The 109,334-nt window shown below is 61.6% G+C and carries 68 protein-coding genes and 2 riboswitches; of the genes, 43 read left to right on the top strand and 25 right to left on the bottom strand.

Features of this window, described 5'->3' with window-relative positions:
- Positions 1-53: 53 nt before the first annotated feature.
- Positions 54-1,778, bottom strand: a complete 1,725-nt coding sequence (gene poxB, locus ACI77D_RS23980) for a ubiquinone-dependent pyruvate dehydrogenase (protein WP_064451996.1) — start codon at positions 1,776-1,778, stop codon at positions 54-56.
- Positions 1,779-1,855: 77 nt separating this feature from the next.
- On the bottom strand, positions 1,856-3,088 hold the full coding sequence (locus ACI77D_RS23985; protein ID WP_259762648.1) for an NADH:flavin oxidoreductase/NADH oxidase family protein: 1,233 nt from the start codon (positions 3,086-3,088) through the stop codon (positions 1,856-1,858).
- A gap of 72 nt (positions 3,089-3,160) precedes the next feature.
- On the opposite strand from ACI77D_RS23985, the gene ACI77D_RS23990 reads away from it, so the two are divergent.
- Positions 3,161-3,565, top strand: coding sequence for a MerR family transcriptional regulator (locus tag ACI77D_RS23990; RefSeq protein ID WP_064451998.1), 405 nt, complete (start codon positions 3,161-3,163; stop codon positions 3,563-3,565).
- A 40-nt stretch (positions 3,566-3,605) separates the two neighbouring features.
- Here the strand turns inward: ACI77D_RS23990 and ACI77D_RS23995 are convergent, their stop codons facing one another.
- Both ACI77D_RS23995 and ACI77D_RS24000 read right to left on the bottom strand, forming a co-directional pair.
- Positions 3,606-4,100 carry a DUF934 domain-containing protein gene (locus ACI77D_RS23995; RefSeq protein ID WP_262667635.1) on the bottom strand — a complete coding sequence of 165 codons (495 nt, stop codon included), beginning with the start codon at positions 4,098-4,100 and terminating at the stop codon, positions 3,606-3,608.
- Positions 4,084-5,742 (bottom strand): nitrite/sulfite reductase, encoded by a 1,659-nt coding sequence (locus ACI77D_RS24000; protein WP_064452000.1) that lies wholly within the window; start codon positions 5,740-5,742, stop codon positions 4,084-4,086. Before ACI77D_RS24000 ends, ACI77D_RS23995 begins: the two co-directional genes overlap by 17 nt.
- Before the next feature lie 423 nt (positions 5,743-6,165).
- Here ACI77D_RS24000 and ACI77D_RS24005 point away from each other — a divergent pair, with 423 nt between their 5' ends.
- Positions 6,166-7,245: an ABC transporter substrate-binding protein gene (locus tag ACI77D_RS24005; RefSeq protein ID WP_407017617.1), complete on the top strand. Its 1,080-nt coding sequence runs from the start codon at positions 6,166-6,168 to the stop codon at positions 7,243-7,245.
- A gap of 6 nt (positions 7,246-7,251) precedes the next feature.
- Here the strand turns inward: ACI77D_RS24005 and ACI77D_RS24010 are convergent, their stop codons facing one another.
- A complete protein-coding gene (locus tag ACI77D_RS24010) occupies positions 7,252-7,470 on the bottom strand; it encodes a DUF2970 domain-containing protein (protein ID WP_064452002.1) in 219 nt (72 codons plus the stop codon).
- A gap of 222 nt (positions 7,471-7,692) precedes the next feature.
- Between ACI77D_RS24010 and ACI77D_RS24015 the strand changes: the two genes are divergently transcribed.
- Positions 7,693-7,929, top strand: a complete 237-nt coding sequence (locus ACI77D_RS24015) for a hypothetical protein (RefSeq protein WP_407017618.1) — start codon at positions 7,693-7,695, stop codon at positions 7,927-7,929.
- 95 nt (positions 7,930-8,024) lie between these two features.
- On the opposite strand, the gene ACI77D_RS24020 is transcribed toward ACI77D_RS24015, so the two are convergent.
- Both ACI77D_RS24020 and metH read right to left on the bottom strand, forming a co-directional pair.
- The gene (locus ACI77D_RS24020; RefSeq protein ID WP_407017619.1) at positions 8,025-12,878 is read right to left on the bottom strand and encodes a dermonecrotic toxin domain-containing protein; all 4,854 of its coding nucleotides are present in this window, start codon (positions 12,876-12,878) and stop codon (positions 8,025-8,027) included.
- 137 nt (positions 12,879-13,015) lie between these two features.
- Complete coding sequence (metH, locus tag ACI77D_RS24025) at positions 13,016-16,726, bottom strand: methionine synthase (RefSeq protein WP_064452005.1); 3,711 nt, start codon at positions 16,724-16,726, stop codon at positions 13,016-13,018.
- 164 nt (positions 16,727-16,890) lie between these two features.
- Here metH and ACI77D_RS24030 point away from each other — a divergent pair, with 164 nt between their 5' ends.
- Both ACI77D_RS24030 and nfuA read left to right on the top strand, forming a co-directional pair.
- A complete protein-coding gene (locus tag ACI77D_RS24030; RefSeq protein WP_407017620.1) occupies positions 16,891-19,185 on the top strand; it encodes a fatty acid cis/trans isomerase in 2,295 nt (764 codons plus the stop codon).
- A gap of 804 nt (positions 19,186-19,989) precedes the next feature.
- Positions 19,990-20,574 (top strand): Fe-S biogenesis protein NfuA, encoded by a 585-nt coding sequence (gene nfuA / locus ACI77D_RS24035; protein ID WP_017136914.1) that lies wholly within the window; start codon positions 19,990-19,992, stop codon positions 20,572-20,574.
- Between the two features lie 203 nt (positions 20,575-20,777).
- On the opposite strand, the gene cobM is transcribed toward nfuA, so the two are convergent.
- The 4 genes from cobM to ACI77D_RS24055 form a co-directional block, all read right to left on the bottom strand.
- The gene (cobM, locus tag ACI77D_RS24040; RefSeq protein WP_221294506.1) at positions 20,778-21,524 is read right to left on the bottom strand and encodes a precorrin-4 C(11)-methyltransferase; all 747 of its coding nucleotides are present in this window, start codon (positions 21,522-21,524) and stop codon (positions 20,778-20,780) included.
- 70 nt (positions 21,525-21,594) lie between these two features.
- The gene (locus tag ACI77D_RS24045; RefSeq protein WP_064452009.1) at positions 21,595-21,987 is read right to left on the bottom strand and encodes a cobalamin biosynthesis protein; all 393 of its coding nucleotides are present in this window, start codon (positions 21,985-21,987) and stop codon (positions 21,595-21,597) included.
- The gene (locus ACI77D_RS24050) at positions 21,984-22,688 is read right to left on the bottom strand and encodes a CbtA family protein (protein ID WP_407017621.1); all 705 of its coding nucleotides are present in this window, start codon (positions 22,686-22,688) and stop codon (positions 21,984-21,986) included. The genes ACI77D_RS24045 and ACI77D_RS24050 overlap by 4 nt, the downstream gene beginning before the upstream one ends.
- Positions 22,689-22,699: 11 nt before the next feature.
- Positions 22,700-22,888, bottom strand: coding sequence for a CbtB-domain containing protein (locus ACI77D_RS24055; protein ID WP_064452011.1), 189 nt, complete (start codon positions 22,886-22,888; stop codon positions 22,700-22,702).
- 96 nt (positions 22,889-22,984) lie between these two features.
- A riboswitch (cobalamin riboswitch) is annotated at positions 22,985-23,197 on the bottom strand.
- A 794-nt stretch (positions 23,198-23,991) separates the two neighbouring features.
- A riboswitch (cobalamin riboswitch) is annotated at positions 23,992-24,192 on the top strand.
- A 93-nt stretch (positions 24,193-24,285) separates the two neighbouring features.
- Here ACI77D_RS24055 and cobW point away from each other — a divergent pair.
- From cobW to ACI77D_RS24095, 8 genes are all read left to right on the top strand, one after another.
- A complete protein-coding gene (gene cobW / locus ACI77D_RS24060) occupies positions 24,286-25,347 on the top strand; it encodes a cobalamin biosynthesis protein CobW (RefSeq protein ID WP_221294508.1) in 1,062 nt (353 codons plus the stop codon).
- A gap of 3 nt (positions 25,348-25,350) precedes the next feature.
- The gene (gene cobN / locus ACI77D_RS24065; protein ID WP_407017622.1) at positions 25,351-29,112 is read left to right on the top strand and encodes a cobaltochelatase subunit CobN; all 3,762 of its coding nucleotides are present in this window, start codon (positions 25,351-25,353) and stop codon (positions 29,110-29,112) included.
- Positions 29,112-30,110: an ATP-binding protein gene (locus ACI77D_RS24070; RefSeq protein WP_407017623.1), complete on the top strand. Its 999-nt coding sequence runs from the start codon at positions 29,112-29,114 to the stop codon at positions 30,108-30,110. The genes cobN and ACI77D_RS24070 overlap by 1 nt, the downstream gene beginning before the upstream one ends.
- 53 nt (positions 30,111-30,163) lie before the next feature.
- Positions 30,164-30,775 carry a VWA domain-containing protein gene (locus ACI77D_RS24075; RefSeq protein ID WP_064454915.1) on the top strand — a complete coding sequence of 204 codons (612 nt, stop codon included), beginning with the start codon at positions 30,164-30,166 and terminating at the stop codon, positions 30,773-30,775.
- A 208-nt stretch (positions 30,776-30,983) separates the two neighbouring features.
- Entirely contained in the window at positions 30,984-43,895 is a 12,912-nt protein-coding gene (locus ACI77D_RS24080) for an amino acid adenylation domain-containing protein (protein ID WP_407017624.1), read from the top strand.
- Positions 43,892-55,228, top strand: a complete 11,337-nt coding sequence (locus ACI77D_RS24085) for an amino acid adenylation domain-containing protein (protein ID WP_407017625.1) — start codon at positions 43,892-43,894, stop codon at positions 55,226-55,228. Before ACI77D_RS24080 ends, ACI77D_RS24085 begins: the two co-directional genes overlap by 4 nt.
- A complete protein-coding gene (gene macA, locus ACI77D_RS24090; protein ID WP_208604455.1) occupies positions 55,225-56,367 on the top strand; it encodes a macrolide transporter subunit MacA in 1,143 nt (380 codons plus the stop codon). Before ACI77D_RS24085 ends, macA begins: the two co-directional genes overlap by 4 nt.
- 3 nt (positions 56,368-56,370) lie before the next feature.
- Positions 56,371-58,329 carry a MacB family efflux pump subunit gene (locus ACI77D_RS24095; protein ID WP_262667652.1) on the top strand — a complete coding sequence of 653 codons (1,959 nt, stop codon included), beginning with the start codon at positions 56,371-56,373 and terminating at the stop codon, positions 58,327-58,329.
- 127 nt (positions 58,330-58,456) lie between these two features.
- Here the strand turns inward: ACI77D_RS24095 and ACI77D_RS24100 are convergent, their stop codons facing one another.
- A complete protein-coding gene (locus ACI77D_RS24100) occupies positions 58,457-59,134 on the bottom strand; it encodes a response regulator transcription factor (protein WP_221294513.1) in 678 nt (225 codons plus the stop codon).
- A gap of 232 nt (positions 59,135-59,366) precedes the next feature.
- Entirely contained in the window at positions 59,367-60,611 is a 1,245-nt protein-coding gene (locus tag ACI77D_RS24105) for a methionine gamma-lyase (protein WP_064452019.1), read from the bottom strand.
- A gap of 123 nt (positions 60,612-60,734) precedes the next feature.
- Between ACI77D_RS24105 and ACI77D_RS24110 the strand changes: the two genes are divergently transcribed.
- Positions 60,735-61,205, top strand: a complete 471-nt coding sequence (locus tag ACI77D_RS24110; RefSeq protein ID WP_064452020.1) for an Lrp/AsnC family transcriptional regulator — start codon at positions 60,735-60,737, stop codon at positions 61,203-61,205.
- Positions 61,206-61,283: 78 nt separating this feature from the next.
- Here the strand turns inward: ACI77D_RS24110 and ACI77D_RS24115 are convergent, their stop codons facing one another.
- Positions 61,284-62,054, bottom strand: a complete 771-nt coding sequence (locus ACI77D_RS24115) for an AraC family transcriptional regulator (protein WP_407017626.1) — start codon at positions 62,052-62,054, stop codon at positions 61,284-61,286.
- A gap of 98 nt (positions 62,055-62,152) precedes the next feature.
- Between ACI77D_RS24115 and ACI77D_RS24120 the strand changes: the two genes are divergently transcribed.
- Positions 62,153-63,283: an MFS transporter gene (locus ACI77D_RS24120; RefSeq protein WP_407017627.1), complete on the top strand. Its 1,131-nt coding sequence runs from the start codon at positions 62,153-62,155 to the stop codon at positions 63,281-63,283.
- Here the strand turns inward: ACI77D_RS24120 and ACI77D_RS24125 are convergent.
- Together ACI77D_RS24125 and ACI77D_RS24130 are read right to left on the bottom strand one after the other, a co-directional pair.
- Positions 63,273-65,414, bottom strand: coding sequence for a TonB-dependent siderophore receptor (locus ACI77D_RS24125; RefSeq protein WP_064452022.1), 2,142 nt, complete (start codon positions 65,412-65,414; stop codon positions 63,273-63,275). The genes ACI77D_RS24120 and ACI77D_RS24125 overlap by 11 nt on opposite strands.
- A gap of 105 nt (positions 65,415-65,519) precedes the next feature.
- Positions 65,520-66,416 carry a helix-turn-helix domain-containing protein gene (locus ACI77D_RS24130; RefSeq protein ID WP_064452023.1) on the bottom strand — a complete coding sequence of 299 codons (897 nt, stop codon included), beginning with the start codon at positions 66,414-66,416 and terminating at the stop codon, positions 65,520-65,522.
- Positions 66,417-66,554: 138 nt separating this feature from the next.
- Here ACI77D_RS24130 and ACI77D_RS24135 point away from each other — a divergent pair, with 138 nt between their 5' ends.
- Genes ACI77D_RS24135 through ACI77D_RS24145 form a run of 3 tightly spaced genes read left to right on the top strand, consistent with a single transcriptional unit; the run spans position 66,555 to position 70,316 of the window.
- Positions 66,555-67,913 carry a glutamine synthetase family protein gene (locus tag ACI77D_RS24135; protein WP_407017628.1) on the top strand — a complete coding sequence of 453 codons (1,359 nt, stop codon included), beginning with the start codon at positions 66,555-66,557 and terminating at the stop codon, positions 67,911-67,913.
- Positions 67,914-67,935: 22 nt separating this feature from the next.
- A complete protein-coding gene (locus ACI77D_RS24140; RefSeq protein WP_064452025.1) occupies positions 67,936-69,024 on the top strand; it encodes a polyamine ABC transporter substrate-binding protein in 1,089 nt (362 codons plus the stop codon).
- Positions 69,021-70,316, top strand: coding sequence for an NAD(P)/FAD-dependent oxidoreductase (locus ACI77D_RS24145; protein ID WP_407017629.1), 1,296 nt, complete (start codon positions 69,021-69,023; stop codon positions 70,314-70,316). Before ACI77D_RS24140 ends, ACI77D_RS24145 begins: the two co-directional genes overlap by 4 nt.
- A gap of 117 nt (positions 70,317-70,433) precedes the next feature.
- On the opposite strand, the gene ACI77D_RS24150 is transcribed toward ACI77D_RS24145, so the two are convergent.
- Entirely contained in the window at positions 70,434-71,327 is an 894-nt protein-coding gene (locus ACI77D_RS24150) for a LysR substrate-binding domain-containing protein (RefSeq protein ID WP_064452027.1), read from the bottom strand.
- A 113-nt stretch (positions 71,328-71,440) separates the two neighbouring features.
- On the opposite strand from ACI77D_RS24150, the gene ACI77D_RS24155 reads away from it, so the two are divergent.
- The 3 genes from ACI77D_RS24155 to ACI77D_RS24165 are packed head-to-tail and all read left to right on the top strand — an operon-like array spanning position 71,441 to position 73,696.
- Positions 71,441-72,445 (top strand): aldo/keto reductase, encoded by a 1,005-nt coding sequence (locus ACI77D_RS24155; protein ID WP_407017630.1) that lies wholly within the window; start codon positions 71,441-71,443, stop codon positions 72,443-72,445.
- 15 nt (positions 72,446-72,460) lie between these two features.
- On the top strand, positions 72,461-73,258 hold the full coding sequence (locus ACI77D_RS24160) for an SDR family NAD(P)-dependent oxidoreductase (protein WP_407017631.1): 798 nt from the start codon (positions 72,461-72,463) through the stop codon (positions 73,256-73,258).
- Between the two features lie 27 nt (positions 73,259-73,285).
- Complete coding sequence (locus tag ACI77D_RS24165) at positions 73,286-73,696, top strand: SRPBCC family protein (RefSeq protein WP_064452030.1); 411 nt, start codon at positions 73,286-73,288, stop codon at positions 73,694-73,696.
- A 127-nt stretch (positions 73,697-73,823) separates the two neighbouring features.
- On the opposite strand, the gene ACI77D_RS24170 is transcribed toward ACI77D_RS24165, so the two are convergent.
- A complete protein-coding gene (locus ACI77D_RS24170; RefSeq protein WP_407017632.1) occupies positions 73,824-75,218 on the bottom strand; it encodes a sensor histidine kinase in 1,395 nt (464 codons plus the stop codon).
- Complete coding sequence (locus ACI77D_RS24175; protein ID WP_003219726.1) at positions 75,196-75,879, bottom strand: response regulator transcription factor; 684 nt, start codon at positions 75,877-75,879, stop codon at positions 75,196-75,198. The genes ACI77D_RS24170 and ACI77D_RS24175 overlap by 23 nt, the downstream gene beginning before the upstream one ends.
- A gap of 410 nt (positions 75,880-76,289) precedes the next feature.
- On the opposite strand from ACI77D_RS24175, the gene ACI77D_RS24180 reads away from it, so the two are divergent.
- Entirely contained in the window at positions 76,290-77,195 is a 906-nt protein-coding gene (locus tag ACI77D_RS24180; protein ID WP_064452032.1) for a hypothetical protein, read from the top strand.
- Positions 77,196-77,347: 152 nt separating this feature from the next.
- On the opposite strand, the gene ACI77D_RS24185 is transcribed toward ACI77D_RS24180, so the two are convergent.
- Entirely contained in the window at positions 77,348-78,577 is a 1,230-nt protein-coding gene (locus tag ACI77D_RS24185) for a multidrug effflux MFS transporter (RefSeq protein WP_407017633.1), read from the bottom strand.
- A gap of 92 nt (positions 78,578-78,669) precedes the next feature.
- Between ACI77D_RS24185 and ACI77D_RS24190 the strand changes: the two genes are divergently transcribed.
- The 5 genes from ACI77D_RS24190 to ACI77D_RS24210 all read left to right on the top strand — a co-directional run bounded on the left by ACI77D_RS24190 (position 78,670) and on the right by ACI77D_RS24210 (position 86,128).
- On the top strand, positions 78,670-80,091 hold the full coding sequence (locus tag ACI77D_RS24190; RefSeq protein WP_407017634.1) for a PLP-dependent aminotransferase family protein: 1,422 nt from the start codon (positions 78,670-78,672) through the stop codon (positions 80,089-80,091).
- 26 nt (positions 80,092-80,117) lie between these two features.
- Positions 80,118-80,456: a hypothetical protein gene (locus ACI77D_RS24195; protein WP_407017635.1), complete on the top strand. Its 339-nt coding sequence runs from the start codon at positions 80,118-80,120 to the stop codon at positions 80,454-80,456.
- A 95-nt stretch (positions 80,457-80,551) separates the two neighbouring features.
- Complete coding sequence (locus tag ACI77D_RS24200) at positions 80,552-81,790, top strand: TolC family protein (protein ID WP_064452036.1); 1,239 nt, start codon at positions 80,552-80,554, stop codon at positions 81,788-81,790.
- Complete coding sequence (locus ACI77D_RS24205) at positions 81,783-83,021, top strand: efflux RND transporter periplasmic adaptor subunit (protein WP_407017636.1); 1,239 nt, start codon at positions 81,783-81,785, stop codon at positions 83,019-83,021. The genes ACI77D_RS24200 and ACI77D_RS24205 overlap by 8 nt, the downstream gene beginning before the upstream one ends.
- Positions 83,018-86,128, top strand: coding sequence for an efflux RND transporter permease subunit (locus tag ACI77D_RS24210; RefSeq protein ID WP_407017637.1), 3,111 nt, complete (start codon positions 83,018-83,020; stop codon positions 86,126-86,128). The genes ACI77D_RS24205 and ACI77D_RS24210 overlap by 4 nt, the downstream gene beginning before the upstream one ends.
- Positions 86,129-87,261: 1,133 nt before the next feature.
- On the opposite strand, the gene ACI77D_RS24215 is transcribed toward ACI77D_RS24210, so the two are convergent.
- Together ACI77D_RS24215 and ACI77D_RS24220 are read right to left on the bottom strand one after the other, a co-directional pair.
- Positions 87,262-88,182 carry a MurR/RpiR family transcriptional regulator gene (locus ACI77D_RS24215; protein ID WP_053256468.1) on the bottom strand — a complete coding sequence of 307 codons (921 nt, stop codon included), beginning with the start codon at positions 88,180-88,182 and terminating at the stop codon, positions 87,262-87,264.
- Between the two features lie 92 nt (positions 88,183-88,274).
- Positions 88,275-88,469, bottom strand: coding sequence for a hypothetical protein (locus tag ACI77D_RS24220; RefSeq protein ID WP_221294521.1), 195 nt, complete (start codon positions 88,467-88,469; stop codon positions 88,275-88,277).
- On the opposite strand from ACI77D_RS24220, the gene iolC reads away from it, so the two are divergent.
- The 14 genes from iolC to ACI77D_RS24290 all read left to right on the top strand — a co-directional run bounded on the left by iolC (position 88,468) and on the right by ACI77D_RS24290 (position 104,155).
- Positions 88,468-90,405, top strand: a complete 1,938-nt coding sequence (gene iolC / locus ACI77D_RS24225; RefSeq protein ID WP_221294522.1) for a 5-dehydro-2-deoxygluconokinase — start codon at positions 88,468-88,470, stop codon at positions 90,403-90,405. The genes ACI77D_RS24220 and iolC overlap by 2 nt on opposite strands.
- 114 nt (positions 90,406-90,519) lie before the next feature.
- Positions 90,520-91,410 (top strand): myo-inosose-2 dehydratase, encoded by an 891-nt coding sequence (iolE, locus tag ACI77D_RS24230; RefSeq protein ID WP_407017638.1) that lies wholly within the window; start codon positions 90,520-90,522, stop codon positions 91,408-91,410.
- Positions 91,410-92,198: a 5-deoxy-glucuronate isomerase gene (gene iolB, locus ACI77D_RS24235; protein WP_064452040.1), complete on the top strand. Its 789-nt coding sequence runs from the start codon at positions 91,410-91,412 to the stop codon at positions 92,196-92,198. Before iolE ends, iolB begins: the two co-directional genes overlap by 1 nt.
- A gap of 25 nt (positions 92,199-92,223) precedes the next feature.
- Positions 92,224-93,045 (top strand): TIM barrel protein, encoded by an 822-nt coding sequence (locus ACI77D_RS24240; RefSeq protein ID WP_221294524.1) that lies wholly within the window; start codon positions 92,224-92,226, stop codon positions 93,043-93,045.
- Positions 93,046-93,102: 57 nt separating this feature from the next.
- On the top strand, positions 93,103-95,034 hold the full coding sequence (gene iolD, locus ACI77D_RS24245) for a 3D-(3,5/4)-trihydroxycyclohexane-1,2-dione acylhydrolase (decyclizing) (RefSeq protein ID WP_407017639.1): 1,932 nt from the start codon (positions 93,103-93,105) through the stop codon (positions 95,032-95,034).
- A gap of 18 nt (positions 95,035-95,052) precedes the next feature.
- Positions 95,053-96,063, top strand: a complete 1,011-nt coding sequence (locus ACI77D_RS24250; protein WP_221294526.1) for a Gfo/Idh/MocA family protein — start codon at positions 95,053-95,055, stop codon at positions 96,061-96,063.
- 156 nt (positions 96,064-96,219) lie between these two features.
- Positions 96,220-97,248 (top strand): Gfo/Idh/MocA family oxidoreductase, encoded by a 1,029-nt coding sequence (locus ACI77D_RS24255; protein WP_407017640.1) that lies wholly within the window; start codon positions 96,220-96,222, stop codon positions 97,246-97,248.
- A 128-nt stretch (positions 97,249-97,376) separates the two neighbouring features.
- On the top strand, positions 97,377-97,562 hold the full coding sequence (locus ACI77D_RS24260; protein WP_082895868.1) for a hypothetical protein: 186 nt from the start codon (positions 97,377-97,379) through the stop codon (positions 97,560-97,562).
- Between the two features lie 48 nt (positions 97,563-97,610).
- Positions 97,611-98,546: a sugar ABC transporter substrate-binding protein gene (locus ACI77D_RS24265; RefSeq protein WP_064452045.1), complete on the top strand. Its 936-nt coding sequence runs from the start codon at positions 97,611-97,613 to the stop codon at positions 98,544-98,546.
- Between the two features lie 63 nt (positions 98,547-98,609).
- Complete coding sequence (locus ACI77D_RS24270) at positions 98,610-100,163, top strand: sugar ABC transporter ATP-binding protein (RefSeq protein ID WP_407017641.1); 1,554 nt, start codon at positions 98,610-98,612, stop codon at positions 100,161-100,163.
- A gap of 31 nt (positions 100,164-100,194) precedes the next feature.
- The gene (locus ACI77D_RS24275) at positions 100,195-101,217 is read left to right on the top strand and encodes an ABC transporter permease (protein WP_407017642.1); all 1,023 of its coding nucleotides are present in this window, start codon (positions 100,195-100,197) and stop codon (positions 101,215-101,217) included.
- A 424-nt stretch (positions 101,218-101,641) separates the two neighbouring features.
- On the top strand, positions 101,642-102,046 hold the full coding sequence (locus ACI77D_RS24280; protein WP_058411639.1) for a TraR/DksA C4-type zinc finger protein: 405 nt from the start codon (positions 101,642-101,644) through the stop codon (positions 102,044-102,046).
- Positions 102,047-102,604: 558 nt separating this feature from the next.
- Positions 102,605-103,837 (top strand): methyl-accepting chemotaxis protein, encoded by a 1,233-nt coding sequence (locus ACI77D_RS24285; RefSeq protein ID WP_407017645.1) that lies wholly within the window; start codon positions 102,605-102,607, stop codon positions 103,835-103,837.
- 114 nt (positions 103,838-103,951) lie between these two features.
- Entirely contained in the window at positions 103,952-104,155 is a 204-nt protein-coding gene (locus ACI77D_RS24290) for a hypothetical protein (protein WP_053256457.1), read from the top strand.
- A 6-nt stretch (positions 104,156-104,161) separates the two neighbouring features.
- Here ACI77D_RS24290 and ACI77D_RS24295 read toward each other — a convergent pair whose 3' ends face one another.
- A complete protein-coding gene (locus ACI77D_RS24295; RefSeq protein WP_053256456.1) occupies positions 104,162-104,398 on the bottom strand; it encodes a DUF2789 domain-containing protein in 237 nt (78 codons plus the stop codon).
- A gap of 60 nt (positions 104,399-104,458) precedes the next feature.
- Positions 104,459-104,689 (bottom strand): hypothetical protein, encoded by a 231-nt coding sequence (locus ACI77D_RS24300; RefSeq protein WP_407017643.1) that lies wholly within the window; start codon positions 104,687-104,689, stop codon positions 104,459-104,461.
- Positions 104,690-105,503: 814 nt separating this feature from the next.
- Here ACI77D_RS24300 and ACI77D_RS24305 point away from each other — a divergent pair.
- Positions 105,504-105,953, top strand: coding sequence for a hypothetical protein (locus ACI77D_RS24305; RefSeq protein ID WP_174244875.1), 450 nt, complete (start codon positions 105,504-105,506; stop codon positions 105,951-105,953).
- A 132-nt stretch (positions 105,954-106,085) separates the two neighbouring features.
- Complete coding sequence (locus tag ACI77D_RS24310; protein ID WP_259762638.1) at positions 106,086-107,102, top strand: ABC transporter substrate-binding protein; 1,017 nt, start codon at positions 106,086-106,088, stop codon at positions 107,100-107,102.
- 149 nt (positions 107,103-107,251) lie between these two features.
- Here ACI77D_RS24310 and ACI77D_RS24315 read toward each other — a convergent pair.
- Positions 107,252-109,334: TonB-dependent receptor (locus ACI77D_RS24315; protein WP_407017644.1), on the bottom strand; the 2,083-nt coding region annotated here is incomplete at its 5' end.

A 109,334-nucleotide genomic window follows, 5' to 3' on the forward strand; every position in this document is an offset into this window, starting at 1 on the left:
CATGTCAGCCGTAACCCAAACAACGGATATGTACACAAATCCCCCCACCACCCTCAGCGCAACCAGTTGGTGCGCGCCAACTCGATCACTTCATCACCGCGCCCGCTCATCACCGCCTTGAGCATGTACAGGCTGAAACCCTTGGCCTGTTCCAACTTGATGCTGGGCGGCATCACCAGTTCCTGCGTGGCGGTAACGACGTCCACCAGCACCGGGCCGTCATGCGCCAGGGCTCGGCGCAAGGCCGGTTCGAGGTCTTCGGATTGTTCCACGCGAATGCCGAGGATGCCCATGGCATTGGACATGGCCGCGAAATCCGGATTTTTCAATTCAGTGCCGGTGTCGAGGTAGCCAGCGGCTTTCATTTCCATGGCGACAAACCCGAGTGACGAGTTATCGAACACGATGACTTTGACCGGCAATTTCAATTGCGCCAACGAGATGAAATCGCCCATCAACATGGCAAACCCACCGTCGCCGGACATCGAAATGACCTGGCGCCCGGGGAAAGCCGCTTGTGCGCCGATGGCCTGCGGCATGGCATTGGCCATCGAACCGTGGTTGAACGAACCGATCAGGCGGCGTTTGCCGTTCATTTTCAAGTAGCGCGCAGCCCAGACGGTGGGTGAGCCGACGTCGGCGGTGAAGATGGCATCGTCATCCGCCAACTCGCTGAGTAAGCGCGCCACGTATTGCGGGTGGATCGGCCGGTCAGCCTTTGAGGGCTCTGCCAGGTCATCCAGGCCTTGGCGGGCCTTCTCGTAATGCTTCAGTGAGGTGTCGAGAAAGCTGCGGTCGGCCTTGCGGGTCAGGCGCGGCAACAGTGCTTCGATGGTCTCGCTGACGTCAGCAGCGATACCCAGGTCCAGCGTGGCCCGGCGCCCCAGCGCCTGCGGGTTGCGGTCGACCTGGATGATTTTCGCGTCGGTCGGGTAGAACTGGCGGTACGGGAAGTCGGTGCCGAGCATGATCAGCGTGTCGCAGTTGAGCATGGCGTGATAACCGGAGCTGAAACCGATCAAGCCGGTCATGCCCACATCAAACGGGTTGTCCCACTCCACATGCTCTTTACCGCGCAAGGCATGCACCACCGGCGCGCCCAAGGCATCGGCCAGGGCCACCACTTGGTCGTGGGCGCCGGCACAGCCGCTGCCGCACAGCAGGGTGACTTTCTGGCTGCCCTCAAGGATCTCGGTGAGGCGTTGCAGGTCCTGCTCCGCCGGCAAAGTGCGCGGTGCGTGCAGGGCCGGCCACGGCTTGAGCTTGTCTTGTACTTCCAGCAGCGACACATCGCCAGGAATCACCACCACCGCCACGCCACGGTTGAGGATCGCCGAGCGCATGGCGCGGTGCAGCACCTGGGGCATTTGCTCGGGGTTGGTCACCAGCTCGATAAAGTGGCTGCACTCTTTGAACAGTTCCTGGGGATGGGTTTCCTGAAAGTAGTTCAGGCCGATTTCCGAGGAGGGAATCTGTGCGGCAATGGCCAGCACCGGGACATGGTTGCGATGGCAGTCGAACAGGCCATTGATCAAATGCAGGTTGCCCGGCCCGCAACTGCCGGCGCACACCGTCAGTTCGCCGGTGGCGGCGGCTTCGGCACCGGCGGCGAAGGCGGCGACTTCTTCGTGGCGCACGTGCATCCACTCGATGCTGTCCATGGTGCGCAGGGCGTCGGTCAGGCCATTGAGGCTGTCGCCGGTCAGGCCCCAGATGCGTTTGATGCCCGCCTGTTCAAGGGTGGTCGCCAATTGCTGGGCCAGGTTGATTTTCGCCATGAAGAACTCCAATCGTCAGTGAGGTAAAAAATTGCTGATCAATAGGGGACAGTTCGATCACGGCGAATGCTCCGCTCTTAATGTGAAGATTGCGTCATGGCGGCGCGGTATTGGCGGGTGCGGCGGGCGATAAACCACTGGTCGCGGACCAACGCCATCCACGGTGCGACCTTCGGCTTGGGCAGGTGGCCGCGGCTCAGGCGGCGCATCTGGTAACGCACCACCGCCAGCGTGGCGAGGGCTGCCAGGGGTTTGCGCTGCCAGTTGATGGGTTTGAGTTGCGGGTTCAGATCGCGCCCTTCGCGCCAGTGTTTGATCAGTTGTGGTTCCAGCGTCAGGGCGGTGGCGATGCCGGCCATGGCAATGCCGCTGTCCAGCACCTGCTGCACGATTGGCAGGCGACGAATACCGCCGGTGACCATCAGCGGCATTTTGGCGAGGGTTGCAAGCGCTTTGGCAAATTCCAGGAAGTACGCTTCACGCGCCAGGGTACGGCCGTCCCGCGCGTCTCCTTGCATCGCCGGGGCCTCATAGCTGCCGCCGGATAACTCGAGCAGGTCGATGGGCAACGGGTTGAGCATCTCGACCACCGCGCGCGCATCGGCCTCTTCGAACCCGCCGCGCTGGAAGTCCGCCGAGTTGAGCTTTACCGCCACACAAAAGGACGGGCTGACGTTGGCGCGCACTGCGTTGATCACCTCCAGCAGCAGGCGCGCACGGTTTTCCAGCGAGCCGCCCCAGCGATCGGTACGCAGGTTGCTCAGCGGCGAGAGAAACTGGCTGAGCAAATAGCCATGCGCTGCGTGGATTTGCACCCCGGTAAACCCGGCTTTCTCGGCCAGGCGCGCGCTGGTGGCGAAGCGCTTGATCACGTCTTGAATGTCGTGCTCGGTCATGGCCCTGGGCTTGGCAAACATCTTCGAAAAACCGCCCAGCTCGAGTGCTACCGCTGAGGGCGCCAAGGCTTGCTGGCCCAGATTGGCCATGGTCTGGCGCCCCGGATGGCTGAGCTGCACCCAAAAGTGCACGCCCTTGGCGCGGGCAACATCGGCCCATTCACGGAAGCTCTCCAGGTGCTGCTCATCTTCCAGGGCCACGCCGCCGGGGCCGGTCATGGCGTGGCGGTCGATCATCACGTTGCCGGTCAGTAATAAACCGGGCTCACCGTCCGCCCAGGTCTTGTACAACTGCTTCAATTCGCGCGAGGGCGCTTGCCGGGCGTCGGCCATATTCTCTTCCATCGCCGCCTTGGCGATGCGGTTGGTAAGGATTTGGCCGTTGGGCAGTTGCAAGGCTTCAAAGGGCGACATGGATTGACTCCTGGGCGGGGGAGGCCTCAGGCTAAGCTTAAAGTCAACTTTAATGTCAAGCAGGGCGTGGCAATGAATATTGGTGAGCTGGCAAAACAAAGCGGGCTGGCAGCGTCGCGTATCAGGTTCTACGAGGCCGAAGGGCTGATCAGCCAGGTGGGGCGCCAGGCCAATGGCTATCGACGCTATTCAGCACAAGCGTTGCAGACCCTGCAACTGATTCAGAGCGCGCAGCAGGCCGGGTTTACCTTGCAGGAACTCAAGGCGCTGATGCCAGCACCAGGCGAGCACAAGCGCGATGAATTGGTCGAGGCACTGGAGCGTAAGGTGCAGCAGATCGAAGCGATGCAGGCGCAGTTGGCCCAGAGCAAAGCTCAGTTGTTGGGCGTGATCGAGGCGGTGCGGGCCCAGCCGGCAGATGTGCCGTGTTCCATAGGGCAGAAGCACGTGCTGGCGTCGATCAAAATCAATTCATAAAAAAGCCCTGGCATGCCAGGGCTTTTTCATGCGCTAACGTTTAGCGACGACGGAACAAGGGCAGCGGTTCATCCGTTGCGGCTTGATACGTCACCGAGAAGTCCTTGAGGCTTTCCAACGCTTCATACGGGTCTTTGTCGGCGCGCAAGGCGAAGGCATCGAACCCGCAGCGGTGCAGATAAAACAGCTGGTCGCGCAGCACATCGCCAATCGCGCGCAGCTCGCCTTTGAAACCGTAGCGGTCTCGCAGCAGGCGTGCGTTGGAGTAGTTGCGACCGTCGGTGAAGGCCGGGAAGTTCAGGGCGATGACCTGGAAGTGTTCCACGTCGTCGCCGATTTCTTCGGCTTCTTCATCGGCGTCCAGCCACACACCCAGGCCGCCGTCGCGGGCCTTGAGCGCATGGGCGTGCTCGCGCCACAGGGCCAACGGTACGATCAGGTCGTCGCAGTTGGAAATGCCATCGAAGGTCGCGTCCTTGGGCAGCAGGTGCCAGGTTTCGTCGAGGACTTCGTTGTTCTTAATGATTCGCTGCATAGACGCGCTCCTTGAACAGGTCGATGCCAATGCGCTGGTAGGTGTCGATGAAACGCTCATCTTCGGTGCGCTGTTCGATGTACACGTCGATCAGCTTGCCGATCACCTCGGGCATGGCTTCCTGGGCGAAGGACGGGCCGAGGATCTTGCCCAGGCTCGCATCGCGGCTGGCGCTGCCACCCAGGGACACTTGGTAGAATTCTTCGCCTTTCTTGTCCACGCCCAGGATGCCGATGTGGCCGACGTGGTGGTGACCACAGGCGTTCATGCAACCGGAGATGTTCAGGTCCAGCTCGCCGATGTCGAACAGGTAGTCCAGGTCGTCGAAACGGCGCTGGATCGATTCGGCGATCGGGATCGATTTGGCGTTGGCCAGGGAGCAGAAGTCGCCGCCCGGGCAGCAGATGATGTCGGTCAGCAGGCCGATGTTCGGCGTGGCGAAACCGCCTTCGCGCAGCTCGCCCCACAGGGTGAACAGTTGGCTCTGTTCAACGTCGGCGAGAATGATGTTCTGCTCATGGGAGGTGCGCAGTTGGCCGAAGCTGTAGCGCTCGGCCAGGTCGGCGACGGCGTCCAGCTGTTTGTCGGTGATATCGCCCGGTGCAACGCCGGTGGGTTTCAGCGACAGGGTCACCGCGACATAGCCCGGCTTTTTGTGCGCCAGGGTGTTGCGGGTACGCCAGCGGGCGAAACCTGGGTGCTGCTGGTCAAGGTCGGCCAGCGCAGCTTCCTGGTTGCTCAGGGCTTTGTACTCAGGATCGACGAAGTGCTTGGCGACGCGGTGGACTTCGGCTTCGGTCAGGGTGGTCTGGCCGCCGCGCAGGTGTTCCATTTCAGCGTCGACTTTCTGGGCAAATACCTCAGGGGTCAGCGCTTTGACCAGGATCTTGATCCGGGCCTTGTACTTGTTGTCACGACGGCCGTAGCGGTTGTAGACCCGCAAAATGGCATCGAGGTAGCTCAACAGGTCCTGCCATGGCAGGAATTCATTGATGAATGCGCCGACGACCGGTGTACGACCGAGGCCGCCACCGACCAGCACACGGAAGCCCAGCTCGCCGGCTGCGTTGTGCACCGGCTCAAGGCCAATGTCATGCACTTCGATGGCGGCGCGGTCCGAGGTCGAGCCATTGATGGCGATCTTGAACTTGCGCGGCAAGTAGGCGAATTCCGGGTGAAAGGTGGTCCACTGACGGACGATTTCACACCAGGGGCGCGGGTCGATCAGCTCGTCGGCGGCTACGCCGGCGAATTGGTCGGTGGTCACGTTGCGCAGGCAGTTACCGCTGGTCTGAATGGCGTGCATCTGCACGGTCGCCAGTTCAGCCAGGATGTCCGGCACGTCCTCCAGCGCCGGCCAGTTGAACTGCACGTTCTGGCGGGTACTGATGTGGGCATAGCCTTTGTCGAAGTCACGGGCAATCTTGGCCATCATGCGCGTCTGGCGCGAGGTCAGTTGGCCATAAGGCACGGCCACCCGCAGCATCGGCGCAAAGCGCTGAACATAAAGGCCATTTTGCAGGCGCAGAGGGCGGAACTCTTCCTCGCTCAGCTCACCTGCCAAGTAGCGTCGGGTCTGATCACGGAACTGCTTGACGCGGTCCTCGATGATGCGCTGATCGTATTCGTCGTATACGTACATATAGGTCCTGTTCTCGGCAAATCTGCGCGCACGGCCGCGCACTCCCAACGGAGCCGGCGCACGATACCAGTTTGCGTTTATGCGCAAAAGTGATGTTTGAGTATATGTAAATAACCAAATTGACTAATGAGAACGGTTATCGCGATACCCACATTTGTCATGAGGGCAATCATGATCTTTACTGTCGTCGAGTCTTAGTGCAATCACCTATAAAACCGACAAGAGGCGATGCGATGAGCAATTCGACCAAAGCCCGTAAACCTGACAGTACCGTTGACGCCTGGGCCATTTTGTTCCTGATAATTCTGGTGGTCGGAACCGCCGTGTTCTGGGTTAGCCACCAATAAAAGAAGGTTGGTTGAGCCTCGATTGACTGCCAGTTTGCCACTATCATGGCGGCCAACATTCAAGGCTCAAACGACTATGTTGAAGGTTCTGATTGCGTGTGCGTGGTTACTGGGATCGACGTACGGGGCGATGGCCCATGCGACGTCAGTGGTCTTTCTTAACCCGGGCACGTCCACGGAACCCTTCTGGGTCGGCTATTCGCAATTCATGCAGGCCGCTGCCAAGGACCTCGGCCTGGATTTGCGCGTGCGCTATTCCGAGCGCGACAGCAATAACACCCTGACGCAGGCGCGAGAGGCGTTGCAGGGCGCTGACCGCCCCGATTATCTGGTGCTGGTTAACGAACAGTATGTTGCCCCGCAGATTCTGCGCCTGGCCCAAGGCAGCGGGGTCAAGCTGCTGCTCGTCAACAACGCCCTGACCCCGGATCAGGTGCAGTTCCTGGACGTGTCCAATCAGCCTGACCTGCTCGGCAGCATCGTTGCCGATGACGAGCAGGCGGGCTACCTGATGCTCACCGAGTTGCTGCGTCAACATGGCCCCATTGCGCCCGGCCAGACCCTCGACTTGCTGGCGTTCTCCGGGGTCAAGAACACGCCTGTCTCGCTGCTGCGTGAGAAGGGCTTGCGCAGGGCGCTGGATGAACACCCCGAAGTCCGGTTGCGCCAATTGGTGTACGGCGAATGGAACCGCCAACGCGCCCTTGAACAAGCCACTCAGCTGTTCAAGCAGCACCCGCAGACGGCGCTGGTGTGGTCGGCCAATGATGAGATGGCCCTGGGCGCCATGCAGGCTCTGCAGGACAGTGGCCGCGTACCGGGCAAGGATGTGTTGTTCAGTGCGATCAACAGCTCGTCGCCCATCCTTGAGGCTCGGCTCGACGGTCGACTGAGTGTCCTGGTGGCGGGGCATTTCACCCTGGGCGGTTGGGCCATGGTGCTGTTGTATGACGATGCCCATGGGGTGGATATCGCCCGGCACGGCGGGAGCGAGCGTGAGGTCGCGCTGTTCCAGCTGATTGGGCCGGAGCAGGCGCGCCGCTTGTTGCAAATCAATGCCGGCAGCGATTACAGCGTGGATTTTCGGGCGTTATCGGCCTTGGGCAAACCTGAAAGCTATCGTTACCCGTTCAGCCTGCGCGCTGTGTTGCCTTGACCCTCCTCAGACGCCGGCCAGGTGCAGCACCAGCTTGACGATGCCGAACAGCGCCAGCGCAAACACCGCCGTGAACAGAATTCCCAGGATCACAAAGTGGCTGGGCTTGCCGTGGGTAAAGTCCCGCGCGCGGTTCTTGCCGCTCTGCACACCGAAGGCGGCGGCCATCACACTGTGCAGCATTTGCCAGAAGGTCGGTGGCTTGTTGTCGACTGGACCGTTCATACATCCCTCGTCAGGTAGATCTCCCTACAGAGCATAGACAACTCTCGGTGAGGCCACGCCCGTTGTATGTATGCACCAACGACCAAAGGCTGAGCGGTGATGTGCTGTCACTCCCAATCACAGGAGTGACACCATGCCCGATTCCTCGAAAAGGCCGTTCCGCAATGGCTGGTCGACACGACGCCAGCCCGCAGGTTGGCACTTAAAGAAACCGCGGCGGTCTTGCCCGACTGGTACAAAAACGCCTCGCCCGAACAGCGCAAGACCGTCAACGCGAGCGTCAAGGCCAGCGCCGTCGCTCAGGTTCAGTTGGACAAAACCATGTCGACGTTCCAGGACGTTGATGCATTCGCCAAGCCATTACTGCCCAAGGCGTTGAAAGAACAGTTCCAGGTGGAAATCGACGTCGACAAGACGTTGTTATGCCCCAGGCAGCCCGCTGCAGGTCAGTACGATTGAGATAACGGTTGACGGTATTGGGGCTGTTTTTTTGGAGGATGTGGAAGCTGTCAAGTTCAAGCAGCTTCCACATGGGTGGAGTTAGTGCGATTCACTCACGGCCTGGGCAGTTCCAGCTTAAGGAACAGCTCCTTATCCAGCGGCGGTTTGATCTCGGCTTTATCCAAATTGACCACGGCTCGGTTGTCAGCGCGAGCCCGTTCGATCAGTTCTTTACGCGTAAACAGGCGCTCAGCTTTAGTCTTTAGATGGCCGAAGGCCGGTGTTAATGCTGGAGTATCGGCCGCCGGGTAATGAAAGTGCGCGTACCACAGGACGGTTTCTTCATACGGTTTCCCATGTTTTATTTGGCTTTTATCGCGTATCACGTATTCGCTGAGATAGTCGCCTGCCTTCAATAAAACTCGGCTTTTGACCAGGTTGATATCGACAAAACCGTGTTGCCACAGGTACGCAATATTGGACGCTTTGGGGCGCTGTTGCTTGTAGCCCTCGCTGCATACTTCACGTGCCAGCTTGAGTGTGGTGGATGACTCGTCGCGGTAGGTGTTCATCATGGCGTTGGCATCTGCATGCGAGGCATGATTACGTTCGATTTCATCGGCCAGGGCGGCCATTTTGTTCGCATGCGGGGTCAACATGTCTTGCCAGTCCAGCGGGTTGAGCATTTCGCCGCGTGTCGGGTCCTGAAGCTTTCTCTGCAGGCCGCGTATCTTGCGTTCGATTTCCGCCCTTTGGGGTATCGCGCTTTCTGCCTCACGTTTAATCGCGGCCAATGAGCGAACCACCGGCGCAGGCGGTTGTGTGGCTGGCGTCGCCGCAACAACCTCGACCCATACGCCTTCATTGGCGTGTTCGAGGTAGGTGGCGACGATCTGCCCGGTGATGGGGTCGTTGATGTCGACAAATTGGCCGGGGTCCTCCGGTCGAGGATCGCGCAAATCACCCACCAGGCTGCTGTTGTTGCGCGTCTTGATGACTTTCCTGGCGGCGGGTTTCGCCCGGGTCGGGCTGGCAGAACTTGGCAGGAGGGCAAACCCTTGGTCTGTCAGGATCAAATCGGCCAGCTGTGCTTCAAGGCTGGTACGGGTGTCAATGAGCTGCTCCAGGAATGGGGTTTGATACTCCTCGCGCACAAAGCCGGAGCCCATTTCACTTAATGAGTTAACGGCGTTCTCGAGTCGCTCATAGCGTTCAAGGACGCCCTTGAGTACGGCAACTTGCTCAACCGTAGAGTAGCCACTGGTTGTACGCATTTCCGTGTGCGCCAAGACGCTGGCTGTGGTTTTTGGATCAGTGAGTTCCTGGACGAAAAGAAACTCCGCCGGTTCTCGGGAACCGTGGGAGCGGTCCAGTACCAGCTCGGTAAGGAATAGCAGTGCGTGTTGCTTTAGGGCGATCGAGGATATCTTTTGGTCGGTGGGCCTGTCTTGCAATAGAAAATTGCGCAGTGCGGGGTCTGCCTGTTTGAGGAAGGTTTCGATTTTTTCTGCAGGCTCAACCATCTGTTCGAGCGCTTCAACCTGTAGCGTCTTGGTGTTGATGTACGCCTCGTAGGCGTCTGTGACGTTGTCGCGCAACTCTCTGTTGACGCGGTCTCCGAGCTCCACGGTGTTTTCGCCGCGTTCGGTTTCAAGGGTGTCGGTAAATTTTTGCGACAACACCTCAAAGATTGACCCCCAGTAGTTATAAGCAAACTGGGTTGCGACGTCGCGTGATCGTTTGTGTCTCGGGTCCGTTCTGTCGGCTTCCATCAGTTCGCCGTTCTTGACTTCGATCTTCTGCATTGTCGGGTTAATCACCTCCGCGTTTTGCCGGTAGTTGTCGAATGCGATATCCCAATGCAATTTGGCTTGCGCGGTCATGAGTTGTCTTTGCGCATGCCGTTCTGTGATTCTGGCGTGCAGTTCTGGAAGCGCAGTCGAGGTGCCGAGCCTTATCCAATCCTCTCGCAACGCTTTTTTATGTTCGACCAGTTGGGTCCTGGCCGTGTCCAGCGCTGTTTTGAACGGAAGAAACGTGATCGCCAATGGCAGCATTTCGGCATTGAGACTTTCCAGGTCTCTCTTCAGCGCGGCTATCCGATCTCGATGCTGTCGCTGCCATTTATCCAGCTTTTCCCTGGGCATACCGCCTTCCAGCCGAGCCTTTCGTTCCAGCCGCCAATGCCCTTGTCCGTCGCTGGCCAACTTGAAGCCAGGACGCTGCGGGTGCTGCGGGTCAACCAGGTAGACCTCGCCGAAACCGGCTACCACGCTGACTTGAAACAGCAGCCCGCCGACGCTGGCGTGCCAGCTATTGTCAATTCTGTACAGCCCCTTGAGCGGGCCGCTTGCCTCGGCGGGTGGCAAGGTTTCGGGCCACGGCACGTGAACATCGAGCAGCGCCTTGAGCAACTTCGCGCTGCTCTGGGGGCTGGCTATCGAGCGGCTGAAGTCCAGCGCGGTGTGGCCTGTCGCCGGAGGCTCACCCGGAAGCGCGACCGAGCCGTGTTGGACCGGTGCAGTGCTCTCCGGAGGCGGCAAACCCGCAGTGCGGCGCCAGGACGCCAGGTGCAGAGCGTTGTCTTGCGGGGCGAGTTCCGATAACGGCTGTCGGGCGCCATCCGAGGGTGTGGCGGCATGCAACAGCACCATCGCGGTATTGAGCAACAGGTCAATCAGCGCCAGCTCGCGGGTGGTCGGGTCATCGCTGTCGAGTCCGGCCAAATCCTGTTCCAGGCTGCTGACCAGGACCAGGAACCAGCCCGCCAACATGGCCGGGCCGCGCACCAATGGCAGCAACAAGGTGTTGAACAGCAGCCAGGCACCTTCCATCACGATCGCCCAGCGGCTTTCGCTGTTGGACACCGACTCGCGATCAGCCAGGTCGACCATCGCCCTTGCGGTGCTGCCGAACAGGTGGCCAAGCAGCTTGCCGTTGACCTGTGACTGAAGCCATTCATCGGCACCCTCATCGACTGCCAGCGTCGCGGGGGCCGGCTGTTCAGGCGGGGCGAATTCATCCCCGGGCAGGAAGCGAATGATGTGCGGCTCTTTAAACCCGCCGTGATCGTAGATCGGACGCGCCTTGTCGCTTAGCCAGGTCAGCACGCTCGTCTGCACCGCGCCGGGAGTGGCAAGCGCATCCAGCAAGGCCTGGCGTGTGGGGTATTGATACAGGCTGTCGGTATACAGCGGCCGATACAGCAGGTGCGGGCCGATGTTGGCGTCCCGAGGCTCGATAACAAACATGTTATTGACGGTGTCGGGCGTGGCTCCGGCTTTTCGGCACAGGGCCAGTGGGCGCAGGACGATCTCCTGGCCGTCGACGATTCTGTCGGCGGGGGTGTCGCCCATCAACGCCTTGACATAACGATAGCCTGTTGTGGTGACGCCATACTGCTGCCTGATCCGGTACTCCAGCGCCTGCATCGGCAGGTGGACCTTGAGTTCGCGAGTAAACAGGGTCTCCCGTTGGCGCGCGTCGCTCGTGTCGGTGAGCAACAGGTCCTTGATCTTCTGTGGATAGGCCGTGCCAATGTCGACGCGCTGGATCAACCCCTGGCTACCCAGCAAGTAGTCTGTGGTCATCCAGTCCGGCAGTGTCTCGGCACTTTTGGCGGCGAGCGTCAGCGTGCCTTTGGGCTTGCCGGCGAGGTTCTTCAGCGCCAGCTCCGTCAGCGACATGCGTACATGCTCGATAATGCCGGCGCCGCCCGGGTAGCCGGCGGCCACGGCGAAATCCAACACCAGCTCGTCGGGATCGTAATCCTCATGGTCGGTTTGCATCTGTTTGCGCAATGCGTCGCGGCTGAAGCTGTGGATGTTTGCAATGCCCTCGTTGAAAGATCGGCCCTGATTCTGTTTCATCACTCGCGCCATGTCCTGCAGATGGCGGTGGTAGGCAAAGCGGTAATCGGCACTGGCGTGCTTGAGCCACGCGGGCAGCTGGCGGTCGACCTTTTGCAGGCGCGCAGCAGAAGGCACCGGGACCTTGGTATACAGTAGGGCTGGGTCCGTGAGTTTATTCAGGGCTTGGGCAAGCGCTGCTTCGCTTTGGCCTTGAAATGACAAACTCGCCAGGTCTTCAAGTTGCTGATTGAGAATAAGCCCGGCCTGCTGTTCGAACACGTTGCCTTCAGGCTCATTGCGCCGCCAGGTGATGCTGTCGCACTGGAATTGGTTCTGCATCCTGGCCCCCCAGGTTTCGCCAAAGGCATCCATCGAGTCAAACGGCTCGACAGCCCCCGTCAGGCTGCACAGCAGCACCTGTTGGTCGCGCACCAGCAGCAGGTCCGGCGTGAGCAGGCGTACTGCTTTCCCGGCGCTGGAAAGAGTGGTTTCAATGAAATAGGCATACGTGGTGGGCGTGGAGCGGGGCAGACGCTCGAGGCGCCCGGGCCAGGCGGCGGTGACAGCCAGCATGTCCCGTTGTACTTCGGTCAGGCCTGAGGGGCCTGCTGCTGCCGCGGTCATCTGACCATTGAGAAATTCGCCCAGCCATTGCCAGCGACTGCTGCCGTGGCTGTCGGTGGCGCTCCAGTAGTCAGCCAGGGCGTGCTGGAAATACAGGTAGAGCGATGAGGGTAACGCGTCGATGAGTTGCGCGATGACCTGCATGTCGATCAGCGGCAGCGCTGCGGGCTTCAGCACCGTAGGCACGTTTTGCGTCAGGTAGAACGGCAGTTCACGGCGTGGCTGCAGGTCAAGTAGCTGCGGGTTCAAGACATGTGCGATAGCGATGTTCATCAACAGCGGGTAGGTATAACCGCCAGCGGGGGCCGGGGTGGCCAGCTTGACCGAGAGCAGGTCCAGTTGCAGGGTCGGATAGCGCTGCAGGATGCGCTCGCGCAGGGCATTGAACACCACTGAAAACAAAGCTGGGCGAGTGGCGAAACGCTCATGGACAGCCTGGGCAGGTAATTGGCCCAGGGCTGTGGGTAACACGGGGTAGGTTGGATCGGGCATGACGAAATCCTGTTTCCTGTTTCAATCCGGTGCGGGTTGGCTGCCGGGTCAGCGGACCGATGATCGGTCCGCTACAGGAAATCGGATTTCGTCGTGGCGAGTACGGTAGGGGGATACCGCAAATAGGGCCGAGCGTCTTAGTTGTCGTAACCCAGGTTCGGCGCCAGCCAGCGTTCGGTGACGCTCAAGTCCTGTTGCTTACGCGCGGTGTAGCTTTGCACCTGGTCCTTGTCGACCTTGCCCACGGCGAAGTATTGCGCCTGCGGGTGGGCGAAGTACCAGCCGCTGACTGCCGCCGCCGGGAACATCGCGTAGTGCTCGGTCAGGAACACGCCGCTACGGCCCGCCTGCATTTCGCGGGCCTCGGGGTCGAGCAGTTGGAACAGTTGGGCTTTCTCGGTGTGGTCCGGGCACGCCGGGTAGCCCGGGGCAGGGCGGATGCCGCTGTATTGCTCTTTGATCAGCGCCTCGTTATCCAGCTGTTCGTCCTTGGCGTAGCCCCAGTGTTCTTTACGCACTTGCTGGTGCAGCCACTCGGCGCAGGCCTCGGCCAGGCGGTCGGCCAGGGCCTTGACCATGATCGAGTTGTAATCGTCGCCTGCGTCCTGATAGGCCTTGGCCACTTCTTCCGCGCCGATACCCGCGGTGGTGATGAAGCCACCGATGTAGTCGGTGACGCCGCTGTCTTTTGGCGCGACGAAGTCGGCCAGGGAGAAGTTTGGCTTGCCGTCGGTCTTGATGATTTGCTGGCGCAGGTGATGCAACCTGGCAATCGGCTGGCCGTCGTCACCGTAGACTTCCAGGTCATCGTCCTGCACCTGGTTGGTCGGCCAGAAGCCAAACACTGCACGGGCGCTGATGAGTTTTTCGTCGATCAGCTTTTTCAGCATTTCCCGGGCATCGGCGTAGAGCGCGGTAGCCGCTTCGCCTACCACCTCGTCTTCGAGGATGCGCGGGAACTTGCCGGCCAGGTCCCAGGAGATAAAGAACGGGGTCCAGTCGATGTACTCTGCCAGCACCTTGAGGTCGATATTGTCCAGCACCTTGGCGCCGGTAAAGGTCGGTTTCACCGGGGTATAGGTGCTCCAGTCGAACTGCGGCTTCTTGGCGATCGCGGCCGGGTAGCTCAGGCGCTCGGTGCGGGCGCTGCGGTTCGAGGTGCGCTCGCGCACGTCGATGTATTCCAGGCGGGTTTTCTCGACGAAGGCTGGCTTCAATTCCTTGGACAGCAACTGCGTGGCCACGCCCACCGCACGGGAGGCGTCGGTTACATAGATCACCGCGTCGTTGCTGTACTTGGGCTCGATCTTCACCGCAGTGTGCGCCTTGGACGTGGTCGCGCCACCGATCATCAGCGGCAGGTGGAAGTCCTGGCGCTGCATCTCGCGGGCCACATGCACCATCTCATCCAGGGACGGCGTGATCAGGCCGGACAGGCCAATGATGTCGCACTTCTGTTCCTTGGCCACCTGCAGGATCTTCTCGGCCGGGACCATCACGCCCAGGTCGACAATGTCATAGCCGTTGCAACCCAGCACCACGCCAACAATGTTCTTGCCGATGTCATGCACGTCACCTTTTACGGTGGCCATCAGGATCTTGCCCTTGGCTTCCGGCTTGTCGCCTTTTTCCAGTTCGATGAACGGGATCAAGTGGGCCACGGCCTGCTTCATCACCCGGGCGGATTTAACCACCTGGGGCAGGAACATTTTGCCGGCGCCAAACAGGTCGCCGACGATGTTCATGCCGGACATCAACGGGCCTTCGATCACCTCGATCGGGCGCGCGAACGATTGGCGGGATTCCTCTGTGTCTTCGACGATATGCGTGGTGATGCCCTTTACCAGCGCGTGCTCCAGGCGCTGGTTCACCGGCCAGCCACGCCATTCCTCGGTCTCGGCTTCCTTGACGCTGCCGTCACCTTTGTATTTGTCGGCGATGGCGAGGAGGGCGTCGGTGCCTTCCGGTGTGCGGTTGAGCACCACGTCTTCGACCGCATCGCGCAGCTCGGCCGGGATCTGGTCGTAGATCTCCAACTGGCCGGCGTTGACGATACCCATGGTCAGGCCATTGCGGATCGCATACAGCAGGAACACCGAGTGGATCGCCTCACGCACCGGGTTGTTACCGCGGAACGAGAACGACACGTTGGACACGCCACCCGAGGTCAGCGCATACGGCAGCTCATCGCGGATATAGGCGCAGGCGTTGATGAAGTCCACGGCGTAGTTGTTGTGCTCTTCGATACCGGTGGCGACCGCGAAGATGTTCGGGTCGAAGATGATGTCTTCCGGCGGGAAGCCGACGTCATTGACCAAAATGTCGTAGGAGCGTTTGCAGATTTCTTTCTTGCGCGCTTCGGTGTCGGCCTGGCCGGCTTCGTCAAAGGCCATCACCACCACGGCGGCGCCGTAGCGTTTGCACAGCTTGGCGTGGTGAATGAACTGCTCCACGCCTTCCTTCATGCTGATGGAGTTAACGATGCCCTTGCCCTGGATGCACTTGAGGCCGGCCTCGATCACTTCCCACTTGGAGGAGTCGATCATGATCGGTACACGGGAGATGTCCGGCTCGCCGGCAATCAGATTGAGGAAGGTCACCATGGCCTTCTTCGAATCGAGCATCCCTTCGTCCATGTTGATGTCGATCACCTGGGCGCCGGCTTCCACCTGCTGCAGGGCGACTTCCAGGGCTTCGGTGTAGTTGTCTTCACGGATCAGGCGGGCAAAACGTGCGGAACCGGTAATGTTGGTGCGCTCGCCGACGTTGACGAACAACGAGCTGCGATCAATGGTGAACGGCTCCAGGCCCGACAGGCGGCAAGCCTTGGGAATGTCCGGGATCGGGCGCGGCGCATAACCGGCCACGGCCTTGGCGATGGCTTCGATGTGGCCCGGCGTGGTGCCGCAGCAGCCGCCCACAATGTTGAGGAAGCCGCTCTGGGCGAATTCTTCGATGACCTTGGCGGTTTCCGACGGCAGCTCGTCGTACTCGCCGAACTCATTGGGCAGGCCGGCGTTTGGGTGCGCCGACACGTGGGTGCTGGCCTTGTTCGACAGTTCTTCCAGGTACGGGCGCAGCTCACTCGCCCCAAGGGCGCAGTTCAGGCCTACGGAAATCGGCTTGGCGTGGCTGACGGAGTTCCAGAACGCTTCGGTGGTCTGGCCCGAGAGGGTACGGCCGGAGGCGTCGGTGATAGTGCCGGAAATCATGATCGGCAACTCGATACCCAGTTCTTCGAACACGCCTTGCACGGCGAAGATCGCCGCTTTGGCGTTGAGTGTGTCGAAGATGGTTTCGATCAGGATCAGATCGGCGCCGCCCTCGATCAGACCTTTGGTCGCCTCGGTGTAGTTTTCCACCAGCTCATCAAAGGTCACGTTACGGTAGCCTGGGTTGTTCACGTCAGGCGACAGCGAGCACGTACGGCTGGTAGGGCCGAGCACACCAGCGACGAAGCGCGGCTTGGCCGGGTTTTCCAGGGTCTTCGCGTCGGCGACCTTGCGCGCCAGGCGTGCGCCCTCTACGTTTAATTCGTAGGCCAGGGCTTCCATGCCGTAATCGGCCATGGAAATGCGCGTGGCGTTGAAGGTGTTGGTTTCCAGAATGTCGGCGCCGGCATCCAGGTAGGCTTTTTCGATGCCGCCGATCACGTCCGGACGGGTGATGACCAGCAGGTCGTTGTTGCCCTTGACGTCGCTCGGCCAGTCGGCGAAGCGCTTGCCACGATAATCCTGTTCCTCAAGCTTGTAGCTCTGGATCATCGTGCCCATACCGCCATCGAGTATCAGGATACGTTCCTTGAGGGCTTGATGAAGGGCTTGCAGACGAGCGCTACGATCGGACATGGGACTACTCTGGTCAGGCATTTCGGAGGGGACGAATCATAGCAAACCTGTGCCGATTTAGAGCATGTCCAGGTTTTGCATGAATATCGTTCATGTTGGTGCGGGATGCAGGTCGGTAGAATTCCCGGGATTTATCATTTTGGCTTCATACCGGGACCAGGCTCATGCCGTATCGCATCATCGTCAGCCTTGCACTTTTGCTGATTGGCACCACTACGCAGGCCCAAGATCCCGCCCCGGCGATTTCCTACACCCGTGACATTCAACCGATTTTTACCGAGAAGTGCGTGGCGTGCCATGCCTGCTATGACTCGGCCTGCCAGTTGAACCTGGGCAGCGGCGAAGGCGCGGCCCGGGGCGCGACCAAAGTGCCGGTCTACGACGGTGAGCGCAGCCAGGCAACCAAGCCGGTCCGGCTGTTCTATGACGCCTTCGGTAAAGCCGCCTGGCAGCGCGAAGGCTTCAGCTCGGTACTTGATGCCCAGGGCAGCCAGGCCGCGCTGATGGCGCGCATGTTGGAGTTGGGCCACCGTCGTGCGCCCTTGCAGCCCAATGGCAAATTGCCTGAAGACATCGTGCTGGGCCTGAACCGCGAAAACATGTGCCCGTCGCCAGGTGAATTCGACGGCTACGCCGGCGCGCACCCCAATGAGGGCATGCCGCTGGCCGTCACCGGCTTGAGCGACCAGCAATACCAGACCCTGCAACGCTGGCTGGCCTCCGGTGCGCCGATCGATGAGCAAGGCGTGGCGCCGAGTGCCCAGGAAGCCGCCCAGGTGCTGCAATGGGAAAACCTGCTCAACGCCCCCGGCGCCCGCCAAAGCCTGGTGGCGCGCTGGCTGTACGAACACCTGTTTATTGCGCATCTTTATTTCGAGGGCGGCGAACCCGGGCATTTCTTTCAGTGGGTACGCTCACGTACACCCAGCGGCCAGCCGATTGACCTGATCAACACCCGCCGCCCCAACGACGACCCCGGCACTCGGGTGTACTACCGACTGTGGCCGGTACAAGGGGTGATCGTGCATAAAACCCATATCACCTATCCTCTCAGTGCGCAGAAAATGGCACGGGTCAAATCCCTGTTCTACAGCGGTGATTGGCAGGTCACCGCGTCGCCGGGCTACGGCCCCGGGCGCCGTGCCAACCCATTCGAGACCTTCGAGGCGATCCCGGCGCAGGCGCGTTACCAGTTCATGCTGGACAACGCCGAGTATTTTGTACGCACTTTTATTCGTGGCCCGGTGTGCCGCGGGCAGATTGCCACGGACGTTATCCGCGACAACTTCTGGGCGCTGTTTCAGGCGCCGGACCACGATCTGTACATCACCGATGCCCGCTATCGCGGCCAGGCGACGCCGTTGCTGGCGATGCCGGGGCAGAATGATGACGTGGGCAGTGTGCTCAGCCTGTGGCTCAAGTACCGCGACAAGCGCAACCAGTACGAAGCCCTGCGTCGGGACAGTTATGCCGACCTGCCGGCGCCAAGCTGGTCAACCCTGTGGGCCGGCAATGACAATGCGCTGTTGAGCATCTTCCGCCACTTTGACAGTGCCTCGGTCAATAAAGGCCTGATCGGTGAAGTCCCGCAGACGATGTGGTTGTTCGATTACCCGTTGCTGGAGCGCACCTACTACCAACTGGTGGTCAACTTTGACGTGTTCGGCAATGTCTCGCACCAGGCCCAGACCCGGCTCTACTTCGACCTGATCCGCAATGGTGCCGAGCAGAATTTCCTGCGCCTGATGCCGGCCGATACCCGCGACGACTTTATGGATGATTGGTACCAGAACAGCGGGAAACTCAAGCTCTGGCTGGACTACGAGGCGATTGACGATGACACACCGAGTGGGTTGCATCTGGATAAGAAGGACCCGAAGCGCGATTTTGCCAATCAGTTATTGACGCGTTATGGCGATTTGAACGCCAGTCCGGACCCGATCAACCGTTGTGCCGGGGCCTATTGCTCGCGCGATGGGATTGATCCGGCATTGCGGGATGCGGAGCAGGCCCTCAGTCGCCTCACGTCGAGGCCGGCGGCGGGGCTCAAGGTGATTGAGCAACTGCCTGAGGCCACTATGTTGCGGATCGAGACCGCCAGCGGCAAGCGGGTGGTTTACAGCATGTTGCGTAACCGGGCGCACAGTAATGTGGCGTTTTTGCTGGGTGAGGCTTATCGCTATCAGCCGGGGCTGGATACTGTGACCATTTATCCAGGGGTGCTGAGCAGTTATCCGAACTTCATTTTCAACATTCCGGCGCAGGAGGTGCCGGGGTTTGTTTTGGCGATGGAGAGTGCCAGGGATGCTCAGCAGTTTGAGAAGATTGTTGATCGGTGGGGTGTGCGGCGCAGTCATCCGCTGTTTTGGCAGTATTTCCACGACTTGTCGCGGTATGTTCTGGAGACTACGCCGGTTGAGGCGGGGGTGTTGGATATGAATCGGTATGAGAATTTGTGATTTGTGATTTGTGATTTGTGTGGGGGTACATATCCGTTGCTGCGGTAACGGCTGCTTAGGGTTCCGCCCTTACGGCGGGTCACTTTTTTACAAAGCGCCTAAAAAAGTAACCAAAAAACGCTTTGCCCCACCACTCGGTGCCTCGCCTGGGCTCGGCATGCCCGCACTCCGGCTTGAATCCGTGGGCCGCCGCAATGGGCCATCCTTGGCCCAGTGCGGCTAACCCGGCGTCCTGCCGGGTTACCCACGGATTCAAGCCTGCGTGCGGCCAGCGTGGTTAACGGGGCCTGTCAGATCAAGATCAACAGCAGATCAAAAGCAGAGCACGGCGGCCTGGTAGCCGACCTGAGTGGTAGAAGCGAAGGCAGGGCAAAAGCACAGCAGAAGCAGAGCTGCTTTTCTGTGGGAGCTGGCTTGCCTGCGATGCAAGCACCTCGGTACATCAGGCATACCCAGCTGATGCAATCGCAGCGGTTCGTCGGTCCGACAAGCCAGCCCCACATTGACCGAGTACAGCCTGAAGAGCAGCACACTCTCTGCCTGATGTACTGAGTTCCAAATGTGTGTGAACTAATTTGTAAACCATGTGGGTGAGTCATACCGGCAAGAGCCCATTGCTTACGTTGGGGCTTTTCCAAAGTGAGTCGCCGTAAGGGCGAAACCATAGGCCGCCGTTACCGAAGAAACGGATAGGTACATCCCCCCAAGGCACCCACACAAAAAACTATCCCGACAAAAACACTAGGACTTTGTACCTCGGTAATAATTTGGCGTAAACTGCCCGCAAGCCTGTGAGGAGTTTCCATGACTGCCATAACCATTACCGACGCCGCGCACGATTACCTGGCTGATCTGCTGTCCAAGCAGAACACCCCAGGCATCGGTATCCGCGTCTTTATCACCCAGCCCGGCACCCAATACGCCGAGACTTGCATCGCCTACTGCAAGCCCGGGGAAGAGAAGCCTGAAGACACCGCCCTGGGGCTCAAAAGCTTCACCGCGTACATCGATAACTTCAGCGAAGCGTTCCTGGACGATGCTGTGGTCGATTACGCCACCGACCGCATGGGCGGCCAGTTGACCATCAAGGCGCCTAACGCCAAGGTGCCGAACGTCAACGCCGACAGCCCGGTCAACGAGCGCATCAACTACTACCTGCAAACCGAGATCAACCCGGGGCTCGCCAGCCACGGTGGTCAGGTCAGCTTGATCGATGTCGTGGAAGACGGCATTGCCGTGTTGAAATTCGGCGGTGGTTGCCAAGGCTGCGGCCAGGCGGACGTGACCCTGCGTGAAGGCATCGAGCGCACCCTGCTCGAGCGCATTCCGGAGCTCAAGGGCGTACGCGATGTGACTGACCACACGCAGAAAGAAAACGCCTACTACTGAGTAAGGCGTTCACTGCGAACAAAAAAACGGCGCCCCATGAGCGCCGTTTTTTTATGCTTAAAATTCAGTGTCTTACTCGGTATTTCTAACAAATAAGATTAACTGTGGGAGCGGGCTTGCTCGCGAATGCGGGTAGTTCAGTTAAAGATGCACTGGCTGACACCCTGCGTTCGCGAGCAAGCCCACATGTCCAACCGCACTCTTCAGGGGCGATAGAGGTGCGCGTGGCCTGCCCGGTACAGTGAGGACTCGCTGAAGCTGTCGCTTGCCAACACCCGGCCAACCACAATCAGTGCCGTACGCCGGAAACCCTTGGCGGCCACCTTCTCGGCAATATCACTCAGCGTGCCGACAACCCAGTCCTGATCCGGCCACGTCGCCCGGTGGACCACGGCAATCGGGCAGTCCGCGCCATAGTGCGGTAGCAGTTCGGCGACGATTTTGTCCAGGTGGTTGACCCCCAGGTGAATCGCCATGGTCGTGCCGTGGCGGGCCAGGCTGTCGAACGCCTCACCGGCAGGCATGTTGGTTTTGTCGGCGTAGCGGGTCAGGATCACGCTTTGGGCGATATCCGGCAGGGTCAGTTCCGCCTCCAGCAACGCCGCACAAGCCGCCACTGCCGTTACCCCGGGAATGATCTGGAAGGGAATGCCCCGTTCGCGCAAATGGCGGATTTGTTCGCCAATCGCCCCATACAGGCTCGGGTCGCCGGAATGCACGCGGGCCACATCCTGGCCCTTTGCATGGGCTGCCTGGATCAACTCGATGATCTGTTCCAAGTGCAATTCGGCGCTATTGACCACCTGTTCCGCCTGATGACCCTCCAATACGGCGGTGGGCACCAGCGAGCCGGCATAAATGATCACCGGGCAACTGCGGATCAGCCGCTGGCCTTTGACGGTGATCAATTCCGGGTCGCCGGGGCCTGCGCCGATAAAGTAGACGGTCATGGGGAGTTCCTGTTGAAAAACGGGCGAGCATGAAGATTGCTCATGATCGAGAACGGCAATTATCGGGATTTTAGCCGGTGCAGGCTAATGCAAAGGTGGCCTGGGCGGTTTTTTTGCGGGTGATCAACAGGCGGGCAGGGGCGTGGGAGAGCTGTTCAGCCAAGGCAAGGGCCGCGCTTTCGGCGATGCCGTAACAGCCGGTGTGTGCGAAGGCCACGGCTGATTTGTGGCTCAGCCGGTCCTCGTAAACCGCCAGGTGTTCTGCACTGAAACACTGTAACGGCAGGTTCAGCATGTGAGCCAGGGCAAGCAAGCCCGGTTCATCCTGCTTGCGATCAATACTGGCCAGGGCCGCAATATGTTGGCGCTCAATACCGCCCTCGGCGAGGACGGCGTCAAACAGACCCAGCAGGGTGTGAACGTCACAACCCCGCCGGCATCCCAGCCCGACCACCAGCGTCATGCCGAGTAATGTTCGTCGCGGTTACGGCGGAACAGCCACGCGCTGATCAGGCCTAAGGCCAGCCAGAATGCAACGTTGGTCAGCTGCGATGCGATCTTGAACTGTGATTCCAGCGCTTCGGGGGCCAGCATCGAATGCACGAGGGGTTGCGGTGCGCCGATAACATGCGGGAAGGCGATGATCGCCACGCCCAGCACTTTCAGCAGCCCGTTGCGACCAAACACCAGCAGCGCGATACCGGCTGCGGTGGACGCCGCGGTGCCGATCCACCAGACCTGCCGTTGTGCCAAATCAGCCGCGGCAGTCCCCGGCAACTCCGGTGGCAGGCCCAAAGTAGGCGCCAGCACGAACGTCGCGTAACCCGCCAAGCCCCACAGCAGCCCTTGGGCCGTGCGAGTCGGCGCGCGCAGGGTGTAGAGGCCCGCCAACATCAGCGCAAAACCGACGGCGACCACCAGATTCCCACCGGTAGTAGACAGCACGCGCTGCCAGCCATTTTCCGGCTCCCAAGCTTCGGCGTCGTGGGTATGGGCTGCGGCACCTTCGGCATGTTCATGGGCCACTTCGACAGCAGACGGGGCTTTTTCAAAGGTTTCCGCCTGCAAAATCAGCGGTGCGACCCAGAAGCTTTGCAGCAGGGTCAGTAGCAGGGCGGCCAGCAAGCCGGTGAAACCTGCGGTTTGAGCAATACGCTTGATCATGTCGGCAGGCCTCAGTGGCACGGGAACGCGGCGCTGTGGCGGGTATCGTGGGCCGCGTTGTGCACCGCCTCGATATGCGAGAAACCGGCGAAATACACCAGGCAGGCGCCGAGGATCGAGGCACCGATGGCGGCGCTCAGGCGTTGGCTCAGGGTGGCGGAGCTACGGGTGGTGTGCGAGGTGCTGCTGATGATCGACATGGCGCGTCCCTTCTGGGTGTCAGGGTGGAACGAGCGCATGAAAACCCCGCGAGCCAGGCACGCAGAGTTTTAAACAGCGCCCGCCCACCGCGGGTTTGTTATCTGATTTTTTCGGGCCGGTCTCCGGGCTTGCGAGGGGGCTCTTGAACTAGAGTCCTGAAAGCATCGCCTTCCCATACCCGAGGGCACAGTGGCTGTGACGCTTCGCTCGCTTACCGTTGCGGGGGCAGCACCGGACTGGTCATGCACGCATGATTTACCGGTTTCCCGTTTCACCCTGTGAAGGGCACCCGAAACAAGATGTGTAGGAGAGCATGGGGGTGGGAGGGGAGTCAATTGGGGTTTTTTGGTGGGTGTGCATATCCGTTGCTGCGGTAACGGCGGCTTAGGGTTCCGCCCTTACGGCGGGTCACTTTTTTACAAACGCCCTAAAAAAGTAACCAAAAAACGCTTTGCCCCACCACTCGGTACCTCGCCCAGGCTCGGTATGCCCGCACTCCGGCTTGAATCCGTGGGCCGCCGCAATGGGCCATCCCTGGCCCAGTGCGGCTAACCCGGCGTCCTGCCGGGTTACCCACGGATTCAAGCCTGCGTTCGGCCATCGTGGTTAACGGGGCCTGTCAGATCAAGATCAACAGCAGAGCACGGCGGCCTAGTAGCCGACCTGAGTGGTAGAAGCAAAAGCAGGGCAAAAACACGGCAACAACAGAACTGCTTTTCTGTGGGAGCTGGCTTGCCTGCGATGGCATCAACTGTGTGTCACTGACAGACCGAGATGTCTGCATTGCAGGCAAGCCAGTCCCCACATTTGAATGCGTTCAGCGTTCAGCGTTCAGCGTCCAGGTTCAGGTCAGCTGCTAGTCCGCCGAACTCCGCTTTTGAGCTTTTTGATCTTAGGCGACCTACTTAGGAATGCCGGAGTACGGGCACACCGAGCCTGGGCGAGGTGCCGAGTGGTGGGGTACTTTTGGTTGAGCCGGCATTTCGGGCTCTTTTCCAAAAGCGACCTGCCGTAAAGGCGGAACCCTAAGCTGCCGTTACCGCAGCAACGGCTATGTACATCAACCAAACAACCCCATCATTGACCATCCCCCACGCACTGCGTAGCCTTGCACCTTCGAGGTTCTTCGGCCCAGGTCGAAGCTAAGAAGGGAACGCGGTTCAAGCCGCGGCTGCCCCCGCAACTGTGAAGGGTTCATCTGACTGCCACGCCACTGCCAATACGGCGGGAAGGCGCAGCCAGCGCCGGTCGCAAGACCCGCATGCCCCAAGCCAGGAGACCTGCCTCGTAACCGATTTTCTACTTCAACCGGGCGGGGTGATCCGGTGACGAAATCAGCTTCTGCGCATTTGCCGCAGGGCCTGTCGTCCCGTATGCCCGCCCCAAAGGGCATCCGATGAAAACACTGGCCAAACTCCCCGTCACCATCGTTACCGGCTTCCTCGGCTCGGGCAAAACCACCTTGCTGCGCCATATGCTCGACAACGCCCAGGGCCGTCGCATCGCCGTGATCGTCAACGAGTTCGGCGAGTTGGGCATCGACGGTGAAATCCTCAAGCAGTGCTCCATCGGTTGCACCGAGGAAGAAGCCAACGGCCGCGTGTACGAACTGGCCAACGGCTGCCTGTGCTGCACCGTGCAGGAAGAATTCTTCCCGGTGATGCGCGAATTGGTCGCCCGTCGCGGTGACCTCGACCATATCCTGATCGAAACCTCGGGCCTGGCCCTGCCAAAACCCTTGGTCCAGGCCTTCCAGTGGCCGGAAATCCGCAGCGCCTGCACGGTTGACGCGGTGATTACCGTGGTCGACAGCCCGGCTGTCGCCGCCGGCACCTTTGCCGCGTTCCCGGATCAGGTTGATGCCCAGCGCAAACTCGACCCGAACCTGGACCACGAATCGCCCCTGCACGAGCTGTTCGCCGACCAACTGGCCAGCGCCGACCTGGTGATCCTCAACAAAGCCGACCTGATCAGCCCTGAAGACCTGGCACGCGTGCGCCTTGAAGTCGCCGAAGAGCTGCCGCCGGCCGTGAAAATCATCGAGGCCAGCAGCGGTCGCGTGCCGCTGGACGTGTTGATTGGCCTGGGCGCCGGCTCCGAAGAACACATCGACGGTCGCCACAGCCATCACGATCATCACCACGAAGGTGAAGACGACCACGACCACGATGCGTTTGATTCCATCTCCATCGACTTGCCGCAAGCTGATGAAGCGCTGCTGCTCGACGCCCTGAATCAACTGGTGGTGCAACACGGCATCCTGCGTGTCAAAGGTTTCGCGGCGATCCCGAACAAGCCGATGCGCCTGCTGATCCAGGGTGTGGGCACGCGTTTCGACAAGCATTTCGACCGTGCCTGGGGTGCTGATGAAGCCCGCATCACGCGTCTGGTGCTGATCGGCCAGGAGCTGGACGCGGCGGGCCTCGAAGCGCAACTGCGCGCTGCGCTCAGCGTTTAACCCATGCACCTGCTCAGGACCCAGCCCGGCGGTTTCGTCTCGGAAGACAACATTGCCGACTTAGGCCAAACCCCCGCCGAGCTGGTGATTCTGTGCAGCGGCGATTCCAGCCTGGCACTGCTGGCCGAAGCGGCCCAGCAGTTGCCCGACGATTACCCCAGCTTTCGCCTGGCCAACCCGATGCAGGTGCAAAACCATGCCTCGGTCGATCTGTACGTCGATGAGGTGCTGCGCCACGCCAAGGTCATCCTGATTTCGCTGCACGGCGGCATCGGTTATTGGCGCTACGGCATCGAGCGCCTGGTGGAATTGGCCGAGCGCGGCGTGCAGCTGATCCTGGTGCCGGGTGATGATCGCCCGGACCCGGAACTCAGCGGCTTGAGCTCCGTTGGCGCAGAAGCGCGCGACCGCCTGTGGCACTTCCTGCGCCAGGGCGGCCTGGGCAACGCGCTGGATTTCTATCGCTGCCTGGCAAGCAGCTACCTGGGCCGCGACTATGCCTGGGCCGAACCGCAAAGCCTGCCGCGCACCGCGATTTATCACCCGCACAAAGCCAACCCGCGCTTGAATGACTGGCAGTCGGATTGGCAGGCAGATTGGCCGGTAGCCGCAGTGCTGTTCTATCGCTCGCATTTGCAGGCGGCCAATACCGGTTTTATCGACGTGTTCTGCCAACGCTTGCAGGCGGCGGGCCTTAATCCGTTGCCGATAGCGGTGGCCAGTTTGAAAGAGCCCGGCTGCCTCACGGTGGTCGAAGACTGGCTGGATGACGTGCAGGCGGCGGTGATTCTGAACACTACCGGCTTTGCCCAGTCCAGCCCGGAAGCCCCGCATTTACGCCCGTTTCGCCGCAATATTCCGGTGATCCAGGCGATTTGCGCCCAGGACAACCAGCCCGGCTGGGAGGCCAGCGAGCAAGGCCTCGGCCCGCGCGACCTGGCGATGCATATCGCCTTGCCGGAGCTGGACGGGCGCATTATTAGCCGTCCCATCAGCTTCAAGGACCTGGCCTGGCGCAGTGAGCGCAGCCAGTCCGACGTGGTGTGCTACCGCGCTGCGCCCGAGCGCATGGATTTCGTCGCCGAGCTGGCGCGGCGTTGGGTCGAACTGGCACGGGTGCCGAATGCACAAAAGCGCATCGCACTGATCCTCGCCAACTACCCGACCCGTGACGGCCGCATTGGCAATGGCGTGGGCCTGGACACCCCGGCGGCGGCGCTGAATATCCTGCGCGCGCTGCAAGCCGAAGGTTATCCCGTGCCCAGTGAGTTGCCGCACAGCGGCACGGCCCTGATTCATGATCTGCTCGGCGGCGTCACCAACGATCTGGACAGCCTCGACCTGCGCCCATGCCACCAAAGCCTGGGCCTGGACGACTACGAGGCGATGTTCAAGCGCCTGCCTGAAGCCAATCGCCAGGCGGTTTTGGCGCGCTGGGGCGCACCGCAGAACGATCCGATGTGCCGCGACGGCCGCATGATGATCGCCGGCCTGCGCCTGGGCCTGACTTTTGTCGGCATCCAGCCGGCGCGGGGTTATCAGGTTGACCACAGCGCGGTGTACCACGACCCGGACCTGGTGCCGCCCCACGGTTATTTGGCGTTTTACTTTTGGTTGCGCCACACCTACGGCGCCCATGGCGTGATCCATGTGGGCAAGCACGGCAACCTCGAATGGCTGCCGGGCAAGGGTGTGGGGCTGTCGGAGAACTGCTGGCCCGACGCGCTGCTGGGGCCGTTGCCGAATATCTACCCATTTATCGTCAATGACCCGGGCGAGGGCGCCCAGGCCAAGCGTCGCACTCAAGCAGTGATCATCGACCACCTCATGCCGCCGCTGACGCGTGCCGAGACCTACGGCCCGCTGCGTAACCTGGAGCTGTTGGCCGACGAGTATTACGAGGCGCAATTGCTGGACCCGCGCCGCGCCCTTGAATTGCAAAAAGACATTCTCAAGCTGGTGCGCGAAACCCATATCGATCAGGAGCTGGAGCTGGATAACGAGGCCGACGCCACGGTCTGGTTGCCGCGCCTGGACACCTACCTGTGCGATTTGAAGGAGTCGCAGATCCGCGACGGCCTGCATATTTTTGGCGAGTCGCCCGAAGGCCGTTTGCGCATCGACACCCTGCTGGCCTTGCTGCGCATCCCGCGCGGCGATGGGCGTGGCCCGCAATCGAGCTTGCTGCGGGTGCTGGCCAAGGCGTTTGAACTGGGCTTTGACCCACTCGATTGTGCCCTGGCCGAGCCCTGGGCCGGGCGTCGCCCCGAGGTTTTGCAAAACATTGATCAGCAGCTCTGGCGCACCGCCGGTGATACCCGCGAGCGCCTGGAGTTATATGCCGCGCGTTTGATCGAGCAAGCGCTGGAAGGGCCGATTGAGCAGTTGGAGGAACCTGGCTGGGAGGATGTGAAGTCGGTCATCGAGAGCCTGCGCGTCGTCGTGGCACCGCGTCTGGACGCGTGCGGGCCTGCGGAAATGCAGGGTTTGCTGGAGGCGTTGAGTGGCCGCTTTGTACCCGCAGGCCCCAGCGGCGCACCCAGTCGTGGGCGCCTGGACGTACTGCCCACCGGGCGCAATTTCTTCACCGTGGATGTGCGCAACCTGCCCACCACCACGGCCTGGCGCATTGGCTTCCAATCCGCCAACCTGATTCTTGAGCGGCACCTGCAAGACCATGGCGACCACCTTCGCCAGCTCGGCCTGTCGGTCTGGGGCACCGCCACCATGCGTACCGGCGGTGATGATATTGCCCAGGCCATGGCGCTGATGGGCGTGCGCCCGGTATGGGCTACGGGCAGCCAGCGCGTGGATGACTTCGAGATTCTGCCGATCAGCCTGTTGGACCGCCCGCGCGTTGACGTAACGCTGCGCGTGTCCGGGTTCTTCCGTGATGCCTTTGCCAACCTGATCCGGCTGTTTGATGCAGCCGTGCAGGCAGTGGCGGCCCTGGATGAGCCGGATGACATGAACCCGCTGGCGGCCAAGGTGCGCAGCGAGCGCGAGGCGCTGCTCAGCGCGGGCCTGGATGAAGAAGCGGCCGCGAAACAGGCTGGCTGGCGCATCTTCGGCGCCAAGCCTGGCGCCTATGGCGCGGGCGTACAGGGTGCGATTGACGGTCGCCTGTGGCAGAGCCGCGAGGATTTGGCCGAGGTCTACCTGAACTGGGGCGGCTATGCGTATGGCGGTTCCGATGAGGGCACTGCCGCCCGCGAACAGTTCGCCCAGCGCCTGAGCCAGGTGCAGGCAGTGTTGCAGAACCAGGACAACCGCGAGCACGACCTGCTCGACTCCAACGACTACTACCAATTCCAGGGCGGCATGCTCGCGGCCGTGGAAACCCTGAGCGGCGATAAGGCCGCCAGCTATCATGGCGACCATAGCCAGCCGGACCTGCCCAAGGTCCGCACCCTGAAGGAAGAGCTGAACCGGGTCATCCGTTCCCGTGCCGCCAATCCCAAATGGATCGACGGCGTGAAGCGCCATGGCTATAAAGGCGCGTTCGAAATGGCCGCGACGGTAGACAACCTGTTCGCATTCGACGCCACCACCGCGCTGATTGATGATCACCAATACGCCTTGCTCGCCGACGCTTACTTGCTCGACCCTGACACCCGGGCCTTTGTGCAGCAGCACAACCCCGATGCGTTGCGCGATATGACCGAGCGTATGCTCGAAGCCCAGCAGCGCGGCATGTGGCAAGAGCCCGGAGCGTATCGCGAGGCGTTGGAAAACCTGTTGCTGGATATAGAAGAAGACAGCTGATGATTGATATTCCGCATTTCCCGCTGTCCGCCGTGGTCGGCGCCGACGACTTGAAACTGGCCCTGTGCCTCACCGCCATCGACCCGAAAATCGGCGGTGTGCTGATCGAAGGCCCGCGCGGCATGGCCAAGTCCACGCTGGCGCGAGGCCTGGCAGATTTGTTGGCCAGCGGTCAGTTTGTCACCTTGCCGTTGGGCGCTACCGAAGAGCGGCTGGTGGGTACGTTGGATCTGGACGCTGCGCTGGGCGAAGGCCGCGCGCAATTCTCCCCCGGTGTCCTGGCCAAGGCTGACGGCGGCGTGCTGTATGTCGATGAAGTCAACTTGCTGCCCGATCACCTGGTGGACCTGCTGCTGGATGTGGCCGCCAGCGGCACCAACCTGATCGAGCGCGACGGGATTTCCCATCGGCATTCGGCGCGCTTTGTATTGATCGGCACCATGAACCCGGAAGAGGGCGAATTGCGCCCGCAACTGCTCGACCGCTTCGGTTTCAATGTGGCATTGAGCGGGCAAACCCTGCCCACCGAGCGCGGGCAAATTATCCGCCGCCGCCTGGATTTCGACAGCGATCCGGCAGCGTTTTGCAGCCAATGGGCCACGCAGCAAGCCGCCTTGCGCGATCGCTGCACCCAGGCGCGGGCGCGGCTCGACAGCATTGCGTTGGATGATCAGGCGTTGGCGCAGATCACCGAGCGCTGTTTTGCCGCCGGTGTCGATGGCTTGCGCGCAGACCTCGTGTGGTTGCGCGGCGCGCGCGCCCATGCGGCCTGGCGTGGCGCTGGCGCCATCGCCGAGGAAGATATCGAAGCCGTGGCCGAATTCGCCTTGCGCCATCGCCGTCAGGCGCAAACCCCTCCGGCGAGCCCGCCCGATAAAGGCCAGGCGCCACAACCCTCGGACTCCTCGCCTGGCCAAGGCCAGTGGGGCGATATGCCCGCACCGGCCTTGCCCACGGGCGCACGCCGGGATGTGCCCACCTGGCCAAAAAAGCCCTAGGCATTCGCCCTCGACCTGACGCGGGGGCGGATGCCCGGCCCAAGGCGGGGCGACTGGAAAAAGGCAGGCACGGCAAAGCGCGTCGTGCAACGTTGGGTTCGATCAACTGGCCGGGCACCTTGCTCGGTGGTCGGCCGCAAACCCGTGAGGATGTGGTCTACCACCTGCGCAGCCGCTCAGCCCATGAGTTGTGGCTGGTGATTGTCGATGCCTCGGCGTCCACTCGGCGCCATGGCGCGTTGAGCGACGCCAAAGGCTTGCTGGCCCAGTTGTTTGATGACGCATATCGGCAGCGGGCGCGCATGGCGTTACTGACGGCCAGCGGGCAAGCGCCCAAATGGCAGGTGCAGGGGTTGAAGGCCGCCAAAGGCTTGGCCGGGTGGCTGGCTCAGCTCGGCGCCGGCGGCGGCACGCCGTTGCTGGCGGCGTTGTCCGAAGCCGCGCATTGGCTGCGCGCGCGGCGTAAGCGTTACCCGGCCGAGCAGCAGCGTTTGCTGGTGATTACCGATGGGCGGCTCAAAGACATCGCCGGATTAGCGGCGCTCGATTGCCCGGGGCTGCTGGTGGATATCGAGCGCGGCCCGATCCAGCTCGGGCGCGCCAAACAGCTGGCGCTTGAGCTGCAGCTGGACTATCGACATATCGACAGCGTGTCGCTGCAATAAAAGTGAACGTTCCCTGATTCCCGCTTGTCCCCGCTTCCCATGTCACCCCCTGCCTGCCAAATCCCTTAATTTTCCAAGCCTGCCGGAAGCCTCTCCAGGCCCCCGGCTGCGCCCGCGATTTTTTTCAGGGCGCCCAGCACACCCGATCCAAGCGGCAGCTGAAAACGGACTTTCTCCTCAACCGTGACTTATCAGGCAGGTTACCCCCATGCAGTTCAGCGAATTATTGGCAGCGATTTCCACCCATGCGATCCGTCTGCAACTGGAAGAGGGCGACCTGATCATCCTGGGCGACGACGAAGCGCTGGATGACGCGCTGTGGGACCAACTGATTGCCCACAAACCCCGCCTGCTTGAGTGGGTGGCCGAGCATGGCGGTGACTGGCTGAGCCCGGCCTACCGCATTACCCCCGACATGCTGCCCCTGGTCAGCCTCGACCAACCGGCCATCGACCGTATCGTCGCCGCCATCCCCGGCGGTGCGGCGAATGTGCAGGACATCTACCCCTTGGCGCCGCTCCAGGAGGGCATGCTTTACCACCATCTCTCGGCGGAGCAGGGCGATCCCTACGTGCTGCACGCGCAGTTTGTATTCGACAACCGCGCGCGTTTGGATGCGTTTGCGCAAGCGCTGCAATGGGTCATTGACCGCCACGATATCCTGCGCACGTCGATGGCCTGGGAGCGCCTCGACGAGCCGCTGCAAGTGGTGTGGCGCAAGGCAACCCTGGCCTGCGAAGAAGCGCACATGAACGGCGGTGATGCTTTGGCCCAGTTGCTGGCGCGCTACGATGCACGCACTTACCGCATGGACCTGGGCCAGGCGCCGTTGCTGCGCCTGGTGTTTGCCGACGACCCGGCCAACCAGCGTGTGGTGGCGATGCTGCTGTTTCACCACACCATCCTCGACCACACTGCGCTCGACGTGGTGCGCCATGAAATCCAGTTGTACCTGGCCGGTCAGCAAGCCCACTCCGCCGAGCCGGTGGCGTTTCGCAGCTACATCGCCCAAGTGCGCCACGGCGTCAGCGAGCAGGCGCATGAGGCGTTCTTCCGCGAGATGCTGGCGGATATCGATGCGCCGACCTTGCCGTTCGGGCTGCAGGATGTGCGGGGAGACGGGCAGGGTATTGATGAGGCGCGTCTTCTCGTCGACAGCGCCGTGAGCCGTCGCCTGCGCGCCTTGGCGCGACCGCTTGGCGTGAGCGTGGCAAGCATGATGCACGTGGCCCTGGCGCGCGTATTGGGTGTGGTCTCAGGTCGCGAGTCGGTGGTGTTCGGCACGGTGATGCTCGGTCGCATGGGCGCGGGCGAGGGCGGAGAGCGGGCCTTGGGCATGTTCATCAACACCTTGCCACTGCGCGTGGATGTGGGCGCGCACGCTGTGCGCGCCGAGGTCAAGGCCACCCACGCGCGCCTCACCGCCTTGCTCAATCACGAACATGCCTCCCTGGCACTGGCCCAGCGTTGCAGTGGTGTGGCGGCTCCGACGCCGCTGTTCAGCGCAATGCTCAACTACCGCCACAGCGCCGCCACCGATATGGCCGCGGTGATCGAGGTTGCCGAAGGCATTCAGGTGCTGGGCGCCGAAGAGCGCACCAACTACCCGCTGACGGTCAACGTGGATGACCTGGGTGAAGACGTTGCGTTAACGGTAATGGTGGATGCGTCCATCGGTGCGCAGCGCGTTGCCGGTTACCTGCATACCGCGCTGGAAAGCCTGGCCGATGCCCTGGAGCAGCGACCGGATCAACTGCTGAGCGGCCTGAATATCCTGCCCGATGCCGAGCGTCACCACCTGCTGCACAGCCTCAACCAAAGCCCCGCGCACTACACCGACACCGCGCTGATCCACCACCAGGTCGAAACCCACGCCGCCGCCCAGCCCGACGCCATTGCCTTGCGCTTCGAACACCTGCGCCTCACCTACCGCCAACTCAATGAACGCGCCAACCAGGTCGCCCACCGCCTGCTGGCCCAAGGCATTCGCCCGGATGGCCGTGTGGCGATCTGCGTGGAGCGCGGCCCGGAAATGATCATCGGCCTGCTGGGCATCCTCAAGGCGGGCGCCGGTTATGTCCCCATCGACCCGGCTTACCCGCTGGAGCGCATCGCCTACACCCTGGCTGACAGCGAACCCTTGGCGGTGCTGGTGCAAGCCAACACTCGCCATTTGGTCGGCGACCGGCTGTCGATTGACCTCGACAGCGTGCGCGGTGAGTCCATCGTCAACCCGCGGGTCAACCTCAGCCCGGCCAACCTGGCCTATGTGATCTACACCTCAGGTTCTACCGGTTTGCCCAAAGGCGTGATGATCGAGCACCGCCAGGTGGCGCGGTTGTTCACGGCCACCGAGCAGTGGTTCGGCTTCAACCCTAACGATGTGTGGGCGCTGTTCCATTCCTTCGCGTTCGACTTCTCCGTGTGGGAAATCTGGGGCGCGCTGATGCACGGCGGCCAGTTGCTGATTGTGCCGCAACTGGTCAGCCGCTCGCCGGATGAGTGCTACACGCTGCTCTGCGAAGCGGGCGTGAGCATCCTCAACCAGACGCCCAGCGCCTTCCGGCAACTGATCGCCGCGCAGGGCAACAGCCCGCAGTCGCATTCCTTTCGCCAGGTGATTTTCGGCGGCGAAGCGCTGGAACCCGGCATGCTCAAGCCGTGGTACAGCCGCTCGATCAACGCCGGAACGCAACTGGTCAACATGTACGGCATCACCGAAACCACCGTGCACGTCACTTATCGCGCGCTGGAGGCGGCGGATGCGCAGTTGGTCGGCGTGAGCCCGATTGGCGTGCGTATTCCCGACCTGCAGCTCTACGTGCTGGACGAGCATCGCGAGCCGCTGCCGTTTGGTGTGGTCGGCGAGTTGTACGTCGGCGGCGCTGGTGTGGCGCGCGGGTACCTCAACCGTGATGCGCTTAACGCCGAGCGCTTCCTGGCCGACCCGGCCACCGGCCTGCGCATGTACAAGACCGGCGACCTCGGCCGCCTGTTGGCCGATGGCAGCATCGACTACCTGGGCCGTAACGATGACCAGGTAAAGATCCGCGGTTTCCGTATCGAGCTGGGTGAAATCGAAGCACGCCTGGCCACCGCCAACGGCGTGCGTGACGCTGTGGTGATCGCCCGTGAGGACGAGCCGGGTAACAAGCGCCTGGTAGCCTATGTGATTGCCGAGTACGAAGTCAGCGCCGCCGAACTGCGCGACCACCTGCTGCTGAGCCTGGCCGAATACATGGTGCCCAGCGCCTTCGTGCTGCTGGATAAGTTCCCGCTGACCACCAACGGCAAGCTCGACCGCAAGGCCTTGCCCGCACCGGATGCCGATGCATTGGCGCGGCGTGACTATGCCGCCCCGCAAGGTGCGATTGAAACCGCCATCGCCGGCATCTGGCAGGAGCTGTTGAAGCTCGACAAGGTGGGCCGCGACGACAACTTCTTTGAACTTGGCGGCCACTCGCTGCTGGCGGTCAAGTTGATCGAGCGCATGCGCCAGATGGACTTGAGCGCTGATGTGCGCGTGCTGTTCGGTCAACCCACGTTGTCTGCACTGGCGGGCGCGGTGGGCGGGCAGCGGGACGTAGAGGTGCCGGTCAACCTGATCGCGCCAACGAGCGCACACATCACCCCTGACATGTTGCCGTTAGTGGCGCTGGACCAGGCCGCTATCGACCATATCCTGCGCACCGTGCCCGGTGGCATCGCCAACGTGCAGGACATCTACGGCCTGGCGCCGTTGCAGGCCGGTATTCTTTATCACCACCTGGCAACCACCGAGGGCGACCCCTACGTGTTGCAGGTGCAATTCAGCTTTGCCGACCAAACAGCGCTGGATGCGTTTGTCCGTGCGTTGCACAGCGTCATAGAACGCAACGACATCCTGCGCACCGGCATTCTCTGGGAAGGCCTGGATGAACCGGTACAAGTGGTCTTGCGCCAGGCGCCGCTGGCGGTTGAGCGCATCGACGTACAGGGTGTTGATGCCCTGGCGCAGCTGCAACAACGCTTCGACCCACGCCACTATCGCCTCGACCTGTCCCGCGCCTCGCTGATGCATTTTGGTTACGCCCAGCAGCAGGATGGCTTCGTCGGCATTCTGCTGCTGCACCATATCCTGATCGATCACACCGCCTTGCACGTGCTGGTGGAAGAAATGAGCGCAAGCCTGGCCGGTCGCAGCGCGCAACTGCCGGACGCGGTGCAGTACCGTAACTACGTGGCCCAGGCGCGACTGGGTACTACGCAGGCGCAACATGAAGCCTTCTTCAGCGACATGCTCGGCGATATCGACGAGCCGACGCTGGCCTTCGGTTTGCAGGATGTCAATGGCGACGGCAGCGGTATCGTCGACGCTCACCTGCCGCTGGACCCGGCCCTCAGCCAAGGCCTGCGCGAACAGGCGCGGCAACTGGGCGTCAGTACCGCCAGCCTGGTGCACCTGGCCTGGGCCCAGGTGTTGGCGCAAGTTTCCGGCCAGCAAGACGTGGTGTTCGGCACCGTGCTGCTCGGCCGTATGCAAGGCGGCGAGGGCGCCGACCGTGCGCTGGGAATGTTCATCAACACCTTGCCGCTGCGGGTCAGCCTCGGCGCGACCAGTGTACAAGCCGGCGTACGCGCCACCCACGCACGCCTGGCGCAGTTGCTGGGGCATGAGCACGCCTCGCTGTCACTGGCCCAGCGTTGCAGTGGCGTGCCGGGTTCATTGCCGTTGTTCAGCACGCTGCTCAACTACCGCCACAGCGCGGCCGGGGACGCGCCGGGAGAGAGCCCGTTCGCCACCTCCGGTATCGAAATTCTCAGTTCCGAAGAACGCAGCAATTACCCGCTGGTGCTGAACGTCGATGACCTCGGCACAGGGTTTGCGCTCACCGTACAAGGCGTGGCCACACTGGATGTGCAGCGCGTGGGCGACTATATGCTCACCGCGTTGGCCCACCTGGTGACCGCGCTGCAACAAGCGCCGACCACGCCATTGCAGGCGGTGTCGATTTTACCCGCAGCCGAACGCCACCAAGTGCTGGTGGGTTTCAATGCCACCGCCCGCGAATACCCGTCGCAGCTCACCGTGCACCAACTGTTCGAAGCCCAGGCGCTGGCCCGTCCCGAAGCCGTGGCGGCGGTGCATGGTGCGTTGTCCTTGAGTTATCGCGACCTCAACCGCCGGGCCAATCGCCTGGCCCATCACCTGATCAACCAGGGCGTACAACCGGGCGAAAGTGTCGCGATTGCGCTGCCACGTTCCCTCGATTTGCTGGTGTGCCAACTGGCGGTCCTCAAGTGCGCGGCGGTGTATGTGCCGCTGGATGTCAACGCCCCGGTCGAGCGCCAGGCGTTCATGGTGCAGGACAGCGGTGCGCGCCACGTGCTGAATGCCCTGGCCGACCTGAACCTGGATGCGCTGTCACCGCGCAATCCCGACCTGGTCCAGTCGTCGCACAGCGTGGCGTACATCATGTACACCTCCGGCTCCACCGGCGCACCGAAAGGCGTGCAAGTGCCACACTGCGCGGTCTCGCGCCTGGTGCTCAACAACGGCTACGCCGATTTCAACGAGCGCGACCGTGTGGCCTTCGCTTCCAACCCGGCCTTCGACGCCAGCACCCTCGACGTGTGGGCGCCGTTGCTCAATGGCGGTTGCGTGGTGGTGGTCGAGCATGCGGTGCTGTTGTCCCAAGCGGCGTTTGCCTCGCTGTTGCAGGAACAAGCGGTCAGCGTGCTGTGGATGACCGCGGGCCTGTTCCATCAATACGCTGATGCGTTGCTGCCGGTGTTCCGTCAGTTGCGTTACTTGATTGTCGGCGGCGATGTGCTTGACCCGCTGGTGATCGGCCGTGTGCTCAAACACGGCAAACCCCAACACCTGTTGAACGGCTATGGGCCGACCGAAGCCACCACGTTCTCCACCACGTTTGAGATCAGTGCGGCGGGCGCGGGCGGCGTCCCGATTGGCCGGCCGATTGCGAATGCTCAGGCCTACGTGCTGGATGCGCGCCAGCAACCGCTGCCGCTGGGCGTGGTCGGCGAGCTGTATATCGGCGGTGCGGGCGTGGCCAAGGGGTACTTGAACCAGCCGCAACTGACCGCCGAAAAATTCATTCCGAACCCCTTCGGTGAAGGCCAGCTTTACCGCACCGGCGACCTGGCCTGCTGGCAGGCCGACGGTAACTTGCTGTACCAGGGGCGCAATGACCTGCAAGTGAAGATCCGCGGTTTCCGTATCGAACCCGGTGAAATCGAGAGCTGCCTGGCCGCCATCCCTGGCGTCAAGGATGCGGTGGTAATGGCCCGCGAAGACGAGCCTGGCGATAAACGCCTGGTGGCCTACTACACCGCCCAGGCACCGTTGGAAATCGAAGCGCTGCGCGCCCACGTGCAAGGCCGGTTGCCGGACTACATGGTGCCGTCAGCCTATGTCTGGCTGGAACTGTTGCCGCTGACCGCCAACGGCAAACTCGACCGCAAGGGCCTGCCGGTGCCGGGTCAGAGTGCGTTGCTCAGCCGTGGCTATGAGGCGCCGGAAGGTGCGGTGGAAACCCTGCTGGCGCAGATCTGGCAGGACGTGCTCAAGCTGGAGCGCGTCGGGCGTCATGATCATTTCTTCGAACTGGGTGGGCATTCGTTGCTCGCGGTCAGCCTGATCGAACGCATGCGCCAGGTCGGCCTGAGTGCCGATGTGCGCGTGCTGTTCAGCCAACCCAGCCTCGCGGCCTTGGCGGCGGCGGTTGGCAGCGGGCGCGAGATCGTGGTGCCGGCCAATGGCATTCCATCGGGCTGCACGCGTATCACCCCGGTGATGTTGACGCTGCTGGACATTGACCAAAGCGCTATCGAGCGTATCGTCGCCACTGTTCCTGGCGGCGCGGCCAATGTGCAGGATATCTACCCGCTGGCGCCGTTGCAGGAAGGCATTCTGTATCACCACATCAGCGCCGAGCAGGGCGACCCGTACCTGCTGCAATCGCGCATGGCGTTTGACAGCCTTGAGCGCCTGCACGGCTTTATGGGCGCGCTGCAACAGGTCGTGGCGCGTCACGACATCCTGCGCACCGGCGTGGTCTGGGAAGGCCTGGACAGCCCGGTGCAAGTGGTCTGGCGCGAAGCACAGTTGACGGTGCAGGAAGTCGCCCTGGACCCGGCCGACGGCGGCATCATTGAACAACTGCATGCGCGCTTTGACGCCCGTCATTACCGTCTGGACATCACCCAGGCGCCGCTGCTGCGCATGGTCTACGCCCATGACCCGGCGAATAATCGTGTCGCCGCCATCCTGTTGTTCCACCACCTGGCGCTCGACCATACCGCCATGGAAGTGGTTGGCCAGGAGATGCGTGCGTTTCTGTTCAATCAGGCGGATGCCTTGCCGGTGGCGGCGCCGTTCCGCAATTACGTAGCCCAGGCGCGCCTGGGGGTCAGTGTGGCCGAGCATGAGCAGTTCTTCCGCGACATGCTCGCCGATGTCGATGAGCCGACCCTGCCGTTTGGCGTGCAGGATGTGCAGGGTGACGGCCGTGATATCGAAGAGGCCGAGCAGCCCCTGGACGCGGCGTTGGCGTTGCGGGTGCGTGAGCAGGCGCGTGTGTCGGGCGTCAGTGCGGCCAGCCTGATGCACCTTGCCTGGGCGCAAGTGTTGGGGTGGGTGTCGGGGCGCGACGACGTGGTGTTCGGCACCGTATTGATGGGCCGCCTGCAGGCCGGCGATGGCGCGGACCGCGCGTTGGGTATGTTTATCAACACCTTGCCGCTGCGTGTTGATGTGGCGGGCGGCGCCGCGAGTGCGCTCAAGGCAACCCATTCACGCTTGAGCGCTTTACTGGGGCACGAACATGCGTCCCTGGCGCTGGCTCAGCGTTGCAGCGGCGTCCCGGCCGCCGTGCCGCTGTTCAGCGCCTTGCTCAACTACCGGCATAGCACCCCCGACGAAATGGCCCGCGACGGCCACGGTATTTGGGAAGGCGTGCAACTGCTGGGCGGCGAAGAGCGCAGCAACTACCCGCTGACCCTCAGCGTCGATGACCTCGGTGCAGGCTTTGGCTTGACCGTACTGGCGTTGCCGCAGATCGGCGCCCAGCGCCTGTGTGGTTATATGCATAACGCCGTGGAGCAGTTGGTCACGGCACTGGAGCAGGCATCGAACACCGCACTGAATCAGTTGCAGATGCTGCCACCGGCAGAACGCGACACCCTGCTGCGTGAGTTCAACGCCACCGCCGCCGATTTCCCTAGCGGTCAGACCATCCAGGGTGCCTTCGAAGCCCAGGTCGAACGCCAGCCCCACGCGATTGCCGTGCAGCAAGACGGCGAATCCCTGACCTATCAGCAGCTCAACCAACGTGCCAACCAGTTGGCCCATCACCTGCTGGCGCTGGGCGTACAGCCGGATGATCGGGTAGCGATCTGCTGCCGTCGTGGCCCGCAGATGTTGGTCGGGCTGCTGGGCATTCTTAAAGCCGGCGCCGGTTATGTGCCCATCGACCCGGCGTATCCCGCCGAGCGTATCGCTTACCTGTTGCAGGACAGTGCGCCGGTGGCGGTGCTGGCCGAAGCCAGCACCCGCGATTTGTTAGGCGCAGTCGCCAGCCTGGACCTGTTTGACGACAGTCGGCAACACCTTGCCGTGAGCAATCCTCAGCTCGCTGGCCTGACTGCGGCCCACTTGGCCTACGTGATCTACACCTCGGGCTCCACCGGCCAACCCAAAGGCGTGATGGTCGAACACCGCACCGTGGAAAACCTGGTGCACTGGCACTGCGAAGCCTTCGGCCTGGATGCGCGCAGCCACACCAGCAGCGTCGCCGGTGCAGGGTTCGATGCCATGGCCTGGGAGGTCTGGCCCGCGCTGTGTTCAGGTGCAACGCTGCACTTGCCGCCGGCCAATGTCGGGAATGAAAACATCGACGAATTGCTCGCCTGGTGGCTGGCGCAGCCGCTGGACGTGAGCTTCCTGCCGACGCCGGTGGCCGAATACGCGTTCAGCCAGAACCTGCTACACCCGACCCTGCGCATCCTGCTGATCGGCGGCGACCGCCTGCGCCAGTTCACTCAAGAGCGGCGCTTTGCCGTGATCAACAACTACGGGCCGACCGAAGCCACGGTGGTCGCCACCTCCGGTCGTGTGCGCGCCGGGCAGGCGCTGCATATCGGCCGGCCGGTCGCCAATGCCAGCGCGTACTTGCTCGATGCACAACGGCGCCTGGTGCCGGTGGGCGTGGCGGGCGAGCTGTATGTGGGCGGCAGCGGCGTGGCGCGGGGTTATTTGAACCGCCCGGACTTGACCGCCGAACGCTTCCTGCAAGACCCGTTCAACCCAGGGCGCATGTACCGCACCGGCGACCTGGCGCGCTGGTTGCCCGATGGCAATATCGAGTACCTGGGCCGTAATGATGACCAGGTCAAAGTGCGCGGCGTGCGTGTCGAACTGGGCGAAATCGAAAGCCGCCTGGCGGCACTGGACGGCATTGGCGAAGCCGTGGTGTTGGTGCGCGAGGGCCGTCTGATCTCCTGGTTCACCGAACAATACCCGCTGGCGATTGACACCCTGCGCGCGCACCTGCGCGATCAGCTCCCCGACGCGCTGGTGCCGGCAGCCTACGTCAAGCTCGACGCGCTGCCCCTGACCGCCAACGGCAAACTGGACCGCAAGGCCCTGCCGCAACCCGATCAAGCGGCGTTGCTGAGCCGCGACTATGAAGCGCCTCAAGGTGAGGTGGAAACCACCCTCGCGCGTATCTGGGCCGAGGTGTTGCAGGTCGAGCAAGTCGGCCGTCACGACCACTTCTTCGAACTGGGTGGCCATTCGCTGCTGGCCGTCAGCCTGATCGAGCGCATGCGCCAGGTCGGCCTCAGCGCTGATGTGCGCGTGCTGTTCAGCCAGCCAACGCTCGCTGCCCTGGCCGCCGCCGTGGGCAGTGGTCGCGAAGTGCAGGTACCGGCTAACCGCATCGCCGCCGACTGCCAACGCATCACCCCGGACATGCTCGCGCTGGTGACACTCGACCAATCGACGATTGATCAGGTGGTCGCCTGCGTCCCCGGTGGCGCCGCCAATGTGCAAGACATCTACCCGCTGGCGCCGTTGCAGGAAGGCATTCTTTATCACTACATCACCGCCGAGCAGGGTGACCCGTACCTGCTGCAATCGCACCTGGCTTTCGACAGTGTGGAGCGCCTGAATGCCTTTGCCCAGGCGCTGCAAAAGGTCATCGACCGCCATGACATCCTGCGCACCGGTGTGGTGTGGGAGGGCTTGGCGCAACCGCTGCAAGTGGTGTGGCGCAAGGCCGAGCTGAGTGTGCAGGCGCTGCACTTGCAAGGCGATGTACTGGCCGGTCTGCACGAGCGTTTCGATGCGCGGCGCTACCGCCTGGATATCAGCCAGGCGCCACTGATCCGCCTGATGTATGCCGATGACCCGGCCAACGCGCGTGTCGTGGTGGTGCTGCTCTATCACCATATCGCCCTCGACCACACCGCATTCGACGTGGTGCTGCGCGAAATGCAGGGCTATCTGCTCGGTCACCCGGCCCCCACGGCGGCGCCGATGCCGTACCGCAACTATGTGGCCCAGGCGCGTTTGGGCGTCAGCGAACAGGAACACGAACGCTTCTTTCGCGAGATGCTCGGTGATGTGGACGAACCCACCTTGCCGTTCGGCTTGCAGGATGTGCGCGGCGACGGCAGCGAAATCGAAGAACACTGCCTGCGCCTGGACAGCGACCTCAACCGCCGCCTGCGCGCCCAGGCCCGTTTGCTCGGCGTGAGCACGGCGAGCCTGTTCCATCTGGCCTGGGGCCAAGTGCTGGCGGCCACGTCAGGGCGTCACAGCGTGGTGTTCGGCACGGTGTTGGTTGGCCGCATGCAAGGCGGCGAGGGCGCTGACCGGGCGCTGGGGGTCTTTATCAATACCTTGCCGCTGCGCCTGGAAATCGACGCGCAAGGTGCCCGCGTTGCGGTGCGTGCGACCCACGCCCGACTCACCGCGTTGCTGGGGCATGAGCATGCATCGCTGGCGCTGGCGCAGCGTTGCAGTGGGGTGGCGGCACCGGCGCCGCTGTTCAGCTCGATGCTCAACTACCGCCATCGCGGCGCCGCGACTCAATCGGCAGATGCGCAACAGGCCTGGGAAGGCATGCAAACCCTGGTCAACGACGGGCGCACCAACTACCCGCTGACCTTGAACGTGGATGACCTGGGCGATGGCTACGAGGTCACCGCCCTGGCGCAAATCGACGCGCAACGGGTGTGTGGCTATATGCAAATAGCCTTGGCCGGGCTGGTCGAAGCCCTGGAGCAGGCGCCGCATCAGCCGCTCAATCGCTTGCCGATTCTAGGCCATGACGAGCGGCAAAAACTGCTGGTCGAATTCAACTCAACGGAGGTGAACTACAACCTCGAGCAGACCCTGCACGGCCTGTTCGAAGCCCAGGTCGAGCGCACGCCGGACGCCATCGCGGTCAAAGCCGGTGACCTGCACCTGACCTATCAGGCGCTCAACGCACGCGCCAACAGCCTCGCCCATCACCTGCGCGAGCGGGGCGTGCAGCCGGATTCGCGCGTGGGTATCTGCGTCGAGCGGAGCCTGGACATGGTCATCGGCCTGTTTGCCATCCTCAAGGCCGGTGGCGGTTATGTACCACTCGACCCGGCGTACCCAGCGGAGCGTATTGCCTACATGCTGCAAGACAGCGCGCCCGTCGTGGTGCTGGCGCAGGGCGCAACCGTTGAGTTGCTCGGCGACGTGCCGGTACTCGACCTGGACCAGGACACCTGGCAACACCAGTCCGCTGCCAACCCCCACGTGCCGGGCCTCACCGCCCAGCATCAGGCCTACGTGATCTATACCTCCGGTTCCACCGGCCAACCCAAGGGCGTGATCAACGAGCATGCTGGCGTGGTCAACCGCCTGCTGTGGATGCAGGACGCGTACGGCCTCAAGGCCCATGACGCGGTGCTGCAGAAAACCCCCTTCAGTTTCGACGTGTCGGTGTGGGAGTTCTTCTGGCCGCTGTTTACCGGCGCACGCCTGGTGATGGCGCGCCCGGGTGGCCACAAGGAACCGGCGTACCTGTGCGAAGTGATCGCAGCGGAGCACATCACCACGCTGCACTTTGTGCCGTCGATGCTCGATGTGTTCCTGGCCCAGGGCGATGTGAGCCAGGCCGCCGGGCTGGTGCGCGTGATGTGCAGCGGTGAAGCCTTGCCGGGCAGCCTGGTGCGGCGCTTCAAGCAACAACTGCCGGGGATCGGCCTGTACAACCTGTATGGCCCGACCGAAGCGGCCGTTGATGTGACGGCCTGGAACTGTGCACGCCCCGACGTGCCGGACAACACGCCCATCGGCAAGCCGATTGCCAACACGCGCATGTACCTGCTGGATGCACAGTTGCAACCGGTGCCGTTGGGGGTGGTCGGCGAGCTGTTTATCGGTGGCGTGCAAGTGGCGCGCGGCTACTTGAATCGGCCTGAGCTGACCGCCGAGCGCTTCCTCAAAGACCCCTTCACGGGCGGCCGTATGTACCGCACCGGTGACGTCGGCCGCTACTTGCCCGACGGCAATATCGAGTACCTGGGCCGCAACGATGACCAGGTGAAGATCCGCGGTTTGCGCATCGAACTGGGCGAAATCCAGGCGCGACTGCTGGAGCATCCGCAGGTCAAGGAAGCTGCGGTGGTGGCCCGCGAAGATCGCCTGGTGGCTTACTACACCGGTGTGCCGGCCGACATCGAACACCTGCGCGCCCACCTGTTGCTTCAGTTGCCGGACTTTATGGTGCCCGCGCTGTTCGTGCACCTTGACGCGTTGCCCCTGAGCCCCAACGGCAAGCTCGACCGCAAGGCCTTGCCCGCGCCAGGCATGGAGGCGCTGATCGTGCGTGAGTACGCGGCGCCGCAAGGTGACACCGAGATCCTCCTCGCGCAGCTGTGGGCGGAACTGCTCAAGGTGGAGCGGGTAGGGCGCCATGACAACTTCTTTGAACTGGGCGGGCATTCGCTGCTCGCCGTGAGCTTGATCGGACGCCTGCGCCAGGAAGGCATGGAAGCCGATGTGCGGGCGTTGTTTGAACAGCCGACCCTGGCCGGCTACGCCGCCATAACCGAACGAATGGAGATCGTCCTGTGAGTATTCTTGAGCTGTTGGCGACGCTGAAAACCAAGGACATCCAACTGGCGCTCAAGGGCGAGCAGTTGTCGGTGCAAGGCAATAAACAAGCGCTGAGCGACCCGGCGATCCTTGCCGCGTTGCGTGAACACAAACCCGCGCTGATCGCGTTGATCCAGGCCGGGGAGTATTCGGCGAGCAAGGCCGGTGAAGTCGAAGTGCCGGCCAATGCTATCCCGGCGGGTGCCGAGCGCATCACACCCGCCATGCTGACCTTGTCGACGCTGAGCCAGGACGAGATCGACCGTATCGTCTCGACCGTCGACGGTGGCGTGGCGAATATCCAGGATATCTACCCGCTCGCGCCCTTGCAGGAAGGCATTCTGTTCCACCACGTCAGCGCCGAACAGGGTGACCCGTATGTGATGCAATCGCAGTTTGCGTTCGACAACCTGGCGCGCTTTGAGGCATTTGCCCAGGCCCTGCAAACCGTGATGGACCGCCACGACATCCTGCGTACCGGCGTGGTCTGGGACGGCTTGCAGGAACCCTCGCAAGTGGTGTGGCGCCAGGCGCGTCTGCCGGTGCAGGCCCTTCAACTGAACCCTGCCGATGGCGACATCGCCGCGCAACTGCACGCGCTGTTCGACGCCCGCCACTACCGACTCGACGTCACGCAGGCGCCGCTGCTGCGCCTGGTTCGTGCCGAAGACCCGCTGAATCAGCGCATCGTTGCCACCTTGCTGTTCCACCATATGGCCCTCGACCACAGCGCCCTCGAAGTGGTGTGCCACGAACTGCAGGCGTGCTTGCTGGGGCAGGGCGCAGCGCTGGGCCAGGCCGTGCCGTTTCGCAACTATGTGGCCCAGGCGCGACTGGGCATCAGCGAGCAGGAACACGAAGGTTTCTTCCGCCAGATGCTCGGCGATATCAGCGAGCCGACCTTACCGTTTGGTTTACAGGATGTGCAGGGCGATGCCCGGGGCATTGCCGAAGTCAGCCTGCCATTGGCGCCGGCGTTGGGGCAGCGCTTGCGCGCGCAAGCCCGGCAACTCGGGGTGAGTGCCGCCAGCCTGTTCCACATGGGCTGGGCTCAGGTGTTGGGGGTACTGGCCGGCAAAGAACAGGTGGTATTCGGCACCGTCCTGATGGGCCGCATGCAAGGCAGCCATGACACCGATCGGGCGCTGGGGATTTTCATCAACACACTGCCGTTTCGCGTGGACGTGGATGGCCAGGACGTGCGCACCGGGGTCAAGGCCACCCACGCACGGCTGACCACCTTGCTGCGCCATGAGCACGCCGCGTTGGCGCTGGCCCAGCGTTGCAGCGGGGTGGTGGCGCCGACGCCGCTGTTCAGTGCCCTGCTCAATTACCGTCACAGTGCGCCGGCGGCCGGTAACGCGGCGGTATCGGCCTGGCAAGGGATCGTCGCGCTCAGCGCCGAAGAACGCACCAACTACCCGCTGACGTTGAGTGTGGATGACCTCGGCGACGGCTTCGGCTTGAGCCTGCTCGCCAGCACCTTGGTCGACCCGCAGCGCGTCTGCGCCTACCTGCAAACCGCCCTGGAAAACCTGGTGACCGCGCTGGAGCAAGCGCCGCATACGGCGCTTAACCTCGTGTCGGTGGTGCCTGCCGCCGAGCAACAACAACTGCTGGAGCAGTTCAACGCCACTCAGGCCCACTTCCCGCAGGGCACCACATTGCACGGGCGTATCGAAGCCCAGGCCGCCCGCACGCCCGAGGCCATCGCAGCGGTGCACCAGGGCCGCCAACTGACCTACGCCGAGCTGAATCAGCAAGCCAACCTGCTGGCCCATCACCTGCTGGCGCTGGGCGTCAAACCGGACGATCGCGTGGCCATCGTCGCCCGTCGTGGCCTGGACACCCTGGCCGGGTTGCTGGCGATCCTCAAGGCCGGAGCCTGCTATGTGCCGGTCGACCCGTCACACCCGGCCGAGCGTTTGAATTACCTGTTGACCGACAGCGCCCCGGTGGCGGTGTTGACCCAGCACGCACTGCTGGAACGCCTGCCCGCCCTTGAAGTGCCGGTGATCAACCTGGACCGCTTCACCTGGCAGCACCATTCGGCCGGCAACCCCAAGGCCGCCGCGACCCCGTCGAACCTCGCCTATGTGATCTACACCTCCGGCTCCACCGGCCTGCCCAAAGGCGTGATGGTCGAACACCACACGGTGGCCAATCTGGTGGACTGGCACTGCCGTGCCTTTGACCTGTGTGCCGGGCGCCACACTGCCAGCGTCGCCGGTTTCGGCTTTGATGCGATGGCCTGGGAAGTGTGGCCGGCGCTGTGTGTCGGCGCGACCTTGCACCTGCCGCCCGCCAATGACGGGGCGCAAGACATCGACGCCTTGCTGGCCTGGTGGTGCGTGCAGCCGCTGGACGTGTGCTTCCTGCCCACGCCGGTGGCTGAGTACGCGTTCAGCCAACAGATCGAACATCCCACGCTGCGCACCTTGCTGATTGGCGGCGATCGCCTGCGTCAGTTCGCGCGTGCCCAGCGTTTCGAGTTGATCAACAACTACGGGCCCACCGAGGCCACGGTGGTTGCCACTTCCGGCAAGGTTGAGGTTGGCCAGCCGTTGCATATCGGCAAACCCGTCGCGAATGCCACGGTGTACCTGCTGGACGAACAACAACGGCCAGTGCCGTTGGGGGTGGCCGGTGAGCTGTATGTGGGCGGCAAGGGCGTGGCGCGCGGTTATTTGAATCGCCCGGAACTGACGGCCGAACGTTTCCTGCAAGACCCGTTCAATGCGGGCCGCATGTACCGTACCGGCGACCTGGCGCGCTGGTTGCCGGACGGCACTATTGAGTACCTGGGGCGCAATGATGATCAGGTGAAAATCCGTGGCGTGCGCATCGAGCTGGGCGAGGTCGAAACCCAGCTCAACCAGTTGCCCGGGATTCAGGAGGCCGTGGTGCTGGTCCGTGAGGATCGACTGGTGGCTTACTTCACTGAAAATGTTCAGCTCGACCCGCTGGCCATCGATGATATCCGCGCCCATCTGGTGGCGCACCTGCCGGACTACATGGTGCCGGTTGCCTATGTGAAGCTTGACGCGCTGCCCCTGACCGCCAACGGCAAACTCGACCGCAAAGCCCTGCCGGCGCCCGATAGGGCGGCCGTGTTTACCCGCGAATACGAGTCGCCCGAGGGCGAGATCGAAAGCGTGCTCGCCCAGATCTGGGCAGATGTGCTGCACGTAGCGCGTGTCGGGCGCCGCGATCACTTCTTTGAACTGGGCGGGCACTCGCTGCTGGCGATGCGCATGGTGTCGCAAGTGCGCCAGCGCCTGGGGGTTGAGCTGAACCTCGGCGACTTGTTTGCCAATGCCGAACTGGCGGCGGTCGCCGAGGTGCTGGCCCGCTCGGGGCGCAGCACGTTGCCGGCCATCCTCCCGGCCAACCGTGATGAAGCTGTGCCGCTGTCCTTCGCCCAGCAGCGCCTGTGGTTTCTGGCGCTGATGGAAGGTGCCAACACGGCCTACAACATTCCTATCGGCTTGCGTTTGCGTGGGCAGTTGCATGTCGAGGCCTTGCAACGGGCGCTGGCGCGTATCGTCGCGCGCCACGAAACCCTGCGCAGTCGTTTTGCCCAGCACGGCGACGACGCCCATGTGCTGATCGTGCCCGCCGAAGACGTGCTGCCCTTGCAAGTGCAGGACCTGCGCCGTCACCCGCAACCCCAACAGGCGCTGGATGCGTTGATCCACGGCGAGGCCTCGGCGCCGTTTGACCTGGAGCGCGGCCCGTTGCTGCGCGGGCGACTGGTGGTGATGGCGGACGAGCACCATGTGCTGTTGCTGACCTTGCACCATATCGTCTCCGATGGCTGGTCGATGGGCGTGCTGACCCGCGAACTGATGGCGCTGTATCAAGCCTTCAGCCACGGCCGGCCCGACCCGTTGCCGCCGTTGCCGATTCAGTACGGCGACTTTGCCGTGTGGCAGCGCTTGTGGCTCAGTGGTGAAGTGCTGCAGCGCCAAAGCAGTTATTGGCAGCAAGCCCTGGCCGGTGCGCCGGCCTTGCTCACGCTGCCCACCGACCGCCCACGCCCGGCGCAGCAGGACTATGCCGGCAGCAGCGTCGAAGTGCGCCTGGATGAACGCCTCACCGCCGGGCTCAAGGCCTTGAGCCAACGCCACGGCACCACGCTGTACATGACCTTGATGACCGCCTGGGCCTCGCTGTTGGCGCGGCTGTCCGGGCAATACGATCTGGTGATCGGCTCGCCGGTTGCCAACCGCAACCGCAGCGAAATCGAAGGGTTGATCGGCCTGTTCGTCAACACCCTGGCGGTGCGCATCGACACGTCGGGCGAGTTGAGCACCGAGGCGTTGCTGGCGCGGGTCAAGGCGCTCACGCTGCAAGCGCAGGCCCATCAGGACTTGCCGTTCGAACAGGTGGTGGAAATCACCCGGCCGGTGCGCAGCCTGGCCCATAGCCCGGTGTTCCAGACGCTGCTGACCTGGCAGGACAGCAGCGCGCCGATCCTCGCGCTGGGTGATCTGGCCCTGGAAGGTATCGTCGAGAACAGCCACTTTGCCAAGTTCGACCTGTCGCTGAACCTCGGCGAAGTGCAGGGCAGCATTCTCGGTGCGCTGGAGTATGCGGTGGCACTGTTTGATGAATCGACCGTGCAGCGTTATGTCGGCTACTTCACCCGCGTGCTGCAGGCCATGGTCGATAACGACCAGGCGGTGCTGGAGCATGTGCCGCTGGTGGGTGAGCGTGAGCGGCAGCATTTACTGTTCGATTTCAACGCTACCGCCGTCAGTTACAACCTTGAGCAGACCTTGCACGGGATGTTCGAAGCGCAGGTGGCGCGCACGCCGGACGCGATGGCGATCAAGGCGGGCCAGCAGCACCTGACCTATGCCGAGCTGAACGCGCAGGCCAATCAGTTGGCCCATCACCTGCGGGCGCTGGGCGTGCAGCCGGATTCGCGCGTGGCGATCTGCGTCGAGCGGGGCCTGGAGATGGTCATCGGCTTGTATGCGATTCTCAAGGCTGGCGCGGCGTATGTGCCGCTGGACCCGGCCTATCCACACGAACGCATTACCTACATGTTGCAGGACAGCGCACCGGCAGTGGTCCTGGCCCAAGGCGCTACGCGTGGGTTGCTGGGCGAGGTCGCGGTGGTCGACCTGGACCAGCCGACCTGGCAGCATCAACCGGTCGACAACCTCGGCGTTCAGGGCGTGAGCGCCTATGTGATTTACACCTCCGGCTCCACCGGCCAGCCCAAAGGCGTGATCAACGACCATACGGGTGTGGTCAACCGCCTGCTGTGGATGCAGGACGCCTATGGGCTCACGGCGCAGGACACGGTGCTGCAGAAAACCCCCTTCAGTTTTGACGTGTCGGTGTGGGAGTTCTTCTGGCCGCTGTTTACCGGAGCACGGTTGGTGATGGCGCGCCCGGGCGGGCATAAAGACCCGGTTTACCTGTGCGAAGTGATTGCGGCCGAACACATCACCACCTTGCATTTCGTCCCCTCAATGCTCGATGTGTTCCTCGCCCACGGCGATGTGACTCAGGCCGCCGGGCTGGTACGCGTGATGTGCAGCGGTGAAGCCTTGCCGGGCAGTCTGGTGCGACGGTTTAAACAACAGCTTCCAGGCAGCGCGCTGCATAACCTGTATGGCCCGACCGAAGCCGCTGTGGATGTGACGGCGTGGAACTGCGCAGGCGCGGTGACGCCGGACAATACGCCCATCGGTAAACCCATCGCCAATACACGCATGTATGTGCTCGATAGCCAGTTGCAGCCGGTGCCGTTGGGCGTGGTGGGCGAGTTGTTCATTGGTGGCGTGCAAGTGGCGCGGGGCTATCTGACCCGGCCGGAGTTGACCGCCGAGCGTTTCCTTGACGACCCGTTTACCCACGGCCGGATGTACCGCACCGGTGACGTCGGCCGCTACCTGGCCGACGGCACTCTCGAGTACCTGGGGCGCAATGACGACCAGGTGAAGATCCGTGGTTTGCGTATTGAACTGGGCGAAATCCAGGCGCGGCTGCTTGAGCATCCTCAGGTCAACGAAGCCGCCGTGGTGGCCCGCGAAGAGCGGCTGGTCGCCTATTACACCGGCACTCACAGCGACATCGACGATTTGCGCAGCCATCTGCTGCAGCACTTGCCTGAGTTCATGGTGCCGGCGATTTTCGTGCACATGGATGGGCTGCCGTTGAGCCCCAACGGCAAGCTCGACCGCAAGGCCCTGCCGGCGCCGGGCCTGGATTCGGTGGTGGTGCGCGAGTACGAAGCGCCGCAAGGCGATACGGAAATCAGCCTGGCCAGCCTGTGGGCCGAGTTGCTCAATGTGGAACGCGTGGGCCGTCACGACAATTTCTTTGAACTGGGCGGGCACTCATTGCTGGCGGTCAGCCTGATGGGCCGGATGCGCCGCCTCGGGTTGTCGGCGGATGTGAAAGTGCTGTTTGGTCAGCCGACACTGGCCGCCTTGGCTGCCGCGCTCGGTGGCGGTCGCGAAGTCGCGGTGCCGGCCAATCGCATTGCCGCTGATTGCGCCCATATCACGCCGGACATGCTCGCGCTGATCGCGTTGGACCAGGCCGCCATCGAGCGCATTGTCGCCTGCATCCCCGGCGGTGCGGCGAATGTGCAGGACATCTACCCGCTGGCACCGTTGCAGGCGGGCATCCTTTATCACCATCGCGCCGTGCTCGACGGTGATGCTTATCTGCTGCAGGCGCAGTTTGCCTTTGACAGTCCGCTGCGCCTGCAAGCCTTTGCCCGGGCGTTGCAGGCGGTGATCCAGCGACATGACATCCTGCGTTCGTCCTTCCATTGGGACGGTCTGGAAGAGCCGGTGCAGGTGGTTTGGCGTGAGGCCTCGTTAAGCGTCGAAACAGGCCCGTTGCCGCAGCGCCTGGACCTGGCCCAAGCCCCCTTGATGCGCCTGGTGTATACACAGGAGCCGCAACGAGTGGTCGCCACGTTGCTTTTCCATCACGTGGTGATGGACCACATTGCGCTGGAAATCCTGCAGCATGAAATGCAGGCGTTTCTGTTGGGGCAAGAGAAAGAATTGGGCGCGGCGGTGCCGTATCGCAACTATGTGGCCCAGACTCGCTTGGGGCTTGATGATCACGAGGCCTTCTTTCGCGAGATGCTGGGTGAGATCGACGAGCCAACCGAGGTCGCAAACCTGGGCGCCGATGAAAAGGTTCAGCGGGCAATTGAGCCTCAATTGAGCCAGCGCCTGCGTGCCCAGGCGCGCCAATCGGGTGTCAGCGCCGCCAGCCTGATGCATATGGCCTGGGCCCATGTACTGGGCAAAGTCAGCGGCCGCGAACAGGTAGTGTTTGGCACGGTGATGCTCGGTCGCCTGCAAGGGGGCGAAGGCGCCGAACGGGCCATGGGCGTGTTTATCAACACCTTGCCGTTGCGGGTCGACCTGGGCCAACACTCAGTGCGTACGGCGCTGCGTGCAACCCATGCACGGCTGACCCAACTGCTCAGCCATGAACATGCGCCGCTGGCGCTGGCCCAACGTTGCAGTAAGGTGCCGGTGGCGACGCCGTTGTTCAGCGTGCTGTTCAACTACCGTCACAGCGCGCCGCAAGCCGGTGGCGTGGCGGCGGCATGGCAGGGCATTCAGTTGCTCAAGGCCGAGGAACATACCAGTTACGGGCTGTCGGTGAGCGTGGATGACCTGGGCGATGGCTTCCGCTTTGAAGCCATGGGGCCGGGCGCCCGACGTTTGTGTGACTACCTGCACACTGCACTTGAACAGGTGGTGGAGGCGCTGGAGCACAATCGCGAAATCGCTATCGGCTGCCTGCCAATCTTGCCGGCCGCTGAGCGCCAACAGCTGGCGGACTTCAACGCTACCGCCCGGGCGTTTCCCCGCGAACACACGGTGCAGCGCCTGTTCGAAGCCCAGGCCCAGGCACGACCGGATGCCTTGGCGGCGTTGCACGGCGAGCAAGTGCTCGGTTACGGCGAACTGAACACTCGCGCCAACCGCCTGGCTCATCACTTATTGAGCCTGGGCGTGCGTCCTGCCGATAATGTGGCGATCCTGCTACCGCGCTCGTTGGACCTGCTGGTCAGCCAACTGGCGATCCTCAAATGCGCCGCTGCCTATGTGCCGCTGGACATCAACGCGCCCGCCGAACGCCAGGGCTTTATGGTGCAGGACAGCGGCGCGACCTGGGTCATTACCCGCAGCGATGCCGCCATCGAGTACCCGGCCCGGCGCCTCGACCTGGACAACCTGGCGCTTGACCCTCAACCGAGCCACAACCCGGACCTGTCGCAGGCCTCGGACAGCGTGGCGTACATCATGTACACCTCCGGTTCCACCGGTACGCCGAAGGGGGTGTTGGTGCCCCATCGCGGCATCACGCGCCTGGTGCTTAACAACGGCTACGCCGACTTCAATGCCGCCGACCGCGTGGCGTTTGCCTCCAACCCGGCGTTCGACGCCAGCACCATGGACGTGTGGGGCCCGCTGCTGAACGGCGGCCAGGTGCAGGTGATCGACCACGCGACGTTGCTCGAGCCGGCGGCTTTCGGCCGGGCGTTGAGCGGGGCGACGGTGCTCTTCGTCACCACGGCGCTGTTCAACCAGTACGTGCAGATGATTCCCGAGGCGCTGGCCGGCTTGCGCGTGCTGTTGTGCGGTGGCGAACGTGCCGACCCGGCGGCGTTCCGCACCCTGCTGGCCCGCGCGCCCGCCTTGCGCCTGGTGCATTGCTATGGGCCGACGGAGACCACCACCTACGCCTGCACTTATGAAGTGCGCGCTGTCGCGGATGACGCTGAAAGTGTGCCGGTGGGGCGGCCGATTTCCAACACGCAAATCCATGTGCTGGATGCGCAATTGCAGGCGGTGCCGCTGGGTGTGACCGGTGAAATTTGCATCGGTGGTGACGGTGTGGCCAAGGGGTACTTGAACCGGCCGGAGCTGACGGCGGAAAAGTTTGTCGATGACCCGTTCAACGCGGGCGCCTTGATGTACCGCACCGGCGACCTTGGCCGCTGGACGGCGGATGGCCTGCTGGAATGTATCGGGCGCAATGACGACCAAGTGAAAATCCGCGGCTTTCGCATCGAACTGGGTGAAATCGAAGCACGCCTGGCGAGCTTTGCGGGCATCCAGGACGTGGCGGTGCTGGCGCGTGAGGACGTGCCGGGTGACAAGCGCCTGGTGGCGTATTTCACCTGGGCGGCCGCGCCTGTTGGCATCGACAACGTGCGTGCGCACCTGCATGGCCAGTTGCCGGACTACATGCTGCCGTCGGCCTATGTGCCGCTGGCGCATTTGCCGCTGACAGCCAATGGCAAGGTCGATCGCAAAGCCTTGCCTTTGCCGGCCTTGGACGCCTTTACCCACCGCGATTTTGAAGCGCCTGCCGATGCGTTGGAGCACACCCTCGCACAGCTGTGGGCCGGTGTCTTGAAGCTGGAACAGATCGGGCGACACGACAGTTTCTTTGAACTGGGCGGGCATTCATTGCTGGCGATTCGACTGGTCAACCTGATGGATGAAGCCGGCCTGCAGGTGTCTCTGGCCGAGTTGTTCCAGCACGCCAGCGTCGCCAGCGTGGCCGCAATGCTGCGCCAGCGCACGGATGAACCGGTGGTGCGTGACAGTGCATTGATAACGGTGCGCAGCAGCGGCTCGCAGCAGCCGCTGTTCCTGATCCACGAATTCAGCGGCATGGACGTGTACTTCCCGGCACTGGGCCAACACTTGCCCGGTGATTATCCGATCTATGGCCTGGCGGGCCTGGCACTCGGTGAGGCGCACCTGAACACCATGGAAGGCCTGGCGGCCCGCTTGGTCGGCCTGATACGCAGCGTTCAGCCCCATGGGCCTTACCGTGTGGCGGGCTGGTCGTTCGGCGGCGTGCTGGCGTATGAAGTGGCGATGCAATTGCTGGGGCTGGATGAAGCGGTTGAGTTCCTCGGTTTGATCGACAGCTACGTGCCGCGCATGACCGACCAGGGCAAGGCGCGCTGGAGCGGGCCGGATGCCCTGAAGCGGCATTTGTTGTTGCAGTGCACAGCGTATTGGAAAGCACAGGGAGGTGTGGATGAGCTGGCGAGCCTTGAACAGTTGGAGGCGGGCATTGGACAGCTGGACTTTGCGGCTCTGCTGCAACGCTGTCGCGATGAAGGTTTGCTATACGCGCAAATGGCAGCGGCTACGGACGCGGACCTCTTGAGCTTTATCGAGCGGGAAGTGGGGCATGGGCATGCGCTGGCGCATTACAGCGTGTTTGCGTTGCCGGTTCCGGTGCAGCTCTTCAGCGCCATGGAGCGGCCCACCGAGTTGTCGCGGCGCAGTGTTTCGCTGGGTTGGGAGGATGCGTTGGCACCTGGGCAATTGCGCCGGATAGACGTGCCAGGGGACCACCAGAGCATGATGCAGGCGCCGCACATTCAGGCGTTGGGCCGTGCGATGAGCGAGGCGCTGGCGACAGGTTCGGCGGTGAAGGAAGGGGTGCATCAGCCGCTGTTGCGCATTCAGAGCGGGCGGGCGGGGTATGCGCCAGTGTTCTGCGTACCTGGGGCGGGGGACAGCGTCACCGGGTTTGTCGGATTGAGTGAAGCGCTGGGGCGCGACTGGCCGCTGTTCGGGTTGCAGCCACGAGGCTTGGATGGCGAGGCGGTGCCCCATAGCCAGGTGGAAGCGGCAGCCCAGTGTTATCTGACGGCGCTGGAGCAGGAGTGCCCGCGCGGGCCGGTGCATCTGGTCGGGCATTCGTTCGGCGGCTGGGTCGCGCTGGAGATGGCCGTGCAGTTGCAGGCGATGGGCCGAGAGGTGGCGTCGTTGACGGTGATCGACAGTGAGTCGCCGGGCGGCAATGGCGTGGTAGGGCGGCCGTATACGTCGACGGCGGCATTGTTGCGGTTGATCGAAGCCATGCAGTTGTCCGCCGGAAAGTCCCTGGACATCGACCCTGTGGTGTTTGCCGGGCGCGATGAAGTGGCGCAGCGCCAGTGGCTTCACGCCGGGATGGTCGCGGTTGGTTTGTTGCCGGCGCGTGCCAGTGTGGACGCGATGGCGGGGCCCGCACGCACGTATGCCGCAGCCTTGCGCACGGTGTATCGACCGACCCAACGCTACCACGGGGTTGTGCGATTGGTATTGGCGCAGGACCCGGCGCTGGATGCGGCGGGCAATCAACGGGAGCAGGGGTTAATGATCGACGGTTGGCAGCGTCAGGGCAGTGGCCTGGAGGTTTGGTATGGCGGCGGGAATCACTTCACGTTGCTCAAGGCCCCGAATGTTCACGGGCTTGCGCAGTGGTGGCTGGAAGGTGTGGTGATTGGGGAGGTGGTTTCGTGAAGTTTCGTAAAACAGGCGTGTTCCTGGCAGTCGCCATTGCGGCCGGTCTGGTTGTCTACACGGTGCAAGCACCCGCCGATGCCCCGCAATACCTGACCGCTACGGCCGAACGGGGTGACATCGAAAACGCTGTATTGGCCACGGGGGTGCTGGAAGGCGTCAAGCAAGTGGATGTCGGCTCCCAGGTTTCCGGCCAATTGAAATCCCTCAAAGTCAAAGTCGGCGACAAGGTGAAAAAGGGCCAATGGCTTGCCGAAATCGACCCATTGATCCTGCAGAATACCCTGCGCAAAGCCCAGGTTGACGAGGAAAACCTGCAGGCCCAGCGCCGTGCCACGGCCGCTCAACTCAAACAGGCCAAGTCGGTTTACGAGCGCTATAAAGGCTTGCAGGTTGACGAGTCGGTCTCGCGCCAGGATTTCGAAGACGCCGAATCGACGTTCCAGGTGCAGCAGGCCAACCTGTTGTCCCTGGATGCGCAGATAAAAAGCGCGCATATCCAGATCGACACCGCCAAGGTCAACCTGGACTACACCCGTATCGTCGCGCCTATCGACGGCGATGTGGTGGGCATCGTCACCCAGGAAGGCCAGACCGTGATCGCCAGCCAACTGGCACCGGTGCTGCTCAAGCTGGCGGACCTGGACACCATGACCGTCAAGGCTCAAGTGTCCGAAGCGGATGTGATCCATATCAGCCCCGGCCAGCAGGTGTATTTCACTATCCTGGGTGAGGCCGACAAGCGCTACTACGCCAAGCTGCGCGGCACTGAGCCGGCGCCGCAGAACTTCCTCGAAACCCAGACGGCTGGCACACCCAAGCAAAACACCGCGGTGTTCTACAACGCACTGTTCGACGTGCCCAACCCCGAACACCGCCTGCGCATCGCGATGACTGCGCAGGTACGCATCGTGCTCGACACCGCCCAGTCCGCATTGATGGTGCCGGTGGCGGCGCTCGGTGCGCGCAACGCCGATGGCAGTTACCCGCTGCGCGTGTTGGATGCCAAGGGCAAAGCCGTGTCGCGCAACGTGAAGACCGGGATCAATAACAACGTCAAAGTGCAGATTCTGGAGGGCCTGGCCGAGGGCGACAAAGTCGTGATCGGCGACGCGACGCCCGCTGTGGCGGGGAGCTGACGCATGACCCAGGCACTGTTGGAACTCAAGGGCATCACCCGTACTTTCATGGCCGGCGAGCGTGAGTTCATTGCGCTCAAAGGTATCGACCTGACCATTCATGCCGGGGAAATGGTGGCGATCATCGGCGCTTCGGGCTCGGGCAAGTCGACCCTGATGAACATCCTCGGCGGCCTCGATTACGCCACCGCCGGCAGCTACAAGATCAATGGTATCGAAACCCGCTCGCTGGGCGATGAGCAGTTGGCGGAACTGCGCCGCGACTACTTCGGCTTTATCTTCCAGCGCTACCATTTGCTCGCGCACCTGAGTGCGTTGCATAACGTCGAAATGCCGGCGATCTACGCCGGCACACCGGAGACCCAACGCCACAGCCGGGCGCGGGAGTTGCTCACGCGCCTGGGCCTGGCCGGGCACACCACCCACCGGCCCAGCCAGCTTTCGGGCGGGCAGCAGCAACGGGTGAGTATCGCGCGGGCGTTGATGAACGGCGGCGAGGTGATTCTCGCCGACGAACCCACCGGCGCACTCGATACCCACAGCGGCAAGGAGGTGATGCGTATCCTTGCTGAACTGCACGCCGCCGGGCACACGGTGATTATCGTCACCCACGACCCGAAGGTGGCGGCGAATGCCCAGCGCATTGTCGAGGTGTGCGACGGTGAGATTGTCAGCGACAAGGCCAATGACAGTGTCGGCCTGGAGCTGCCCAGCGAGGCCCCGATCGAGTCCAAGCGCAGCGGCGCCCGGCGTTTGGTGGCGAGCCTGGGGTTGTTCAAGGAAGCCTTCAACATGGCCTGGGTGGCGCTGATTTCCCACCGCATGCGCACCTTGCTGACCATGCTCGGCATCGTCATCGGCATCACCTCGGTGGTGTCGATTTCGGCCATTGGCGAAGGCGCCAAGCGCTATGTGCTCAAGGACATCCAGGCCATCGGCAGCAACACCATCGACATCTTTTCCGGCACCAGTTTCGGTGACAGTCGCGCCTCGGCCATCGAGACACTGATGCCGTCGGATGTGGAGGCGTTGAACCAACTGTACTACGTCGACAGCGCCACGCCGGTGGTCGGCCGCAACCTGTTGTTGCGTTTCGGCAATATCGACGTGGATGCGCAGGTGAATGGGGTCAGCGACCGTTACTTCACCGTGAAGGGGCTGAAACTGGAAGCCGGGATTGCCTTCAGTGAAAGCGACGCGCGGCGCCAGGCCCAGGTGGTGGTGATCGACCACAACACCCGTCACCGTCTCTTCGGGCCAAACGTTGACCCGTTGGGCCAGGTGATCCTGGTAGGCAACCTGCCGTGCACGGTGATTGGCGTGACGGCTGACAACAAAAACATGTTCGCCGCCAGCAAGGCGCTGAACGTTTGGGTCCCGTATGAGACGGCGGCGGGGCGGTTGTTGGGGCAGCGCCATCTGGACAGCATCACCGTGCGCATCAAGGACGGCCAGCCGAGCAAGGTGGTGGAAGACAACGTCAATAAACTCATGCTGCAACGCCATGGCACCAAGGATTTTTTCACCAATAACCTCGACAGCATTATGCAGACCGTACAGAAAACCAGCCGCTCCCTGGCGCTGCTGTTGTCGCTGATCGCGGTCATTTCGTTGCTGGTAGGTGGTATCGGGGTGATGAACATCATGCTGGTGTCGGTCACCGAGCGCACCCGTGAAATCGGTATACGCATGGCCGTGGGCGCGCGGCAGTCGGACATCCGCCAACAGTTCCTGGTGGAGGCGGTGATGGTCTGCCTGATCGGCGGGATGATTGGTATCTCGCTGTCGTTTGCGATCGGCTATCTGTTTTCGTTGTTTGTGAAGGAGTGGGAAATGGTGTTTTCCCTGGGGTCTATCGTCACCGCATTTGCCTGTTCGACGATGATCGGGATTGTGTTTGGCTTTGTGCCCGCAAGGAACGCGGCGCGGTTGGACCCGATTGAGGCGCTTGCAAGGGACTGATTTCGCTCAAGCAACCGTTATCAGGTGTGGGAGCTGGATTGGCTGCGATGCAGGCACCGCGGATGGTCATTAAGACTCAATCGATGCCATCGCCGCCAAGCCAGCTCCCACCGGGTTTTGCGCTGAGTTAAAGCGGCGTGGCTATCCCTTCCTCAGTCGCGTACATCCACCGCAACAACGAGTGCCGCCCGCTGATCCCCAGCTTGATCGCCGCGCGCTTGAGGTAGCTCTCGATGGTGTTGACCTTCAACGTCAATTGCTCGGCCAACTCCGGTGCAGTGCGCCCGGCCAGCAGGCCTACGCACACCTCAAGTTCACGGTTGGACAGGCGCAGCCCCGATTGCACCAGGCGTTCTTCGATGCGTCGGCGCAGGGTTTCGATGCCTTGTTTTTCCGGCGCCGCTGCGTCGTTGCTCTGGCGGCCGGGCTGAATGGCGGTGATGTGCTTCTCGACCATGGGCAGCAACAGCGTGGAGAAGTCCTGCAGCATGTTGCGTTCCTGCGCCGAAAAGCTCTCGGACTGATGCGAGCGATACACCGACAGCACGTAGCGCACATCGTCCTTGCGGCGCGTCAGGTGCAGTTGTGCGGCGGGTTGCTCTGCGCCCAAAGCCGCCACCGAGTCGGTGTAGACCGGGCTGATCCGGCGTCGGGTGTGCCCCTCGGCACTCACCCGCAATTGGGTGATATGGGTGGCGTCCACTGCCAGTTGAGTAAGGATCAGGTCATGCAGCATGCGCGGGAAATGGCGACTGCCGGTGCTGGCGATGACCTTGCCTATATGGGGGAACAGGTGTGAGTTCATCAGTTCGTCCATGAGTTTTAAATGTCGGTATTCAGCCTTATAACGACGGGGTCCAAGAAGGTAACCAAGGTGAATAACCTACAGTGATAATGCTCCCGCCGAGAACCTATGCTAGTACAGCCTGGCAAAAGCATGGGGATCCAATCTGGAAAAAATCAGATTAAAAACGCATAACGGCGGTCGGACCAGTCCGACCACCGTTTGTGGGAAATGAGTACATCAAACACAGGCCTTACTTCATGGCGTGCTCGTCGATCAAGGCCCGACGCGGCGCAGTGCGGCTGCATTTGGCCAGCGCCTGATGGATGTCTGCCAGCAGGTCGGCGACATCCTCAAGCCCGACCGACAACCGCACCAGGCCCTCGCTGATACCGTGTTGCGCACGTTCTTCGGGGGTGTAGGTGGAATGGGTCATGCTGGCCGGGTGCTGGGCCAGCGACTCGGCATCGCCCAGGCTGACTGCGCGGGTGAATAACCCGAGGGCATTCATGAAGCGCCGACCGGTCTCGATGCCGCCCTTGAGTTCAAACGCAATCATGCCGCCGGACAGTTTCATCTGGCGTGCCGCCAATTCGTATTGTGGGAAAGAGCGCAGCCCGGGGTAGGTCACCCACTGCACGGCCGGGTGCGCCTGCAAGGCTTCGGCCACCGCCTGGGCGTTGCTGCAATGGCGGTCCATGCGCAGGGCCAGCGTCTTGAGGCCGCGCATCAACAGTGAGGCGTCCTGTGGCGACATCACCGCGCCGGTCAAGTCTTTGAGCCCTTGCAGGCGGATGCGTTGCGCCAGGGCCTGATTGCTCACGGCGATACCGGCGGTGATATCACCATGGCCGCTGAGGTATTTGGTGGCCGAGTGCACCACCACGTCGGCCCCCAGCTCCAGGGGGCGTTGCAGATAAGGCGTGCAGTAAGTGTTGTCGACCACCACGGTGACGTTGGGCTGCTGATGTGCGAGGTCGGCCACGGCGGCAATATCCACCAATCGAAGGTTGGGGTTGGCCGGGGTCTCACAGTAGATCATGCGGGTGGCGGGGGTGAGTGCAGCGCGCAGGGCGGCCAGGTCGGTGAGGTCGACATGACGCACCTTGATACCGAATTCACCGATGCCGTGGTGCAGCAGGGCGAAGGTGCAACCGTAGAGGGTCTGGCTGACGATCACTTCATCGCCCGGGCGCAGCAGGGTCCAGAACGTCGCGGCAATCGCGCCCATGCCGGAACTGAAGGCCACGGCCGCCTCACCGTTTTCCAGGGTCGCCATGCGCGATTCGAGCAGCGCCAGGGTCGGGTTGGAAATACGCGTATAAAAATGGCCGCTGGCTTCACCGGCAAAGCAGGCGGCTCCGTATTCAACCGTGGGAAAAGCGAACGTGGCGGACAGGTAGATAGGCGGCACGAGCGCGCCGTGATGGTCCTTGGGGTCATAACCGTGGTGGATAGCGCGGGTGGAAAAGCCGAATGTGTTGTGTTTATTGTTCATGTCGGGCGCTCCTTATTTCCTACAATGCTATGCTCATAACCACAGATGAACGTTGCAACATTGGCAGGAAAATCCCGGATTAAGGGACGAAATATCCATAAAAATAATGAATAGAGGCAAGTTATGCCCGTTAGCCTGGATCGCACCGACAAAGCGCTTTTAAACGCATTGCAAGGCAATGCCCGCCTGACCGTGGCCGAGTTGGCCGACCGTGTTGCCCTGACCACTTCGCCGTGCTGGCGACGGGTGCGCAACCTGGAGGAGAGCGGGGTGATCAGCGGCTATCAGGCGATCCTCTCGCCCAAGGCGCTGGGGTATGGCGTGACGGCATTTGTCAGCATCATGATGGAGAGCCACACCCAGGAAATCGCTCGCGCGTTTGAGCAACGATTGCTGGACATTCCCGAGATAGTGGCGTGCCATAACGTGTCGGGGCGCTATGACTTTTTACTTGAGGTAGTGGCCAAGGATCTGGAGTCGTTTGGCGAGTTTGCGCGGGAGGTGTTGCAGACCTTGCCTTGCGTCAAAGAGATCTATTCGAGCTTTTCCTACAAGTCGGTACGGCGGTTGCGGGTGATACCTTTGCCTGGGTGACCGAGTACCTATCCCCGGTCTGCCAGCCCCCGCGCCGCCGACAAAGACTGAATCGCGCCAGCCGCCTGAAGTAGCCGTTCAGTTTGTCTTCAAGTACCCGCGTGGCGTGGTGCCGGTCATGCGTTTGAAGAAGGCGATCAACGCGCTGTCACTGGCAAAGCCCAGTTCGAAGGCGCAGTAGCCCACGTTACGTCCCGTGGCGAGCAATTCGATGACTCGCATCAAGCGCCACTGCTGGCGCCATTGCTGATAGCCCAGGCCGGTTTCCCGCAGGAAAATCCGGCCGATGGTCTTGGTGCTGGCGCCAATTTGCTTTTCCAGGTCTTGCAGTGTGGGTGGCAATGTTTCGAGGTCGGCCAGCAAGGGAGCCAGGCGTTTGTCCTGCGGCAATGGCAGGAGCATCGGCTGCTCGGCGGCAGCCTGGATTTCGTCCAGGCACAAGGCCAACAGATGGGCATATCGGCCACTGTGCCAATCGGTCTCGTAGGGGGCCATCGCCATCGGTTCCAGCACCGCGTGCAGCAAGGTGCTGACTTCAATGACCCGTACCTGGTTTGGCAATTGCTCGGCCAATGCCGGGCTCACGTACAACGAACGGTAATCCACGGTTTTATGCATCACCGCGCGATGGGGCACGCCGCAGGGTATCCACGCCGCACGGGAGGGCGGCAGCAGGCACAGTTGGTTGTCCAGGGTGATACGGGTGCAACCTTGTCGAGTGAATAATAGTTGCCCGCGCTGGTGCCGATGCAGGCCGGAGTCATGGTCGCCGAGCAGCGCGGCGATGCCAACAACGGGCGCCGCCAGGCAGTCGGGATCGAAGGATTCATCGGCGGCAAGCCAAGCCATAGGTTGTCCGATTTAATGGATAAGTTGTCGAAGTCAGGATAATAGCCCCGCCGCTCGTCTTTAAACTTCTTGTGTTGTTTTATGCGAGTGAGTTGTTGATGAACCTAAAAAAAATAGGGGTGTTGGCGGTGGTGTTGCTGATGTTTCCGCAACTGGCCCAAACGCTTTACAGCCCGGCCCTGGGTGATATCGGTCGGGCTTTTGCGGTTGTGCCTGAACGGGCAGGGCAGACCCTTTCGGTGTATTTCCTGGCGTTCGCGTTCGGGGTGGTGGTGTGGGGCCGGTTGTGCGATCGCTGGGGGCGGCGACCGGTGATGTTGGCCGGGCTGGGCTTATATATTGGCGCCACAGCGCTGGCCTTGGGTGTAAGCACGTTCAATGCTTTGTTACTGGCCCAGGCCCTGGCCGCGTTTGGCGCGGCAGTAGGCTCGGTGGCGACGCAGACGATCTTGCGCGACCGTTTCCACGGTGCGCAATTGGCCCAGGTGTTTTCCATAATGGGCGTTGCCCTTGCTGCCAGCCCGGCGCTTGGTTTGTTCAGCGGCGCGACCCTGGTGCAGCACTTTGGTTATCGCGGCATGCTCACGGGCTTGTTGCTGCTGGCATTGGCATTATGGGGCTGGTGCGTCTGGGCCTTGCCTGAAACACGTCCAGTGTCATTGCCGACGGCATCGCTGCTCGAGACTCTGAACCTGATGCTCAGGGACGCAGCGATTTGGCGCTCGGTCGGGTTGGTGGCGGCGTTCAATATTGCGTTGTTCGGCTATTACAGCGTGGGCCCGTTTATCTTTTCACAACTGGGGTTGTCCGCCGCTGAGTTCGGTTACAGCGGTGTGCTGCTGGCGCTCGGGTCTGGGCTCGGGGCCTGGCTGAACAAGCGGTTGCTCAACCGTGGCATGAACGGTGATCAGTTGGTACTGACCGCCGCCGGATTAGCGGTGTTGGGTGGCTTGCTGGTCTTGCTGCTGCAAGACAGCTGGTTGTTCGTAGGGCCTATGTTGCTTGTGGTGCTGGCATTCGGCATGGCGATTCCTAATGTGCTCGGGGCTGCGCTTGTACGTTATTCCGACCGCCTTGGCAGCGCCGCCGCGGTATTCGGCTTGCTGTATTACCTGGCCATCGGCGCGGGACTTACCCTGGTGGCCTGGGCCCAGAACCTTGGCTGGAGTCTTTTGATCTGTGGCGTGGCGGCGCTGTGGATGGCAACGCCGCGAGTGTTCAGAAGTTGACCGAAGCACTCAGGCGCGCCGTCAACGGTGCGCCCTGGAACAGATAGTCATCGCCCATGTACTCGCCCGCATCGCGCCAATAGCGCTTGTCGAACAGGTTGTCGACGCTCAGGCGAAACACCGTTTCATAACCGTCGATTTTAGTGGTGTAACGGCTGCCGACATTGACCACTGCGTAATCGCCCACCTCCACATTGCCGGTGCGGTTGGCGTATTTCCTGGCGCTGTATTGCACGCCGCCGAGCAGCGCTAAACCATTCATCCATGGTAACGCGTAGTCGGCGTACACACTGGCGCGCAGTGTGGGCACATTGATCGCCTGGTGGCCTTCATAATCTGGCGTGCCACTGTTGTTCACCCGCGCGCGAATCGCCGCCACGCTGGTTGCGATTTGCAGGCGGTCGGTGGCCCAGCCGTTGGCGGACAGTTCCAGGCCAGTGTTTTTTTGCTCGCCTTGTTGCACGTAGGTGAACGTGTCGCCTGCGGGCCTGGCGTACTGATAAGCCTGGCGCGTCTGGAATACGGCGGCGGCGAAGCTGATGCGGCGCCAGTCATATTTAACGCCGGCTTCGATTTGTCGCGAGACAGTAGGTGCCAAGGTGTCCCCGCTGTTACTGGCGAACCACGGCGCAGTGCCGCCCAGCGAAAGCCCCTTGCTGTAGCTGGTGTACAGCGAGATATTTTCCACGGGTTTGTAGATTAACGAGGCTTGAGGCAGGAACACGTATTGCTGGGTGTGGCGTGACTCGTTGCCATTCTCATCGAAAGCTTTTTCATCCAGGCGCACTTCGCGACCGCCGAGGATGGTCTGCCATTGCTCGTTGAAACGGATGCGGTCGGTGACGAACAGCCCGTATTGGCGGCTGTCGAGGTTGCGGTGGCTGTCGTTCAGGGGTTTATCGGTAGGCGTGAAGGTGGGCGCATCCTCATAGATATTGCCGCTGCCGATCCACTCATTGACTGACTTACGTTTGTCGATCACCCGGCGAAACGCACTGGTGCCGAAGGTCAACTCATGGCCCAGGCCTGCTGTTTCGAATAGCCCTGTCATGGCGGCCTGGACTTCATCGTCGCGGCGGGTGTCGTCGGGGCTGCGGTAGTCGTAGATGTCGTAGTTGCCTTCGGGGGTGAAGTAATTGCCGACGCCCTGAGTGTCTCCACCCCACGCAAACGAACTGTAGTCATCAATCACCACCTGGCTGCGCGCCGCGCTCACGCTGCCTTTCCACTGATCGCTGAAGCGGTATTCAAACTTGCCGTTGAGGTTCAACGAGTCGATACCGACCTGATGGGAACCACTCTGGTGGCCCAGCAGTTTCTTTGGCGAAGCGTCATGCGGCACTTGCGTGCCGCCCAATAGTTGATAACCCGGCACCGAGCGCTGTTGCTTGTTCTGGTATTCCGCATCCAGTTGCAGCAGCGCGTCGGGGCTGATGTTCCAGTCGAAGGCCAGGGACACAAAGTCGCGCTGGCCATTGGCATGTTCCACATAGGCATTGAGGTCTTCGTGGGCGACGTTGGCGCGCAGGCCAAACTGCTGTTCGCTGCCAAACCAGCCGCCGACATCGGTGGCGATATAGCCACTGCCACGGTCATCGGTGGACACCGTCACCGAACGCACATCCTCCGGGCGTTTGGTCACGTAGTTGATCACGCCGCCGGGTTCGGAAATCCCGCTTTGCAACCCGGCTAGGCCCTTGAGCACTTCCACCTGCTGCTTGTTTTCCAGGGCGACGTTCTGTTCGCCGGTGATGGTGCGCCCGTTGATCTTGTAGCTGCTCGCGGCGTTCAGCGAGAAGCCGCGCACCACGAAGTTTTCGTAGTAGCCGATGGGCGCATAGCTGTCGCCCACCGAGGCATCGTTGCGCAGCACTTCACTGAGCAGGCGCGCTTGTTGGTCCTTGATCAGTGCGGCGTTGATCACCGTGATTGACGCCGGGGTGTCCAGCAAGGGGGCTTCACTGAAGCCGCCGACCGAAGCGGTGTCCGTGCGGTAGCCCGATTCCTCCTGGCCCTGGACCTGTACCGCCGGCAGTTCTATGTCAGCCGCTGGACTGCTACCGATACCGCCACTGAGCAGCAAGCCAAGGGCAAAACGTGAAGTGACGACGGGACGAAAACGCAACACCATGGGGGCAGGGCCTTAAAGCGCAGGGCAGGGGGGCGCATAAACTAGGGGTATGTGTGAGGTTTTACAAGATGCAAAGCGCGGACTCGGCCACCGGTTGACGGTGGTTCAACCGTGGCGCTTGAGGGTCTCGCTGGGCAGTTCCTTGAACAATGCCCGATAGCTGTTGGAAAACCGCCCCAAATGCCAGAACGACCAGTTCATCGCCACTTCGGCCACGGTGGTGTCGGTGGCATTGAGCAGTTCGCGTCGAGCCCCGTTCAAACGCCGCAGGCGCAACCACTGTGCCGGGCTCATCCCGGTGTAGGTCTTGAACCCTTGCTGCAATTGACGCAGCGGCACGCCGGCAATCTGCGCCAGCTCCAACAGGTTGACGGTTTCGTCCGGCGCATCCGCTGCCCACTCGCCGATGCGCGCCATCAACTGGCGTTCTGCACTGCGGCGCTGTAACGAACTACGGTCCAGGCACACGCAAGCGTTGTCGAGAATGAACAGGCAATCGTCGAGTAACTGTTGGGTGAGGGTGTCGCGGCTGATCGGGTCGAGCGTGGCGGACAACCGTGTGAGGGTGCCGCTGAGCCAGCGCGTGAACAGCGCGTTCTGCTGGCACGTCAGCGGTGCCATGAACAACCCTTCCAGTTTCGCCACGTCCAGCCCATGGCGCTGGACGAACTGCGGGCCGAACACGACGGCCACTTCACGGTAATTCTCCGGAGTGATCCAGGTGTTGCGGCTTTCGCCATTGAGCATGTAGAGCGCGTTGTCGCTGCCGTCGAAACAGAACGCCAACGCGCCCGGCGGGGCATTGAAGTGCTGTTCCACGCGCGTGTTCATGCACTCTTCGTACACTTGTACCCCTTGCAGGTCGAGGTAGCGGATCTGCCCGGCAAAATGCCCCGGGGACATCTGCTGGTACTGCTGCACCCAACCGGGTGTCGCACTGCATTGAGCGGCCACATCACCGGTGGTGAAGGCCTGTACGCGCAAAGCTGTTGCCTGTGTCATGGGTAACCTGGGCGCACTCTATTGGTGCGTTATGGTTCGTGCAAAGTGGATAGATGCCGACGTGCGGCGGCATCAAGATAGACCTCAATGCGCCGAGAGTACAAGCCGACGCCGCATCCAACCCATGACGAGGTCCTTATGAACGCCCCCTTCGATCAGCTGTCCGCCTGGCTGAAAGAACACAAGATTACCGAAGTCGAATGCGTGATCAGTGATTTGACTGGCATCGCACGCGGCAAGATTGCGCCCACCAACAAGTTCCTGCATGAGCGAGGCATGCGCCTGCCGGAAAGTGTGTTGCTGCAAACGGTGACCGGGGACTTTGTCGACGACGATATCTACTACGACCTGCTCGACCCGGCCGACATCGACATGATCTGCCGCCCGGTGTCCAACGCCACGTACGTGGTGCCGTGGGCCATCGAGCCTACGGCCATCGTGATCCACGACACCTTCGACAAGCAGGGCAACCCCATCGAGTTGTCGCCGCGCAACGTGCTGAAAAAAGTCCTGCAGCTCTATACCGACCAGGGCTGGCAGCCGATTGTCGCGCCGGAAATGGAGTTTTACCTGACCCAGCGCTGCGAAGACCCGGACCTGCCGCTGAAAACCCCTGTAGGCCGTTCCGGCCGGGCTGAAACCGGGCGCCAGTCGTTTTCCATCGACGCCGCCAACGAATTCGACCCGCTGTTCGAAGACGTCTACGACTGGTGCGAACTCCAGGGCCTGGACCTCGACACGCTGATCCACGAGGACGGCCCGGCGCAGATGGAAATCAACTTCCGTCACGGCGACGCCCTTGACCTGGCCGACCAGATCACCGTGTTCAAACGCACCCTGCGCGAAGCCGCGCTCAAGCACAACGTGGCGGCCACCTTCATGGCCAAGCCAGTTGCCGACGAACCGGGCAGCGCGATGCATTTGCACCAGAGCGTGGTGGACATTGTCACGGGCAAGCCGGTATTCGTCGACGCCGACGGCAAGATGAGCCAACTGTTTTTGCACCACATCGGCGGCCTGCAAAAGTACATCCCCAAGCTGCTGCCGATGTTCGCTCCCAATGTGAACTCATTCCGTCGCTTCCTGCCGGACACCTCGGCGCCGGTTAATGTCGAGTGGGGCGAAGAAAACCGCACCGTCGGCTTGCGCGTGCCGACCTCCAGCCCCGACGCGATGCGCGTGGAAAACCGCCTGCCGGGCGCAGATGCCAACCCCTACCTGGCGATTGCCGCCAGCTTGCTGTGTGGCTACCTGGGCATGATCGAACAGATCGACCCGAGCGCGCCGGTGGAAGGCCGTGCCTATGAACGCCGCAACCTGCGCCTGCCGTTCACCCTCGAAGATGCGCTGGCACGGATGGAGGACTGCGACACGGTCAAGCAGTACCTGGGCGACAAGTTCGTGCGCGGCTACGTCGCGGTCAAACGTGCCGAGCATGAGAATTTCAAGCGGGTGATCAGTTCCTGGGAGCGTGAGTTCCTGCTGTTGAGCGTCTAAAAAAACTAAAAGGGGTGTCGATATGCGTCTTGTGAAAAAGCTTCTCCCGCTGGCTCTGGTGGCGGCGTTCAGCAGTGCAAGCCAGGCCGCGCCGACGGTCAGCGTCTACAACTGGACCGATTATATCGGTGATACCACCCTGGCCGATTTCCAGGCCAAGACCGGTATAAAAGTGGTCTACGACGTGTTCGACTCCAACGAAACCCTGGAAGGCAAGCTTCTCGCGGGGCGCACGGGTTATGACGTGGTGGTGCCGTCCAACCACTTTCTGGCGCGCCAGGTGAAAGCCGGCGCGTTCCTCAAGCTGGACCGCTCGCAGTTGCCGAACTTCAAGAACCTCGACCCCAAGTTGCTCAAGCTGCTGGAGCAAAACGATCCGGGCAACGCCCATTCGGTGCCGTACCTGTGGGGCACCAACGGCATCGGCTATAACGTCGACAAGGTCAAGCAGGTGCTGGGCGTCGACCATATCGATTCGTGGGCGGTGCTGTTCGAACCCGAGAACATCAAAAAACTGCACGAGTGCGGCGTGGCCTTCCTCGATTCGGCGGACGAGCTGTTCCCGGCGATCCTCAACTACATGGGCAAAGACCCGCGCAGCGAGAACCCCGAGGACTACAAACAGGCTGAGGCCAAGCTGTTGACGCTGCGGCCGTACATCACTTATTTCCACTCCTCCAAGTACATTTCGGACTTGGCCAACGGTGATATCTGCGTGGCCTTCGGTTATTCCGGCGACGTATTCCAGGCCGCCAACCGCGCCAAGGAAGCCAAGAACGGCGTGAATATCGCGTACGCGATTCCCAAGGAAGGCTCCAACCTGTGGTTCGACCTGCTGGCCATTCCCGCCGACGCCACCAACCCGAAAGAAGCCCACGCCTTTATCAACTACCTGCTCGACCCTGAGGTGATCGCCAAGGTCAGTGCCTCGGTCGGTTATGCCAACGCCAACCCGGCGGCCAAGCCCTTTATGGCGCCGGAACTGGTGAATAACCCTGAGGTGTACCCGTCTCAGGAAGTGCTCGACAAACTCTATATTTCCACCACGCCGACCCCGGCGACCATGCGCCTGATGACCCGCGCCTGGAGCAAAGTGAAGACCAACAAATGAAGCACGCCAGCGACCACGCCCAGTCCTATTACCTGGCTTCGGCCAATGCCATGCCTGAGCGTCCGTCGCTGGGCACCGACCTGAGCGCCGATGTGTGCGTGATCGGCGGTGGTTTCACCGGGGTCAACACCGCCATTGAACTGGCTCAGCGCGGGCTTTCGGTGATCCTGCTGGAGGCCCGGCGCATTGGCTGGGGCGCCAGCGGGCGCAACGGCGGGCAGTTGATCCGCGGTATTGGCCACGATGTGTCGGGGTTTGCCAAGTATGTAGGCGAGGAGGGCGTTCGCTACCTGGAGCGGGCCGGAATTGATTCAGTCGCGCTGGTGGGCCAGCGGATCCGCGAACATGCCATCGATTGCGACCTGCGTTGGGGCTTTTGCGAATTGGCGAATACCCCGGCGCAGTTCGCCGGGTTCAAAGGCGAGCAGGACAGCCTGGCGGCGATGGGCTATGCCCATCAAACCCGTCTGGTCGGCCCGCAGGATATGCCACAGGTCGTCGGCTCGGTGGCCTATGCCGGTGGCCTGGTCGATATGGGCTCCGGGCACTTGCACCCGCTGAACCTGGTGCTGGGCGAGGCGCAGGTGGCCGAGTCCCTCGGGGTGCGGATTTTCGAGCACACCCAGGTGCTTGAACTGATCCACGGCGACACGGTGCAGGTGCGTTGCGCCGGCGGCACCGTGCGTGCCGCCAGCCTGGTGCTGGCGTGCAATGCACATTTGGACGAGTTGGAGCCGCGCTTAAGCGGCAAAGTCCTGCCGGCCGGCAGTTACATCATCGCCACCGAGCCATTATCCGAGACGCTGGCCAAGCAATTGATCCCGCAAAACTTCGCGCTGTGCGACCAGAAAGTCGGCCTGGATTACTACCGGCTTTCCGCTGATCGACGCCTGTTGTTCGGCGGTGCCTGCCATTATTCGGGGCGTGACCCGGCGGACATCGCCGCGTATATGCAACCGAAGCTGCTCAAGGTTTTTCCGCAGTTGGCAAACACGGCCATCGAGTTTCAGTGGGGCGGCAAAATTGGCATCACCGCCAACCGTTTTCCTCAGGTCGGGCGACTCAAGCAATACCCGAATGTGTTCTACGCCCAGGGCTACTCCGGGCATGGGCTCAACGTGACGCATTGGTGCGCGAAGCTTTTAGCCGAAGCCATTCATGCCGGCCACAGCCAGGGCCTGGATATTTTCAGCCAGGTGCCGCACATGACTTTTCCGGGCGGCAAGGCCTTGCGCTCGCCGCTGTTGGCGTTAGGGATGTTGTGGTTTCGGCTGCGCGAGTGGGTTAGCTGATGCGCCGCGGTCTGAGTGTGGGAGCGGGCTTGCCCGCGATGCAGGGTGTCAGGCGATGCATTCGGTGACTGATTCACCGCCTTCGCGAGCAAGCCCGCTCCCACATTTAATGCATCGTCAGCCTTCAGGCTCGGTGAGCACCTTACGGAAGGTTTCGACCAAGGGTCGCAGGTTGATCCGATGCCACGCGGCCCACAGCGGGGTGGTGTAAGTCAGCCATGGTAATTCGCGCAACACCACGCCGGGCGGGGCATTGCGGCTCAGGCCTTTTTGCACCATTGCCACGCCCAATCCCGAGGCAACCAGGCCGAGTGCGGTAAACGGCTCGCTGGCTTCCATGGGGATTTGCGGCGTGAAACCGGCGCGAATGCAGGCGGCGACGAAGTCATCGGCCGGGTTGGCGCCGGGTTTGCGCTGGACGCCGATCCACTCCTGATCGGCCATATGTTCGGGTAACAGCTCGCTTTGGCGGGCCAATGGATGATGCTCCGGCAGGGCCAGCAGCATCGGGTCGTCCAGCACTTGCAGGGCGATCAGGTCCGGGTCATCAGCGGCCGGTGGTTCGCTGACCAGGGCAATATCGAGGCTGCGTTGGCGCAGGCCCTCGAGCTGCTCCAGGGAGGGCAAGTTGTACAGCTTGATATGCACGGTCGGCCGGTCGCCCCGCAATACACGCAAGGCATTGGGCAGCACGCCGGCATGCATGGCGTTTTCGATATAGCCGATGCACAGGCCGCCTTCTTCGCCGCGACCCAGGCGCTTGCCCAACGATTCCAGGCGATTGGCATGGGTCAGCAGCGCCTTGGTTTCGGCAAGAAAGGTCTGGCCATCGCGGGTCAGTCGGATGCGTTGCTGGCTGCGTTCGAACAGGGTCAGGCCCAGGCGTTCTTCGAGCTGGGCGATCTGCCGGCTCAGGGGTGACTGGGATATGTGCAGGCGTTCGGCAGCGCGGCCCACGTGTTCTTCTTCTGCGACCACTTCGAAGTAGCGCAGTTGGCGGAGATCAATCATGTTAGACCTGCAAGGACTCAAGTTGGTCGCAGTATGTCTTGGACGGTCTTATCTGCGCAATCTAGGATCTGCTCAACGGTCACAGCGACCCTGAACCCGATTAAGGATCCACCATGAGCTTGAAAGACAAATTGCCCGGCCCATTGGGCTTCGGCACCGCCCCGTTGGGCAATATGTTCCGCGCCATTCCTGAAGACCAAGCCCAGGCCACTGTCGCAGCCGCATGGAATGCGGGCGTGCGCTACTTCGATACCGCGCCGTTCTACGGCTCGGGCCTTGCGGAAATTCGATTGGGCCAGGCCCTGTCGCAGTACAACCGCGATGATTTCGTGCTCAGCACCAAAGTCGGACGAGTGATTCTCGATGAAGTCGAACACAGCACCCGCGACCTGGGCGAAAAAAGCGGCGTGTTTGAACACGGTCGACCGAACAAGATGCTCAACGACTACAGCGCCGACGCTACCTTGCGTTCCATCGAAGACAGCCTTGAACGCCTGCAAACCGATCGCCTGGACATCGTCTGGATTCACGACATCGCCCAGGACTTCTACGGCGACCAGTGGCTGGACTACTTCAACCAGGCCCGCACCGGCGCCTTCAAGGTATTGACCCGCTTGCGCGAAGAAGGCGTGATCAAGGCCTGGGGCCTGGGCGTGAACCGCGTTGAGCCCTGTGAGCTGACCCTGGACCTCAGCGAGGCGCAGCCCGATGGCTTCCTGCTGGCCGGCCGCTACACGTTGCTCGACCATGAGCGTGCGCTGCAACGTTTGATGGACGCAGCCCTGGCGCAGAACGTCGAGATTGTCGTCGGCGGCCCTTACAGTTCGGGCATCCTGGCCGGCGGCGCGCACTTTGAATACCAGCCCGCCAGCCCGGCGATTATCCACAAGGTCGAGCAGATCAAGGCCATTGCCCAGGCGTTTGGCGTCAGCGTGAAAGCGGCCGCTCTGCAATTTTCCCTGGCCCACCCGGCGGTGGCCGCAGTGATTCCGGGTGCCAGTCGTCCGGGGCGGATTGCCGAAGACGTCGCAGCGTTGTCAGAGAATATTCCGGCGGCCTTCTGGCAGGCGCTGCGCGATGCCGGCCTGGTCTCGACCCGTGCGCCGTTGCCGCTTTAATTTCAGGAGTCTGATATGAACATCGATGTAAGCGGCAAAGTAGCCATCGTCAGCGGCAGCACCGCAGGCATTGGCCTGGGCATCAGCCAGGCGCTGGCAGAGTCCGGTGCGACCGCGGTGGTGATCGGGCGTGAAGCAGGGAAGGTCGATGACGCCCTGGCGAGCATTCGCCAGGCGGTACCGGGCGCTGATCTGCGTGGCTGGGTGGCGGATCTCGGTACGGCTGAGGGCGCAGCGACACTGTTCGCCGCCGAACCGCGCGCCGACATCCTGGTCAACAACCTGGGCATCTTCAACGACGTGGATTTCTTTGAAGCGCCAGACAGTGAGTGGACGCGCTTCTACGAGGTCAATGTGATCGCTGGCGTGCGCCTGGCGCGGCATTATGTGCCGGGTATGGTCGAGCAGGGCTGGGGGCGGGTGATCTTCCTGTCGTCGGAGTCCGGCGTGGCGACACCGGCGGACATGATCAACTACGGCGTGACCAAAAGCGCCAATTTGGCCGTGTCCCACGGCCTGGCCAAGCGTCTGGCCGGTACGGGCGTGACCGTCAACGCGGTGCTGCCGGGGCCAACCTTTACCGACGGCCTGGAGCATATGCTCAAGGACGCCACGGCGAAGTCCGGGCGCAGTGCGCGGGACGAGGCGGATGTATTTGTGCGTAATGCGCGGCCTACTTCGATCATCCAGCGTGCGGCAAATGTGGATGAAGTGGCCAACCTGGTGGCGTACATTGCTTCACCCCTGTCTTCTGCAACCACAGGTGCCGCGTTGCGGGTCGACGGCGGCGTTGTTGACAGCATGGCGATCTGAAGTCTTATTTTTTCTGGAGTATTTATTGTGGCGACAGCTTCTTCTGTTATTGAAATTCCGGTCTCGGCCGATCAGGTTTGGCAATTGGTCGGTGGCTTCAACGCGCTGCCGGATTGGCTGCCCCTGATCGTCAAGAGTGAGGCGAGTGAAGGCGGGCGTGTGCGTCACCTGGAAACCGCAGATGGCGGCGTGGTGGTCGAGCGTATGCAGAGCTTTGATAACGTGGCGCGCACCTACAGCTACACCATTGAGCAGTCGCCGTTTCCAGTGAGTGCTTACCTGGCGACCTTGCAGGTTGAAGCGTTGACCGAGGCGTCGGCGAAAGTGACCTGGTCCGGCGTATTTACCCCGGCTGCCGGGACCACCGATGCGGAGGTGGAGGCCTTGTTTGCTGGTGTTTACAGCGGCGGGCTTGAGGCGCTGCGCGCTAACTTCTAACAGGCAAAGCAGGCCTGATGTGGGAGCGGGCTTGCTCGCGAAAGCGGTGAGTCAGTCGATATTTTAAGTGGCTGATACTCCGCATTCGCGAGCAAGCCCGCTCCCACATTTTTTACCGCTGTGATGTTCAGGCTTCGGGCATCAGTTGCTGCCGACACTCCAACACCAACCGCGCACCCCCACTCTGGCTGCTGCCGACGTCCAGCTTGAACCCGTGCAAGTTGATGATCGCCGCGACAATCGACAAGCCCAGGCCGAACCCGCCTTGCTGGTCGCTTTCATCCACGCGATAGAAGCGCTGGAATACCGCATCGCGTTCCGCCGCCGGAATGCCCGGGCCGGAATCGTGTACTTCGATGCGCGTGCTGCCGCTGTCGTTGACCCCGCGCAATATCACTTCACCGCCCGGTGGCGAGAACTTGATCGAGTTGCTCAACAGGTTGGCCAAGGCCTCGAACAACAATGCGCGGTCGCCGGTAATCCACGGCAGTGACTCCGGCACTTCGAGCCGCAGCTGCAATTCGCCTTCTTCGGCCAGCGGTAGATAGAAGTCATGCAACTCGCGCAGCAGTGGTAATGGGTCCATTACCAGGAAGCCTGAGCGGCGCTGGTGGTCTTCCAGCTCCGAGATCCGCAGCAGCCCACGAAAGCGCGCCATCAGGGTGTCGGTTTCGGCAATCGCGTCGTCCAGTTTCACCGCGTAGCCCGAATCTTGCTCTGCCTCTTGTTTGATGCGGTAGAGCTGCGCACGCAAGCGTGTCAGTGGGGTGCGCAGGTCATGGGCGATGTTGTCGCACACGCCCTTGACCTCGTTCATCAGCTTCTCGATACGGTCGAGCATGGCATTGACGATGGCGGCAAGCATGTCCAGTTCGTCACGCCGGTTCGACAGCGGCAAACGGTGGGTCAGGTCACCGGCGACGATAGCTTCGGCGCTGGCCTGGATCCCGCGAATGCGTCGCAGCGGGCGCCGGCGCAACAAATGCCAGCCGGCCGCGCCGGGAATAATCGTCAGCGACAGCGCCCACAGCAGCGCATGCCAGATGATCCGTGTAACGCCGAACAGCGAACCGTTGGCGCGTACCAGCACCAGCCAGCGACCGTCTTCGGTGTGGGTGGCCACGGCGTCGCAGCTGTCCTTGGGGAGTTTCGGGTCGTCGGAGTCGACGCAATTGGCCAGGGCGTGGATCTTGCCGTCCAACGGCAGGTCCGGTGGCACGGCGCGGATCGGGCCGCTCAAGGGGCGAAATTGCTCATCGAACAGGCCGTAGGCGTCCACGCCCTTCATGTCGAAGGTCATGCTGGTGGTCAGGGCTTCCACCAGTTCTTCGCCGTCGAAACGCTGGAACAAATGCTGACGCTGCATCAGGGAGTGGCGCGACAAGTCGCCGAGGTACCCTGACACCTCGTAGTACAGCACCCCCATGAGGATGCAACTCCAGGCCACAAACAGCGAACTGTAAAGCGCCAGCAAGCGGCTGCTGGAGGAGCGCCAGCCCTTAGAGGGGTTCAGCAATGACATAACCGGAACCTCGTACCGTGCGGATCAACGGCGTGAGGCCCGGTGGATCGATTTTTTTGCGCAGGCGACCGATGTGCACGTCGATCAGGTTGGTGCCCGGGTCGAAGTGATAGCCCCAGACTTCCTCGAAAATCATCATCCGCGACAAAATCTGCCCGGTGTTGCGCATCAGGAATTCGAGCAGTTTGTATTCGGTTGGCAGCAAGCTCAGCGGTTGTTCGGCGCGGCTGGCTTCGCGGCTGATCAGGTTCAGTTCAAGGTCGGCCACGCGCAGGGCGGTTTCGAATTCCTTGACCGTGCTTTTGCGGCGCAGCAGCACTTCGACGCGGGCGGCCATTTCGTCAGAAGCGAACGGTTTGGTCAGGTAGTCGTCACCGCCGGCACGCAAGCCACGCACACGCTCGTCGACATCGGAGAGGGCGCTGATCATCAGGATCGGCGTCGACACCCCGATGGTGCGCAGCGTCGTGACGATGGCCAGGCCATCCAGCTCCGGCAGCATACGGTCGAGGGTGATCAGATCGTAATCACCACTCACAGCGCGGACCAGGCCTTCGCGGCCGTTGTCCACCCAATCCACGTCCAGTCCATGGCTACTCAGCTCGGCGACGATCTCGCGGGCCGTTACGGCGTCATCCTCGATGGTCAAAATACGGGTCATAGGATTACCTGGTGAGCGATTCACACTAGAAGTGGGGCCATTTTGCCAAGAACCAGCTGAATGTTTCCTAAATTAAACTTCATGTTGGCAAAACCACCACAAATTTAATCACTGAGCCGGTCCGGTGTGGGCGCTGGCTTGCCGGCGATGGCAGTGTGCCGGCAACCGTTTTGTCATTGGTACACCGCTATCGCAGGCAAGCCAGCTCCCACAGGCACCGCGTTTGTGGGGAGATTGCAGAACGCCCGCCCCGAACAGGCATTTCTTGCAACTTGCATGGTTTAACGAAGTTCAATTTAGTTAACGTATTGAAATATAAGGATTTTAAATTTTGCGCCGACTGGCACGCTGCCTGCACTGTCCCTTTTGAGACTTGTAACACTATTTTTCCTGCCGGGAGCAAAACAACAATGATCACATCCTCATCCACGCTGCAAGAGTCGAGTTCGCGCTCCGGGGTTTCCTGGGGCGCAATTTTTGCCGGGGCCGCTGCGGCGGCTGCACTGTCCCTAATCCTCGTATTGTTGGGCTTCGGCCTGGGCTTTTCGGCAGTGTCGCCGTGGGCCGACAGCGGCATTAGCGCCAAGGGGCTCGGCATTTCCACGATTGTCTGGCTGGCATTTACCCAGATCGTTGCCTCGGGCCTGGGCGGTTATATCGCCGGTCGGTTGCGCGTGAAGTGGGCCAATATGCACGGCGATGAAGTGTACTTTCGCGACACGGCCCATGGTTTCCTCGCTTGGGCGGTTGCGACGCTGGTCACTGCGGTGCTGGTAGTCGGTTCGGTCAGCAGCGTGGTCAGCGGTGGCGTTAAAGCCGGTGCCAGTGTTGCAGCGGGTGCCGCCAGCGGCATGAGCCAGGCAGCCGGCAGCGCAGCCAAAGGCGCCAACAGCGGCGACTTCGACTATTACGTCGACAGCCTGTTCCGCGATGACCGCCCAGCTGCCGTCAGCGACGACGCCGTACACGGCGTGGTAGCCCGCATCCTCACCCGCACACTGAGCAACGACGGCCAACTGGCGCCGGAAGACCGTACCTACCTCGCCCAGTTGATCAGCCAGCGCACCAACCTCAGCCAGGCCGACGCCGAAGCGCGGATCGACAAGGTCTACGGCGAAGCCCGTAAAGCCATCGAAGACGCCAAGCTCAAGGCCAAGCAAGCTGCCGATACCGCTGCGAAAGTCGCTGCCTACACGTCGCTGTGGACCTTTGTTGCGCTGTTGATCGGTGCCTTCTTCGCCAGCTTCGCCGCTACCTTCGGCGGCCGTCGTCGGGATGCCGTGGTGTATGTCGAAACCGAACACTTTGTCCGTTAATTCAAGGAGAACATCATGCGCTCATTACTTCTGTGGTTCCTCGGCGTGCCTATCCCGGTCATTATTCTGATCGCGATCTTCATGCACTAAACCTGAGCCTGGCTCGGTCCCCAGTGGGAGCGGGCTTGCTTGCGACGCGGTCTTTCAGCGACTCATGAGCTGACGGATACACCGCTTTCGTGAGCAAGCCCGTTCCCACTTTTGGTTTGGCGCAGGGTCAGCCAGCCTGTGACCAGCAATGCACTGGCGACCAGGGTCATGATCACCAACGGTTCTGAAGTACCGTCTGACAGCAGCCCGGTCGCCCAACTGCTGACCGCCGTGAGGAACATCTGGGTAAAAAAGAACAACCCCGATGCCGTCCCCGCAATCGCGCCGTAAGGCTGCAATACCGAGAGCTGGCAGGCCGGAATCACCATCCCCACCGACACCATGATCACCACCATCGGCAGCACAATTGCCAGCCAATCACCCGGCAGCAGGGCCGTAGCCCCCGCGAGCATCAGGCTACCCAGCACGTTCAGGCCGATTGCGGCGCTGATCAAAGCGTCGGGTTCGAAACGCAGCACCAGGCGCCGGAACAGGTTTGCCCCGAGCATATAGCCGCTGATGGTTGCAGCAAACACCAGCGCGTAGGCCGTGGCGGACAGGTGGAAGCCCCGTTGCAACAAGGCCGAAGATTCGCTGATAAACGGGAAATAGGTGCTGTACACGCAGCCGATGGCCAGGGAGTAACGCAGGAAGTAGCGGTCGCGCAGGAGCTGGCCGTAGAGGCGCAGCAGGTTGCCTGGCGGCGCCGCGGCGACTTCCGGCGGGCGGGTTTCTGGCAAGCGGCGATACACCACCAGGTACAGCCCCGCGCCGATGACGCCGAGCACCACAAACAGGCCACGCCAGTTGATAAAGGGCAGCATCAGGCTGCCCAGCACCGGCGCGGCCATCGGCGAGATCGCCATGGCCATGGAGATCAGGCCGAGCAGGCGCGCCTGTTCATGACGGTCGAAGTAATCACGCACGATCACCCGACCGATCACCGTGGTGCAGCAACCGCCCAGGGCCTGGAACAGGCGGGCGATGATCAGCACCTCAAGGCTGTTGGCCAGCGCACAGGCCACGGTCGCGAGTACATACAGAAACAGCCCGGCCAACAAAATCGGGCGACGCCCGAAGCGGTCCGTCAGTGGGCCGCTGACCAGCAGGGAAATCGCCGAACCCAAGGTGTACAGCGTGAGGGTCAGTTGCAGTTGGCTGTCGCTGGTGTGGAAGTAATCGGCCATGGCGGGCAGGGCCGGCAGGTGCATGTCCAGGGTGATACGTGGCAGGCCGATCAGTACGGTCAGCAGTACCAGCCAGAAGCAGGAGGAGAGGGCGCGTTGAGTCATGGGAAGCTTCTTCGCAATGCATTGAACCCGAACTCTAACGGCTTTGTGGTTTAATCCTCAGGGCCACTTATGCATAGAGTGATTGGACCACTATGAGCCGAGGAAAAGCCGCATCCGCCCTGGACCTGCCGCGCCCCGATACATTGGAGGCCGGCAAGCAGCAGGGCGCCTACGAGGCCTTGCGTGCGGCGATCTTGAACCGCCAATTGCCGGCCGGCAGCCGATTGCCGTCCACCCGCAGCCTGGCCGAACGCTGGCTGCTGTCGCGCGGTACGCTTGAAGCGGCGTTCGAGCGATTGCACAGCGAAGGCTACGTGCAGCGCGTGGCGGGCTCCGGCACGCGGGTGTGCGCGGTGATCCCCGAGCAATTTATTGCGGCCCCGGCGCCAACCGAAAGCCCACGCCGTATGGCCGTGCCCGATCGGCCTGATGCGGGCGTGCAAAGTCACGTGCCCTTCGTTGCGCGGCGCCCGGATGCCGGCCTGTTCGATCTGAAAGCCTGGGCACGCTGCATCTCCCGCGGGCTACTGTCGGCAGGGCCGGGTGCGCTGGAAGCTTCCCACCCGGCCGGGTTGCCGGCGTTGCGCGCGCAAATTGCCGATTACTTGCGCAGCTATCGCGGCATGCACTGCGAGGCGGACGAGGTGATCGTCACCACCGGCATTCGCCATGGCCTCGACCTGATTGCCCGCACCTTGCTTAAACCGGGCGACACGGCGTGTGTCGAAGACCCCGGCTATACACCGGCGCGTCGCCTGTTCACGCTGGCAGGCGCGCAGGTTGTGCCGATCCCGGTCACGGCCGAAGGCCTCGACACCGCGCAACTCCCGGGTGCTGCACGCTTGGCGTATGTCACGCCTGCACACCAGGCGCCGTTGGGCATGACCCTGTCGGTCTCGCACCGCCTGGCGCTGTTGGACTGGGCGGCGCGCGCGGATGCCTGGGTGGTCGAAGACGATTACGACAGCGAATACAACTACAACAGTGCGCCCCTGGCGGCGCTCAAATCCCTGGATTCCGGCGATCGGGTGATTTACTGCGGCAGCTTCAACAAGAACCTGTTCCCCGGCTTGCGCGTGGGCTTCATGGTCGTGCCGAGGACGCTGCGACCCGCGTTGTTGCGTACCTTGCAACTGACCGGGCATTCAGTGGGCGCCACGGATCAAGTGGGGTTGGTGGAGTTCCTGGGCAGTGGGGCCTTTGTGCGCCATCTGCGCGCCTCGCGTCAGGCGTATCAGGCCCGGCGCGATGCCTTGCTGGCCTGTCTCCCGCAAGGCTGCACGGTCAGCGGCCAGCAGGCCGGGTTGCACTTTGTGCTGTGGTTGCCGGCCGGCGGCGATGAGGCGGATTTCTGCACGCGTGCCGCCGCTGTGGGGCTGACGTTGCAGCCGTTGGGCAAGTTCTGCGTCGAAGCGAGCTTGGCGCCGGCAGTGATCATTGGCTACACCGCGTTGACCCTGGCACAGATCCGTTTTCACGGGCGAGTGCTCACGAAATTGTTAATGGCGACTTAACGCCCGCTTGGCTAGACTCGCGCCCCATGAGCCGCCTCCTGCGTTTAATCCTGGTCATGCTGTTAAGCCTCACGCTTCCCCTGAACGGGATGGCGGGTGTGCCGTCGAGCACCGAGCCTTGCCCGATGCAGATGTCGGACATGCAAATGATGACGGACATGCCCCCCGATTGCTGCCAGGACGGCGTCGACCATGGCAAGGCTTGCAAGCCCGGCCAGGAATGCAAGAGCGGTGGCTTGCTGCAACTGTCGATGCCGGTGCTCAAGGCCCCACTGACCCTGGCACACCCTTTAACCGCCAGCCTCTCCTCGGACTTCATCCCCGACCGCACGCCGCCCGGCGTCTGGCGCCCGCCCCGTCGCTGATTCCTGTTGCACCTGAAGACCCATCCCGACCCGGGATGACCTTGCTGTGGGCCGCTTAAAGCGCGACGCAGCGGAACAGATCAGGAATCTTCAACATGAATTCCCTCTACATGCGCGCCCTGGTGGTGGGCGTGCTGGTGTGGCCGGCGCTGGCCTCTGCGCTGACCCTGGATGACGCCCTGCGCCTGGCGCAAAACAACGCGCCCTCACTGACCGCAGAGTCGGCCAAGCTGCAAGCCGCCTCACAGGTGGCAATTGCGGCCGGTGAATTGCCCGACCCGAAACTGGTGGTAGGCCTGCAAAACTTCCCCATCGGCGGGCCCAATCGCGGCACATTGTATGGCGATGACATGACCGACCAGATGATCGGAATCCAGCAACAGGTGCCCAGCCGCGACAAGCGCAAGGCCCGCGTGGAGCTGGCGGATGCAACGATAGAACGCACGGCGGCTGAAGGCCGGATCGAGCGGCTGAGCGTGCGCCAGGCTACGGCCCAGGCGTGGATTCGCGCCTACGCCGTGGAGCGCAAAGAGGCCTTGTTCAAAGACTTTTATCGGCAGAATCGCCTGTTGCAAGACAGCGTGCGTGCGCAGTTGGCCGCGGGACGTGGCCAGGCTTCTGATGCCGTTATTCCCAAGCAGGAAGCCGCCGAGTTGGCGGAGCGCGAGGACGAGCTGACCCAACAACGCGCCCAGGCGCGCGCCGCCCTCAAGCGCTGGATCGGCGCGGCCGCCAATGAGGCGCCCAGCGGCCAGTTACCCAAATGGACCATCGACAGTCTCGGCTACAGCCACAACCTGCATCAACACCCTGAGCTGCAAGCCTTTGTACCGCGCACTCGCGAGGCGCAGGCGCGCTTGCAGGAAGCCAGGGCGCAAAAGACCTCGGACTGGAGTTGGGAGGTCGACTACCAGCACCGGGGCCGGGAATACGGCGATATGGTCAGCCTGCAATTGAGTTTTGACCTGCCGATTTTCCCTGGCCGCCGACAAAACCCGGGTATCGCTGCCAAGCAGGCCGAGGTGGATCAACTGGATGCCGAGCGCGAAGCCGCTACCCGTGAACATACCCAGATGCTCGATGACGACCTCGCGGTGTATCAGCGCCTGGACCGCGCCGTGCTGCGCAGCCAGGACAGCCTGGTGCCGCTGGCCGAAGAGAAGGTGGCGTTGAGCCTGGCCGGTTATCGCGCGGGCAAGGGCGACTTGTTGAATGTGGTCAGTGCCCGTCGCGAGCTGGTCCAGGCCCGCTTCAAACAGATGGATGCCATCGAGCAGCGCGCCTTGATCGGTGCCCAGTTGTATTTCGCCTATGGGGAGCCCAGCAATGAATAATCGAATCGTCGCAGTACTGGTGCTGCTGGGGCTGGGGGCGGGCTACGGGTTGGCGCAGTTGCATCCGCAAACCTCGGTTGCGCCTGCATCGAAAGACGATAAGCAGGCGTTGTACTGGTACGACCCGATGTACCCGCAGCAGAAGTTTGACAAACCCGGCAAGTCGCCCTTCATGGATATGCAATTGGTTCCGCGCTACGCCGAAGCTGAAGGTGCTGCTGCAACTATGCCAACGGTACAGATCGACCCACGGCAAACCCAGAATATCGGCGTGCGCCTGGCGAGCGTGACCCGTGGCGTGATGACCTCTACGCTGGACCTGTCGGGCATCCTTGCCTTCAACGAGCGTGAGGTGGCGGTGGTCCAGGCGCGGGCCGCCGGGTTTGTCGAGCGGGTGTATGCGCGCGCGCCGGGGGATGTGCTAAAAGCCGGCGCGCCCTTGGCGGACCTCCTGATCCCCGAGTGGGCGGCGGCCCAGGAAGAATTCCTCGCACTGCGTCACAGCGGTGACAGCGGGTTGATCGCGGCGGCCCGGCAACGCTTGCGACTGAGCGGCATGCCTGCCGGTTTGATCCAGCAAATGGAGCGCAGCGGCCGGGTGCAGTCGGTGTTGACGGTCACCAGCCCGTTGAGCGGCGCATTGCAAACCCTGGAGGTGCGCGAAGGCATGACGCTGGCGGCGGGGCAGACCCTGGCGCGGATCAACGGGTTGGATCAGGTGTGGTTGCAGATCGCCGTACCGGAGGCCCAAGGGGCGACATTGGCGGTGGGGCAAACCGTGCAGAGCCGGTTTGTCGGTTTACCCGGCAAGCGCGTCTCCGGCACCGTCAGCGCGATCTTGCCGGCCACCGCCATGGACAGTCGCACCGTGCAGGTACGTGTGGAATTGCCCAACCCCGATGGCACCTTGCGCCCGGGCATGACCGCTCAAGTGCGCCTGGCGCAAACCAGCGGGCAAGCGGTGCTGCAAGTGCCCAGCGAAGCCTTGATCCGCACCGGCAAACGCGTGCTGGTGATGCTGGCCGAGGAGGGCGGGCATTATCGGCCGGTCGAAGTCGAAGCCGGCGCGGAAAACCGGGACCAGACGGTGATCCGCAGCGGTTTGCAGGAAGGCCAGCAGGTGGTCGCTTCCGGGCAATTTCTGCTGGACTCGGAAGCCAGTTTGAGGGGAATTACCGCGCCACCGTCCGGCATGCCTGAAATGGGTATGCAACCGGGAGCCCAGCCATGATCGCCCTGCTGATTCGTGGGGCGGTGGCTAACCGTTTTCTGGTGTTGCTCGCCACGCTATTCATCACGGCATGGGGCGTTTGGGCGGTGCAAAACACCCCGATCGATGCCTTGCCGGATCTCTCGGATGTGCAGGTGATTATCCGCACGCCGTTCCCGGGCCAGGCGCCGCAGATCGTAGAAAACCAGGTCACCTACCCGATGACCACCACCATGTTGTCGGTACCGGGTGCCAAGACGGTACGCGGGTTTTCGTTCTTCGGTGACAGCTACGTTTACGTGCTGTTCGACGAAGGTACCGACCTGTATTGGGCCCGTTCGCGGGTGTTGGAATACCTCAGCCAATTGCAGGCACGCTTGCCGGCCTCGGCCAAACCCTCGCTGGGGCCGGACGCCACCGGGGTCGGCTGGATCTACCAATACGCATTGGTGGACCGCACGGGCCAACACGACCTGGCGCAGTTGCGTGCCTTGCAGGACTGGTTTCTTAAATTCGAACTCAAGACCCTGCCGAATGTGGCGGAAGTCGCGACCATCGGCGGCCAGGTCAAGCAGTACCAAGTGCAGCTCGACCCACCGGCCATGGCCAGCCACGGCATCACCCAGGCTCAAGTTGCGCAGGCTATCGGCAAGGCCAATCAGGAAACCGGCGGCTCGGTGCTGAATATGGGCGAGTCCGAGTACATGGTGCGAGCGTCCGGTTACCTGAAAAGCCTGGCTGATTTTCGCGCCATTCCATTGCGCCTCGACAGCAACAATGTGCCGGTGACGCTCGGCGATGTGGCAACGGTCCAACTAGGTCCGGATCTGCGCCGTGGCATCGGCGAGCTCGACGGCGAAGGCGAAGCGGTCGGCGGCGTGGTGATTCTGCGCAGCGGTAAAAATGCGCGTGAAGCCATCGCTGCGGTCAAAACCAGGCTGGAGCAATTGAAGAGCAGCCTGCCGCCTGGTGTGGACATCGTCACCACCTACGACCGCAGCAAATTGATCGACCGTGCCGTCGACAACCTGAGCCACAAGCTGCTGGAAGAGTTCCTGGTGGTGGCGCTGGTGTGCGGGATTTTCCTCTGGCATCTGCGCTCATCCCTGGTGGCGATCATCTCGCTGCCGGTGGGCGTGTTGATCGCGTTTATCGTCATGCGTTTCCAGGGGCTCAACGCCAATATCATGTCCCTGGGCGGCATCGCGATTGCCATCGGTGCGATGGTGGACGCGGCGGTGGTGATGATTGAAAACGCCCACAAGAAGATCGAAGCCTGGCACCACGCCCATCCCGGCAAAACCCTTGAGGGTGATGAGCACTGGAAGGTGGTGACCGATGCGGCGGTGGAGGTCGGGCCGGCGCTGTTTTTCTGTTTGCTGATCATCACCCTGTCGTTTATCCCGGTGTTCACCTTGCAGGCCCAGGAAGGCCGCTTGTTCGGCCCGCTGGCTTACACCAAGACCTACGCCATGGCGGCAGCGGCCGGGTTGTCGGTGACGTTGATCCCGGTGCTGATGGGCTATTGGATTCGCGGGCGCATTCCCGACGAGCAGCGTAACCCGCTCAATCGCGGCCTGATCAAACTCTATCAACCGGCCCTGGATGCCGTGCTGCGTTGGCCGCGCGTGACCTTGCTGGTGGCGCTGCTGATGGTCGCCAGCGTGCTGTGGCCGGTGGCGAAACTCGGTGGCGAGTTCCTGCCGCCGCTGGACGAGGGCGACTTGCTCTACATGCCGTCGGCATTGCCGGGGCTGTCGACGCAGACCGCAGGTGAACTGCTGCAACGCACGGACCGCCTGATCAAGAGTGTGCCGGAAGTGGCCCATGTGTTTGGCAAGGCCGGCCGCGCCGAAACCGCCACCGACCCGGCGCCGCTGGAGATGTTCGAGACCACGATCGAGTTCAAGCCCCGGGACCAATGGCGCCCCGGCATGACCCCGCAATCATTGGTGAAGGAGCTGGACCGTGTGGTGCAGGTGCCGGGCCTAACCAATATCTGGATTCCCCCCATCCGCAACCGTATCGACATGCTCGCCACCGGCGTCAAAAGTCCGATCGGCGTGAAGGTGGCGGGCACCAGCCTGAAGCAGATCGACGCGGTGACCCAGGCCGTGGAGAAGGTCGCCAAGGGTGTGCCCGGCGTGAGTTCGGCATTGGCCGAGCGCCTGACCGGCGGGCGCTATATCGATGTGGATATCGACCGCGCGGCAGCCGCGCAATACGGTCTGAACATCGCTGATGTGCAGTCGATTGTGTCGGGGGCCATTGGCGGGGAAACCATTGGCGAAACCGTGGAGGGCCTTGCGCGTTTCCCCATCAGCCTGCGTTACCCCAAGGCCTGGCGCGACTCGGTGGAGTCGCTACGCAATCTGCCGATCTATACGCCACAGGGCAGCCAGATCACCCTCGGTACGGTGGCCAGGCTCAAGGTCAGTGAAGGCCCGCCGATGCTCAAAAGTGAAAATGCACGGCCTTCCGGCTGGGTGTATATCGACGTGCGTGATCGCGACTTGGCGTCCGTGGTCAAGGACCTCCGTGAGGCCATCAACCAGCAGGTGCACCTGCAACCGGGCATGAGCCTCAGCTATTCGGGGCAGTTCGAGTTTCTGGAGCGGGCCAATCAGCGTTTGAAGCTGGTCGTGCCGGCGACATTGCTGATCATCTTTGTGTTGCTGTACCTGACCTTCCGCCGTGTGGACGAGGCGTTGCTGATCCTCGGTACATTGCCGTTCGCACTGACCGGTGGCGTCTGGTTGCTCTACTGGCTGGGCTTCAACCTGTCGGTGGCCACGGGCGTGGGCTTTATCGCGTTGGCGGGCGTGTCGGCCGAGTTTGGCGTGATTATGCTGCTCTACCTGAAAAACGCCTGGGCCGAGCGCAAGGACGGTGACCTGCTGGCGGCCATCACCGAAGGCGCAGTGCTGCGGGTGAGGCCCAAGGCGATGACCGTTGCCGTGATCATCGCCGGGTTGTTGCCGATCCTGCTGGGCGGCGGCACGGGCAGTGAGGTCATGAGCCGCATCGCCGCACCGATGATCGGCGGCATGCTAACGGCGCCGTTGCTGTCGCTGTTCGTGATCCCGGCCGCGTATCACCTGATGCGCCGCGTCAAGGCCAAACGCTGAGCAAACATGGGGGAGGGGGCTCGTGTGGGAGCGGGCTTGCTCGCGAATACGGTGTGTCAGTCGCCAGATACATTGACGGACCCACCGCCATCGCGGCATAGGTATCTACGCAACTCTTTGTGTCGCTTTAGGCCTGTGAGGGGGTTAGGTAGGTTGAGTACATATCCGTTGCTGCGGTAACGGCTGCTTAGGGTTCCGCCCTTACGGCGGGTCACTTTTTTACAAAGCGCCTAAAAAAGTAACCAAAAAACGCTTTGCCCCACCACTCGGTGCCTCGCCTGGGCTCGGCATGCCCGCACTCCGGCTTGAATCCGTGGGCCGCCGCAATGGGCCATCCTTGGCCCAGTGCGGCTAACCCGGCGTCCTGCCGGGTTACCCACGGATTCAAGCCTGCGTTCGGCCAGCGTGGTTAACGGGGCCTGTCAGATCAAGATCAACAACAGATCAAAAGCAGAGCACGGCGGCCTGGTAGCCGACCTGAGTGGTTGAAGCAAAAGCAGGGCAGAAGCACAGCAGAGGCAGATCAGAAGCAGAACTGCTTTTCTGTGGGAGCTGGCTTGCCTGCGATGCCGGCAACTCAGTACATCAGGCATACCCAGTTGATGCCATCGCAGCGGTTCGGCGGTCCGACAAGCCAGCTCCCACATTTGATTGGGTTCAGCTTCCCAAATCAGGTCGGCTGACAGGCCGCCTCGGTTTTTCTTTTGATCTAACCACTCAGGTCGGCTACTAGGCCGCCGTGCTCTGCTTTTGATCTTGATCTTAGGCGCCCCGTTAACCACGCTGGCCGAACGCAGGCTTTGGAGCGTGGGTAACCCGGCAGGACGCCGGGTTAGCCGCGATGGGCCAAGGATGGCCCATGGCGGCGGCCCACGGTCCAAAGCCGGAGTGAGGGCACACCGAGCCAAGGCGAGGTGCCGAGTGGTGGGGCAAGAGCCCTTTGGTTACTTTGGGGCTTTTCCAAAGTGACCCGCCGTAAGGGCGGAACCCATATCAGCCGTTACCCAAACAACGGATATGTACTCAACGCCCCCCCGACAACCACAGCACTCAACCCGTAAAAAAAGATGTGTAGATACCTATGGCCATCGCGGGCAAGCCCGCTCCCACAGGGGATATCCAATGCCACAGGATCAGTCGTCGAAGCCGACCTGCTCGTGAATCTCATCCACCTTCAATTCCAACCGGTACGCCACGGCAATAAACAACGCCTGGCACAGGCACAAGGTGGCGCTCAACGAGCGGAAGGCAAACGATGACCCTTCATTCACCAACAGCACCGCGTTCGCCCGTTTGGCCAGGGGCGATAGGTTGCTGTCGGTGATGATCAGGGTCTTGGCCTGGTGATGTTGGGCAATGCGCAGGCAGTGCTGGGTCTCTTTGCCGTAGGGCGTAAAGCTGATGGCAATCACCAGGTCATTGGCGCGCACGCTGCGCATCTGTTCGCGGTAGCTGCCGCCCAGGCCTGAAATCAGGTGAATGCGCTTGTTGGTGTGTTGCAGGTTGTAGACCAGGTAATCGGCCACCGCAAAGGAGCGGCGCACACCGACCACGTAGATATTGTCGGCATTGACCACCAGGTCCACGGCCTTCTCAAACGCCACATCGTCCAGTTCCAGCCCCAGGCGCTCGATGCCGGACAGGGTGGCGTTCACACATTCACGCGCCAGGTCGCCGCCGCTGGCCTTCTGCGATTTGTTCGCGATCATGCTGCGAATGCGCTGCTGGTAGTTCTGCACCGGCGTGGTCTTGTGGGTGTAGGCCTCGCGAAACAGCGCCTGCATCTCACTGAACCCACTGAACCCGAAACGCTGGGAAAACCGCACGATGGCCGACGGGTGCACTTCACATTCGCGGGCGATGTCGCTGATGCGATCAACCATGATCCGGTCGCTTTGCTGGCTCATGTAGCTGGCGATGCGTTTGAGCTGGCGCGGCAGGCTTTCATATTCGTCGGTGATCAGCTGCAACAGGCGCTCGGCATTGATCGGGGGGCTGGCGAGAGGGTCTTGCGAAGGAGTCTCGGGCGTGGCCGGCTGATCGGTGCGGGACATGGGCAATCCTTTTGGCTTGTTCTTCTGATGCGCTGATGGGTGTGCGCAAGTCTACAGGGTAGGCGCAAAAAAATACCCCGGCATCACGGCGCCTATGGGCGGCTGAAACGGTGCAGGAGGGCTGGCATGCCATTATGCTGGCTTATTGGAAAAAATATTCCACTAAAAATAATTATGGAATAAATATTGATTGAGGCCGCTGAACGTTCTAGTCTGCTTGCACCAAGAGCGTGTGCCGTCACCACGGCGGCACCACGCAGGCTGATAAAAATAACAGGAGCCAGCATGGGCCAGACTCGTTTTGCCAGTGGGCGTCAATTGGATCTGATTTGCCTCGGGCGCCTGGGCGTCGACCTCTACGCACAACAAGTGGGTGCGCGGCTTGAGGACGTGTCCAGCTTCGCCAAATACCTCGGCGGGTCGTCCGCCAATATCGCGTTCGGCACCGCGAGGCTGGGGCTCAAGTCGGCGATGCTGAGCCGGGTAGGGGACGACCACATGGGCCGCTTCCTGGTGGAATCCCTGGCCCGTGAAGGCTGTGATGTCAGCGGCATCAAGGTCGACGCGGAGCGCCTTACCGCCCTGGTCCTGCTGGGCCTCAAGGACCGCGAAACCTTCCCCTTGGTGTTCTACCGCGAGAACTGCGCCGACATGGCGCTGCGCGCTGAGGACATCAGCGAAGCCTTTATTGCCTCCAGCAAAGCCTTGCTGATCACCGGCACACATTTCTCCACCGATGGCGTGTACAAGGCCAGCATTCAGGCCCTGGACTACGCCGCTAAACACAACGTCAAGCGCGTGCTGGATATTGACTACCGCCCCGTGCTGTGGGGCCTGGCGGGCAAGGCGGATGGTGAAACCCGGTTTGTCGCCGACCAGAATGTCAGCCAGCATGTGCAGAAAATCCTGCCGCGTTTCGACTTGATCGTCGGCACGGAAGAAGAGTTTTTGATCGCGGGCGGCAGTGAAGATTTGCTCACCGCGTTGCGTACCGTACGTGAACTGACCCCGGCGACCCTGGTGGTCAAGCTCGGCCCGCAAGGTTGCACGGTGATCCACGGCGCGGTTCCAGCGCGGCTGGAGGATGGCGCGATTTACCCGGGCGTGCGGGTTGAAGTGCTGAATGTGCTGGGGGCCGGCGATGCGTTTATGTCGGGCTTCCTCAGCGGCTGGATAAACGATGCCAGCGATGAGCGCTGCAGCCAGTTGGCCAACGCCTGCGGTGGTCTCGTCGTGTCCCGCCACGCTTGCGCGCCGGCCATGCCAACGCCTGCCGAACTGGATTACCTGTTCAATAGCCCGGTGCCCATCACCCGCCCTGACCAGGACGTCACCCTGCAGCGCCTGCACCGGGTCACCGTGCCTCGCAAAGCCTGGAAGCAGCTGTTTGTGTTTGCGTTCGACCATCGCTGGCAATTGGTGGACCTGGCGCAAAAAGGCGGCCAGGACCTGACGCGTATCAGCGACATTAAGCAGCTGTTTATCCAGGCCATTGAACGCGTGGAACATAAGCTACGCGAGCAAGGTGTCGAGGCTGATGTGGGCCTGCTGGCCGACCAACGCTTCGGGCAGGATGCGCTCAATGCCGCCAGCGGTCGCGGCTGGTGGATCGCCCGCCCGGTGGAAGTGCAGAACTCGCGGCCCCTGGCGTTTGAGCACGGTCGCTCGGTAGGCAGCAATCTGATCGCCTGGCCGCAGGAGCAAATCATCAAGTGCCTGGTGCAATTCCACCCTGACGACGAGCCGATGCTGCGCCTGGAACAGGAAGCGCAACTCAAGGCCGTGTACGAGGCCTCCCTGGTCAGCGGCCATGAGCTGTTGCTGGAAGTCATCCCGCCCAAAGACCACCCGTCGACCTATCCCGACGTGCTCTATCGCAGCCTCAAGCGCTTGTACAACCTGGGCATCTACCCGGCATGGTGGAAGATCGAGGCGCAATCGGCCGCAGACTGGAAAAAGCTCGATGAGCTGATCCAGGAGCGCGACCCGTACTGCCGCGGCGTGGTGCTGCTGGGCCTTAACGCATCGGCTGAATGCCTCGCCGATGGCTTCCAGCAAGCCAGCCAAAGCACCACCTGCCGTGGGTTTGCGGTGGGCCGCACGATCTTCCAGGAACCGAGCCGCGCGTGGATGGCGGGGGAGATTAATGATGAGACGCTGATTGAGCAGGTGCAGCAAACCTTCGAACAGCTCATCAACGCCTGGCGCAGTTCGCGAGGCTGAACACAGTCTTTAACCTGAAATGCATTCAAATGTGGGAGCTGGCTTGTCGATTCGACAAGCCAGCTCCCACACACACCAGATATCAGTGAAGCTGAAAAACAATAAGGTGCAGCCATGCCCGCAATCCGAATTGGCATCAACCCGATCTCCTGGAGCAACGACGACCTGCCGGCGCTGGGTGGCGAAACGCCCCTGAGCACCGCCCTGAGCGAAGGCAAGGAAATCGGCTACGAGGGTTTTGAGCTCAACGGCAAATTCCCCAAGGACGCAAAAGGGGTGGGCGATGTGTTGCGCCCCTATGACCTGGCGCTGGTCTCTGGCTGGTACTCCAGCCGCCTGGCGCGGCGTTCGGTGGCAGAGGAAATCGAGGCCATCGCCGGTCACGTCGAGCTGCTGAAACAGAACGGTGCCACGGTGTTGGTCTACGGCGAAGTGGCTGATTCTATCCAGGGCTCGAAAGTCCGCCTGATCGAACGCCCGCGTTTGCACAGCGAACAGGCCTGGCAGGACTATGCCGACAAACTCACCGAACTGGCGCGCTTTACCCTGTCCCAGGGCGTGCGCCTGGCTTACCACCACCATATGGGCGCCTACGTCGAGTCGCCGGAGGACATCGACCAACTGATGCGCCGAACCGGCCCGGAAGTCGGCCTGCTGTTCGATTCGGGCCACTGTTACATGGGCGGTGGCGAACCCATCGAGGTACTGCGCAAACACATCGACCGCGTCTGCCACGTGCACTTCAAGGACGTACGCAAGCCGGTGGTGCAACTGGCGCGCAATCAGATGTGGAGCTTTCCGGACTGCATCGTCAATGGCACCTTCACCGTGCCCGGCGATGGCGATATCGACTTTGCCGAGTTGCTCGATGTATTGCTGGCCGCCCAATATGAGGGCTGGCTGGTAGTTGAAGCCGAGCAGGACCCAGCCGTGGCGCCCAGCTATATCTATGCGAAAAAGGGCTATGACACGTTGCGCGCGCTTCTCAACGAGAGGACTGAGTGATGAGCTTGTTGGTTAAAAGCAGCAAACGCGGGCAAACCATGGTCGCGCTGGAAGAGGGGCGCCTGGAGTACGTGGGCTTTGCCGCCTACCGCCTGAGCCTCGGTGAAAGCCTGCCGGTCAGCGCTGGCGATAAAGAGGTGTGCCTGGTACTGCTCAGTGGCCGGGTGAATATCGAGGGCGAGGGGTTCAACTGGCAGAACCTCGGTGATCGTCAGTCGGTGTTCGAAGACAAATCACCCTTCGCCGCCTACCTGCCGCCGGGCACCGAAGCGCAGATTACCGCCTTGAGCGATGTGCAAATCGCTGTCTGCGCCGCGCCCGGTGCAGAGGGGTTTGAACCGCGTCTGATCCGTCCTGAACAGTGCAAACGCAGCGTGCGCGGCAAAGGCGCCAATACCCGTTATGTGTGTGACATCCTGCCTGACAGCGAGCCGGCCCATTCGCTGCTGGTGGTGGAAGTGCGCACGCCCTCCGGGCATTCGTCGAGCTACCCGCCACACAAACACGACACCGACGACCTGCCGCACCAGAGTTTTCTCGAAGAAACCTACTACCACCAGATTAATCCGCCCCAAGGCTTCGTGTTCCAGCGGGTGTACACCGACGACCGCAGTATCGACCAGGCCATGGCCGTGGAAAACAGCGACTTGGTAGTCGTGCCCAAGGGTTATCACCCGGTCAGCGTGCCGTATGGCTACGAGTCGTACTACCTGAACGTGATGGCCGGCCCCAAGCGCGCCTGGCATTTCCATAACGACCCACAGCACAGCTGGCTGCTGGACCTTTAATCGGTTTGGACGGAGAACAATAACAATGCAGTCGTCTCTGCGTTTTGCCCTAAACCGTATGGTCGCGCCCAACCTTTCCCTGCCGGACTTCATCCAGTTGGCTGCGGCCCTCAAATGCGATGCCATCGAGATTCGCAACGACCTCAAGGGGCACGAAATCGAATTCGGCACGCCGGCCAGCCGCGTGCGCGAGTTGTGCGCAGGGCAGGGCATTACGGTGCTGTCGATCAACGCGCTGTACCCGTTTGATGTATGGAACGATGAACGTCGCGCCCAGGCGATCGCCCTCGCCACCTATGCCCGCGAATGCGGCGCGCAAGGCCTGGTGATGTGCCCGCTGAATGAGCGCGGCGATGCACGCAGCGAAGCCCAGCGTGCCGCCGGTTTGCGCACGGCGTTGAGCGAGCTGGCGCCGATCCTGCGTGAATACGCGATTCTGGGTTTTATCGAGCCCCTGGGGTTTGAGGAATGTGCTCTGCGCCGCAAGCGCGTGGCGGTGGACGCGATCCAGTCGATTGGCGGGTTGGATGTGTTCCGCCTGGTGCACGACACCTTTCATCATCACCTGGCCAGCGAGCATGAGTTCTTCCCGGAACTGACCGGGCTGGTGCATATCTCCGGCGTGGAAGATGCAGACGCACCACTGAATTCGATTCGCGACGGCCACCGCGTGCTGGTCGGCGAGGGCGATATCCTCGGCAATGCTGCGCAGATCGACACCTTGCTCAGCACCGGGTATGGCGGCTATCTGTCGTTCGAGCCGTTTGCTGAAAGCGTGCATGGGCTGGTGGATATTCAGCAGGCCATTGGGGCAAGCATCGCCCACCTGCAAAACGCCCGGCCCTGACGCTCCCTCATAACATCACTGTTGATCGACAGATTTGCATTCATACAAGGTGCGAACATGACCACAACACGATTGACCATGGCCCAGGCCCTGGTGAAGTTTCTGGATAACCAATACGTCGAAGTCGATGGCGTGCAGAGCAAGTTTGTCGCCGGTGTGTTCACCATTTTTGGTCACGGCAACGTGCTGGGCCTGGGCCAGGCCCTGGAGCAGGACAGCGGCGACCTGGTGGTGCACCAGGGCCGCAACGAGCAGGGCATGGCCCACGCCGCCATCGGTTTTGCCAAGCAGCACCTGCGCCGCAAGATCTACGCGTGCACCGCATCCGTGGGCCCGGGCGCGGCCAATATGCTGACCGCTGCGGCGACCGCCACGGCCAACCGTATCCCGTTGCTACTGCTGCCGGGCGATGTGTATGCCAGCCGCCAACCTGACCCGGTGCTGCAGCAAATCGAGCAATTCCACGACCTGAGCATCAGCACCAACGATGCGTTCCGTTCGGTGAGCAAATACTGGGACCGCATCAACCGTCCCGAACAGTTGATGACCGCCGCGATCCACGCCATGCGCGTGCTCACCGACCCCGCCGAAACCGGCGCTGTGACCCTGGCGCTGCCTCAGGATGTGCAGGCCGAAGCCTGGGACTATCCCGACTATTTCCTGCAAAAACGTGTGCACCGTATCGAGCGTCGTCCAGCCACCCACGCGATGATCGCTGACGCTGTGGCCGCCTTTCGGGGCAAACGCAAGCCGCTGATCATCTGCGGCGGTGGTGTGAAGTACGCCGGGGCAAATGCCGCGTTGCAAGCCTTTGCCGAGCGCTTTGATATTCCTTTCGCCGAAACCCAGGCGGGCAAGAGTGCGGTGGTGTCCAACCACCCGCTGAACCTCGGCGGCATCGGTGAAACCGGCTGCCTGGCGGCTAACCTGCTGGCGCCCGAGGCCGATCTGATTATCGGCATCGGCACGCGTTATACCGATTTCACGACCTCATCCAAATCGCTGTTCAAGCATCCCGAGGTGAAGTTTCTCAACCTCAATATCAGCCCCTGCGATGCCTTGAAGCTCGACGGCGTACAAGTGCTGGCGGACGCGAAGGTTGGCCTTGAGGCACTGGCTGACGCCTTGGTCGACTACCGCGCCGGTTGGGGCGAGCAGGTCTGCGACGCCAAGGCGCAGCTGGAGGCGGAAGTGGACCGTGTGCATCACGTGGAATACAGCGGTGATGATTTTGTTCCGCAGGTTGATGACCACCTGGATCGCGCGGTGCTGCGCGAATTCATCGAATTGACCGGCTCGTGCCTGACTCAGAGCCGTGTACTCGGTGTGCTCAATGACACCCTGGCCGATGACGCCATCATCGTCGCCGCCGCCGGTAGCCTGCCCGGCGACTTGCAGCGCAGCTGGCGCAGCAAAGGCGTCAACACCTACCACGTCGAGTATGGCTATTCATGCATGGGCTACGAGATCAACGCGGCCCTCGGCGTGAAGCTGGCTGAACCGACAAAGGAGGTGTACGCGCTGGTCGGCGATGGCTCTTACATGATGCTGCACTCGGAGCTTGCCACCTCGATCCAGGAGCGGCGCAAGATCAACGTGGTGCTGCTGGACAACATGGCGTTCGGTTGCATCAACAACCTGCAGATCGGCAACGGCATGGACAGCTTCGGCACGGAATTTCGCTTCCGCAACCCCGAGAGCGGCAAGCTCGACGGCGGCCTGGTGCCGGTGGATTTCGCCATGAGCGCGGCGGCTTATGGCTGCAAGACCTATAAGGTCAGCACCGTGGAACAGCTCGAATCGGCGCTGGCCGATGCGCGCACACAAACGGTATCGACGTTGATTGATATCAAGGTACTGCCCAAGACCATGATCCACGGCTACTTGTCGTGGTGGCGTGTGGGTGTTGCCCAGGTGTCCACCAGCGAACGCACGAATGCGGCGGCGAAAAAACTCAATGAACAGCTGGCCAAGGCCCGGCAGTACTAATAACAAGAGGAGTTTGGTATGTCTTTGAAGCTAGGTGTAATCGGTACGGGCGCCATCGGCCGGGACCACATTCGTCGTTGCAGCCAGACCTTGCTTAACAGCCAGGTAGTTGCGGTGACCGACATCAACCTTGAGCAAGCTGCCAAGGTTGTGGCTGATTTGAAGCTGGACGCCGAGGTATACGCCGACGGCCATGCGCTGATCAATTCGCCGCAAGTCGAGGCGATTCTGGTGACCTCCTGGGGCCCGAGCCACGAAGAATTCGTGCTCGCCGCCATCGCCGCCGGCAAACCCGTGTTCTGCGAAAAACCCCTGGCCGTGACGGCCGAAGGCTGCCGCAAGATCGTTGACGCTGAAGTCGCCTACGGCAAGCGCCTGGTGCAAGTGGGCTTCATGCGCCCGTATGACGAAGGCTATCGCGCCCTCAAGGCCGTGATCGACAGCGGCCAGATCGGCGAGCCGTTGATGCTGCATTGTGCGCACCGCAACCCAACGGTGGGTGAGAACTACAAGACCGACATGGCCATCACCGACACGTTGATCCACGAGTTGGATGTGTTGCGCTGGTTGCTCAACGACGACTACGTGTCGGTGCAGGTGGTGTTCCCGCGCAAGACCAGCAAGGCCCTGGCCCACCTGCGCGACCCGCAGATTGTGCTGCTGGAAACCGCCAAGGGCACTCGCATCGACGTGGAAGTGTTTGTGAACTGCCAATACGGCTACGACATCCAGTGCGAAGTGGTGGGGGAGACCGGTATCGCCAAGCTGCCGGAACCGTCCCAGGTGCAGTTGCGCAGTGGCGCGAAGCTGTCGAATGCGATTCTGATGGATTGGAAAGACCGCTTTATCGGCGCCTACGACGTCGAGTTACAGGCCTTCATCGACAGCGTGCGCGCCGGGCAAGTCGGCGGGCCGTCGGCGTGGGATGGGTTTGCGGCGGCAGTGGCGGCGGATGCATGTATCGAAGCGCAGAGCAGCGAGCAGATCATTAAGGTCAGCTTGCCACCGCGCCCACCTTTCTACGGCTAAGCCCCACTCCACTGAACGCACTTGGTCGGTGTGGGAGCTGGCTTGCCTGCGATGACGGCGGCACATTCAACATTGATGCCGCCTGATACACCGCTTTCGCAGGTAAGCCAGCTCCCACATTTAGATCGGGTTTCCACTTCATGAAGGAGCGCATATATGCGAATCGGACTTGTCGGCTACGGCCACGGCGGCCGTTATTTTCACGCACCGTTGATTGCAACCCTGCCCGGCGCAACCTTTGTGGGCGTAGTGACACGTTCCCCCGAGCGTCGCCTGCAGCTGGCGAGCGACCATCCAGGCCTCAAGGCCTTCGACTCCATTGGCCAGATCGTCGAGGCTGGGGTTGATGCTTTAGTGATTTCCACCACCCTCAAAGGACGCCCCGCCCTGGTGCTGGAAGCCATCGAACACGGGGTTGCGGTGGTCAGCGACAAGCCCTTCGCCGCCAATGCCGAACAGGCTCAGGCACTGATCACGGCCGCCGAACGCCAGGGTGTATTGCTCAGCGTCTACCAGAACCGGCGTTGGGATTCGGATTTCCTGACCCTGCGTAAACTGATTGACGCCGGCGCTCTGGGGGCAGTCACGCGCTTTGAGTCGCGCGTCGAACGTTACAGCCCGGACGCGGTGGGCAACGTCAGCGGCGGCGGTTGGTTGCGCGACCTGGGCAGCCATCTGGTGGACCAGGCGCTGCAATTGTTCGGCCCGGTGGACCGGGTGTTCGCCCAACTGCAATTCAGCCCGCAACACCCGACCCTCGATCACGGCTTTTTCGTTTCCCTGACTCACGCCAATGGGGTGATTTCCCACCTGTGGGGCAGTGCGCTGCAAAACAGCCAGGCCCCGCGTTTTCGCGTCAGTGGCACCTTGGGGTGTTACACCGTGGAGGGGCTGGACGGTCAGGAAGCCGCACTGATGGCGGGCAAGTCGCCGAAAACCGAGGGCGAGCACTGGGGCGCGGAAGAGCATCGGCGTTGGGGGTGGTTTGAACAGGGCGAGGAGCGTGAGCGGGTGCCGTCGGAGAAAGGCTGCTGGACGCAGTTCTATCGCCAGTTGCAAAGTGCTGTGCAAGGGCTTGGGCCGCTGCCGGTGGATGCCAATGACGCATTGGAAACCACCCGTATATTGGACGCTGCACGCCTTAGCAACGAGCGCCAGCAGGTGGTTTCAACAAAAATAGAATAAAATTCTAAAACAGGTTGATATGGAAATTATTTTCTAATAAAGTCTTTTCCAGGTTGCATAAAGTACGTCTCGGACTCGATTCGGGCGACTCGACAAAAACAAGATCAAAAACAACCAGGTACCGTCAGATGAAAATCTTCAACGCTGTACTGCGAGTTTTACGCCCCGCCCTTGCGCCCCGCGGTCTGCCCCGCGCGCGGCCGTTTTATTTCTCCTTCCTTAATGTGCTGTGCGTCGAAAACAAAGGCGCGCTGGTGTGCTGCATTCCCGGCGCACCGGTGGTTCAACTGCCGTCTTCGCCAGCCACGCTCTGATAAACGCAACGTCCAAAAAACCAACAAGAAATTGGAGACAGACCGTTCATGAAGACCCCGATCCGTTTTACCGCGCTGGCCTTGTCCATGCTGCTTGCCAGCGGTTTTGCCGCGGCCGCCGATATCAAGGTGGGCGTGACCATGTCCGCTTTCGATGACACGTTCCTGACCTACCTGCGCGAAGACATGGACAAGCAAGCCAAGTCCTATCCCAAGGGTGACGGCGTACAGCTGCAGTTCGAAGACGCCCGGGCCGACGTGGTCAAGCAACTGAGCCAGGTCGAGAACTTTATCAGCCAGAAAGTCGACGCGATTATCGTCAACCCGGTCGATACCGCCTCGACCAAGAACATCATCAGTGCCGCTACCAAGGCGGGCATCCCGCTGGTCTTCGTCAACCGTCGTCCTGACCAAAAAGAGTTGCCCAAGGATGTCGTCGCGGTGACGTCCGATGACGTTGAGGCCGGTCGTCTGCAAATGCAGTACATCGCCGACAAGCTCGGCGGCAAGGGCAAGATCGTCATCCTGCTGGGTGACCTGGCGAACAACTCCACCACCAACCGTACCAAAGGTGTGAAGGAAATCCTGGCCAAATACCCCGGCATTACCATCGAGCAAGAACAGACCGGCATCTGGCTGCGTGACAAGGGCATGACCCTGGTCAACGACTGGCTGACCCAAGGTCGCGAATTCAATGCGGTTCTGGCCAACAACGATGAGATGGCCATTGGCGCGTCCATGGCGCTGAAGTCGGCGGGTACCAAGCCGGGCACCGTGTTAATTGCGGGGGTTGATGGCACGCCGGACGGTTTGAACGCAATTACCAAGGGCGACATGGCGGCGTCGGCCTTCCAGGACGCCAAGGGCCAGGCGGTCGGTTCGGTGGAGGCGGCGCGCAAGATGGCGAAGAAGGAGCCGGTCGAGCAGAACGTGATCATCCCGTTCAAGCTGATCACGCCGGACAACGTCAAAGACTTCAAGTAGCCCTTCATAACAACAATAAGCAAGCAGGGCGGCCACGGTCGCTCTGCTGATGGAGTACCCGATATGCTTGCTCAAGCCACCGTCTCGCAGCCTCCCGGCATCCAGCCCGTGCTGCAGGAAGAACCCTACCTGCTGGAAATCCTCAACATCAGCAAAGGCTTTCCCGGCGTCGTGGCCCTGGCCGATGTGCAATTGCGGGTACGCCCTGGTTCCGTGCTGGCGCTGATGGGCGAAAACGGTGCGGGTAAATCGACGCTGATGAAAATCATCGCCGGTATCTACCAGCCCGATGCGGGGGAAATTCGCCTGCGTGGCAAGCCGATTGTGTTTGAAACGCCGCTGGCGGCGCAGAAGGCCGGGATCGCGATGATCCACCAGGAACTCAACCTGATGCCGCACATGAGCATCGCCGAAAATATCTGGATCGGTCGCGAGCAGCTCAACAGCCTGCACATGGTCAACCACCGTGAAATGCACCGCTGCACTGCCGAATTGCTGGCACGCCTGCGCATCAACCTTGACCCCGAAGAACATGTCGGCAACCTCAGCATCGCCGAGCGGCAAATGGTCGAGATTGCCAAGGCGGTGTCCTACGACTCCGACATCCTGATCATGGATGAACCGACCTCAGCCATTACCGAGAAGGAAGTGGCCCACCTGTTTTCGATCATTGCCGACCTCAAGTCCCAAGGCAAAGGCATCGTCTATATCACGCATAAAATGAACGAAGTGTTCGCCATTGCCGACGAAGTGGCGGTGTTTCGTGACGGCCACTACATCGGTCTGCAGCGCGCCGACAGCATGAACAGCGACAGCCTGATTTCGATGATGGTCGGCCGTGAACTGAGCCAGTTGTTCCCGGTGCAGGAGACGCCCATTGGCGAACTGCTGTTGTCGGTGCGTGACCTGCGCCTGGACGGTGTGTTCAAGGACGTGTCATTCGATCTGCACGCCGGTGAAATCCTCGGCATCGCCGGGTTGATGGGCTCGGGCCGCACCAACGTGGCGGAAACGATCTTCGGCATCACCCCAAGCTCCGGCGGGCAGATCACTCTCGACGGCAAGCCGGTGCGCATCAGCGACCCGCACATGGCCATCGAGAAGGGTTTTGCGCTGTTGACCGAAGACCGCAAGCTCAGCGGCCTGTTCCCGTGCCTGTCGGTCCTGGAAAACATGGAGATGGCCGTGCTGCCGCTTTACTCGGGCAACGGGTTTATCCAGCAGAAGGCCCTGCGCGCCTTGTGCGAAGACATGTGCAAGAAGCTGCGGGTGAAAACCCCATCCCTAGAACAGTGCATCGACACGTTGTCCGGCGGCAACCAGCAAAAAGCCCTGCTGGCGCGTTGGCTGATGACCAACCCACGCCTGTTGATTCTCGATGAGCCGACCCGTGGCATCGATGTCGGCGCCAAGGCCGAGATCTATCGCTTGATTTCCTTCCTCGCCAGCGAAGGTATGGCGGTGATCATGATTTCCTCCGAACTGCCGGAAGTGCTGGGCATGAGCGACCGGGTGATGGTGATGCACGAAGGCGAACTGATGGGCACCCTGGATCGCGCAGATGCAACCCAGGAAAAAGTCATGCAGTTGGCTTCCGGTATGACCGTAGTCCACTGACGAACAGCACAGAATAAGAAGGTGATTGGCTATGAACGCAATAACAGACAACAAGCCTGCCACGGCACCGGTCAAGCGCCGTCGGCGTTTACCCACCGAGCTGAGCATCTTCCTGGTGCTGATCGGCATCGGCCTGGTATTTGAACTGTTCGGCTGGATCGTGCGTGACCAGAGCTTCCTGATGAACTCCCAGCGCCTGGTGCTGATGATCCTGCAAGTGTCGATCATCGGCCTGCTGGCGATCGGTGTGACCCAAGTGATCATCACCACCGGTATCGACCTGTCCCCCGGCTCTGTGTTGGCGTTATCGGCGATGATCGCCGCCAGTCTGGCGCAGACCTCGGACTTTTCCCGCGCGGTGTTCCCCAGCCTGACTGACTTGCCGGTGTGGATTCCCGTGGCGATGGGCCTGGGGGTCGGGCTGCTGGCGGGAGCGATTAACGGCAGTATCATCGCCGTTACCGGTATCCCGCCGTTTATTGCCACCTTGGGCATGATGGTCTCGGCGCGTGGCCTGGCGCGTTACTACACCGAAGGCCAGCCGGTGAGCATGCTGTCGGACTCCTACACGGCGATTGGTCATGGTGCGATGCCGGTGATCATCTTTCTGGTGGTGGCGGTGATCTTCCATATCGCCCTGCGCTACACCAAGTACGGCAAGTACACCTACGCCATCGGCGGCAACATGCAGGCGGCGCGCACGTCGGGGATCAACGTCAAGCGCCATCTGATCATCGTCTACAGCATTGCCGGGTTGCTGGCGGGCCTGGCCGGTGTTGTCGCTTCGGCGCGTGCCGCTACCGGCCAGGCCGGTATGGGCATGTCCTATGAACTGGATGCGATTGCCGCAGCGGTGATCGGCGGCACCAGCCTGGCGGGCGGGGTAGGGCGCATCACCGGCACCGTGATCGGCGCGTTGATCCTCGGGGTGATGGCGAGCGGGTTTACCTTTGTCGGGGTGGATGCGTATATCCAGGACATCATCAAGGGCCTGATCATCGTGGTGGCGGTGGTAATCGACCAATATCGCAACAAGCGCAAACTCAAGCGCTAACGCAGATTTGCAGCTGGCGCAGAACCAAAGTGTGGGAGCGGGCTTGCTCGCGAAAGCGGTGTATTAGTGCCCAATGCGCTGCCTGACACTCAGCATTCGCGAGCAAGCCCGCTCCCACATTTGGATCTGCGCCAATGAGTTCTAACCGTTTGTCTTCTATATAGCTCCACAAGACTGAATTTCTTGCTATAAACGCACTCCGATGACCATTCGCCAAGCCCGTCCTGGTGCCTTTGGGGGTTAATTGGGAAAAAATGCCTGTCTTTTCAGTTGCTGAGCCCTCAAGTCGGCCTTAGACTGCCGCCCCTCGTAAATTGAGTGCCGGGTGGCGCTTGAAATGGATGGCGCCTTTCCGAGACCGGCACAGGCCTTCCGGGAAGCTCCCTTATTCGCCTTAATGCACGTATTTTTTATAGAGAAATCAATGACAAAGGAAAAGTTGCTGGCCATGCCGGCGGATGACTACATGAATGCCGAACAGCACGCTTTTTTCGAGCAGTTGCTGCAAGACATGAAGGTGGAACACCACGCGCGCATTGAACAGAACCGCATCGCCATCGAAAGCCTGGATACCCCGGCTGACCCGGCTGACGCCGCTTCTGTGGAAGAAGAGCGCACTTGGCTGGTGAATGCCATCGACCGCGACCAGCGTATGCTGCCGCAGCTTGAGCGCGCTCTGGAGCGCATCAAGGAAGATTCTTTTGGCTGGTGCGATGACAGCGGCGAGCCTATCGGCCTCAAGCGCCTGCTGATCAGCCCAACCACCAAATACTGCATCGAAGCGCAAGAACGTCACGAGCAGATCGACAAGCACCAGCGTCAAGCCTGATACGCTGAAGGCTGCTGTGCTGAAATTGGACGCCGTGCATGCGGTGTCCAGAAATACCGTTTACACCCCTGTCTGTTGATTTGCTGCAAGTAACTCCACTAAAGGCCCATGGATAATGGCCCAATACTGGCGTTTAATGCGTAAACAATAACGACAGGCAGTGGGGTAACGACGATGGCTGGAGACGGATCTCTGATGGGCGCAGCGGTGCCACCGCACACGGTGGCGCGCGTGCTGCCCGGCTGGCCGACGCAGCTTGTGCAGAGCGCCGCCCTGGTGCTGGTATTGCTGGGTCTGGCGTTTGCCGGCTTGCCGTTGTACGTCTGCGTGCCACTGGCCTTGTTGGTGATCTGGCTGCCCGCCCTCAAAACCCGTGCGCCCCGCGTGCAGCCATCCCCGGCCGTCGACACGGTGGGCGAACTGACCCGTGATCTTTCCTATACCACCAGCCATAACGCGCTTTCCGCTGCCGGCGTGGCCTATTCGGTCAAGCAACTGGCGGCTCGGGTGCAGTCGCAACTGAGCGCAGCCAAGCAGATTGTCAGCAGTGCCGAAGTGATGATCGGTACCGAACAGGTCACCTCCCAGCTCAGCCGCCAAGCCCTGGGCGCGGCCAGCCAGGCACATCAGTGCAGCACGCAAGGGCGTGAAGTGCTGGCGCAGTCGATCATCCGCATGCGCCAGCTCAGCCAGCGCGCCAATGCCAGCCGTGAACTGATCGAAGCCTTGAGCCAGCGCAGTGAGGAAATCCAGCGCGTGACCCTGGTGATCCAATCCATCGCCAGTCAGACCAACTTGCTTGCATTGAACGCCGCCATTGAAGCGGCGCGTGCGGGTGAGCACGGTCGCGGCTTTGCCGTGGTCGCCGATGAAGTGCGTGGTCTCGCCGGGCGCACAGCCACGGCCACCGACGAGGTTGGGGTGATGGTCGCTGATATCCAACAACGTACCGCTCAAGTGGTTGAGCAGATTCGTCAACTGTCGGCGGACCTGCACATCGGCGTCGAGCAAGTGGAACATGCGGGCGAGCAACTGGAAAACATCGCCAGCCTGGCGGCGGATGTGGAAGGGCAAGTCCATGAGATTGCGCAGGGCACCGACACTAACCGCGCGCAACTCGACAGTCTGTTCCACGCCGTGGAGCAAATGCGCAGCGACTTGACGGTGAGCGACGAGCAAACTCGGCAACTGGCCGACGTCGCCGTACAAATGGAGGGGCAAGCGGAAACCATCAGCGAACGCCTGGCTGAGGTCGGCCTGGACGACTATCACCAGCGCATCTACGACCTGGCCCGTGAAGGCGCCAGCCGTATTGCCGAACAGTTTGAGGCCGATGTCTTGCAAAACCGTATCAGCCTGGAGGACTTGTTTGACCGCAGCTACACGCCCATTCCGAATACCCGCCCGAGCAAATACCACACGCGTTTTGATGGCTACACCGACCAAGTCTTACCGGCGATCCAGGAGGCGTTGCTGCCGCGCCATGAAGGGTTGGTATTCGCTATCGCCTGCACACCTCAGGGCTACGTGCCGACGCACAACAAGGCGTTCTCCCACGCCCTCACCGGTGACGCGCAGGTCGATGCACTGCAGAACCGTACCAAGCGCAAATTTGAAGACCGCACCGGCATTCGTTGCGGCAGCCATCAACAAGCGGTGTTGTTGCAGACCTACACCCGCGACACCGGCGAGTTGATGCACGATTTGTCGGTGCCGATTATGGTCAGGGGCAGGCATTGGGGGGGCTTGCGCCTGGGCTATAAACCGCAAGGGGCTAAAGCCGCGCGTTAGGATTGTTGCTGTTTATGCAATGGAGCTATTCCGGGGATAGCTTTTTCCAACTGGAATAAAACCGTAGCATGGCCAACATTGTTAGGCAGCTAACTAATGTTGCGGAGATTCTCCATGCAAAATAAGGTTGATGTGGCCGTGATGATCGGCAGTGGCGTACCACAAGCCCTGCGTGCGCTGGGTCAGAAAGCTTGCTGGGTGGTGTTGCTCAATGGTGAGCAACGCGGCACTGCGTTCGCCAGCCGCGATGAAGCCGAGGAGTGCAGGGCTGCCTGGGAGGCGCTGATGCGCCTGGAACAGTCAGACAGCCTGCATTGACGGAGGTTAGTGCGGTTGATGCAGACGCTGGTTCAGTTCATCCACCGGGATGGCCCATTCGGCGTCTTCGCGCAATTCTTCCTTGAGAAACGCCGCTTGTTGCGGCGTCCAGAAAGGTGCATCGATCAGCTTAACGTCTTCATCCAGCGTGTGTGCGCCGATGAATGCGTCGATGGCTTCGGGGCTTGAATCCAGGCCGAGTTGTTCAAACAGAGTTTCAAGTGTCGGGATTGGCGCGTCCATGGTAGTTCTCCATGCAAGGTGATGGTCGTTGTGCATGTGAGGCTCAGGGCGTGTCAGAGTTCAGGAATTAAGTGCCCCCGAATCCACGGCGGTTTTCAGGGCCTTGGCGGCATCCTTTGCTGCAACTGCGGCGGCGTCGACAGTTTTGAACCAACGATCTTTTTCTACCTGATGCGTGGTGATCGTGGTCAGCGGTAGTTTGGCCCGCATGATGATCACCGCTTGAAACTCACCGTCTACTTCCCTTGCATCGCCATGGATGAAAAATTCGCCAATATCAAATTCCGTCACGTATAGCCTTCCCTTCAAGGTAACTGCACTGATGAAACCTGACCCGCAGGGGGCAAACTTCAATGGACGGAGCAGTATGGCAGTTGTTGAGGGGCGACGGCGCAGTAAAGTCATCCAGACGACGAAACGAACCCGCCGTAAGCGGCGTGCAAGCTGGCTTCGAGCTATTTGGCCAACTCGCAGGCCTGGGCGTGCGTACTGCGAAAACCTCTGATTCTGCCGCTGGTCACTTCCAGTGATATGTAAGAAATTGCGGCCGGCCGGTACAACTGGGTAAAGAACGGAATTGGAGTACCCGTTGGGGTAATCTAAGCAGTAGTATTGGCGCTCGTCTTGACATGATGAACGAGCGCCGGAAGGCGTAACGTCGTGTTGGCGTGGGTGCATGGCCAGCGCCTGTGGATCAATCGTGTTGACTCACCAGCAGCGTTTCGGCTGGTTTTGACCCGTGTTGCTGTTTTAGTATTGTCGTCGGCAGCCCATGCTTGGTTCCACGCCAGGTAATTTGTTATGTGTAGGTTGTCGGAAACTGCGTTTTTAACTGGGTTATTCTCTGAAGCTGGTCGGCGCGTATTCTCGGGCCGTTGAACCTGTGATTTTCTGTGGCGCCAGATGACCTTGCATGAGGTCCATCGCGCACGCCTGTACTAGTCTCATGACGTAGAAGCGGGTTCTCTTCAGTTTTTTTTCGAATGTGTAATCGTGGCTACGCGCTATTTTTTGTGGCTACGGGTCGTTTTTTTGTGCTGCCCGCTCCGGCGGTCGGCGTTATTTTTGATGTGGGGGCGTTTCCTTGGCAGTCAGTAATCTGGATATGCACGCGTTATTCGTGCTGGGTGATTTGCGCGCAAAGTTGGTCAAGCAGTTTCAATCCCGTTTCGTTTACATCACAGAACAGACGCCGGAAGGTATCTACATCGCCGAGATCGATACCGAAACGGCGATGGTCGTGGATGACAAGCCACGCCTGGAACTCAAGGTGGGTGACCACTTTCGCGCGGCCGTGTTGCCGAGTCGTGAAGGTGGCAAGTTCGAACTGAAGTTCCGCGACATCAAGTTGACGGTGTATGGCCTGGGCGATTACGCCTTCGTTTCTTCGGCCGAAGGCCAGGGCATCGTATTCAAGGAAGGCCACAGCGTGATGCTGGTGTTTGCGGCCAATGAACAGCTGCAGGAAGGCCTGACCAAAACCCTCAAGGCGGTGACCGGTAAGGCGGCCAAGTGGCGCAAGGGCGAACTGGTGACCTTCAAGGCCAGCGAGTAGTCGCCAAACACTGTGTGTATTTTTGCTCTCCCGGAACCTCTACTACAGTTGAGTTGACTTAACTATTCAGAGGCTTCGCGCATCCGCAGCAGAGCCTTCCGCTAGGGTTGTGAAAACGCGAGGTGCAAAGGCATGAAAGGATTGAGATCGCTGTTGGCGGCGTCCCTGACGACCCTGGGGTTGTCGGTGGCCTCACTGCCGATATCGGCCGCCCAGGCACCGGTGCATTTCGCCGACCTGAACTGGGAAAGCGGCAGCCTCATCACCGAGGTGCTGCGGTTTATCGTCGAGAAGGGCTATGACCTGCCCACCGACACCTTGCCCGGTACCACGATCACCCTGGAAACCGCCTTGGCGAAAAACGACATCCAGGTGATCGGCGAAGAATGGGCCGGCCGTAGCCCGGTCTGGATCAAGGCGGAAGCCGAAGGCAAAGTGGTCGGTCTGGGCGATACGGTCAAGGGAGCCACCGAGGGTTGGTGGGTGCCGGAATATGTGGTCAAGGGCGACGCTGCCAAAGGCCTTAAGCCGTTGGCGCCGGACCTCAAAACTGTGCAGGACCTGGCGCGTTACAAGGACGTGTTCAAGGACCCCGAGTCGCCTGGCAAAGGGCGCTTTCTGAACAGCCCGATCGGCTGGACGTCGGAAGTGGTGAACGCGCAGAAGCTCAAGGCTTATGGCCTGAGCGACAGCTACGTGAACTTTCGCAGCGGCTCCGGTGCGGCACTGGATGCTGAAATTGCGTCGTCGATCCGTCGAGGCAAACCGGTATTGTTCTACTACTGGTCACCAACGCCCTTGATGGGGCGTTACAAATTGATCCAGTTGCAAGAGCCACCGTTTGACGCCGATGCCTGGAAGACGCTCACCGACGCGGATAATCCGAATCCGAGGCCGACTCGGTCGTTGGCGTCCAAGTTGAGCATTGGTGTGTCGACGCCGTTCCAAAAGGACCACCCGCAGATTGCTGAGTTTTTTACCAAGGTTCAGTTTCCTATCGAGCCGCTTAATAAATCGCTGGCATCGATGAGTGAGAAACACACGCCGCCACGGGATGTGGCTCAAGCATTTCTGAAAGAGCACCCTGAGGTGTGGAAGGCTTGGTTGACGGAAGATGTGGCGCAGAAAGTGGAAGCGAGCCTGAAGTAACCGACGGTCCTTCTATTGAATGGATATCCAAATGTGGGGCCTGTGTGGGAGTCGGGCTTGCCCGCGATAGCATCGCCGCGGTGTAACGAATATACCGAGGTGACGGCATCGCAGGCAAGCCAGCTCCCACACTTGATTGCATTCCAGCGTTAGAACCTGGTTTGCACCGCGACCTCCAAGGTCCTTGGTGAACCCAGGTAGTACGCCGGCGACACATGCGCAAACTCGGCGTAAACCTCATTCGTCAGGTTACGCACCCGCCCGGTCACCGACGTGTGCGAGTCCACCTTGTAGCGCAGGAAAGTCCCGAACAGCGTGTAGGCCGGCACCGTCTGAGTGTTGGCATTATCCGCAAACACCTCGGCGACATACCGCGCATCCACACCGCCTTGCCAATCCTCAGAAAAGTCATAGGTCAGCCAAACGTTGCCCACGCGCTTGGGCACGTTGGTGGGTGTGTTGCCTTTGCGCGAGACCACCGCGCCGCTGGCGATTTTCTCGTTGAAATCATCGTACTCGGCATCCACCCAGGCAAAGTTGCCTTCGGCCAGCAGCCTTGGCGTGATGCGCAATGAACTGGCCAACTCGATCCCCTTGGATGTCTGGGCACCCACCGGGATGCTGTTGTTCGGGTCCAACGGGTCGGTGACGGCAAAATCCTTGCGCTCGATCTTGTACGCAGCGAGGGTGGCCGAACCGCGACCGTCCAGGTAATCGAACTTGCTGCCTACTTCCCACTGCTTGCCAGTCGACACGTCGAATACTTGGGTGGTGGTCGATGGCTGCTCAGCCGCCGTGCTGTATTGCACATACACATTGGCCGATGGAATGAACTGGTAGGTCAGGCCCACGCGGCCGGTTACCGGCTCCCAACTGCGCCTGAAATGCCGTGGGTTGGTGGCGGTGATGGTGCGGTGATTGGTGACGTCCAGATCGATAGCGTCGTAACGCAAGCCCGTCAAGAGCGAGAGTTTATCGGTGAGGCCCAGGCGATTTTCTACGAACAGTGCCTTGGTGGTGACTTGGTTGGTCTTGTCTTTGACGAAGCCAGGCTTGGTGCCTGGGATAGCGTAGAAATGCCCAGGGTTGTAGTCGTTCGGGTCCACCGTGCTGTTACCCGGCACGTTCAGCGGGTTGTTGGTAGTGCTGTTGACTTTGTACTCAAAGCCGCCCGACCACGTTGTCGAAAGGCCGAAGAACGTGTCGTCATGGCGCAGCTCGAATTGGTTGCCGTTCTGCTCGCCCTGATGACGGACTTGATAAGCGGTCGAGCGGTTCACCGCGCTATTGTCGGCGTTGTATTGGTAGGTCTCCAGGTTGCGATAGTCGCGTTGGCTGTCGAGGTGATAAAGGGTGTTTTTCAGCGTGGTACTGTCGTTGATCCGGTAGTCGATGATCGAGCGCGCCCAGAGGGTGCGTTGTTCGTAACGGCCGTCGGCGACGTTGTAATTGTTGAAGCGGTTGTGCTTGTCGATCTTCAACTCGCCGGTCTTGGGATTGAGCACCGGTGTGCCCCAATACGGGCTGTCTTCGTGTTCATCCTGGTATTCCAGGGCCAGGGTGTGGGACAGGTTGGGCGTGAGGTCGCTGAGCAGGGAAAACGCCACGCTCCAGGCATCACGCTGGTCGCGGTCGATGTAGCTGTGGTTGGTGTTGCGGCTGACGTCCAGGCGCGCGTAATGCTGCACCTCGGCGCCCGGTTCGGTCAGGGCGTGATTGAGGCCAAAGGCTATGCCGGCGGTGTCGTAGCTGCCATAGGTGAGCTGGCCTTCGGCGGCCTGTTCCTCACGGGTTGCGAGCTTCGTCACGTAGTTCAGCGAGCCGCCCACGGAGCCGGCGCCGTTGATCAAAGAGGAGGGGCCACCGACCAATTCCACCCGGTCGTAAATCCACGCATCGACCGGCCGTGCCAAGCCGGTGGCGACATTGATGCCATTGAACATTTGGGTGATCTGGCTGCTGGTAAAGCCACGATAGGATACAAACCCGCCAAACCCGGGCGGCGCACTGGCGTTGACGCCTGGCAGAGTGTTGGCCGCATCGCGAAAGGTCTTGGCGCCATGGCGCTCGATGTCATTGCGAGTGGCGATGGCCACCGACGCCGGGGTTTCCCGCACGCTTAACCCCAGCCGGGAAGCCGTGCCGCTGGATTGATCCAGGGCCAGGCCCGGCTCAGTGGATTGTTCACCATCAATGGTGGTGGGGGCTAATTCCAGCGCCCAGGCACAGACA

This window comes from Pseudomonas sp. O39, from assembly GCF_045447295.1.
GTDB classification, from domain to species: Bacteria; Pseudomonadota; Gammaproteobacteria; order Pseudomonadales; family Pseudomonadaceae; genus Aquipseudomonas; species Aquipseudomonas antarctica_A.

Excerpts from the sequence above, each read along its gene's own strand:
- poxB (WP_064451996.1), bottom strand. The coding sequence starts at position 1,778 with ATGGCGAAAATCAACCTGGCCCAGCAATTGGCGACCACCCTTGAACAG.
- ACI77D_RS23985 (WP_259762648.1), bottom strand. The coding sequence starts at position 3,088 with ATGTCGCCCTTTGAAGCCTTGCAACTGCCCAACGGCCAAATCCTTACC.
- ACI77D_RS23990 (WP_064451998.1), top strand. The coding sequence starts at position 3,161 with ATGAATATTGGTGAGCTGGCAAAACAAAGCGGGCTGGCAGCGTCGCGT.
- ACI77D_RS23995 (WP_262667635.1), bottom strand. The coding sequence starts at position 4,100 with ATGCAGCGAATCATTAAGAACAACGAAGTCCTCGACGAAACCTGGCAC.
- ACI77D_RS24000 (WP_064452000.1), bottom strand. The coding sequence starts at position 5,742 with ATGTACGTATACGACGAATACGATCAGCGCATCATCGAGGACCGCGTC.
- ACI77D_RS24005 (WP_407017617.1), top strand. The coding sequence starts at position 6,166 with ATGTTGAAGGTTCTGATTGCGTGTGCGTGGTTACTGGGATCGACGTAC.
- ACI77D_RS24010 (WP_064452002.1), bottom strand. The coding sequence starts at position 7,470 with ATGAACGGTCCAGTCGACAACAAGCCACCGACCTTCTGGCAAATGCTG.
- ACI77D_RS24020 (WP_407017619.1), bottom strand. The coding sequence starts at position 12,878 with ATGCCCGATCCAACCTACCCCGTGTTACCCACAGCCCTGGGCCAATTA.
- metH (WP_064452005.1), bottom strand. The coding sequence starts at position 16,726 with ATGTCCGATCGTAGCGCTCGTCTGCAAGCCCTTCATCAAGCCCTCAAG.
- ACI77D_RS24030 (WP_407017620.1), top strand. The coding sequence starts at position 16,891 with ATGCCGTATCGCATCATCGTCAGCCTTGCACTTTTGCTGATTGGCACC.
- nfuA (WP_017136914.1), top strand. The coding sequence starts at position 19,990 with ATGACTGCCATAACCATTACCGACGCCGCGCACGATTACCTGGCTGAT.
- cobM (WP_221294506.1), bottom strand. The coding sequence starts at position 21,524 with ATGACCGTCTACTTTATCGGCGCAGGCCCCGGCGACCCGGAATTGATC.
- ACI77D_RS24045 (WP_064452009.1), bottom strand. The coding sequence starts at position 21,987 with ATGACGCTGGTGGTCGGGCTGGGATGCCGGCGGGGTTGTGACGTTCAC.
- ACI77D_RS24050 (WP_407017621.1), bottom strand. The coding sequence starts at position 22,688 with ATGATCAAGCGTATTGCTCAAACCGCAGGTTTCACCGGCTTGCTGGCC.
- ACI77D_RS24055 (WP_064452011.1), bottom strand. The coding sequence starts at position 22,888 with ATGTCGATCATCAGCAGCACCTCGCACACCACCCGTAGCTCCGCCACC.
- cobW (WP_221294508.1), top strand. The coding sequence starts at position 24,286 with ATGAAAACACTGGCCAAACTCCCCGTCACCATCGTTACCGGCTTCCTC.
- cobN (WP_407017622.1), top strand. The coding sequence starts at position 25,351 with ATGCACCTGCTCAGGACCCAGCCCGGCGGTTTCGTCTCGGAAGACAAC.
- ACI77D_RS24070 (WP_407017623.1), top strand. The coding sequence starts at position 29,112 with ATGATTGATATTCCGCATTTCCCGCTGTCCGCCGTGGTCGGCGCCGAC.
- ACI77D_RS24080 (WP_407017624.1), top strand. The coding sequence starts at position 30,984 with ATGCAGTTCAGCGAATTATTGGCAGCGATTTCCACCCATGCGATCCGT.
- ACI77D_RS24095 (WP_262667652.1), top strand. The coding sequence starts at position 56,371 with ATGACCCAGGCACTGTTGGAACTCAAGGGCATCACCCGTACTTTCATG.
- ACI77D_RS24100 (WP_221294513.1), bottom strand. The coding sequence starts at position 59,134 with ATGAACTCACACCTGTTCCCCCATATAGGCAAGGTCATCGCCAGCACC.
- ACI77D_RS24105 (WP_064452019.1), bottom strand. The coding sequence starts at position 60,611 with ATGAACAATAAACACAACACATTCGGCTTTTCCACCCGCGCTATCCAC.
- ACI77D_RS24110 (WP_064452020.1), top strand. The coding sequence starts at position 60,735 with ATGCCCGTTAGCCTGGATCGCACCGACAAAGCGCTTTTAAACGCATTG.
- ACI77D_RS24115 (WP_407017626.1), bottom strand. The coding sequence starts at position 62,054 with ATGGCTTGGCTTGCCGCCGATGAATCCTTCGATCCCGACTGCCTGGCG.
- ACI77D_RS24120 (WP_407017627.1), top strand. The coding sequence starts at position 62,153 with ATGAACCTAAAAAAAATAGGGGTGTTGGCGGTGGTGTTGCTGATGTTT.
- ACI77D_RS24125 (WP_064452022.1), bottom strand. The coding sequence starts at position 65,414 with ATGGTGTTGCGTTTTCGTCCCGTCGTCACTTCACGTTTTGCCCTTGGC.
- ACI77D_RS24130 (WP_064452023.1), bottom strand. The coding sequence starts at position 66,416 with ATGACACAGGCAACAGCTTTGCGCGTACAGGCCTTCACCACCGGTGAT.
- ACI77D_RS24135 (WP_407017628.1), top strand. The coding sequence starts at position 66,555 with ATGAACGCCCCCTTCGATCAGCTGTCCGCCTGGCTGAAAGAACACAAG.
- ACI77D_RS24140 (WP_064452025.1), top strand. The coding sequence starts at position 67,936 with ATGCGTCTTGTGAAAAAGCTTCTCCCGCTGGCTCTGGTGGCGGCGTTC.
- ACI77D_RS24145 (WP_407017629.1), top strand. The coding sequence starts at position 69,021 with ATGAAGCACGCCAGCGACCACGCCCAGTCCTATTACCTGGCTTCGGCC.
- ACI77D_RS24150 (WP_064452027.1), bottom strand. The coding sequence starts at position 71,327 with ATGATTGATCTCCGCCAACTGCGCTACTTCGAAGTGGTCGCAGAAGAA.
- ACI77D_RS24155 (WP_407017630.1), top strand. The coding sequence starts at position 71,441 with ATGAGCTTGAAAGACAAATTGCCCGGCCCATTGGGCTTCGGCACCGCC.
- ACI77D_RS24160 (WP_407017631.1), top strand. The coding sequence starts at position 72,461 with ATGAACATCGATGTAAGCGGCAAAGTAGCCATCGTCAGCGGCAGCACC.
- ACI77D_RS24170 (WP_407017632.1), bottom strand. The coding sequence starts at position 75,218 with ATGTCATTGCTGAACCCCTCTAAGGGCTGGCGCTCCTCCAGCAGCCGC.
- ACI77D_RS24175 (WP_003219726.1), bottom strand. The coding sequence starts at position 75,879 with ATGACCCGTATTTTGACCATCGAGGATGACGCCGTAACGGCCCGCGAG.
- ACI77D_RS24180 (WP_064452032.1), top strand. The coding sequence starts at position 76,290 with ATGATCACATCCTCATCCACGCTGCAAGAGTCGAGTTCGCGCTCCGGG.
- ACI77D_RS24185 (WP_407017633.1), bottom strand. The coding sequence starts at position 78,577 with ATGACTCAACGCGCCCTCTCCTCCTGCTTCTGGCTGGTACTGCTGACC.
- ACI77D_RS24190 (WP_407017634.1), top strand. The coding sequence starts at position 78,670 with ATGAGCCGAGGAAAAGCCGCATCCGCCCTGGACCTGCCGCGCCCCGAT.
- ACI77D_RS24195 (WP_407017635.1), top strand. The coding sequence starts at position 80,118 with ATGAGCCGCCTCCTGCGTTTAATCCTGGTCATGCTGTTAAGCCTCACG.
- ACI77D_RS24200 (WP_064452036.1), top strand. The coding sequence starts at position 80,552 with ATGAATTCCCTCTACATGCGCGCCCTGGTGGTGGGCGTGCTGGTGTGG.
- ACI77D_RS24205 (WP_407017636.1), top strand. The coding sequence starts at position 81,783 with ATGAATAATCGAATCGTCGCAGTACTGGTGCTGCTGGGGCTGGGGGCG.
- ACI77D_RS24210 (WP_407017637.1), top strand. The coding sequence starts at position 83,018 with ATGATCGCCCTGCTGATTCGTGGGGCGGTGGCTAACCGTTTTCTGGTG.
- ACI77D_RS24215 (WP_053256468.1), bottom strand. The coding sequence starts at position 88,182 with ATGTCCCGCACCGATCAGCCGGCCACGCCCGAGACTCCTTCGCAAGAC.
- iolC (WP_221294522.1), top strand. The coding sequence starts at position 88,468 with ATGGGCCAGACTCGTTTTGCCAGTGGGCGTCAATTGGATCTGATTTGC.
- ACI77D_RS24220 (WP_221294521.1), bottom strand. The coding sequence starts at position 88,469 with ATGCTGGCTCCTGTTATTTTTATCAGCCTGCGTGGTGCCGCCGTGGTG.
- iolE (WP_407017638.1), top strand. The coding sequence starts at position 90,520 with ATGCCCGCAATCCGAATTGGCATCAACCCGATCTCCTGGAGCAACGAC.
- iolB (WP_064452040.1), top strand. The coding sequence starts at position 91,410 with ATGAGCTTGTTGGTTAAAAGCAGCAAACGCGGGCAAACCATGGTCGCG.
- ACI77D_RS24240 (WP_221294524.1), top strand. The coding sequence starts at position 92,224 with ATGCAGTCGTCTCTGCGTTTTGCCCTAAACCGTATGGTCGCGCCCAAC.
- iolD (WP_407017639.1), top strand. The coding sequence starts at position 93,103 with ATGACCACAACACGATTGACCATGGCCCAGGCCCTGGTGAAGTTTCTG.
- ACI77D_RS24250 (WP_221294526.1), top strand. The coding sequence starts at position 95,053 with ATGTCTTTGAAGCTAGGTGTAATCGGTACGGGCGCCATCGGCCGGGAC.
- ACI77D_RS24255 (WP_407017640.1), top strand. The coding sequence starts at position 96,220 with ATGCGAATCGGACTTGTCGGCTACGGCCACGGCGGCCGTTATTTTCAC.
- ACI77D_RS24260 (WP_082895868.1), top strand. The coding sequence starts at position 97,377 with ATGAAAATCTTCAACGCTGTACTGCGAGTTTTACGCCCCGCCCTTGCG.
- ACI77D_RS24265 (WP_064452045.1), top strand. The coding sequence starts at position 97,611 with ATGAAGACCCCGATCCGTTTTACCGCGCTGGCCTTGTCCATGCTGCTT.
- ACI77D_RS24270 (WP_407017641.1), top strand. The coding sequence starts at position 98,610 with ATGCTTGCTCAAGCCACCGTCTCGCAGCCTCCCGGCATCCAGCCCGTG.
- ACI77D_RS24275 (WP_407017642.1), top strand. The coding sequence starts at position 100,195 with ATGAACGCAATAACAGACAACAAGCCTGCCACGGCACCGGTCAAGCGC.
- ACI77D_RS24280 (WP_058411639.1), top strand. The coding sequence starts at position 101,642 with ATGACAAAGGAAAAGTTGCTGGCCATGCCGGCGGATGACTACATGAAT.
- ACI77D_RS24285 (WP_407017645.1), top strand. The coding sequence starts at position 102,605 with ATGATCGGTACCGAACAGGTCACCTCCCAGCTCAGCCGCCAAGCCCTG.
- ACI77D_RS24290 (WP_053256457.1), top strand. The coding sequence starts at position 103,952 with ATGCAAAATAAGGTTGATGTGGCCGTGATGATCGGCAGTGGCGTACCA.
- ACI77D_RS24295 (WP_053256456.1), bottom strand. The coding sequence starts at position 104,398 with ATGGACGCGCCAATCCCGACACTTGAAACTCTGTTTGAACAACTCGGC.
- ACI77D_RS24305 (WP_174244875.1), top strand. The coding sequence starts at position 105,504 with ATGCACGCGTTATTCGTGCTGGGTGATTTGCGCGCAAAGTTGGTCAAG.
- ACI77D_RS24310 (WP_259762638.1), top strand. The coding sequence starts at position 106,086 with ATGAAAGGATTGAGATCGCTGTTGGCGGCGTCCCTGACGACCCTGGGG.